General features: G+C 63.6%; 93 protein-coding genes, 1 tRNA gene, 3 pseudogenes and 2 riboswitches (1 of these 99 cut by a window edge). Of the genes and pseudogenes, 56 read left to right on the top strand and 41 right to left on the bottom strand.

The window, feature by feature from the left end; translation table 11 throughout:
• Nucleotides 1-136: 136 nt before the first annotated feature.
• The gene (locus I4X03_RS19580) at nucleotides 137-2,221 is read left to right on the top strand and encodes an ATP-dependent helicase (protein WP_223469922.1); all 2,085 of its coding nucleotides are present in this window, start codon (nucleotides 137-139) and stop codon (nucleotides 2,219-2,221) included.
• Between the two features lie 48 nt (nucleotides 2,222-2,269).
• Here I4X03_RS19580 and I4X03_RS19575 read toward each other — a convergent pair whose 3' ends face one another.
• The 3 genes from I4X03_RS19575 to I4X03_RS19565 are packed head-to-tail and all read right to left on the bottom strand — an operon-like array spanning nucleotide 2,270 to nucleotide 3,999.
• Nucleotides 2,270-3,145 carry a PAS domain-containing protein gene (locus I4X03_RS19575; RefSeq protein ID WP_223469921.1) on the bottom strand — a complete coding sequence of 292 codons (876 nt, stop codon included), beginning with the start codon at nucleotides 3,143-3,145 and terminating at the stop codon, nucleotides 2,270-2,272.
• Nucleotides 3,146-3,176: 31 nt separating this feature from the next.
• Entirely contained in the window at nucleotides 3,177-3,380 is a 204-nt protein-coding gene (locus tag I4X03_RS19570; protein WP_223469920.1) for a hypothetical protein, read from the bottom strand.
• Nucleotides 3,381-3,384: 4 nt separating this feature from the next.
• On the bottom strand, nucleotides 3,385-3,999 hold the full coding sequence (locus tag I4X03_RS19565; RefSeq protein WP_223469919.1) for a phosphohydrolase: 615 nt from the start codon (nucleotides 3,997-3,999) through the stop codon (nucleotides 3,385-3,387).
• 133 nt (nucleotides 4,000-4,132) lie between these two features.
• Between I4X03_RS19565 and I4X03_RS19560 the strand changes: the two genes are divergently transcribed.
• Both I4X03_RS19560 and glpD read left to right on the top strand, forming a co-directional pair.
• Entirely contained in the window at nucleotides 4,133-6,226 is a 2,094-nt protein-coding gene (locus I4X03_RS19560) for an NAD(P)-binding protein (RefSeq protein WP_223469918.1), read from the top strand.
• Nucleotides 6,227-6,321: 95 nt separating this feature from the next.
• The gene (gene glpD, locus I4X03_RS19555) at nucleotides 6,322-7,854 is read left to right on the top strand and encodes a glycerol-3-phosphate dehydrogenase (RefSeq protein ID WP_223469917.1); all 1,533 of its coding nucleotides are present in this window, start codon (nucleotides 6,322-6,324) and stop codon (nucleotides 7,852-7,854) included.
• A 98-nt stretch (nucleotides 7,855-7,952) separates the two neighbouring features.
• Here the strand turns inward: glpD and I4X03_RS19550 are convergent, their stop codons facing one another.
• The 5 genes from I4X03_RS19550 to I4X03_RS19530 are packed head-to-tail and all read right to left on the bottom strand — an operon-like array spanning nucleotide 7,953 to nucleotide 16,690.
• Nucleotides 7,953-8,624, bottom strand: coding sequence for an MOSC domain-containing protein (locus I4X03_RS19550; RefSeq protein ID WP_223469916.1), 672 nt, complete (start codon nucleotides 8,622-8,624; stop codon nucleotides 7,953-7,955).
• Between the two features lie 10 nt (nucleotides 8,625-8,634).
• Nucleotides 8,635-9,051, bottom strand: coding sequence for a secondary thiamine-phosphate synthase enzyme YjbQ (locus I4X03_RS19545; protein WP_223469915.1), 417 nt, complete (start codon nucleotides 9,049-9,051; stop codon nucleotides 8,635-8,637).
• Between the two features lie 39 nt (nucleotides 9,052-9,090).
• Entirely contained in the window at nucleotides 9,091-9,942 is an 852-nt protein-coding gene (locus tag I4X03_RS19540; RefSeq protein WP_223469914.1) for a CheR family methyltransferase, read from the bottom strand.
• Nucleotides 9,930-14,813 (bottom strand): response regulator, encoded by a 4,884-nt coding sequence (locus I4X03_RS19535; protein WP_223469913.1) that lies wholly within the window; start codon nucleotides 14,811-14,813, stop codon nucleotides 9,930-9,932. Before I4X03_RS19535 ends, I4X03_RS19540 begins: the two co-directional genes overlap by 13 nt.
• Nucleotides 14,810-16,690 carry a putative bifunctional diguanylate cyclase/phosphodiesterase gene (locus I4X03_RS19530; RefSeq protein ID WP_229428244.1) on the bottom strand — a complete coding sequence of 627 codons (1,881 nt, stop codon included), beginning with the start codon at nucleotides 16,688-16,690 and terminating at the stop codon, nucleotides 14,810-14,812. Before I4X03_RS19530 ends, I4X03_RS19535 begins: the two co-directional genes overlap by 4 nt.
• Before the next feature lie 336 nt (nucleotides 16,691-17,026).
• Here I4X03_RS19530 and I4X03_RS19525 point away from each other — a divergent pair, with 336 nt between their 5' ends.
• Nucleotides 17,027-17,752, top strand: a complete 726-nt coding sequence (locus I4X03_RS19525; RefSeq protein ID WP_223469911.1) for a helix-turn-helix transcriptional regulator — start codon at nucleotides 17,027-17,029, stop codon at nucleotides 17,750-17,752.
• Here the strand turns inward: I4X03_RS19525 and I4X03_RS19520 are convergent.
• Nucleotides 17,727-17,999 (bottom strand): helix-turn-helix domain-containing protein, encoded by a 273-nt coding sequence (locus tag I4X03_RS19520; protein ID WP_370660535.1) that lies wholly within the window; start codon nucleotides 17,997-17,999, stop codon nucleotides 17,727-17,729. The two genes, I4X03_RS19525 and I4X03_RS19520, sit on opposite strands and share 26 nt — an antisense overlap.
• A gap of 137 nt (nucleotides 18,000-18,136) precedes the next feature.
• Between I4X03_RS19520 and I4X03_RS19515 the strand changes: the two genes are divergently transcribed.
• Nucleotides 18,137-18,721, top strand: coding sequence for an acyl-homoserine-lactone synthase (locus tag I4X03_RS19515; protein WP_307735384.1), 585 nt, complete (start codon nucleotides 18,137-18,139; stop codon nucleotides 18,719-18,721).
• Here the strand turns inward: I4X03_RS19515 and I4X03_RS19510 are convergent.
• Together I4X03_RS19510 and I4X03_RS19505 are read right to left on the bottom strand one after the other, a co-directional pair.
• The gene (locus I4X03_RS19510) at nucleotides 18,681-20,360 is read right to left on the bottom strand and encodes a hypothetical protein (protein ID WP_223469910.1); all 1,680 of its coding nucleotides are present in this window, start codon (nucleotides 20,358-20,360) and stop codon (nucleotides 18,681-18,683) included. The genes I4X03_RS19515 and I4X03_RS19510 overlap by 41 nt on opposite strands.
• A gap of 224 nt (nucleotides 20,361-20,584) precedes the next feature.
• Nucleotides 20,585-22,672, bottom strand: coding sequence for a prolyl oligopeptidase family serine peptidase (locus I4X03_RS19505; RefSeq protein WP_223469909.1), 2,088 nt, complete (start codon nucleotides 22,670-22,672; stop codon nucleotides 20,585-20,587).
• A 147-nt stretch (nucleotides 22,673-22,819) separates the two neighbouring features.
• Here I4X03_RS19505 and I4X03_RS19500 point away from each other — a divergent pair, with 147 nt between their 5' ends.
• The 4 genes and pseudogenes from I4X03_RS19500 to I4X03_RS19485 form a co-directional block, all read left to right on the top strand.
• Nucleotides 22,820-25,873: a CHASE domain-containing hybrid sensor histidine kinase/response regulator family protein gene (locus tag I4X03_RS19500; protein ID WP_223469908.1), complete on the top strand. Its 3,054-nt coding sequence runs from the start codon at nucleotides 22,820-22,822 to the stop codon at nucleotides 25,871-25,873.
• Between the two features lie 65 nt (nucleotides 25,874-25,938).
• Entirely contained in the window at nucleotides 25,939-27,660 is a 1,722-nt protein-coding gene (locus tag I4X03_RS19495; protein WP_223469907.1) for a hypothetical protein, read from the top strand.
• Between the two features lie 297 nt (nucleotides 27,661-27,957).
• Nucleotides 27,958-28,353, top strand: coding sequence for a YkvA family protein (locus tag I4X03_RS19490; protein ID WP_223470077.1), 396 nt, complete (start codon nucleotides 27,958-27,960; stop codon nucleotides 28,351-28,353).
• Between the two features lie 176 nt (nucleotides 28,354-28,529).
• Nucleotides 28,530-29,957: pseudogene (locus I4X03_RS19485) on the top strand (IS1182 family transposase); the annotation flags it as partial.
• A 956-nt stretch (nucleotides 29,958-30,913) separates the two neighbouring features.
• Here I4X03_RS19485 and I4X03_RS19480 read toward each other — a convergent pair.
• Nucleotides 30,914-31,732, bottom strand: a pseudogene (locus I4X03_RS19480) (IS30 family transposase); the annotation flags it as partial.
• 126 nt (nucleotides 31,733-31,858) lie between these two features.
• Nucleotides 31,859-32,938, bottom strand: a complete 1,080-nt coding sequence (locus I4X03_RS19475) for a S41 family peptidase (RefSeq protein WP_223469906.1) — start codon at nucleotides 32,936-32,938, stop codon at nucleotides 31,859-31,861.
• Between the two features lie 606 nt (nucleotides 32,939-33,544).
• Here I4X03_RS19475 and recC point away from each other — a divergent pair.
• The 3 genes from recC to recD are packed head-to-tail and all read left to right on the top strand — an operon-like array spanning nucleotide 33,545 to nucleotide 42,467.
• Complete coding sequence (gene recC / locus I4X03_RS19470) at nucleotides 33,545-36,925, top strand: exodeoxyribonuclease V subunit gamma (RefSeq protein WP_223469905.1); 3,381 nt, start codon at nucleotides 33,545-33,547, stop codon at nucleotides 36,923-36,925.
• Nucleotides 36,922-40,551 (top strand): exodeoxyribonuclease V subunit beta, encoded by a 3,630-nt coding sequence (gene recB / locus I4X03_RS19465; protein WP_223469904.1) that lies wholly within the window; start codon nucleotides 36,922-36,924, stop codon nucleotides 40,549-40,551. The genes recC and recB overlap by 4 nt, the downstream gene beginning before the upstream one ends.
• Nucleotides 40,548-42,467 carry an exodeoxyribonuclease V subunit alpha gene (gene recD, locus I4X03_RS19460; protein ID WP_223469903.1) on the top strand — a complete coding sequence of 640 codons (1,920 nt, stop codon included), beginning with the start codon at nucleotides 40,548-40,550 and terminating at the stop codon, nucleotides 42,465-42,467. Before recB ends, recD begins: the two co-directional genes overlap by 4 nt.
• Here the strand turns inward: recD and I4X03_RS19455 are convergent.
• Both I4X03_RS19455 and I4X03_RS19450 read right to left on the bottom strand, forming a co-directional pair.
• Nucleotides 42,464-43,312 carry a serine hydrolase gene (locus tag I4X03_RS19455; protein WP_370660534.1) on the bottom strand — a complete coding sequence of 283 codons (849 nt, stop codon included), beginning with the start codon at nucleotides 43,310-43,312 and terminating at the stop codon, nucleotides 42,464-42,466. The genes recD and I4X03_RS19455 overlap by 4 nt on opposite strands.
• 327 nt (nucleotides 43,313-43,639) lie before the next feature.
• A complete protein-coding gene (locus I4X03_RS19450) occupies nucleotides 43,640-44,656 on the bottom strand; it encodes a sulfate ABC transporter substrate-binding protein (protein WP_223469901.1) in 1,017 nt (338 codons plus the stop codon).
• 231 nt (nucleotides 44,657-44,887) lie between these two features.
• On the opposite strand from I4X03_RS19450, the gene I4X03_RS19445 reads away from it, so the two are divergent.
• The 3 genes from I4X03_RS19445 (at nucleotide 44,888) to I4X03_RS19435 (ending at nucleotide 46,445) form a co-directional block, all read left to right on the top strand.
• Nucleotides 44,888-45,418: a GNAT family N-acetyltransferase gene (locus tag I4X03_RS19445; RefSeq protein ID WP_223469900.1), complete on the top strand. Its 531-nt coding sequence runs from the start codon at nucleotides 44,888-44,890 to the stop codon at nucleotides 45,416-45,418.
• A gap of 18 nt (nucleotides 45,419-45,436) precedes the next feature.
• Complete coding sequence (locus I4X03_RS19440; protein WP_223469899.1) at nucleotides 45,437-46,060, top strand: YcbK family protein; 624 nt, start codon at nucleotides 45,437-45,439, stop codon at nucleotides 46,058-46,060.
• A gap of 85 nt (nucleotides 46,061-46,145) precedes the next feature.
• Nucleotides 46,146-46,445, top strand: coding sequence for a DUF378 domain-containing protein (locus I4X03_RS19435; RefSeq protein WP_223469898.1), 300 nt, complete (start codon nucleotides 46,146-46,148; stop codon nucleotides 46,443-46,445).
• A 4-nt stretch (nucleotides 46,446-46,449) separates the two neighbouring features.
• Here I4X03_RS19435 and I4X03_RS19430 read toward each other — a convergent pair whose 3' ends face one another.
• The gene (locus I4X03_RS19430) at nucleotides 46,450-46,668 is read right to left on the bottom strand and encodes a DUF3460 family protein (protein WP_223469897.1); all 219 of its coding nucleotides are present in this window, start codon (nucleotides 46,666-46,668) and stop codon (nucleotides 46,450-46,452) included.
• Nucleotides 46,669-46,783: 115 nt separating this feature from the next.
• Here I4X03_RS19430 and I4X03_RS19425 point away from each other — a divergent pair, with 115 nt between their 5' ends.
• The 4 genes from I4X03_RS19425 to I4X03_RS19410 all read left to right on the top strand — a co-directional run bounded on the left by I4X03_RS19425 (nucleotide 46,784) and on the right by I4X03_RS19410 (nucleotide 51,058).
• Complete coding sequence (locus tag I4X03_RS19425) at nucleotides 46,784-47,215, top strand: hypothetical protein (protein WP_223469896.1); 432 nt, start codon at nucleotides 46,784-46,786, stop codon at nucleotides 47,213-47,215.
• Nucleotides 47,216-47,288: 73 nt separating this feature from the next.
• A complete protein-coding gene (locus I4X03_RS19420; RefSeq protein WP_370660533.1) occupies nucleotides 47,289-48,086 on the top strand; it encodes a cystine ABC transporter substrate-binding protein in 798 nt (265 codons plus the stop codon).
• Nucleotides 48,087-48,088: 2 nt separating this feature from the next.
• A complete protein-coding gene (locus I4X03_RS19415) occupies nucleotides 48,089-48,745 on the top strand; it encodes an amino acid ABC transporter permease (RefSeq protein WP_223469895.1) in 657 nt (218 codons plus the stop codon).
• A gap of 108 nt (nucleotides 48,746-48,853) precedes the next feature.
• Entirely contained in the window at nucleotides 48,854-51,058 is a 2,205-nt protein-coding gene (locus I4X03_RS19410) for a putative bifunctional diguanylate cyclase/phosphodiesterase (RefSeq protein WP_223469894.1), read from the top strand.
• 111 nt (nucleotides 51,059-51,169) lie between these two features.
• On the opposite strand, the gene I4X03_RS19405 is transcribed toward I4X03_RS19410, so the two are convergent.
• Nucleotides 51,170-52,111: an alpha/beta hydrolase gene (locus I4X03_RS19405; RefSeq protein ID WP_223469893.1), complete on the bottom strand. Its 942-nt coding sequence runs from the start codon at nucleotides 52,109-52,111 to the stop codon at nucleotides 51,170-51,172.
• 11 nt (nucleotides 52,112-52,122) lie between these two features.
• The gene (locus I4X03_RS19400) at nucleotides 52,123-53,799 is read right to left on the bottom strand and encodes an electron transfer flavoprotein-ubiquinone oxidoreductase (RefSeq protein ID WP_223469892.1); all 1,677 of its coding nucleotides are present in this window, start codon (nucleotides 53,797-53,799) and stop codon (nucleotides 52,123-52,125) included.
• Between the two features lie 163 nt (nucleotides 53,800-53,962).
• On the opposite strand from I4X03_RS19400, the gene I4X03_RS19395 reads away from it, so the two are divergent.
• Nucleotides 53,963-54,739 carry an SDR family oxidoreductase gene (locus I4X03_RS19395; RefSeq protein ID WP_223469891.1) on the top strand — a complete coding sequence of 259 codons (777 nt, stop codon included), beginning with the start codon at nucleotides 53,963-53,965 and terminating at the stop codon, nucleotides 54,737-54,739.
• On the top strand, nucleotides 54,736-55,161 hold the full coding sequence (locus I4X03_RS19390; RefSeq protein ID WP_223469890.1) for an acyl-CoA thioesterase: 426 nt from the start codon (nucleotides 54,736-54,738) through the stop codon (nucleotides 55,159-55,161). Before I4X03_RS19395 ends, I4X03_RS19390 begins: the two co-directional genes overlap by 4 nt.
• A 24-nt stretch (nucleotides 55,162-55,185) precedes the next feature.
• On the opposite strand, the gene I4X03_RS19385 is transcribed toward I4X03_RS19390, so the two are convergent.
• Complete coding sequence (locus I4X03_RS19385) at nucleotides 55,186-55,395, bottom strand: DUF7661 family protein (RefSeq protein ID WP_223469889.1); 210 nt, start codon at nucleotides 55,393-55,395, stop codon at nucleotides 55,186-55,188.
• Nucleotides 55,396-55,399: 4 nt separating this feature from the next.
• Complete coding sequence (locus tag I4X03_RS19380; RefSeq protein WP_223469888.1) at nucleotides 55,400-55,960, bottom strand: LuxR C-terminal-related transcriptional regulator; 561 nt, start codon at nucleotides 55,958-55,960, stop codon at nucleotides 55,400-55,402.
• Nucleotides 55,961-56,084: 124 nt separating this feature from the next.
• Between I4X03_RS19380 and I4X03_RS19375 the strand changes: the two genes are divergently transcribed.
• Together I4X03_RS19375 and I4X03_RS19370 are read left to right on the top strand one after the other, a co-directional pair.
• Nucleotides 56,085-56,783 carry a CoA transferase subunit A gene (locus I4X03_RS19375; protein WP_169463681.1) on the top strand — a complete coding sequence of 233 codons (699 nt, stop codon included), beginning with the start codon at nucleotides 56,085-56,087 and terminating at the stop codon, nucleotides 56,781-56,783.
• Nucleotides 56,784-56,803: 20 nt separating this feature from the next.
• A complete protein-coding gene (locus I4X03_RS19370) occupies nucleotides 56,804-57,454 on the top strand; it encodes a 3-oxoacid CoA-transferase subunit B (RefSeq protein WP_223469887.1) in 651 nt (216 codons plus the stop codon).
• Between the two features lie 243 nt (nucleotides 57,455-57,697).
• Here the strand turns inward: I4X03_RS19370 and I4X03_RS23355 are convergent, their stop codons facing one another.
• The 3 genes and pseudogenes from I4X03_RS23355 to I4X03_RS19360 form a co-directional block, all read right to left on the bottom strand.
• Nucleotides 57,698-58,108 (bottom strand): energy transducer TonB, encoded by a 411-nt coding sequence (locus I4X03_RS23355; protein WP_370660538.1) that lies wholly within the window; start codon nucleotides 58,106-58,108, stop codon nucleotides 57,698-57,700.
• A gap of 111 nt (nucleotides 58,109-58,219) precedes the next feature.
• Nucleotides 58,220-58,675: pseudogene (locus I4X03_RS23350) on the bottom strand (M56 family metallopeptidase); the annotation flags it as partial.
• Nucleotides 58,676-58,956: 281 nt separating this feature from the next.
• On the bottom strand, nucleotides 58,957-59,340 hold the full coding sequence (locus tag I4X03_RS19360) for a BlaI/MecI/CopY family transcriptional regulator (RefSeq protein WP_223469885.1): 384 nt from the start codon (nucleotides 59,338-59,340) through the stop codon (nucleotides 58,957-58,959).
• Nucleotides 59,341-59,501: 161 nt separating this feature from the next.
• Between I4X03_RS19360 and I4X03_RS19355 the strand changes: the two genes are divergently transcribed.
• Nucleotides 59,502-60,218, top strand: coding sequence for an SIMPL domain-containing protein (locus tag I4X03_RS19355; protein ID WP_223469884.1), 717 nt, complete (start codon nucleotides 59,502-59,504; stop codon nucleotides 60,216-60,218).
• Nucleotides 60,219-60,297: 79 nt separating this feature from the next.
• Nucleotides 60,298-61,584, top strand: coding sequence for a hypothetical protein (locus I4X03_RS19350; protein WP_223469883.1), 1,287 nt, complete (start codon nucleotides 60,298-60,300; stop codon nucleotides 61,582-61,584).
• 156 nt (nucleotides 61,585-61,740) lie between these two features.
• Here the strand turns inward: I4X03_RS19350 and I4X03_RS19345 are convergent, their stop codons facing one another.
• Nucleotides 61,741-62,523, bottom strand: coding sequence for a 3-hydroxybutyrate dehydrogenase (locus tag I4X03_RS19345; protein ID WP_223469882.1), 783 nt, complete (start codon nucleotides 62,521-62,523; stop codon nucleotides 61,741-61,743).
• Nucleotides 62,524-62,698: 175 nt separating this feature from the next.
• On the opposite strand from I4X03_RS19345, the gene I4X03_RS19340 reads away from it, so the two are divergent.
• From I4X03_RS19340 to I4X03_RS19315, 6 genes are read left to right on the top strand one after another with little or no spacing between them, the layout of a single operon-like run.
• Entirely contained in the window at nucleotides 62,699-63,574 is an 876-nt protein-coding gene (locus tag I4X03_RS19340; protein ID WP_223469881.1) for an alpha/beta fold hydrolase, read from the top strand.
• A 21-nt stretch (nucleotides 63,575-63,595) separates the two neighbouring features.
• Nucleotides 63,596-63,946, top strand: a complete 351-nt coding sequence (locus I4X03_RS19335) for a RidA family protein (protein ID WP_223469880.1) — start codon at nucleotides 63,596-63,598, stop codon at nucleotides 63,944-63,946.
• 6 nt (nucleotides 63,947-63,952) lie between these two features.
• Nucleotides 63,953-66,196, top strand: coding sequence for a RelA/SpoT family protein (locus tag I4X03_RS19330; RefSeq protein WP_223469879.1), 2,244 nt, complete (start codon nucleotides 63,953-63,955; stop codon nucleotides 66,194-66,196).
• A gap of 3 nt (nucleotides 66,197-66,199) precedes the next feature.
• Nucleotides 66,200-67,003: an MlaE family ABC transporter permease gene (locus I4X03_RS19325; protein ID WP_223469878.1), complete on the top strand. Its 804-nt coding sequence runs from the start codon at nucleotides 66,200-66,202 to the stop codon at nucleotides 67,001-67,003.
• 10 nt (nucleotides 67,004-67,013) lie between these two features.
• Complete coding sequence (locus I4X03_RS19320; protein WP_223469877.1) at nucleotides 67,014-67,967, top strand: MlaD family protein; 954 nt, start codon at nucleotides 67,014-67,016, stop codon at nucleotides 67,965-67,967.
• Nucleotides 67,964-68,611, top strand: a complete 648-nt coding sequence (locus I4X03_RS19315; RefSeq protein ID WP_223469876.1) for a hypothetical protein — start codon at nucleotides 67,964-67,966, stop codon at nucleotides 68,609-68,611. The genes I4X03_RS19320 and I4X03_RS19315 overlap by 4 nt, the downstream gene beginning before the upstream one ends.
• A 104-nt stretch (nucleotides 68,612-68,715) precedes the next feature.
• Here I4X03_RS19315 and I4X03_RS19310 read toward each other — a convergent pair whose 3' ends face one another.
• From I4X03_RS19310 to I4X03_RS19295, 4 genes are all read right to left on the bottom strand, one after another.
• Nucleotides 68,716-69,318, bottom strand: a complete 603-nt coding sequence (locus I4X03_RS19310; RefSeq protein WP_223469875.1) for an SRPBCC family protein — start codon at nucleotides 69,316-69,318, stop codon at nucleotides 68,716-68,718.
• Nucleotides 69,319-69,373: 55 nt separating this feature from the next.
• The gene (gene fdx, locus I4X03_RS19305) at nucleotides 69,374-69,712 is read right to left on the bottom strand and encodes an ISC system 2Fe-2S type ferredoxin (RefSeq protein WP_223469874.1); all 339 of its coding nucleotides are present in this window, start codon (nucleotides 69,710-69,712) and stop codon (nucleotides 69,374-69,376) included.
• An 18-nt stretch (nucleotides 69,713-69,730) separates the two neighbouring features.
• Entirely contained in the window at nucleotides 69,731-70,645 is a 915-nt protein-coding gene (locus I4X03_RS19300) for an NAD(P)/FAD-dependent oxidoreductase (RefSeq protein ID WP_223469873.1), read from the bottom strand.
• 78 nt (nucleotides 70,646-70,723) lie between these two features.
• Nucleotides 70,724-71,638, bottom strand: a complete 915-nt coding sequence (locus I4X03_RS19295) for a cation diffusion facilitator family transporter (protein ID WP_223469872.1) — start codon at nucleotides 71,636-71,638, stop codon at nucleotides 70,724-70,726.
• Between the two features lie 129 nt (nucleotides 71,639-71,767).
• Between I4X03_RS19295 and I4X03_RS19290 the strand changes: the two genes are divergently transcribed.
• From I4X03_RS19290 to I4X03_RS19240, 11 genes are all read left to right on the top strand, one after another.
• Nucleotides 71,768-71,844 (top strand) — tRNA-Val (locus I4X03_RS19290).
• Between the two features lie 188 nt (nucleotides 71,845-72,032).
• Nucleotides 72,033-73,940, top strand: a complete 1,908-nt coding sequence (gene thrS / locus I4X03_RS19285) for a threonine--tRNA ligase (RefSeq protein WP_223469871.1) — start codon at nucleotides 72,033-72,035, stop codon at nucleotides 73,938-73,940.
• Nucleotides 73,941-73,969: 29 nt separating this feature from the next.
• Nucleotides 73,970-74,512 carry a translation initiation factor IF-3 gene (gene infC / locus I4X03_RS19280; protein ID WP_370660537.1) on the top strand — a complete coding sequence of 181 codons (543 nt, stop codon included), beginning with the start codon at nucleotides 73,970-73,972 and terminating at the stop codon, nucleotides 74,510-74,512.
• Nucleotides 74,513-74,715: 203 nt separating this feature from the next.
• The gene (gene rpmI / locus I4X03_RS19275) at nucleotides 74,716-74,913 is read left to right on the top strand and encodes a 50S ribosomal protein L35 (protein WP_054262960.1); all 198 of its coding nucleotides are present in this window, start codon (nucleotides 74,716-74,718) and stop codon (nucleotides 74,911-74,913) included.
• A 21-nt stretch (nucleotides 74,914-74,934) separates the two neighbouring features.
• Nucleotides 74,935-75,294 (top strand): 50S ribosomal protein L20, encoded by a 360-nt coding sequence (gene rplT, locus I4X03_RS19270; RefSeq protein WP_106759958.1) that lies wholly within the window; start codon nucleotides 74,935-74,937, stop codon nucleotides 75,292-75,294.
• Between the two features lie 119 nt (nucleotides 75,295-75,413).
• Entirely contained in the window at nucleotides 75,414-76,430 is a 1,017-nt protein-coding gene (gene pheS, locus I4X03_RS19265) for a phenylalanine--tRNA ligase subunit alpha (RefSeq protein WP_223469870.1), read from the top strand.
• Nucleotides 76,431-76,461: 31 nt separating this feature from the next.
• Entirely contained in the window at nucleotides 76,462-78,888 is a 2,427-nt protein-coding gene (gene pheT, locus I4X03_RS19260) for a phenylalanine--tRNA ligase subunit beta (protein ID WP_223469869.1), read from the top strand.
• Between the two features lie 102 nt (nucleotides 78,889-78,990).
• A complete protein-coding gene (locus tag I4X03_RS19255; protein ID WP_223470074.1) occupies nucleotides 78,991-79,350 on the top strand; it encodes an integration host factor subunit alpha in 360 nt (119 codons plus the stop codon).
• Between the two features lie 7 nt (nucleotides 79,351-79,357).
• Entirely contained in the window at nucleotides 79,358-79,780 is a 423-nt protein-coding gene (locus tag I4X03_RS19250) for a MerR family transcriptional regulator (RefSeq protein ID WP_223469868.1), read from the top strand.
• Nucleotides 79,781-79,971: 191 nt separating this feature from the next.
• Nucleotides 79,972-80,604, top strand: coding sequence for a response regulator transcription factor (locus tag I4X03_RS19245; RefSeq protein WP_054262954.1), 633 nt, complete (start codon nucleotides 79,972-79,974; stop codon nucleotides 80,602-80,604).
• A gap of 179 nt (nucleotides 80,605-80,783) precedes the next feature.
• Entirely contained in the window at nucleotides 80,784-82,307 is a 1,524-nt protein-coding gene (locus I4X03_RS19240; protein ID WP_223469867.1) for a sensor histidine kinase, read from the top strand.
• Here the strand turns inward: I4X03_RS19240 and I4X03_RS19235 are convergent.
• Nucleotides 82,204-83,013: a Crp/Fnr family transcriptional regulator gene (locus I4X03_RS19235; protein ID WP_223469866.1), complete on the bottom strand. Its 810-nt coding sequence runs from the start codon at nucleotides 83,011-83,013 to the stop codon at nucleotides 82,204-82,206. The genes I4X03_RS19240 and I4X03_RS19235 overlap by 104 nt on opposite strands.
• A 217-nt stretch (nucleotides 83,014-83,230) precedes the next feature.
• A complete protein-coding gene (locus tag I4X03_RS19230) occupies nucleotides 83,231-85,153 on the bottom strand; it encodes a methyl-accepting chemotaxis protein (protein ID WP_223469865.1) in 1,923 nt (640 codons plus the stop codon).
• 108 nt (nucleotides 85,154-85,261) lie between these two features.
• Between I4X03_RS19230 and I4X03_RS19225 the strand changes: the two genes are divergently transcribed.
• The 8 genes from I4X03_RS19225 (at nucleotide 85,262) to I4X03_RS19190 (ending at nucleotide 93,513) form a co-directional block, all read left to right on the top strand.
• The gene (locus tag I4X03_RS19225) at nucleotides 85,262-85,927 is read left to right on the top strand and encodes a response regulator transcription factor (protein WP_223469864.1); all 666 of its coding nucleotides are present in this window, start codon (nucleotides 85,262-85,264) and stop codon (nucleotides 85,925-85,927) included.
• Nucleotides 85,924-87,267 carry a sensor histidine kinase gene (locus I4X03_RS19220; protein WP_223469863.1) on the top strand — a complete coding sequence of 448 codons (1,344 nt, stop codon included), beginning with the start codon at nucleotides 85,924-85,926 and terminating at the stop codon, nucleotides 87,265-87,267. The genes I4X03_RS19225 and I4X03_RS19220 overlap by 4 nt, the downstream gene beginning before the upstream one ends.
• An 89-nt stretch (nucleotides 87,268-87,356) precedes the next feature.
• Nucleotides 87,357-87,944: a GspH/FimT family pseudopilin gene (locus tag I4X03_RS19215; protein ID WP_223469862.1), complete on the top strand. Its 588-nt coding sequence runs from the start codon at nucleotides 87,357-87,359 to the stop codon at nucleotides 87,942-87,944.
• Between the two features lie 11 nt (nucleotides 87,945-87,955).
• Nucleotides 87,956-88,402 (top strand): type IV pilus modification protein PilV, encoded by a 447-nt coding sequence (pilV, locus tag I4X03_RS19210; RefSeq protein WP_223469861.1) that lies wholly within the window; start codon nucleotides 87,956-87,958, stop codon nucleotides 88,400-88,402.
• Nucleotides 88,402-89,199 (top strand): PilW family protein, encoded by a 798-nt coding sequence (locus I4X03_RS19205; protein ID WP_223470073.1) that lies wholly within the window; start codon nucleotides 88,402-88,404, stop codon nucleotides 89,197-89,199. Before pilV (I4X03_RS19210) ends, I4X03_RS19205 begins: the two co-directional genes overlap by 1 nt.
• Nucleotides 89,193-89,732, top strand: coding sequence for a pilus assembly PilX family protein (locus I4X03_RS19200; protein WP_223469860.1), 540 nt, complete (start codon nucleotides 89,193-89,195; stop codon nucleotides 89,730-89,732). Before I4X03_RS19205 ends, I4X03_RS19200 begins: the two co-directional genes overlap by 7 nt.
• 8 nt (nucleotides 89,733-89,740) lie before the next feature.
• Nucleotides 89,741-93,109 (top strand): pilus assembly protein, encoded by a 3,369-nt coding sequence (locus I4X03_RS19195; RefSeq protein ID WP_223469859.1) that lies wholly within the window; start codon nucleotides 89,741-89,743, stop codon nucleotides 93,107-93,109.
• Nucleotides 93,106-93,513 carry a type IV pilin protein gene (locus I4X03_RS19190; protein WP_223469858.1) on the top strand — a complete coding sequence of 136 codons (408 nt, stop codon included), beginning with the start codon at nucleotides 93,106-93,108 and terminating at the stop codon, nucleotides 93,511-93,513. Before I4X03_RS19195 ends, I4X03_RS19190 begins: the two co-directional genes overlap by 4 nt.
• 191 nt (nucleotides 93,514-93,704) lie before the next feature.
• Here I4X03_RS19190 and I4X03_RS19185 read toward each other — a convergent pair whose 3' ends face one another.
• Genes I4X03_RS19185 through I4X03_RS19160 form a run of 6 tightly spaced genes read right to left on the bottom strand, consistent with a single transcriptional unit; the run spans nucleotide 93,705 to nucleotide 100,153 of the window.
• Nucleotides 93,705-97,049, bottom strand: coding sequence for a pilus assembly protein (locus tag I4X03_RS19185; RefSeq protein ID WP_223469857.1), 3,345 nt, complete (start codon nucleotides 97,047-97,049; stop codon nucleotides 93,705-93,707).
• Nucleotides 97,050-97,060: 11 nt separating this feature from the next.
• Nucleotides 97,061-97,630, bottom strand: a complete 570-nt coding sequence (locus I4X03_RS19180; protein WP_223469856.1) for a PilX N-terminal domain-containing pilus assembly protein — start codon at nucleotides 97,628-97,630, stop codon at nucleotides 97,061-97,063.
• Complete coding sequence (locus I4X03_RS19175) at nucleotides 97,627-98,700, bottom strand: PilW family protein (RefSeq protein ID WP_223469855.1); 1,074 nt, start codon at nucleotides 98,698-98,700, stop codon at nucleotides 97,627-97,629. The genes I4X03_RS19180 and I4X03_RS19175 overlap by 4 nt, the downstream gene beginning before the upstream one ends.
• Before the next feature lie 12 nt (nucleotides 98,701-98,712).
• Nucleotides 98,713-99,300: a type IV pilus modification protein PilV gene (gene pilV / locus I4X03_RS19170; protein ID WP_223469854.1), complete on the bottom strand. Its 588-nt coding sequence runs from the start codon at nucleotides 99,298-99,300 to the stop codon at nucleotides 98,713-98,715.
• Nucleotides 99,297-99,776, bottom strand: a complete 480-nt coding sequence (locus tag I4X03_RS19165; protein WP_223469853.1) for a GspH/FimT family pseudopilin — start codon at nucleotides 99,774-99,776, stop codon at nucleotides 99,297-99,299. Before I4X03_RS19165 ends, pilV (I4X03_RS19170) begins: the two co-directional genes overlap by 4 nt.
• Nucleotides 99,770-100,153 carry a type IV pilin protein gene (locus I4X03_RS19160; protein WP_307735383.1) on the bottom strand — a complete coding sequence of 128 codons (384 nt, stop codon included), beginning with the start codon at nucleotides 100,151-100,153 and terminating at the stop codon, nucleotides 99,770-99,772. The genes I4X03_RS19165 and I4X03_RS19160 overlap by 7 nt, the downstream gene beginning before the upstream one ends.
• A gap of 195 nt (nucleotides 100,154-100,348) precedes the next feature.
• On the opposite strand from I4X03_RS19160, the gene I4X03_RS19150 reads away from it, so the two are divergent.
• The 3 genes from I4X03_RS19150 to I4X03_RS19140 all read left to right on the top strand — a co-directional run bounded on the left by I4X03_RS19150 (nucleotide 100,349) and on the right by I4X03_RS19140 (nucleotide 104,238).
• On the top strand, nucleotides 100,349-102,001 hold the full coding sequence (locus tag I4X03_RS19150; RefSeq protein ID WP_223469852.1) for a peptide chain release factor 3: 1,653 nt from the start codon (nucleotides 100,349-100,351) through the stop codon (nucleotides 101,999-102,001).
• A gap of 145 nt (nucleotides 102,002-102,146) precedes the next feature.
• A complete protein-coding gene (locus I4X03_RS19145) occupies nucleotides 102,147-103,745 on the top strand; it encodes a methyl-accepting chemotaxis protein (RefSeq protein ID WP_223469851.1) in 1,599 nt (532 codons plus the stop codon).
• Between the two features lies 1 nt (nucleotide 103,746).
• Nucleotides 103,747-104,238, top strand: a complete 492-nt coding sequence (locus I4X03_RS19140) for an REP-associated tyrosine transposase (protein ID WP_223469850.1) — start codon at nucleotides 103,747-103,749, stop codon at nucleotides 104,236-104,238.
• Between the two features lie 92 nt (nucleotides 104,239-104,330).
• On the opposite strand, the gene gcvP is transcribed toward I4X03_RS19140, so the two are convergent.
• From gcvP to gcvT, 3 genes are all read right to left on the bottom strand, one after another.
• On the bottom strand, nucleotides 104,331-107,213 hold the full coding sequence (gcvP, locus tag I4X03_RS19135) for an aminomethyl-transferring glycine dehydrogenase (protein WP_223469849.1): 2,883 nt from the start codon (nucleotides 107,211-107,213) through the stop codon (nucleotides 104,331-104,333).
• A 117-nt stretch (nucleotides 107,214-107,330) separates the two neighbouring features.
• On the bottom strand, nucleotides 107,331-107,711 hold the full coding sequence (gene gcvH / locus I4X03_RS19130) for a glycine cleavage system protein GcvH (RefSeq protein ID WP_223469848.1): 381 nt from the start codon (nucleotides 107,709-107,711) through the stop codon (nucleotides 107,331-107,333).
• Between the two features lie 46 nt (nucleotides 107,712-107,757).
• Entirely contained in the window at nucleotides 107,758-108,876 is a 1,119-nt protein-coding gene (gcvT, locus tag I4X03_RS19125) for a glycine cleavage system aminomethyltransferase GcvT (RefSeq protein WP_223469847.1), read from the bottom strand.
• A gap of 71 nt (nucleotides 108,877-108,947) precedes the next feature.
• Nucleotides 108,948-109,050: riboswitch (glycine riboswitch) on the bottom strand.
• Nucleotides 109,051-109,066: 16 nt separating this feature from the next.
• Nucleotides 109,067-109,153: riboswitch (glycine riboswitch) on the bottom strand.
• Between the two features lie 143 nt (nucleotides 109,154-109,296).
• Between gcvT and I4X03_RS19120 the strand changes: the two genes are divergently transcribed.
• Nucleotides 109,297-109,857, top strand: a complete 561-nt coding sequence (locus I4X03_RS19120; RefSeq protein WP_223469846.1) for an ATP-dependent Clp protease proteolytic subunit — start codon at nucleotides 109,297-109,299, stop codon at nucleotides 109,855-109,857.
• A gap of 346 nt (nucleotides 109,858-110,203) precedes the next feature.
• Here the strand turns inward: I4X03_RS19120 and I4X03_RS19115 are convergent, their stop codons facing one another.
• Both I4X03_RS19115 and I4X03_RS19110 read right to left on the bottom strand, forming a co-directional pair.
• Nucleotides 110,204-110,557: a hypothetical protein gene (locus tag I4X03_RS19115; RefSeq protein WP_223469845.1), complete on the bottom strand. Its 354-nt coding sequence runs from the start codon at nucleotides 110,555-110,557 to the stop codon at nucleotides 110,204-110,206.
• Nucleotides 110,558-110,731: 174 nt separating this feature from the next.
• The gene (locus I4X03_RS19110) at nucleotides 110,732-112,102 is read right to left on the bottom strand and encodes a methyl-accepting chemotaxis protein (protein ID WP_307735381.1); all 1,371 of its coding nucleotides are present in this window, start codon (nucleotides 112,100-112,102) and stop codon (nucleotides 110,732-110,734) included.
• A gap of 214 nt (nucleotides 112,103-112,316) precedes the next feature.
• Between I4X03_RS19110 and I4X03_RS19105 the strand changes: the two genes are divergently transcribed.
• Together I4X03_RS19105 and smc are read left to right on the top strand one after the other, a co-directional pair.
• The gene (locus tag I4X03_RS19105) at nucleotides 112,317-114,704 is read left to right on the top strand and encodes a DUF1631 family protein (RefSeq protein WP_223469844.1); all 2,388 of its coding nucleotides are present in this window, start codon (nucleotides 112,317-112,319) and stop codon (nucleotides 114,702-114,704) included.
• A gap of 288 nt (nucleotides 114,705-114,992) precedes the next feature.
• Nucleotides 114,993-115,343, top strand: partial view of a chromosome segregation protein SMC gene (gene smc / locus I4X03_RS19100; RefSeq protein WP_223469843.1) — the 5' end (the start) only. 3,177 nt of this gene lie beyond the right edge of the window; the window shows 351 of its 3,528 coding nt (coding positions 1-351); it begins with the start codon at nucleotides 114,993-114,995; the stop codon falls past the right edge of the window.

Genomic DNA, 115,343 nt, shown 5'->3' with positions numbered 1-115,343 from the left:
GCCGGATAACTGATGAGATAACGCAAATGTTTGTGCGATCCGCCGCAGAATTTTGAAGCTCGCCGCGTGAATTTTTCTTGCGCGGGACTACTGGATAAATGTACAGTTATAGTGTCCCCCTAGTTTGAATGCGCAGATGCAACCCGTTGCCGAGAAAACCGTCCCTGAAGATCCGTATGGCAGCCTGAATCCCGAGCAGCGCGCAGCCGTCGAGCACGACATCGGGCAGGCCGCCCCGCGTCCGCTGCTGGTCGTCGCCGGTGCCGGATCCGGCAAGACCAATACCCTGGCGCATCGGGTGGCGAGGCTGATCCAGGGTGGCGCCGATCCCCAGCGCATTTTGCTGTTGACGTTTTCGCGCCGCGCCGCGGTCGAGATGGGCAACCGCGCCGGCCACGTGCTGCACCGGGTGATGGGGCTGCGCAGCGCCCAGGCGCCCGCGACGCTGCCGTGGGCCGGCACCTTCCACAGCATCGGCGCGCGCCTGCTGCGCCAGTACGCGGGCCGGATCGGGCTCGATGAGTCGTTTACCATCCACGACCGCGGCGACTCGGAAGACTTGATCGGCCTGGTGCGCCACGAGATCGGCCTGACCCGGACCGACAAGCGCTTTCCGCTCAAGGGCACCTGCCTGTCGATCTATTCGCGGGTGGTCAATAGCCGCGAGGCATTGGGCGATGTCTTGCAAAGCACGTTCCCTTGGTGCAGCGAGTGGGAACAGGAGCTCAAGGCGCTGTTCGGCGCCTACGTCGACGCCAAGCAGGAACAGAATGTGCTCGATTACGATGACCTGCTGCTGTTCTGGTCCGAGATGGCCGCCGACCCCGAACTGGGCCCCGAGATCGGCGCGCTGTTCGACTACGTGCTGGTCGACGAATACCAGGACACCAACCGGCTGCAGGCCGCGGTCATCACCGGCATGAAGCCGGACGGCAAGGGGGTGATGGTGGTCGGCGACGACGCCCAGTCGATCTACGCCTTCCGCGGCGCCACCGTGCGCAACATCCTCGACTTTCCGCAGCAGTTCAGCCAGCCGGCCTGCCTGATCACGCTCGAGCGCAACTACCGCTCCACCCAGCCCATCCTGGACGCTGCCAACGCGGTGATCGCGCAGGCGCTGGAACGCCATGCCAAGACGCTGTGGACCGACAAGGTCTCGACCGCGCGACCGCAGCTGGTGCTGATCCCCGATGAAGCCGAGCAGGCGCGCTGGGTGTGCAACCGCATCCTCGAGCACCGCGAAGCCGGCATCGCGCTAACCGCGCAGGCGGTGCTGTTCCGCGCCGCCAGCCATAGCGCGGCGCTGGAGCTCGAGCTGATGCGCCGCAATATCCCCTTCGTCAAGTTTGGCGGCCTGAAGTTTTTGGAAGCGTCGCACATCAAGGACGTGCTGGCAATGCTGCGCTTTGCCCAGAACCCGAGTGGGCGCATGGCCGGCTTCCGCGTGGCGCAGCTGATTCCCGGGGTCGGGCCGGCCACCGCCAGCCGCCTGCTCGACGCGCTCGGCCAGGCCGCCGAACCGGTGCTGGCGCTGGAAGCCTTCGCGCCGCCCGCCAAGGCCGGCGGCGAATGGCAAGCGTTCGTGGCCCTGTACCGGGCCTTGCGCACGCCCGGCCTGCGCTGGCCGGCCGATATCGGCCTGGTGAAGAACTGGTACCTGCCGCAGCTCGAACGCATGCACGATGACGCGCAGGTGCGCGCGGCGGATATCGAACAGCTGGCGCAGCTGGCCGGCGGCTATGGCTCGCGCGAGACCTTCCTGGCCGAGATCACGCTCGATCCGCCCGAGGCCACCAGCGACCGTGCCGGGCCGCCCAACCTGGACGAGGACTATGTCATTTTGTCGACCATTCACTCATCCAAGGGGCAGGAGTGGAAGTCGGTGCATGTGCTCAATGTGGTGGATGGCTGCATCCCGTCGGACATGAGCACCGGCAGCGCGGAAGAGATCGAGGAAGAGCGGCGGCTGCTGTATGTCGCGATGACGCGCGCCAGGGAGCACCTGCACCTGGTAGTGCCGAACCGCTTCTTCATCAAGCAGCAGGCGCAGATGGGCGACCGCCACGTGTACGCCGCCCGCACGCGCTTCATCAGCCCGGCGATGCTGAAGCATTTCGAGGAATGCGTGTGGCTGACAGCCGACCAGGCGCACAGCAGGAAGCCTATGCCCGACAGCGTGCGGATGCTGGTGCGCGAGCGCGCGCGCAACGCGTGGAAGTGAACCGGCGCAGTAGCGCGGGGGGCGGCGGCGCCCGGTATGCCGGCCCGCTCAATCGGCAGCGGTGCGCTCGGTTGCCACCGCCACATATTGATACGGCTCGCCGTCGCTGTCCTTGAACGCCAGCGCGGCGCAGCGCAGCGGCACCGGGGTCCCATAAGCGTCGGTGATCTCGAGGTCGCCTGCCCAGCCGCCGCTCCTGACCAGCGAACTGACGATCTCGTGCGCCCGCTGGTCGGAGATGCCCGGCCGCAGCGCGCCGGGCGTGCGCCCGACCACGCTGGCGCGCGTCACGCCAAACACCGTGCACAGCCGCTCATTGGCATCGACCACCACGCCATCGCGGTCGAGCGTCAGGATCAGCGCCAGCGGATTGAGCGCCGCTTGCACATTGCGCGCGCGTGCCAGTTCCTCGTTCAAGCGGTCGCGCGTTGCCTTGGCCGCAGCCAGTGTCTCGTAGGCGCGCAGCGATGAAATCACCGTGGTGAACAGCTTGCGCGTGGTCAGGTCGGCCTTGCACCAGTAATCGTTGATGTCGTAATCGACAATTACCTCGTGTTCAAACGCCTGGCCTGGCTGGCCGGTGCGCAAGACGATGCGCACCAGCTCATTGTGCAGTTGCTCGCGTATCTGGCGTGCCACGCGCAGTCCGGCGTCGTCGGTTTCCATGATCACGTCGAGCAGCACCATCGCGATATCCGGGGTGTCGCGCAGGATGTTCAGTGCCTCCTTGCCGCTGTAGGCGTGCAGGAAACTGAGGCGGCGGCCCTGGAAATTGGTCGCGCTGAGGGCGAACTTGGTCACCACATGGACATCCACATCGTCGTCGACAATGAGGATGCGCCAGGGCGCGGGTTCCGCTACGGCCGACGAGTTGTCGGGAGGATCATCGTCTTCGAGGATCAAGTCAGGGTCGGTCGTTAACATGAGTCAACATTAAGTCAGCGGTGGGGGATTGTCAAAGCAATTTACCTTGCCCGTTGCTAGTTATCCCCTGTAGTGAAGTTTTGTAGGAATTTGCCGCATCGGGTGTTTGATGCGTCGCAGCACCTAAAGCTAAGTACTTGATTTCATTGGTATAGATTTTTGCCTTCAGAACGGGCAGTTTGTTAAGAACCGCATGGATATTGGGCTTCTGGGTTGTCAAGAGGGCCTTATCCACAACGTTATCCACAGTTCTTGTGGATATCGGGAAAAACACTGTCAAATCCGCTACTTAGCGTTGAGCCCGCTTTTCGTGCGACCGCGTTCGCCGGGTCCAGCAGGCGGGCGAATTCGTCGAGGAATGCCATTTTGGCATCCCTTGGGCTCATCGGCACGATCGGTGCGGGCAGCGCCCGCACCAGGTCGAGGTAAGCCCAGCGTTCGACCGAATGCGGCATCAGGTCGCGCTTTTCGGTGGCCAGGGCGATCAGGTCGGCCTTCTTGATCGGGCCGTAGTCGGAAAAATCGACCCCGAACGCCCGGCCGATGATCAGCGTAACCTTGTCTTCGATGGCGGCAAACTCCGGCAGCAGCACCTTGAGCGGCTTGACCATGTCCCCAAGGTAAGCTTCAGCGGCATCGTGCAGCAGCGCGGCCAGCCGCAGCTCGGGCGGTACCAGCGACGCGACCACCAGGCTGTGCTGGGCCACCGAGTAGAACTCGCAGGTTTGCCCGTTGAAGCGGCACTGATAGGCCAGGCCGTGGGCGATGTCTTCGATCGCCACGCGGTCGATGCGCGGCTCGAGCGGGTAAAAGCGGTTGCCCGAAAAAGTGGAAACGTAAGGTGTCGTGATCATGCCGGCGCGCGGTTCTTCAGTCTGTCCCTCATCTTACACACTGCGGCCCCATCCACCTCGCATGATTGATATTTGCGAACATGAAACCCGGCCGTTGAAAATACACTGGCTGCTGACGTGAGGGGAGAACGCGATGAGCAACCGGCCGGCCGCAAGCACGCAGCGTGAAAAAATCGCCATCCTTGGCGGCGGCATCGGATCGCTGGCCGCGGCCTGGCACCTGTCCTCGGTCCCCGGCTGGCAGGACCGCTACGACATCACCGTCTACCAGCAGGGGTGGCGGCTGGGCGGCAAAGGCGCCAGCGGCCGCAACGCGCTGCATGGCCAGCGCATCGAAGAGCACGGGCTGCACACGCTGTTCGGCTTCTATGGCAATACCTTCGCCCTGATGCGCGCGGCCTACGACAGGCTGGGACGGGCCCCCGGCGCGCCGCTCGCCACCTGGCGCGACGCATTCAAGGCGCACGACTACGTCGCGCTGGCCGACGCCACCGCGGTCGGCCAGCGCCCCTGGCGCATCGTATTCCCCGCGCTGCCCGGAGAACCGGGACTGGGGGCGCCGGTAACGATGTGGCAGATGGCGATGACGCTGCTCGGATGGATCGGCCGCTGGCTCGACGAACTGGCCAGCCTGCAGGACGTCGACGTGCAGGGCAACGGCGCGGCGCGCTCGTACCGGCTGCTGTCGGCGCTTGCGCGCACCATGCCCGACGACTCGCGCAAGCACCAGCTGCACCAGCACGCGCTGCTGGCGCAGGCGCTCGATGGCATGCGCGCGCGCGTGCGCTCCACCTGGCGCGAGCTGTCGCCTGCCGGCGAGGAGCTGCGCCGCCTGCGCGTCTGCCTGGAGACCGGAAGTACCGTGCTCCAGGGGCTGTTCGCCGACGGCGTATTCATCAACGGCTTCGACACGATCAACGGCACCGACCTGCGCGCCTGGCTTGCAAAGCACGGCGGCGACCCCGAACTGTGCATCGACTCGGCACCGGTGCGCGCCGCCTACGACCTGGTGTTCGCCTACCAGGACGGCGACTTCGCCCGGCCGACGGCGGAAGCAGGCACCATGCTGCGCGGGATGCTGCGCCTGATGTTTGGCTACAAGGGCAGCATCATCTTCAAGATGCAGGCAGGGATGGGCGACACCGTTTTCACGCCCTTGTACGAGGTGCTGGCGGGGCGCGGCGTCAAGTTCAGGTTCTTCCACCGCGTCGAGGAGCTGGTGCCCGACGGCGACGACGTCGCCGCCATCCGCATGACGCGCCAGGTCACGCTGCGCCACGGCCGCTACAACCCGCTGGTCAGGGTGCGCGGCCTCGATTGCTGGCCCGCCGCGCCCGACTACGCGCAGATCGATCCGGCCCAGGCGGTGCTGCTGCAGGAGCGCGAAGTCGATCTTGAATCGTACTGGACCAGCTGGCCCGAACTCTATCGCCGCCAGTTCGGCCAGCCCTTGCCTGAAGTACTGCTTGAGCGTGGCCGCGACTTCGACAAGGTGGTGTTCGGGATACCGGTCGGGTCGCTGGCCGCACTGTGCCCGCGCCTGCTGGCCGCCAGCGCGCCGCTCAAGGCGGCCTCCGAGCAGCTGCGGACCGTCGCCACGCAGGCGTGCCAGGTATGGCTCGACCGGTCCCTGGCGCAGGCCGGATGGACGCACCAGCCCGGCGGGCAGCATCCGGTACTGGCCGGCTTCTCGCAGCCCTATGGAATCTGGGCGCCGCTGGACCACCTGCTGGCACGCGAAGACTGGCCGCCGGCCCAGCAACCCGAAAGCGTGTCGTACTTTTGCGGCACGCTGCCGATGCCGTCCTATCCGCCGCAAGCCGATCACGGCTATCCGGCGCGCGCGCGGATGCTGGCCAAGGAAGGCGCGATCGAACTGCTGGCCCAGCGCATCGGCGACCTGTGGCCCTCGGCCATGCAGGCGGGCGGCTTTGCCTGGCACTGGCTGTCGGACCCGATGCAGCGCGAAGGCGTGGCACGTTTCGACGCCCAGTACTGGCGCGCCAATGTCGACCCGTCGGAGCGCTACGTGCTGTGCGCCGCCGGCACGGCGCAATACCGGCTGGCGTCGGACGGCGCCGGCTTCGCCAACCTGTTCCTGGCCGGCGACTGGCTCAAGACAGGGCTCGACGCAGGCTGTATCGAGGCCGCGGTCATGGGCGGCATGCAGGCCTCGCGCGCCATTTGCGGCGTTCCGGAGCGGATCGACGGCGAGGTCGATGCCTGAGGCGCGGTTCGCCCATGGTGCGAAAATTTGTCAAGGCGGCCCATTCGGTACACAATCAGCCATGTGTCCGGTGATGGCGCATATGGGGGCGGAGGATGGACCAACCAGGTGACCTGATTGAAACCGACGTGCTGATCGTCGGCGGCGGCATCAATGGCGCCGGCATCGCGCGCGACGCGGCCGGGCGCGGCCTGCGCGTGCTCCTGTGCGAGAAGGACGACCTGGCCGCGCATACGTCGTCGGCGTCGAGCAAGCTGATCCACGGCGGCCTGCGCTACCTGGAGCATTACGAATTCCGCCTGGTGCGCAAGGCGCTGGCCGAGCGCGAGGTGCTGCTGCGCAGCGCCCCGCACATCATGCGTCCCCTCAGGTTCGTCATGCCGCACGACAGCGGCCAGCGCCCGGTATGGCTGATCCGCGCGGGCCTGTACTTGTACGACACGCTGGCGCGGCGCGAGTTCTTGCCAGGCTCGCAGGCCATCGTGCTGCGTTCGCACGCGGCGGGCGCGCCGCTGAAGGACAGCTTCACGCGCGGCTTTGTCTATTCCGACGGCTGGGTCGACGATGCGCGGCTGGTCGTCCTCAATGCGATCGCCGCGCGCGAACGCGGCGCCAGCATCCTCACGCGCACCGCCTGCAGCGCACTGCGACGCGATGCCGGGCACTGGACCGCGACGCTGACCCATGCGCAGGGCAGCACGCGGGTAAAGGCGCGCTGCCTGGTCAACGCCGCCGGGCCGTGGGCCGCGCAATTTCTGCAAACCGCGACGCTTGCAGGTCCGGGCAAGGCGCTACGCCTGATCAAAGGCAGCCACATCGTCGTGCCGCGCCTGTTCGACCACGACTACGCCTACATCTTCCAGCATCCCGACGGGCGCATCGTCTTCGCCATGCCGTACGAGCAGGAGTTCACGCTGATCGGCACCACCGACCTCGATTACGACGGTGACCTCGACCAGGTGGCGATCAGCGACAGCGAGATCGCCTACCTGTGCACGCTGTCGAACCGCTACTTCAAGCGTGCGATCACACCGGGCGACGTGGTGTGGACCTATTCTGGCGTACGTCCGCTGGTCGAGGACGACGCGGCCAGCGCCGCCGCCGCCACGCGCGACTTCCGCCTCGAGCTGGACGACAGCGCCGCACCGATGCTGACGGTCTTCGGCGGCAAGATCACCACCTTCCGCAAGCTGGCCGAGGAAGCCGTCGACCGCATCGCCCCGGTGCTGGGCAATCGCAGCGGCGCCTGGACAGCTGCCGCATGCCTGCCGGGCGGCGACCTGTTCGGCGGCAAGCCGTCGAACCGCGGCGTGGTCGAATTCGACAGCTGGCTTGACGGGGTAGGGCGCCGCTACCCGTGGCTGCCGCGCGCCCTGGCGCTGCGCTACGGACGGGCGTACGGCAGCCGCATCGACATCCTGCTGGCGCGGCGCCAGGGCATGCACGAGCTTGGGCCGCAAATCGTGCCCGGCCTGTTCGCGGCCGAAGTGGATTACCTGGTCGAACATGAATGGGCCACCTGCGCCGCCGATATCCTGTGGCGCCGCTCGAAGCTCGGACTACACGCCGGCAAGGGCAGCGAACAGGTGCTCGATGAATGGATCGCCCAGCGCACGCGTGTCGCCTGATGGCGCGGCGCCGTCCTGCACGTCCATCAGCGTGATGACGGCCGTCAGCTTGCGCCACCGGGATCCCATGCGGGAGCCGGCGCAGGCAGCGGCGTACCTTAGCGCTCGAACAGGCCTTCGCCATTCCAGCGGTGCCGCATGGATGCCGAGCGTGCCGCGATGGCCTTGGCAGCGTAGCGTTCGCCCAGACTGTCGATCAGGCGCGGGAACGCCCGGCAGTAGCTGGGCTGCACGCCGGCCAGGCGCGCCAGCTGTTTGTATTCGATGACCGCCCCGGGCGGCACCGCGTCGAGAACCTGGGCGATGCGCCTGCGCCAGTCCTCGGGCCAGGGCGCTTCCAGCACTCCCAGGTCCTGCACGCGGTCGCCGCGCTGAACCAGGCCGCCGGCAAGCACCCGCGCCAGCATCCCGCGCCGCGTGCCGAGCTTGCGCGACAGGCCGCTTTGCTGGATATCGAGCTGTCCGCATGCTTCGCACTGGAACATCAGCCGCAGCCGCACCTCGCCGCCGATCCGCAGCACTGCGCCCGACACCAGCGTCGAGGTATCGAAATCGACCAGCAGGTTCTCGCGCAGGGCATGGGGCGGCAGGGAGAATTGGTCATAGGCCTGCGCGCTTGCCAGCAACAGCTGGCGCGGCGAGAGCGGATCGGCATGCACATCGCCGTCGATGCCCGCGCCATCGATCAGGCGGGCGCGGTCGGCATTCAGCGACCCCGCCGCGGTGCGGATCGTCAGCGCCGTGACCTGGCCGATGTCGCGTCCCTGCACGGCGCCAGCCCTATGCGCCGAGAATCGTGATCACCACGCTGCGGCGCTGCGCCATCGCGCGGTGCTCCCACAGGAAGATGCCCTGCCAGGTACCGAGCAGCAGCCGTCCGCCGCCGACCGGCACGGTCAGGCTCGAATCGGTCAGCATGCTGCGCCCGTGCGCCGCCATGTCGTCCGGGCCTTCGGTCTTGTGGCGATAGGCCGGATCGCCGTCCGGCACCAGCCGTGTCATGATGGTTTCGAGATCGCGCCGCACGTCGGCGTCGGCGTTTTCGGTGATCGTCAGCGAGCAGCTGGTGTGCTGGACGAACACGTGGACGATCCCGCACTGGACGCCGGAATCCCTGACCGCCTTCGCCACCGTATCGGTGATGCCGAGGGTGCCGCGGCCGGTGGTCGAAAATTTGTGAGTGAATTGATGAACCATCGAATGCGATCCCCGGTGTCGGCCGGCCCGCTGCCAGCGCTACGCTACCCGTTTATACCACCCCTGGTGCGAGAACACCGCCTGATAGTTTTCGCCGAACGCGTCACCCTCGTCGAATTCGCGGTCGATGCCGAGCACGCCAAAGCGCGCCAGGCTCTCATGGAACAGCCTGAGCACGCGGCGCCGCAGCACCGGACCGAAGTCGGGCAGGGCGCGCCGGCAGACGATCAGCTGGAACTCATTGAACGACGCATCCGTGACCAGGTTGTACTGGGCCCAGTTGATGCGGTTGCGCAGGCTCGACGCCAGCACCGCGTGGCCGTCTTCGATCTCGAAGTAGTCGTCAAGATTGCCGGTGCCGCCGCTGGCGCGGTAGTTTTCCTTGCACTGCTCCATCCGCTCAAGCGAGATACGCGCATTGCGCGCCTCGTCCAGCATCTGCTCGTTGGCGGCGGTGGCGTAGATATCGGTGCGCGTGTGCAGCTGCTCTTCGGCCAGCATGATCGCCAGCGACCACGCTTCCTCGGCGCCGCCGCATTCGGCCAGCCAGATCTTCGGCACCGCCGACGCGCGCAGGCACGACGCCAGCACGATGCGCAGCTGGCGCGCCTGCTCGGGGTCGTCGAACAGGGTCGCCGGCGGCACCGCCAGCGCGCGCAGCAATGCGTCGCTGGCGCCCGGCTCGTGCAGCACCCGGTCCTGCAGGCGCGAGACGGTCGCCAGGCCGCGCGCCCGCATCAGGGCGTACAGGCGGCGCCGGATGGCCTGGCGGTCGTAGTCGCGGTAGTCGAAGCCGTAGCGCTGGAACAAGGCTTCCAGCAGCAGCTCGATCTCCAGTTCTTCCGTCGCCAGCCCGGTCTCGCCCGAAGGGTAGCCGCTCAATGCAGCCACACCCGCATCAGCGACAGCAGCTGGGCCACATCGACAGGCTTGGTGATGTAGTCCGACGCACCGGCGGCGATACACTTGTCGCGGTCGCCCTTCATCGCTTTCGCGGTCAGGGTGATGATCGGCAGCGACTTGAATTTCGGGATGCGGCGGATCGCCCGCATCGTGTCGTAGCCGTCCATCTCCGGCATCATGATGTCCATCAGGACGATCTCGATGGTCGGGTCTTTTTCCAGCACTTCAATGCCGTCGCGGCCGTTCTCGGCGAAGGAGACCTGCATTTGCTGGCGCTCCAGCAGCGAGGACAGCGCGAAGATGTTGCGCAGGTCATCGTCGACGATCAGCACCTTGCGGCCTGCCAGCCCGCCATCGGCGGCGTGGATCTCGTCGAGCATGCGGCGCTGGGTTTCCGGCAGCGATGCGTGCGAACGGTGCAGGAACAGCGCCGTTTCGTCGAGCAGGCGCTCGGGCGAACGCGCATCCTTGATCACGATGGTCTTGGCGTAGCGCTTCAGTTTGGTGACTTCCTTCTTGTTCAGGTCCTTCGCGGTGTAGATCACGATCGGCAGGTCGCGCAAGCTGGCATCCTTGCCGATCAGGTCAAGCAGGTCGAAGCCGCTGATGTCAGGCAGGGTCAGGTCAAGCACCATGCAGTCGAAATGCGAACCGCGCAGGGCTTCCAGCGCCGCCTCGCCGGTGTTGGCGGTGACGATGCGGATGTCGCCGTCGCCGATCAGCGCGACGATCGAATCGCGCTGCGCTTCTTCATCGTCCACCACCAGCAGGCTGCGTTTGCCGCCCAGCAGGAACTTCTGGATGCGGGTGAATTCTTCCTGCAGCGTGTCGCGGCTCACCGGCTTGTTCATGTACGAGATGGCGCCCTGGCGCAGCGCGCGTTCCCGCTCGCGCAGGCTGGACATCACGTGGACCGGAATGTGGCGGGTGCTCGGGTCGCGCTTGAGGCGGTCGAGCACCGTGAAGCCGTCGATATCGGGCAGGTCGATGTCGAGCAGGATTGCCGACGGCAGGTAGTCGCGCGCCAGCGACAGGGCCGAGTCGCCCTGCTGGGTCACGATCACCTTGAAGTTCTTTTCGCGGGCGAACTCGATGACCACGCTGGCGAAGCGCTCGTCGTCCTCGACGATCAGCACCGATGGATCGCCCGGTGCGACCAGCGAACGGTCGTCCGTCGACGAGGTGTATTCCACCTGGTGCGGATGGTCGATCGCGTCGATGATGTCGCTTTCGAAGCGCGGCGCCATCTGGTAGCTGGCCGACGGCGCTGCAAGGCGTGCTGGCTGCGGCTGGCGTGTCTGTTCGTAGTTGATGAAGCCTGCGCGGTTGTACGGCAGGTACAGCGTGAAGGTCGATCCGCCGTTGACGACCGACTCGACGCGGATCTCGCCGCCCAGCAGGCGCGCCAGTTCGCGCGAAATCGACAGGCCAAGGCCGGTACCGCCGTACTTGCGCGCGGTGGAACCATCGGCCTGCTGGAATGCTTCGAAGATCAGCTGCAGCTTGTCGCCGGCAATACCGACGCCGGTATCCTTGACCGAGAACGCCAGTACCGCGTCGGCATGCACCAGGTTCGGGTGGTCGCTGGTCCAGCCGCTGGTGACCAGCGAGATCTCCAGCGCGACCTTGCCGTGGTGGGTGAACTTGAACGCGTTCGACAGCAGGTTCTTGAGAACCTGCTGCAGGCGCGTGGTATCGGTCATCACAGCCGCAGGCAGGGCCTCGGCCAGTTCGACCGTGAAGCCGAGATGCTTGGCTTCGGCCATGTGGCGGAAGGTGCGGTCGACGTAGTTGCGCAGCGTCGAGAAGCGGTATTCCGACACGTCCAGCGTGACCGTGCCCGATTCGATCTTGGACAGGTCAAGAATGTCGTTAATCAGGGTCAGCAAGTCGGAGCCGGAGCCGTGGATGGTCTTGGCGAATTCGACCTGCTTGCCCGACAGGTTGCCTTCCGGGTTATCGGACAGCTGCTGCGCGAGAATCAGCAGCGAGTTAAGCGGGGTACGCAGCTCGTGCGACATATTCGCCAGGAACTCGGACTTGTACTTGGACGACAGGGCCAGCTGGGTGGCTTTTTCTTCCAGCGCCAGTTTCGCCTGTTCCACCTCGCGGTTTTTCCGTTCCACCTCGATATTCTGCTCGGACAGCAGGCGCGCCTTTTCCGCCAGTTCCTGGTTGGTCTGCTGGAGCTCTTGCGCCAGCGACTGCGACTGGGTCAGCAGGGACTCGGTACGGCTGTTCGCCTCGATCGTATTCAGAACAACGCCGATCGATTCCATCAGCTGGTCAAGGAAGGACAGGTGGGTTTCGGTGAAGCGGTCGAGCGAGGCAATCTCGATCACGGCCTTGACCTGCTGCTCGAACAGGATCGGCAGCACCACGATGTTGTTTGGCGGCGCCGCGCCCAGCCCCGACGAGACCACGATGTAATCGCGCGGCACGTCGGTGAGCCAGATGCGGTTCTTCTCCAGCGCGCACTGGCCTACCAGGCCTTCGCCCGGCAGGAAGGAGGTCGGCAGCTTGCGGCTGGAACGGTAGCCGTAGCTGGCGATCATGCGCAGGCGCGCGTCGATCTCCTGCGAGTCCATCATGTAGAACACGCCGTGGTGCGCCGAGACCAGCGGCGCCAGTTCCGACAGAATCAGCTTGGTCACGGCCTGCAAGTCGCGCTGGCCCTGCAGCAGCCGGGTAAATCGCGCAAGGTTGGTCTTGAGCCAATCCTGCTGCGCGTTTTTCTGCGTGGTTTCCTTCAGGTTGCGGATCATCTCGTTGATGTTGTCCTTCAGGTAGGACACCTCGCCGCGCGCCTCCACCTGAATCGACCGCGACAAGTCGCCTCGCGTCACCGCCGTCGCCACCTCCGCAATCGCGCGCACCTGGTTGGTCAGGTTTGCCGCCAGCTGGTTGACGTTCTCGGTCAAGTCTTTCCAGGTACCGGCGACACCGGACACGTTTGCCTGGCCGCCCAGCTTACCTTCTGTACCCACTTCACGCGCCACGCGCGTCACCTCGGATGCGAACGAGGACAACTGGTCCACCATGACGTTGATGGTGTCCTTCAGCTCGAGAATCTCGCCTTTCACGTCCACCGTAATCTTCTTAGACAAGTCGCCTCGCGCCACCGCCGTCGTCACCGCCGCGATGTTACGCACCTGGCCGGTCAGGTTGGACGCCATGAAGTTCACGTTGTCGGTCAAGTCTTTCCAGGTACCGCCGACGCCCGGCACGTATGCCTGGCCGCCCAGCTTACCTTCGGTACCCACCTCACGCGCCACGCGCGTCACCTCGGAAGCGAACGAGGACAACTGGTCCACCATGACGTTAATGGTGTTTTTCAGTTCGAGAATCTCGCCCTTCACGTCCACCGTGATCTTTTTCGACAGGTCGCCGTTCGCCACCGCGGTCGTCACGTCCGCGATGTTACGCACCTGGCCGGTCAGGTTACCCGCCATCGAGTTCACGCCGTCGGTCAAGTCTTTCCAGGTGCCTGCGACACCCGGCACGTTCGCCTGGCCGCCCAGCTTACCCTCGGTACCCACTTCTCGCGCCACCCGCGTCACCTCCGATGCGAAGGAGTTCAGCTGGTCGACCATGACGTTGATGGTGTTCTTCAGTTCGAGAATCTCGCCCTTTACGTCCACCGTAATCTTTTTCGACAAGTCGCCGTTCGCCACCGCGGTCGTCACGTCCGCGATGTTACGCACCTGGCCCGTCAGGTTACCCGCCATCGAGTTCACCGAGTCGGTCAAGTCCTTCCAGGTGCCCGCCACGCCCTTCACCTGCGCCTGGCCGCCCAGCTTACCTTCGGTACCCACTTCGCGCGCAACCCGCGTTACCTCGGATGCGAACGAGGACAGCTGGTCCACCATGACGTTAATGGTGTTCTTCAGTTCGAGAATCTCGCCCTTCACGTCCACCGTAATTTTCTTCGACAAGTCGCCGTTCGCCACCGCCGTCGTCACCGCCGCGATGTTACGCACCTGGCCCGTCAGGTTAGACGCCATGAAGTTCACGTTATCGGTCAAGTCCTTCCAGGTGCCGCCCACGCCCGGCACATACGCCTGGCCGCCCAGCTTACCTTCGGTACCCACCTCGCGCGCCACCCGGGTTACTTCGGACGCGAACGAGCGCAGCTGGTCCACCATGACGTTAATCGTGTCCTTCAGCTGCAGGATCTCGCCGCGCACGTCGACCGTAATTTTCTTCGACAAGTCGCCGTTCGCCACCGCCGTCGTCACTTCCGCGATGTTACGCACCTGCGAAGTCAGGTTACCCGCCATCGAGTTCACCGAGTCGGTCAAGTCCTTCCAGGTACCTGCCACGCCTTTCACCTGCGCCTGGCCGCCCAGCTTTCCTTCGGTACCCACCTCGCGCGCCACGCGCGTCACTTCGGAAGAGAACGAGGACAGCTGCTCCACCATCGTGTTCGCGGTCATCGCCGCGCGCAGGTACTGGCCCTTGAGCGGATGGCCGTCCACTTCCAGCGCCATGGTCTGCGACAGGTCGCCCTTCGCCACCGCGCCGATGACGCGCGCCATCTCGGTTGTCGGGCGCACCAGGTCGTCGATCAGCGTATTGACCGAACTGATGATCGTGGCCCAGCCGCCGACCATGTTCGGCACCGCGGCGCGCTGCGTCAGGCGGCCTTCGCGGCCCACCACGCGCGACACCTCGGTGACCGTCTTGACCATCTTTTCCTTGGTCTCGATGATCTCGTTGAGGGTATCGGCGATCTTGCCGGACACTCCCGTCCAGTCGGATGGCATGCGCACGGAGAAGTCGCCTTTTTTCAGCGCCATCAGCGTCGCGAGCAATAGCTTGGCGTCTAGCTCTTCGGCCATTTCGGTCATGTTGTTCATCGACTTTGTCCTCGTTTTCTGGGAGTGGATTGGTTGGCCCGGGATGGAGCCGGGTGTAGTTCTATTGGGTTGTTGCGCGCAGCTTGTCCAAGCATCGCCAGCATGGGCGCCGCCGGCAGCACGCGACTGAGAAAATCGCCATGATACTCGTCGCAAGCGAGTGAATGCAAAGCGGCCAGCTGGGCGCTTGTATGTACGCCCTTGGCCAGCACGCGCAGGCCGAGCGCGCGCGCCAGGTGGACCAGCGCCGCCAGCATGTCTTGGCCGCCCTTTTCGTCCAGCGCGTGAACCAGCGAGGCGTCGATGCGCAGCGCCGAAAAGGGCAGGGTGCGCAGCAGGCCAAGGCCAGGACCGGCGCTGCCGAAGTCGTCGACCGCCAGCTGGACGCCGCGCTCGTGCAACCCGTGCAGCACGGCGTCAAGATCGCGCCGGCCGGCCAGCATTTGCTCGGTCAGCTGCAATTCAAGCGCGTCGCCGGGAAGCTTGCAGGCACGGACGTGAGCGAGGATTCTTTCAGCCAGCGGCGCGCCGATCCCGGGCGACACCAGCCGCACCGACACTGGCAGCGCAGGCAGTTCTGCCGCCGACTCGCGCCATTGCGACGCCTGCACGCAGGCTTCGCCGATGGTCCAGTCATCCACCCGTTCGAGCAGGGCGCGGTCGGGAACCTCGGCGACATACTGGCGCGCATCGACCAGGCCGTGGCGCGGATGGCGCCAGGCCAGCTGCGTTTCGATGCCACGCAGTTCGCCCGTGGCGACGCAGGCGCGCGGCAGGAAAGCCAGCGAGAATTCGCCGTTCTCCAGGGCGTCCTTGAGCTCTTTGGTCCACAGTGCGCGTTCGGTCTCGCGGGCGTTGAGCTCCTCGCGGAAAAACTCGATGCCGCCACGCTGGTTCTGCTTGGCGTGATACATGGCGCGGTCGGCGTTGCGGATCAGGGCTGCGGCGTTGTCGGCGTCCTGCGGGTACAGCGCGATGCCGATGCTGGTGCCGGTGTTGATGGCATGGTTGTCGATGTCGAAGCGGCGCGCGTGGGCCTGGCTGATCTTGCGCGCCACGCGCGCCGCGTTGGCGGCCGCGCCTTTCCCTTCGAGCAGGACGACAAACTCATCGCCCCCGAGGCGCGCGACCACGTCCGATACCCGCACCGAGGACAGCAGGCGCGCGGCGACCTGGCGCAGCAGTTCGTCGCCGATATGGTGGCCGAGATTGTCGTTGACCTGCTTGAAGCGGTCGAGGTCGAGGAACAGCAGCGCGCATTCGCCCTGGTGGCGGTCGCAGGTCGCCACCGCGTGTTCGAGCTGCTGGATCAGCGAGCGCCGGTTTACCAGCCCGGTGAGGGCGTCGCGGATCGACAGGTCGTGGGCGCGCTGCTCGGCCAGTTTGCGCTCGGCCACTTCCTGTTCCAGCTCGCCGTTGATGCGTTCGAGGTCCTGGATGCGCTGCACCCGCAGGTCCTGGTAGAGCTTCGACAGCTCGTCGGTCTTGGCGCGCAGTTCGAGGTTCTTGCGGGTCAGGTCGACAAATACGGCGACCTTGGTCTGCAGCACCTGCGGGATTACCGGCGTAAACAAATAGTCCGCCGCGCCAGCCTGGTAGGCTTTCAGGCGGTGCATCTCGTCGGCGAAGTAGGCGGTGATGAAGATGATCGGCACCGAACTGGTGCGCGGATGCGAGTGGATCGCCTCGGCGGTCTCGAAGCCGTCCATGCCGGGCATATTCACGTCCAGCAAGATCACGGCGAACTCGTGGGTCAGGACCTTGCGCAGGGCTTCATGGCCCGAGGTGGCGGTAACCAGTTCGTAGTTGAGCAGGTCGGTTGCGGACGTCAGCAGGCTTTCGAGCGCAAAAAGGCTCGCCGCGTCATCGTTGACCAATAAAACTTTCGGAATCTGCACGCCAGACTGGACCTGTATGGATAAAATTGCGTACTAAGTTTTAATAGCCTACACGAAACAAAATTTCCCTGACGCACGGCTTGAGCGCCGATTTGGCCCGTATGTGGCGCGGAAACCACGTCCCGTCGCAATTTGCATAAGATCGTGAACAAAATCTACGACTTGTACTTTTAAGCATTATGTGCACTGCGGGGCGCGGTGGCGATTTTACCGTGTTCGATGCTTGGCAAGAAGTTATTGACCATTGAGTTTTAGTTATCGATGCACTACGATCATGATTCACGCCGCCTTGTATCCGCGTGACATGGAGATGTAATGGTTGAAATGGGACTTCTGACGCAATTATTGAGCTGCACGGACGAGGCCGCGTGGCGCGATACCCTGTTTACGCTGGCCCGGCGGCAGGGGTTCGACCAGGTCGTGTACGGGGTGGTGGGGTCGCGCCAGGACAAGCTTGAGTCGGCATTCTTGCAAAGCAATTACTCCAGCAGCTGGCGCGACCGCTACGACGCCGACCGCCTGCATTATGTCGATCCTACCGTGTCGCACTGCCTGGCCAGCTCACTGCCGATCGTGTGGGAGCCCGAGACGTTCAATGGTGCGCGCCAGCGCGCGTTTTACGAGGAAGCCTGCGGCCATGGTATCCGCTCCGGCATTACGTTCCCGATCCACGGCCCCAATGGCGAATTCGGGGTGGTCAGTTTCGCGTCCGACGCGCTGCCCGACCCGCGCGAGGCCACGCAAGCGATCGCCAGCCTGGCGCTGATCCGCGATTATGCGTTCGAATCGTCGCTGCGCTTCGTGCGCCCGCAGCAGCAGCAGGACAAGCCGCGCCTGACCAGGCGCGAGCTCGAAGTGCTCAAGTGGGTCATGGTCGGCAAATCATCATGGGAAATCTCGAAAATCACCAACTGCTCGGAAGCGACGGTCAATTTCCACATCGGTAACGTGCGCCAGAAATTTGGCGTCAGCACCCGCCAGCAGGCCCTGGTCAAGGCCATCGGCATGGGAATCCTTATCCCGGAAGATCACCATCGCTGAGTCTTCCGTTGAGGTAGAGCTTGACGAGGATCGCCACCGGCGCCGGGATGCCCAGGCCGGTTTCAAAACGGCTGCCGCTCGACTGGGTCACGCCGAATCGCCCCCAGAACTTCTCCTGGCTCTCGCGCTTGCTGATGCGGAAACGCTTCAGCTCGCTGCAATGCAGGCCGGACGGCTCGGTGCTGCTGTCTTCGGAGGCGGTGCGCTGGTCCATGTCCAGTTCCTGATACGTGAAATCCTGTTCCATTGCATTCCTTTATGTAAAGAGGGCAGTATTTCACCTCCAGGGCCAGTAGCCACCTAGCAACTCTGCTAGTTATCTAATTATCGAATCTGCATGATTCTTTATGCGAGCTGCATAAACTTTCGATAGCGAGGTGACATATGGCACTGCAAATTCGTATAGCTGCACGGCGCGACTTCAAATCCCGGGACTTATGGGAAATGCATACCTTGCGCGCACGGGTCTTCAAGGACCGGCTCGGGTGGGAAGTGCCGGTGTTGAGCGGAATGGAAATCGATGGCTACGACGCCTGCGAGCCGATGTACATGATGATTTGCGAGGCCGGCGGACCGCTGCGCGGGTGCTGGCGCCTGCTGCCCACGGAAGGCCCGTACATGCTCAAGGATTCGTTCTCCCAGCTGCTGCACGGCCAGCCAGCGCCAAGCGATCCGCATATCTGGGAATTGAGCCGCTTTGCGATCCAGACCGACAACAACGGTCCGTTCGGCTTCTCCGAGATCACCATGGAGTCGATCAGCGAGGTGATCGCCTACGGCTACAACGCCGGCATCGAACAGTACGTGACGGTGACGACCACCGCCATCGAACGCATGCTGCGCCGCGCCGGCGTCGTCACGCGGCGCTTCGGCGACCCGTTAAAGATCGGTATCGAAAACGCGGTTGCGCTCTACGTCGACGTCGCCGCTACCCATGCAGCGATGGGCGGACGCCGCCTGGCATCATGACGCTGGCCTGCGGCGGCAGGCGGCCGATCCGGCGCGCGATACTGCGCCAGTCGGCCAGCGCGGCGCGCAGCTGGGCGCTGGCCATGGCGCCGCTGGCCGGATTGGCCAGCAGGGCGCTGTGCAGGTCGGCCAGCTGCGCCTGCAAGGTGGCGCTGCCGCCAAGGACCGCCGACACCCCGGCGCCGAGGCGGTCGATCGCATTCAGGTAGGACGACAGCGCAGGCAGCAGGCTTTGCAGGCTGGCCGCGTCATGCATGGTGCCCGCTTGCGCGCTGCGCACCCGGTCGAGTTCGTGCGCCACGCCCACCAGCCTGGCGGTTGGCGAGCGCCTGGCCTGCGCCAGCAGCGTGGCGAAAACGGCCGGCAGCCAGGGGCGGGCGGCGCCGGCGGACGGCATGCCAAGGCGCAGGCGCAGCCGGCTGGCCAGGCAGGCCAGCGCTTCGGCGCGCGACTGGCCCGACTGCAGCCGCCGCGACACCTCCGCCGTATCGGTCTCCAGATCGAGCGAGGCGCGCGCCATCGTCGACAGGTAGTCGCCAACGCCGAGGGCGACGCTGTCGAATCCTTGGGCAAGCAGCGCAAGACGGGCGCTAACGTCCAGCACCAGTCCGGCCGCCTGCGAGCGCTCGTCCAGGTCCTGGCGGCGCATGCGCCCGAAGGCGGCCTGCAGCCGCGGCGCTTCGCATTCCACAAACTGTTCGCCGAAATGCTTGAGTGCCGCCATCGATGCCAGCACGGCGGGACGCAGGCGCTCGGGCCACGCGCGCGCCAGCTCGCGCACCGCATCAACATGGCGCCCCACCAGCGGGGCGCTGTTCGGACCGGGAGAGCGCTGCTGCGCGATGCCGGCGGCGAGCGAATCGAGCAGCGCAATGACCGCGGCCACTGCGTCCGCGCCTTCGCCAATGCCGCCGTCGCGAAATGCCGATACAGTCTTGAGCAGTGGCGCGCGCTGGTCCTGGCCGCCCTGGCGCGCCGGGTCCGGCGCGCGCGCGATGCGCGGCGCATTCGATGGCGCGCGCAGGTGCGCCGCCAGCTCGTTCCATCCCGCGAAGGCGATTTCCAGCCGCGCCACCATCAGCGCGCTATTGAGAGTGGCCCCGGTGAGCTGCCCGAGCAGCGCGTTGAAGCCGCACACCACGCTGTACCAGGCGCGTTCCATGCCGCGCTGGGCCGACTGCACCGCCTGCAGGGCCTCAAAGCAGGCCGCGGTGGCGCCGGCCTGCTGGTCGGCCGCGCCAAACCGGTTCAGCCTTTCCAGCGCGGCGGTGGTTTCGGCCGCCCCTGCTGCCTGTGCGACCGCGGCCAGCTTGAGTACTTGCAAGCCGTCGGCGACGCTGCTGCAGGCCTGGGCATCGGTGGCGGCGTACGGACCGGCGGCGCACAATGGCGGCAGTGCCATGCGCAGGCGCTCGGCGAACGCGGCGACGTCGTCGATGCCGCCGTAGAGCGCCGGACGCACGGTAGCCTGCCACGCCGCGGCCAGGCTGGCCATGCCGCGTTCGCGTGGCATCAGCGCGCGCAGGCGCGTGTCGAGCTGGGCGCCGGCGGTGGCGACCTGCCGCACCGAGGCGTGCAGGGCATCGGTTGGCAATGGGTTTTTGACAAGCAGCGGATGGATGAATGCGAGGTCGGGCATGGGCAGATTCCAGTAAGGAAAGTCCATTACATCCGCCCCCATTACGGGTGGCTACCTGATAGAAGTACTAGGTTGAAGATGGGGCTGCCGTGGCAGGTCGCCTTCGGCCGCCGCGCGCCAGAGGGGAGGCGCGGCGGCGGCAGGTTTGCCGGGGAGTGTTGCAGCCACAGTCGATGGCTGAACGGAAGGGTAGGCCGCTTCTGATTTGAAGCTGCGGACTATGCCTACTTCAGTTGGTTAAGCAAGAAGGAGTAGGTCAGTGCCCACATTTGCGCCTGCTGATCGTTGTTGGCCGCGCCGGCATGGCCGCCCTCGGTGTTCTCCCAATACAGCACGTCATGGCCTTGTTCCTGCATTTTGGCCACCATCTTGCGCGCGTGGCCGGGATGGACCCGGTCGTCGCGCGTCGAGGTGGTAAACAGCACGCGCGGATAGCGCTTGTCCGAGAACACGTTGTGGTACGGCGAATAGCGCGAGATATAGCCCCATTGCGCCGGATCGTCCGGGTCGCCGTATTCGCCCATCCAGGACGCGCCGGCCAGCAGCTTGTGATAGCGCTGCATGTCCAGCAGCGGCACCTGCGAGACCACCGCGTTGAACAGGTCGGGGCGCTGGGTCATCGCCGCGCCTACCAGCAGGCCGCCGTTACTGCCGCCCATGATGCCGAGATGGCGCGGGCTGGTCACTTTGCGCTTGATCAGGTCCTGCGCCACCGCGATGAAATCGTCGAACGCGCGCTGGCGCTGGTCTTTCAGCGCCGCCTGGTGCCAGCGCGGGCCGAACTCGCCGCCGCCGCGGATGTTCGCCAGTACGTACACGCCGCCCTGGGCCAGCCAGGCGTCGCCGGCCACTGCGCTGTACGACGGCTTGAGCGACACTTCGAAGCCGCCGTAGCCGTACAACACAGTCGGGTTCTTGCCGTTCATTTTTGCGTCTTTGCGCATCACCACGAAATACGGCACCTTGACGCCGTCTTTCGATGTCGCGTCGAACTGGCGCACCGTGTACGGCTTGGCGTCGAAGAACGACGGCATCGATTTGAGCAGCGCGCGGCGGTCGTCGCCGACCTGTCCGAGGTACAGCGTGGTCGGGGTCAGGAAGTCGGTCACGGTCAGGAAGTACTGGTCCGAGCTGACCGCGTCGACCGCCGACACGCCCAGCGCGCCCATGGCGGGCGCGTCGACCGCGCGGCGCTGCCATTTGCCGTCGACGTGGCGCAGTTCGACCAGCCGGTTGCGCACCTTGTCGAGCTCATTGACCAGCAGCGCGCTGCGGGTGACGGCCACGCCGTCGAGCGAGCGGGTAGGCGAGGGCGCAAACAGCACCTCGAACGCGCGGCCGCCTTTCATGAAGTCCTTGAAGCCGGTCGCCAGCAGCGCGCCCTGGGGGTAGGTGACGGCGCCGACCTGCCAGTCCGAGCGCAGTTCCAGCACCAGCTGGTCGCGCACGGTGTAGGCGTTGGCGTCGTCCGGTTTCGGCACGCGCACCAGCTGGCCCGCTTCGCGCACGAACATCTCGCTGGTATAAAAGGTGATCTGGCGTTCGATGAACTCGTTCTCGTGGCCTGGCGTGAAATCCTTCCAGGCGCTGGCGGCGAGGTCGCCGGCCCTGGCTTCGTACACCAGGCGGGCGTCGGCCAGCGGCGCGCCGCGCTTCCATTCCTTGACGATGCGCGGGTAGCCCGAGCTGGTCATCGAGCCGGCACCGAAGTCGGTATTGACAAACACGGTGTCGCGGTCGATCCAGCTGGCGCCGCCTTTCGCCTCCGGCAGCATGAAGCCATCCTTGACGAAGGCGCGCGCGGCCAGGTCATACTCGCGCACCACATGGGCGTCGCCGCCGCCGCGCGACAGCGAGACCAGGCAGCGCTCGCCGTTCGGCTTGAGGCAGGATGCACCGGCCCAGACCCAGTTTTCGCCGTCGTCTTTTGCCAGCTGGTCAACGTCGATCACCGTTTCCCACGCCGGATCGGGCTTCTGGAACGACGCCAGCGTGGTGCGGCGCCAGATGCCGCGCACATGGGTGGCGTCGCGCCAGAAGTTGTAGACATAGTCGCCATGCATGGTGACGAACGGGATGCGTTCCTTGGAATTGAGGATCGTCTTCAGGCGCGCGTGGATCGCCGGGAAGCGCGCGCCGGCTTCGAGCTCCTTGCGCGCGGCGGCATTGCGCTCGGCGACCCAGGCCAGGGCCTCGGCGCCGTCGACGTCTTCCAGCCACAGGTATTTGTCCACCGGCGCGGACGGCGCCTGGGCGCGTGCCCCGGCCAATGCGGCCAGTCCGAGCAGGACACCGGTTACCACTTTCTTCATGTTGTTCTTTCAACTGTGTGATTTTTTAGTTCTGGCAATATGCACCCGGCCGACAACGGCGTCAATTGTTTCAGTACGACATTAATAGTATGCTGGGGGCGAGACGATGACATTGGCGCCGTGCGCGCCCGCCTGCGAGGCAACCTGATGAACGATGCGATTCCGCGTAGCTTGCTCAATCCCGTGACCGGGGCGGCGGCGTCTCGCGTGCTGCTGCTTGGTGCCGGCCTGGCGCTGTCGATGATCGTCGCCGCGCTGGTATATATGGGTGCGCTGCGCACGGCCGAAGCCGACGCGCGCATGCGTTTCGAAGGCGTGGCGCGCAGCGCCCAGTACAGCCTGGCGGCACGCGTCAACACGTATGCCGGGGTCCTGCGCGGCATGGTAGCGGCGTTCCGCAGCCATGACGCGCCCTTGAGCCGGCGCCAGTTCCACGACTACGTCGCCACGCTCGACCTTGCCGCCAACTATCCCGCCATCGAAAACGCCAATTTCGCGGTGCACCTGCAGGACCAGGCGCGCGACGACTTCATCGCCTCGGTGCGCTCCGACAGCAGCTTGGCGGCGGGTGGCTACCCCGGGTTCGATATCAAGCCTGGGGGCCGGCGCGCGCATTACACGGTGCTGACCTTCCTCGAGCCGATGTCCGCAACGGACGAGAAGTTCGGCATGGACATCTCGGCCAAGCCGCCTGTCGACCGAGCGCTCGGACTGTCGCGCGACACCGGCCTGCTGGGCGCGTCGGGGCACGCCATCCTGGTTAACCATCCCGCGCCGCACCTCAGCCTGGGCATGCGCATGCCGGTCTACCGCAGCGGCGCCCCGCTGACCAGCGTCGACGAGCGGCGCCGCGCCTACCTTGGCTCGGTCGGCATCAGTTTCGCCGTTCCCGCGCTGGTGCACGGCACCCTGAACGAGCTGCCGGTCGCCGGGGTGAGACTGTCGCTGTACACCGATACCACGCCTGGCGCTGGCACGACGGCGGTCGAGCCGGCGGACATCCTGCTGGTCAGCGAGGACGGTTCGCTGGAACGGCCTGCCGCCGGCCCCGACGAGCGCGCGCAGTACATTGAAACGGTGCTGCCGGTCGAATCCAACGGCCTTCGATGGAAGGCGCAGCTGAGCATCAAGAAGAGCGACCTGTATACAACCTTCGACCGCTACTTCCCACCGGTGGCGCTGGTGACCGGTTTCGCCGGCACCATGCTGATTTACGCCTTCTTCTTCACGCTGTACTGGTCGCGCCGCAGCGCGGTCGAACATCGCGCGCTGCTTGACTCCGTGCTCAATAGCGTCGATGCCCACGTCTACATGAAAGACCGCGAGCGGCGCTATATTTACGTCAATTCGCGTACTGCCGAAGTGATGGGGCGCCCGGCCGGGGAGATCATCGGCCAGCTCGATTCCGACCTGATGGGCCAGGCCGAGGCCGACCGGTTCTGGGAGCAGGACCGGCCGATCTTCGAGCATGGCATCCGCCAGGCCGGCCAGGGCGAATATACGCTGCCAGACGGCGAAGTGCGCCACCTGTGGACGGTCAAGGTGCCGGTGCGGGTGGACGGCCATGTCGCCGCGGTGATCGGCCTGTCGACCGAAGTGACAGAGCTGCACCAGCTCAAGGCGCAGGCCGACGCCGCCAATCGCGCCAAGAGTAACTTCCTGTCGAATATGAGCCATGAGATCCGCACGCCGATGAACAGCATCATCGGCATGTCGCACCTGGCCCTGAAGACTGTGACCCATCCGAAGCAGCGCGACTACCTCGAAAAGATTTTCCATTCGAGCCAGCACCTGCTCGGCATCATCAACGACATCCTCGACTTCTCCAAGATCGAAGCCGGCAAGCTCGACCTGGAAGTGCTCGATTTCGACATCGATACGCTGATGCAGAACATCGCGGCGCAACTGGGCGAGGCGGCCGCCGACAAGGGGCTGACGCTGGCGTTCGACATCGCGCCGGGCCTGTCGCACCAGCTGCGCGGCGATCCGCTGCGGCTTGAACAAGTGCTGCTGAACTTCACCAGCAACGCCATTAAATTCTCCGAAAACGGCTCCGTGCATATCGGCGCGCACTGCATCGAAGAGAACGAGAACGAGAACGAGGTACTGGTGCGGTTTGAAGTGCGCGACAAGGGGATCGGCATGACGGCCGCCGAACTGGCCGACCTGTTCCAGTCCTTCCACCAGGCCGACCCGTCGACGACGCGCAAATATGGCGGCACCGGCCTTGGCCTGGTGATCAGCAAGCAGCTGGCGGAGCTGATGCAAGGCGACGTTGGCGCCGACAGCGTGCCTGGCGAGGGCAGCACATTCTGGTTCACCGCGCGCCTCGGCAAATGCGCCACCTTCATGCCGGCCGGGCCGCAGCAGGTGTCGCAGGAAGTACTCGACGAGATCCGCGGCACCTACATTTTGCTGGTCGAGGACAACCCGTTCAGCCAGCAGGTCGGGCAGGAGCTGCTGGAGGATATTGGCGCCACGGTCGTCATCGCCAATAATGGCAGCGAGGCGATCGACATGCTTCTCAAGGAGCAGTTCGACTGCGTGCTGATGGATGTGCAGATGCCGGTGATGGACGGCTTCGAGGCAACCCGGCTGCTGCGCTCCGATCCGCGCATGGCCGGCAACCTGGTGATTGCCATGACGGCCAACGCCGGCAAGGAAGACCGCGAGCGCTGCATGGCCGCTGGGATGGACGAATTCGTGACCAAGCCGATTGCGCCGCACGTGCTGTTTGCCACCATCGCGCGCTGCCTGTCGTCGCGCCCGCGCCGGCTAGGACGCAGGCGCACCCCGCAGCCGGCCGCGCACGCCCAGACCCGCACGACCGCGTCAAGCCTGGTGTCGGTCGATCCGGCGATGCTCGACATGACGGCGCTGGCGACGACGTTCGGCGGCAATCCGGCCAAGATGCGCAAATACGCTTTCATGTTCCTCGATTCGGCGCGCGATGGCCTCGACGAGCTTGGGCAGGCTCTGGACCGGGTCGACGGCGAGCGCGTGTCGGACCTTGGGCACCGGATCAAGTCGTCGGCGCGCGCGGTGGGCGCCACCAGTTTCGGCCAGTTGTGCGTGGAACTGGAGGAAATGCGCGGAAGCTTCGATGTGGCGCGTGCGCGCGATCTGGTACGCCGCATGTACGCCTTGCTCGAACAGCTTGAACGGCACATCGCGCAGGAACTGACGGCGCCGGAAAAATAATCGCGCTGATGTATGGTGTAGTCAGTTACCGCGTCTTTAACAACTTTTAGCGTTAGGCTTTCCGCGTGGGTCATCTTGCCATCGTCTTGTTCCAGTTCCTTCGCCGTAACCTGCTTTTGTTTATATTCATTGTTCTCTGTCTCGCTTCCGTACCCTGGATTCAACGCGAGTGGGAACACATTCAACGTATCGTGGACGAACTCCCGGCGCTGCAAGGGGCGGAGAAACATGTAAGCGAGCGTCAGGTTGCGCTGGTGGGCGCATTTGGCCAGCACGTCAGGCAATTGTCGGGCGCACCCGTTCGCAAACTCGACGCGGAGATTCATGCCATTGACGAAGATATCAGGCGTCTGGAGCGGGAGAAGGTGTCGATCCTGTTCGCCCCAGTGAAGGGCGCTGATTCGGTGGCTGCACGGTTGCAGAAGGAGGCGATACGCCGGGTTGAAATCGACCTTCGGTACCAGGCAAGAGACTATCTCGTCGCCTTGCGCGCGCGCGCCGTGGTAGCAGGGGACCGTGATGCTGCGGTAAGAAAACGCGAGCAGCTTCGGCATGTACACTTGAAGGCTTATCAGGCGTACCAGCTCTCGCGGGCGCAACTGGCTCAGGTTCGACGAGATGCGGTATGGCTTGGAAGAATTCCCTATACCGCGCAGTACCTGCGGCTGAAGAAACTAGAGAAGGCAGAAGAAGTGCTCCTGGCCGCAAATAATAGGGCATACCGGAATTTCTTAGCTCAAAGCAATTTAATAAAAGGGCTGCCGAACCCCAACGCCCTCTCGGCCTTCCAGGTTGATCAGAAACGCCTCGCCAGCGCCACCGCAGTGCTGCGTGACCGGCTTCAGCAGGCTGAAAACCTCGCGGCACAAAACCATGTTTGGCAGGCGTATTTGGCCGTGCGTCCGGTGTTGCCGGCGGCGCTGGGCGTGCTACTCGGATGGTGGCTTATTCCGGCGGCTATCCGCACAGGTTTTTATTTTGTACTGGCCCCGCTGGCCGCACGCAGGCCACCGATTGTAATTCGCAAGTCAGATGGCAATGTCGTTGCCGCGCCCCTGTTAAATAAGACGTTGGGAGGTGACAGGTCGCGTATCTCCGCAGTATCGCAACTGGTGAGGTTGGCTTCCGAGGATGAGATGCTTATCCGTCCGGACTACTGCCAAAGCCAGCCTGCAGGCATCCTCGTCACGACGAAGTTGCTCTTCAACTGGCACCATTGGCTAACGAGCATTGCCGCGCACCTGTGGATGCTGAAACGCCTGCGCGTTACGCAGGAGGCGGAGATTGTGGTGTCGTCCACTGTCGACGCACTCGATGAAATAGCCCTTGTGGAGATTGCTCCTGGAGAGTCTTTCGTACTTCAACCGCGTGGACTTGTCGGCATGGTCTATAAGGCGGGACAACGACCGACAATCCGCAGTCATTGGCGCATTGGGACGATGCATGCCTGGCTCACGTTTCAGTTGCGTTACTTGGCATTCGAAGGGCCGGCAACACTGATCGTCAAAGGATGTCGTGGCGTTCGACTGGAAAGTGCAGCGGCCAGCCGGGCAATCAGCCAGGAGGCGACCCTGGGTTTCAGCGCCAACGCCCATTACGCCATCGTTCGCGCGGAACCATTTCTCCCTTACTTGAGAGGCACCCAGCCGCTTTTTTACGACAAATTCGACGGACATAATGCCTGCTACCTGTATGAGGAAGTGCCGCGGAACGCCCGCGAAGACCGGCAACAGCATAATCCGCTGCAAATGCTGGCTGACGCCACCATGAAGGCGTTTGGAATCTAGCGAATCGCATCCGCCCCTCCGTGACAAATGGCGGATCTTTCGGTTTTCCAAGCCGGTATCCTCGTACGAAGATACGCTGCGCGTAGGCGCTCTAGTCGCCAACACGATTATCGATTTCGGCCAGCCGTGAAAATCGGAGACGTTTAGTCGTAGCCCTCTGCTATGCTTAACTATCGGCTCGGTTAGGCCAAAATCGGACCCACGTTTCAACCTCTCCTCCTACCTTGAATCCAATCGTGAAACAGATCCTTCCATATATCGGCGTCGGGCTTGATGGCAAAAATCGTTGGATGGCAAATGGGATTGTTTGAAAAAATGCGTGGATGGGCGCGCACGATCAAACGCGACGGCGTTACGCTTTGGTTTGCTTGTAGACACCCGGCTACGCCGATGGCAGCGAAGCTACTCGGCTTCGTTGTCGTCGCTTATGCACTTAGTCCGATTGACTTGATACCGGATTTCATTCCGGTGCTGGGGTATCTCGATGATGTAATCTTGCTGCCGGTATTGATCTGGCTGGCCGTCAGGCTTATACCTGCGGACATCCTCGCTACCTGCAAGCTGCAGGCCAACGAATGGATGGCAAAGGAAGGTCTCAAGCCAAGTAGCAATTGGGGCATCATTTTTGTTTTGTTGGTATGGGCACTCGCTTCTTGGGCAATTTGGAGATACCTCATATCGCCTTACTTTTGAAAGTGGCGTTCGTGCAGCCGTTACCCGCGCGCAGCAACTTCGATGTCCGCTATAGCTCGTTATCGGACGCTACAATAGGTTTGCAACCGGCCCAGGCTGTGTAGAAACCCCACCATCGTGTAAACGGAACCAGTTGGGTAAACGTTAAGCCAGTATCTCATCAATACGGGTGCTAAATGAAGCGCTTTATCGAGGGCGAAGACCGCGGACAGCGAACGCTGCTGCCCGAGCTACTGGATGATTACGTGGCCGAAACCAACCCGGTTCGCGTTGTCGACGCGTTTGTCGAAGAACTCGACCTGGGCAGACTAGGGTTCGAACGGGTGCAACCGGCAAAGACGGGTTGACCGGCCTACCATCCGGCAGTGCTGCTCAAGCTCTACATTTACGGCTACCTCAACCGCATCCAGTCGAGCCGTCGGCTCGAGCGCGAAGCGCATCGAAATGTCGAATTGATGTGGTTGACGGGGCGCCTGACGCCGGACTTCAAGACGATCGCGAACTTCCGCGCGGACAACGGCAAGGCAATACGCAATGTGTGCCGGCAGTTCGTCGTGCTGTGCCAGCAACTGGACCTGTTCTCGGACGCAGTGGTAGCGATTGACGGCAGCAAGTTCAAGGCAGTCAACAGCAGCGATCGTAACTTCACGCAGGCCAAGCTCAAGCGCCGGATGGAAGAGATTGAGGCTAATATCAATCGCTATCTGGCGGAACTCGACACCGCTGACAGGCAGGAACCGTCGATAAAGCAAGGACGCACCGCCCGGTTGAACGACAAGATTGCGGCAATGAAGTCGCAGATGGCGGCGCTCAAGGAAATTAAAGCGAAGCTGGAGGCGACTGGCGAAACGCAGATCTCGCTGACCGACCCGGATGCCCGTTCCATGATGACGCGGGGCTCAGGCATCGTCGGCTACAACGTGCAAACCGCGGTCGACGCCAAGCATCATCTGATCATTGCACACGAGGTAACCAATATCGGCAGCGACCGCGATCAACTGTCGGGAATGGCCAAGAAGGCTCGCACCGCAATCGGGGCAACCTCGCTGACTGCGATCGCTGATCGCGGCTACTTCAAGGGCGAAGAAATCCTGGCGTGCAAGCAGGCCGGCATTGCTGTTTTGGTGCCGGCGACTAAAACCTCAAACGCCAAGGCCGACGGGAGATTTGACAAGGCCGACTTCGTCTACGATCGGGAGAAGAACGAGTTCCGCTGCCCGGCTGGTCAAGCACTGATCTGGCGTTTCGCCGCAGTCGAAAAAGGCATGACGCTCAACCGTTACTGGAGCTCGAACTGCAAGTCCTGCCCGCTCAAGGACAAGTGCACGCCAAGCCAGCAGCGCCGCGTGACGCGTTGGGAGCACCAGGACCTGCTCGACGACATGCAGGTGCAGCTCGAACAGAGTCCCGACGCCATGCGAATCCGACGTTGCTCAGTCGAGCATCCGTTCGGGACCATCAAGTCGTGGATGGGAGCGACGCACTTCTTGACGAAAGGCCTGGAGCGCTTGAAGACCGAAATGGGGCTGCACGTGCTCGCCTATAACCTTAAGCGTTTGATGACCTTGCTTGGTGTAGCCGGCATGATCGAAGCGGTCAGGGCGTATGCGCTTTTACTGGCCCTACAGCGCGTGTTTGGCGCGATTGCCGTGCTGCCTCTATCGAAAATCCCGGAAACTCGGCATGGCTCTCTGAGCGGCCTAAAGAGACGCACACCACGCATCGGCATGTATAGTTCTGCTGCCAAGGCCTGATTCTGCGTTTTTACACGGCCTGGGCCAGGAGCGGACGATAAATATCTGGGACGACAGCATGAGCATGCAGTTGCTTTAGCGAAGTTCCACATCCTTGTGCGGACTGAACTTGTCCAATTTATCGTCGAGTATGATTTCGGCAGCTTACATCCATCGAACACTAACGGGAAAGATTAAATTGGACTGGACCGGAGCGCAGTTGCATGCCGCACGTGATGAACTTCGAATTCGCACTGAATTATTCTTGGGTCGGATGCTGTTCGAATATTCGCGGTTAGAGTCCACACTAGATCTTTGTCTTGCTTGGGTAGATGCGGGCGAAACTTACGACGAACGAGCTAGAAAAATCCAACGTTGCAGTTTCTTTGACAAGCTAGAGCTCCTTGAAACCGACGTCCGTTCTCGACCCGTGGAAGAGCAAGTTACTGTTTATATGCACTGGCTAGCGCGAACCCATGCCGTGCGCGAGCAACGAAACATCCTAGTGCATGGTCGGCTTGGATTTGATGTACAAAAAGGCGTCGTACTAGTTGTCTCTAGTCGAGCTACAGACACATTTCAGGTATCAGCTGAGTACAGCTTGGCCGACATAGAGACTGTGGTTAACGAAATTGGAAGTTTGAGCAACGAATTGACCCGCCTCAGATCTAGCCACCCACTGTAAAACACGGAGACTGGCTAAGTTGCAACTTCCCCGATCGGCCGGCAGCAAGCACGTCACGCGAGCGGCGTCTGGAGCAGCATGGTCGATGCGCCGGAAGGTCTGCAATGGGTTGCGGATTCAATCGGTGCACGCAACATTCTTCAAATCGTTGAGCCGGTGTTTGATAGTTTAGCGTCTTCCTAGGTCGCTCGTTCAATTTCCTGGCAACCTCATCAAGTCCTTCCTGAGAGTAACTGGAGAGGTCCAGTCCTTTCGGGAAATACTGTCGCAGCAGGCCATTCGTGTTTTCATTTAACCCTCGTTGCCACGGGCTTTTGGGAGCACAGAAGTAGACCTGAATGTCGGTCGCCAAGGTAAAACGTTTATGGCCAGCCAGCTCTTTTCCGCGATCCCAAGTGAGCGATTTGTAGAGTTCGCGAGATACACTGCCAGCATCGTCGATCAATGCATTGACGACCGTTTCGGTATCCTTGCCTGCGACTTTGCCCAGCATGACATAGCGTGTCTGGCGCTCGACCAAGGTCGCGATTTGGCTGTTGTGACTGCCAAACAGTAAGTCGCCTTCCCAATGACCAGGCATGGCTCTGTCAGCTGCCGTTGCGGGACCCTCGCTGATCGACACCGCGTCGGTAATTCTGCCGTGATTGTCAGTCTTTTGAGTGTGATGGCGCGAACGGCGCATTGCGCGTGAACGGCGCAAGTGCTCCAGCAGCTCCTTCTTCAAGGCGCCGCGGGCCTGGATGTACAGACTGAGGTAGATTGTCTCGTGCGACACGCGGTACTCCTGGTGCCCGCTGAACAGCCGCTTGAGTCATCCTGCAATTTGCTCTGGCGACCATTGTCGTTGGAGCTTTTGGGCCACCATGATGGCCACTATGCGATTCTCTGTAAGCTTACAAGGTTTGGGACGGCGCGCTCGATGCCAAGCATGCTGATCCGCTAGATTTGCACGATACTTTTCTTGTTTGCTCCCAGAATCGCCGCTCGATTTCACGGAGAAGCCAGGATAGATAACACGCCGTGCGTCGGAAAAGTCGCGATGTCCCCGGCATTCCTCGTCGCGCGGCGCCAAGAAAGTGCGGCGGTGTTAACGTCCCGCGGCGACAAGCGGGGCGGTTCCTCGACGTCCACGCTGCAGCAGGTCCCTGGCCGCCGCAAGCGCGTTGTCCGGCGTCGCTGCGACATCCGGGATGACGCCCACTCCCTCCCAGTTGGTAAGGGTAATTGGATTGATGATGCGCCGGCCAGGTATCACGGCAAAGAAATGGTCACCCAGGCGATAAGGACGCGCGGGGTTGGCTCCGCCCCAGGTCCGCTCGCCGATCACCGTGCCGCGTTTCAGTGCCTGCATTGTGTAGGCGAAGTCTTCGCCGGCGGACATCGTGCCAGGGCCGGTCAGGATAACCACCGGCTTCTTGTTACCATAGCGTTTGCCGTCAAGCTTATCTTCCGTCCATTGCTGTGTGGTGATGCCGGTATTGCGATCCCAGAGGTCGTTGAGGCGTGTACGCTGGTCGACGAAATAGCTGATCAGTAACGCTACCGTTTGCGGCCCGCCGCCGCGGTTTTCGCGCAAGTCCACAATGAGGCCGTCGGTATCAGCGAGTTTATCCATCGCTGCGGCGTATTTTTCGGCCACGAGGAAAGCAGGAGGGAAACTGGAGAGCTTCAGGTAGCCGATGTTGGGGCTCAGGTGATCGACCTCTTCCACGTCAAGGTCTGAAAAGCGCGCCATCATGCGCATGAAGAAGCTGCTGCGCTGGTCCCACTCCGCTTTCGACGCCGGTGGAGACCCGACTGCATCGTCGGGCGGTACCAGTCCGGGGCTGAAATAAACCTTCATATGCAGGTCTTGGGCTACGCCGTTAAGGTCGTCTGTAAGCTGTTTTGCCAGCTGTTCGCCGTCCGTCATCCCATCGTACTTGCCCTCGTTCTGGCGCTGACGCAGGACCGTTTCAATCTGCTTGGCCTTGTCGGGAAAAATATAGTGATCGTTCAGCTTGGCCACCAGCGTATCGACCGCCTCTATCCGCATCGCGCTGTCGACGACAACCTTTGGTCGCAGCCTCAATTCTCCCCAAAAAGACCGAAACACGGGCATGGTGGCATAGGCGCCAATCACGGTCAGCACCAACAACGACGGTATGACGATCCATTTCTTTTTCATTTTTTCCTTCGAGTGTGGCACCGGGTGTTTCATGTTTGATGGCGTACCAGCACGATTACGTAATCAATGAGGTAACGAAATAGATTAACAATAGCACAACATTTCCCAGTGATAGCTTTATTTAGTTTTGATTGGTCACGCGTGCCTGATACGCCTGTTTTACGAATTCGTTTTCACGTCGAACTTCCCTGAAGAGATCGACATACTGCTCTTTACTGACGAGCGTGGCTCGCTGAGTTGGGTAGACGTAACTTACGGTTTGGCGAACATCGGGCCTATGCCTGAATGACTGGTTCCAGGTGCGCAAATCGGTGCTTCGCCAGTCGTGCGCGACAGGCCGCTGGCGAATATGCCGAAGGTCCGATTCGGGTCGATACCGGACTTGCTCAAGCACAGTGCTGGAACGAATGCAGCGGCCCACTTTGCCGCCGGCGTGACGCGATGATCCAAGCAATTTCTTCCGCGGCCCTTGGCTGATGGATCAATGTACGCTGCCTTTGGTCGACGGCATTTCGTGCGCGTAGATGCCTGCCGGACGACCTACCGCCGGGTCAGTAAAAAGAGTATCCTGTGCCGTCCCGTCCGTACGGTATCATTCCACCCAACATGCCTTCACCCGTCACGCCCGGCCTGCTCATTTTGCACGGCAATCAGATGGAACAATTGCGCGCCGCCGTGTTTGGCTGGCTGCGTAACAATCCGCTCGCCCCGCTGGAGCAAGAAACCATCCTGGTGCAATCGAACGGCGTCGCCGAGTGGCTGAAGATCGCGCTGGCTGAGGAGCTCGGCGTGTGCGCCGCCACCCGGGTGGCGTTGCCCGCGCGGTTCTTGTGGGAAGCCTACCGTGGCATGCTCGGACGCGAGCGCGTGCCAAGCCAGTCTCCGTTCGACAAAGGGCCGCTAACCTGGCGCCTGATGCGGCTGTTGCCATTGCTGCTGGCCGATCCCGTATTCCAGCCGCTGCGCCACTTCCTCGGCGACGGCGACCCGGAGCGCCGCCTGCAGCTGGCCGAGCGCCTGTCCGACCTGTTCGACCAATACCAGGTGTACCGCGCCGACTGGCTGGCCGATTGGGCCGCCGGGCGCGATCAGCTCCGCAACGCGCGCGGCGAGGCGGTTCCGTTGGCGCCCGACCAGCGCTGGCAGGGGCAGCTCTGGCGCGCGGTGATCGACAGCGTTCCGGAGAATGCACGCGCCACTGGCCGCGCGACCGTCCACGACCAGTTCGTGCAGGCCAGCGACCAGGGCCAGGACCCCGCAGGCCGGCTGCCGCGCCGCGTGGTGTTGTTTGGCATATCCGCGTTGCCCTACCAGACCTTGCAGGCCGTCGCCGCGTTGTCGCGCTACACCCAGGTGCTTCTGGCGGTGCCGAATCCGTGCCAGTTCTACTGGGGCGACATCATCGAAGGGCGCGACCTGCTGACCGCGGCGCGCAAGCGCCAGGGGGCGCGCGGCGGCGTCGACCTGTCGGCGATTCCGCTCGAAGAAATGCACGCGCATAGCCATCCGCTGCTGGCAAGCTGGGGAAGGCAGGGGCGCGACTTCGTGCGCATGCTCGACGAGTTCGACAGCGGCGAACAGGCGCGCTTCGAGAACGTGCGCATCGACTTGTTCAGCGAAGGCGAGGGCGCCAGCCTGCTGGAGCAGGTCCAGGCGGCCGTACGCGACATGGTTCCGGTGAAGGATCACGCGCGCGCGCAGACCGCGCATGACGACCGTTCGATCGCCTTTTCGATCGCCCACAGCGTGCAGCGCGAAGTGGAGGTACTGCACGACCAGCTGCTGTCGTGGTTTGAAACCGACGCCACGCTGCGCCCGCGCGACGTGGTGGTGATGGTGCCCGACATCGACACCTTCTCGGCGGCCATCCACGCGGTATTCGACCAGCACAAGCGCAGCGACCCGCGCTACATCCCGTTTGAAATCGGCGACGTCAAGGACCGCAGCGTCAATCCGCTGCTGGTAGCCGTGGAATGGTTGCTGCGCCTGCCGCAGCAGCGCTGCCGCCAGAGCGAAGTGCGCGACCTGCTGGATGTGCCTGCGGTGGCGGCTCGCTTTGGCCTCGACGCCGAAGACCTGCCGCTGCTCGGCCAGTGGATCGAAGGGGCGAGCGTGCGCTGGGGGCTGGACCAGCAGCACCGCGACGGCCTCGGGCTCGGATCGGCCGGTGAGCAGAACGCCTGGATCTTCGGCGTGCGCCGCATGCTGCTCGGTTACGCAAGCGGCGATGGCGCAAACTTCCGCGAGATCGAGCCATACAAGGAAGTCGGCGGACTCGATGCGGCGCTGGCCGGGTCGCTGGCGCAGCTGATCGAAACGCTGCTGGAATGGCGCGCCAGGCTGGCGGCCTCGCACACCCCGCAGGAATGGGGCGTCCATGCACGCGCGCTGCTCGCCGCCTTCTTCAAGCCCGACGATGAAGGCGACAAGCTGACCGTCGCGCAGTTGAACGACGCCTTGCAAGGCTGGCTCGAAACCACCGAGAACGCAGGTTATAACGAGGAGGTGCCGCTGTCGGTGCTGCGCGAAGCCTGGCTTGGCGCGCTCGACGAGCCAACCCTGAACCACCAGTTCGTCTCCGGCGGGGTAACCTTCTGCACCCTGATGCCGATGCGCGCGGTGCCGTTCCGCGTGGTCTGCCTGCTTGGCATGAACGACGGCGACTTTCCGCGCCGCGCGCGCCAGGCTGATTTCGACCTGTTGGCGCTGCCCGGCATGGCGCGTCCGGGCGACCGGTCGCGCCGCGACGATGACCGCTACCTGATGCTCGAAGCCGTGCTGGCCGCGCGCGACAAGCTCTATATCAGCTGGGTCGGGCGCAATGTGCGCGACAACAGCGAGCAGCCGGCATCGGTGCTGGTGTCGCAGCTGCGCGATTACCTCGCCGCTGGCTGGGATGTCGACCTCGACGCGCTGACCACCGTGCACGCGCTGCAGCCGTTCAGTCGCCGCTATTTTGAAGAAGGCGGCTTGCTTACCTACGCGGGTGAGTGGCGCGCCGCGCACGGCCTCGATGCCAGCGCCGGTTCGCAAGACCTGCCGCCGTACGAGCTGGAGCCCGAATACCGCCTGAAGCTGCGCGAGCTGGCTGACTTCCTGCGCCAGCCGGCACGCCACTTCTTCCGGCGCCGCCTTGGCGTCTCGTTTGCCGAGCCTGACCTGCTGGGCGAAGACGAAGAGCCGTTTTCGCTCGACGCTCTCGAACGCTACTTCCTCGAGGACAGCCTGCTGGACGATGGCAGCGAGCAGGAGGCGCGCGACGAAGTCCAGGCCGTGCTGGAGGCCCGGGCCGAACGTCTGGAGCGAGAAGGCGTGCTGCCGATCGGGCTGGTCGGCAAGCGCTGGCAAGAGCAGCTGGTAAGGGAACTGGTGCCGGTGCGAAGCGCCTGGCTCGGTCTGTGCGCGCGCTTCCGGGACGACGCGCCCAAGCTGGCGCTAAGCCTCGACTTTGGCGGCATCCACCTCGATGACTGGATCGACAAACTGCGCGCGGGCGAGGGCGGTACCGTGTGGCTGCTGCAGATGTCCTCGCGGGTGTTGAATAAAAAGGGCGGTCTGCGCGGCGATAAACTGATCGGCGCCTGGCTGCGCCAGCTCGCGGCGGCGGCATCCGGCGTCAACGTCACCGGCTACCTTGTGGCGCGCGACGCCATCGTGACCATGGCGCCGCTGGACCAGTCGCTGGCGCGCGAACAGCTTGGCGTGCTGGTATCGCAATGGCGTCGCAACCTCGATAAGCCGGTGCCGGTAGCCTGCAAGACGGCGCTCGCGCTGGTGCAGGGCGGCGACCCGCGCGCGACGTACAACGGCGGCTTTGAACTGACGGGCGAGGTCGCGGACGAATGCCTGGCGCGCCTGTGGCCCGATTTCTCGGCCCTTGCCGCCGATCCTGAATGGTTCGATTGCGCCAAGGCGCTGTACGGGCCGCTGGCCGAATGGATCGAACAGCACGTCGAAGTGCGGTCGCTTGAGGTGGATGAAACATGAAGCTGGACGCACTGACTTTCCCCCTGCATGGCTCGCGCCTGATCGAGGCCAGCGCCGGCACCGGCAAGACCTGGACCATCGCCGCGCTGTACCTGCGGCTGGTGCTGGGACACGGCGGCGACGATGGATTCGCCCGGCCGCTGCTGCCATCCGAAATCCTTGTGATGACGTTTACGCGCGCGGCAACGCGCGAGCTGTCGAACCGGGTGCGCGAGCGCCTGGTCGAAGCGGCGGCGTATTTCCGCGGCGAGCGTGATGTCAAGGACGGCTACCTGGCCGACCTGGCCGAGGCGAGCGACGCCAACGGCGGCCGCCAGCTGGCAGCGCACCGGCTGGTGCTGGCCGCCGAGACGATGGATGAAGCGGCGATTTTCACGATCGACGCATGGTGCCAGCGTATGCTGCGCGAACACGCCTTCGACAGCGGCAGCCTGTTTGACGAAGAGCTCGTCAGCGACGAGCAAGCGCTGTTTGAAGACGCCGCCCATGACTACTGGCGCCAGAATGTCTACCCGCTCAAGCGCGAGGCGCTTGCCAGCCTGCTGGAATGCTGGTCCGATGTGGGAGCGCTGAAGCAGTCGGTACGCGACCTGGTGCGCCGCGTCGAGGTGCTCGGGCCCGCGCCGGACGAGCTGCTGGAAGAACTGATCGCGCGCGTGCAGCGCGAACAACATGCGCAGCTTGGCCAGCTCAAGCAAGGCTGGGTCGAGCGAGCCAATGACATGGAACGCTGGATCGCCGGACAGCGCGAGGCCGCGCCCAAGTGCTTCAATGGGACCAAGCTGCGCGCCGACTCGCTGGTAAAGTGGTTCGATGCGCTGCGCGCCTGGGCGCTCGACCCGGCCATGCTGATGCCGGACCTGAACGCCACGGCATGGCACCGCCTGACGCCCGATGGCATCACCGACGCCTGCAGCAAGGGATTCATGGCCGACGTCCCCGCCTGTTTTGAATTCACCACCGACCTGTGGGATGCGCTCAAGGCGATCGATCCGCTGTCGCACGGCTTGTACCGTCATGCCGCCGCCAGTATCGCGCGGCGGATGGCGGAACTGAAGCGGCGCGGCCGCCAGTTCGGCTTTGCCGACATGCTCGACCGCCTCAAGGCCGCGCTCGAAGGCCCGAATGGCGAAGCACTGCGCAAGCGCATCACCGACCAGTTTCCGGTCGCGATGGTGGACGAATTCCAGGATACCTCGCCTGACCAGTACCGCATTTTCAACCTGCTGTACCGCGTGGCCGACAATGACAGCAGCCACGGGCTGTTCCTGATCGGCGACCCGAAGCAGTCGATCTACGGCTTCCGCGGCGCCGACATTCACAGCTACCTGTCGGCACGCCAGGCTACCGAGGGCCGCCATTACCAGCTGGGCACCAACTACCGCTCGACCGCGGCGCTGGTCGAAGCGGTCAACCGCCTGTTCCTGCACGCCGAGGGCCACGGCGACCACTGCGGCTATGCCGCCGGTGCTTTCCGCTTCCGCAAGGGCGCGGTCAACCCGCTGCCCTTCGAGGCGGTTGGCGCGACCGATAAAACAGAGCGGCTGGTTGGGGTCGACGGACCTTACCAGGCGCTGGCCGTGTCCTGCAGCGACCGCGACGACTTGCGTGCCGATGACTATCGCGCGTTTTTCGCGCATCACTGCGCCGAGCATATCGTCGGCGTGCTGAACGACCCGCATGCCGGGTTCGACGACGACGGCAAGTTCACCCGCCTGGTTCCGGCAAATATCGCCATCCTGGTGCGCGACCGGCGCGAGGCGGCGGCGATCCGCAATGCGCTGGCCCAGCGCAAGGTGGCCAGCGTGTATTTGTCCGACAAGGACTCGGTGCTTGACAGCGACGAGGCGGCCGACGTGCTGCGATGGCTGCATGCGGTTGCCAATCCCCTCGACGGTTCGCTGGCGCGCGCCGCTTTTGCGACCCGCACCGCCGGCCTGGCGTTGGCGGAACTGGCACGGCTCTCGGCCGATGAACTGGAATGGGAAGTTCGTGTCGAACAGTTGAAGGCGCTGCACACCGTGTGGCAACGCCAGGGCGTGCTGGCCATGCTGCGCCGCTTCATCCACGAACTGGGGCTGCCATCGGCGCTGCTGCGCGAGGCGGGCGGCGAGCGCAGGCTGACCAACCTGCTGCACCTGGCCGAGCTGCTGCAGTCGGCCAGCAGCCAGCTCGATGGCGAGCAGGCGCTGATTCGCTGGTTCGCCGAGCAGGTGGCAGGGCAGGGCGAGAGCAGCGACGAGCGCGTGCTGCGGCTGGAAAGTGATGCCGACCTGGTCAAGGTCGTCACCGTGCATAAATCCAAGGGCCTTGAGTATCCGCTGGTGTACCTGCCGTTCGCGGTCACCGCGCGCAAGACCGATCGACGCAACCGCAGCTTCTTCGAGTTCGTGACCGCCGACGGCGTGCGCCGCATCGACCTCGCACTGTCGGACGAATCATTGACCGCGGTGGACCGCGCCCGCATCGAGGAAGACCTGCGCCTGCTGTATGTGGCGCTGACCCGGGCGCGCCACTTCCTGTGGCTGGGTGTCGCCGCGGTGGCGGCGCCCAAGGGCGGAACCAATCGCCTGCATGATTCGGCGCTGGGCTACTTGCTAGGCGGCGGCAATCCGATTGCGGCGGCCGACCTGCAGGCACACTGGGAGCGCCTGCGCGGCGACCTCGCAGCGATTGATCTGCGCACACTGGCGGCGCCGGAAGGCATGACGATGCTGGAGCGCGCCGACGTGCGCCCGGAATTGATCGACGCCGCGCCGTTCGACGCCGAGTTCGAGCGCGACTGGTCGGTCGGTTCGTTCACGTCACTGACGCGGCAGACCAGCGCCGCGCCGATGCGCGCGCAGGAAGAGACACTGCTGGAAGAGACCGACGCAGTCGCGCTGGTGCGTACCGAAGAAGCGCCATGGCATCGCTTCCCGCGCGGCTCGGTGCCGGGCAATTTCCTGCACGAGCAGCTGGAGTGGATGGGGCAGGAGGGATTTGCCATCGTTGACGACGCCAGTTTCGACACCCGGCTTGCCCAGCGCTGCGAGCGCGCGGGCTGGGCCAACCGGCAGGATGACGCCATCGCGTGGCTGAAGGTGGTGGCGAGCACGCCGCTGCCGCAGCTTGGCGTGCCGCTGGCGGAGCTGGAGAACGTGCTGCCGGAGATGGAGTTCTGGTTCCCGAGCGAACACCTGCGCTCAGGCGAACTTGACCGCCTGTGCCGCGCGCACCTGCTGGGCGATACCGTGCGCCCGGCGCTGCCGGAACGCCAGCTGCACGGCATGCTGAAAGGCTTCGCCGACCTGGTGTTCGAACACGATGGCCGCTATTGGGTACTCGATTACAAATCGAATGCGCTGGGACCTGGCGACGCCGCCTACACCCGCGCTGCGATGGCGGCAGGAATGGCGGCGCACCGCTACGACATCCAGGGAGCGATCTACATGCTCGCGCTGCACCGGCTGTTAAAGAGCCGCCTTGGCGGCGAATACGATCCGGCCCGGCAGCTTGGCGGCGCGGTGTTCCTGTTCCTGCGCGGTATCGCCAACGAAAAAACACGCGGCTGCTACCTGATCGAGCCGGACATCGCGCTGCTCGACGGACTTGACGCCCTTCTTGGCGCAATGGAGACCGCATGAAGAACGAGTTGCCGCAATCCGATCTGTGGAGCCAGGTCGCGCTGTTGACCGAGGCCGGCGAGATGCGGCGCCTGTCCGGCGCCTTTGCACGCTTCGTGGCGTCGCTTGGCAGCGATTCGCCCGCGCTGATGGTGGCCTGCCTGGTGCTGTCGGAACTGGAAGGGCGCGGCCACAGCTGCCTGGTGCTGGACGACCTGGCGGCGGGTCCGCACGCGCTGCTCGGGTGGACCGCGGATCAGTGGAATGAACTGGCAGCGGCCGCCGGCACGCTGCCGCGCAATGCCAAGGGGTGGAGCGAGCAGCTCACCGCGGCCGAACAGGTCTGGCACGCGGGTGACCTCGACTTCGACCAGCCGCTCGTTCTCGATGGCGGCCGCCTGTATTTGCGCCGCTACTGGCGCGACGAAGCGCTGGTCGCCGACACCATCCGGACCCGCGCCGCCAATGTGCGCCAGGTCGATGCGGCAGACGTCAAGCTGAAGGTGGACCGGCTGTTTGCATCCGCACGCAGCGGAGAATCGCCGGACTGGCAGAAGCTGGCAAGTACGATCGCGTTGCGCGGGTCCGTATCCATCATCACGGGCGGGCCAGGTACCGGCAAGACCTACACCGTGGCGCGCCTGATCGCGCTGCTGTTTGCCACCTCCGCCGATCCCGGCCACCTTCGCATCGCGCTTGCCGCGCCGACCGGAAAAGCAGCCGCGCGCCTCAAGCAGTCGATTGACAAGGCACTGGACGAACTGGTCGACAAGGTCGGCGACCTGAACCTCAAGGAGCTGGCGGCGCGCATGGGCTCCGCGCGGACGCTCCACAGCCTGCTGGGCGCGCGCCCCGATACGCGCTCGTTCGCGCACAACAAGGGCAATCCGCTCGATGTCGACGTCCTGATCGTCGACGAAGCATCGATGGTGCACCTTGAGATGATGGCCAGCCTGCTCGACGCCTTGCCGCCGCATGCGATGCTGGTTCTCCTCGGCGACAAGGACCAGCTGGCGTCGGTCGAGGCGGGCGCGGTGCTGGGGGACTTGTGCCACGACGCGCAGGCCGGCGGCTACACGCAGGCGACCCTGGACTACGCGTTGGCCACCAGCGGCGAGGAGATCCCGGCGTCGTACACCGGAAACGCCGGAGCGCTGGCCCAGCAGACCGTGATGCTGCGCCACAGCCGCCGCTTCGGCGGGCCGATTGGCCAGCTTGCGCTGGCGGTCAACGGCGGCGACGTCGAGCGCGCCCACCAGGTGCTGCGCGCGGGTGGCCCGGTCGAATGGATCGAGCACGCGCACCAGCAGCACGTGGTGCAGCTGGGATTGGATGGCTACACGCCCTACCTGGACGCGATCCGCGCAGGCGGCGGCTCGGGCGATTCGGCATGGGTGAGCGGCGTGCTGCATCGCTTCGAAGCGTTTCGCATCCTGTGCGCGGTGCGCGACGGCGAGTGGGGTGTGGATGGGCTCAATGGCGCGATCGAACACAAGCTCCAGGGCGCAGGGCTGATCCGGCGCCATGGCGAATGGTATGTGGGCCGTCCGGTGATGGTGACGCGGAACGACTACGGCACCGGCGTCTTCAACGGCGATATCGGCCTGACACTGAACGACCCGGCACGGCCGGGCTCATTGCGGGTGTACTTCCTGGAAGGGGACAAGGTGCGCAGCGTGCTGGCCACCCGCCTGCGCAACGTCGAAACCGCGTATGCGATGACGGTGCATAAATCGCAGGGGTCTGAGTTCAGCCACACGGTGATGGCGCTGCCGCGCGACGGCAAGATGATCGCGCGCGAGCTTGTCTACACCGGCATTACGCGGGCCAGCGAGCGCTTCACGCTGGTGTCGCCGGCCAGCGCGGTGCTGGGCGAGGCGATCTCGCGCAAGACGCAGCGGGCTAGCGGACTGCGCGAGCTGATAGCGCGGGCTTAACGGCGGCGGCGCTTCTGTTTCGAGGCCACCTTGGCGCGTTTGCGCAGGGTCGGCTTGCGCGTGCTGGCCTTGGCCATCACCGGCGACTCGCCGTTGTTGATGAAGCGGCGGATGTTCAGCGCGTCGAGAACGCGCGATGAACTTGACTTAGCATTAAGCATCACCAGCGTCGCGTTCTTGCCCGCGGTGGTGATGCGCATGATCAGGCAGCGTCCCGCTTCTTCGGTATAGCCGGTCTTCGACAGGCCGATGTCCCAGCCTTTGGCGCCGACCAGGCGGTTGGTGTTGCGGTACTCGACACGGCGGCCGTTAATACGGATCATGTCCTTGGCATCGGTGGTCATCTCGACGATGGTCGGGTAGGTGGCCGCTGCGGCAGCCATCTTGACCAGGTCGCCCGCTGTGGATTTGTTCGCCGGGGACAGGCCGGTCGGTTCTTCAATCACGGTATGGGTCATGCCCAGCGCACGGATCTTGGCGCGTACCGCCGCCTTGAAACCGACAGTGCCGCCTTCAAACGTGCGCGCAAGGGATGCGGCGGCACGGTTATCCGACGACATCAGGGCCAGGTGCAGCACGTCGCGGCGGCTGATCTTGGCGCCCACCGGCACGCGCGAAGTGCTGTGCTTGAGGGTGTCGACGTCGCGTTGATGGATCGCGATCATTTCATCCATGTTCTGGTTGGCGTCGAGCACCACCATGGCGGTCATCAGCTTGGTCAGCGACGCGATCGACACGACGCGGTCGGCGTTTTTTTCCAGCAGTACTTTGCCGGTGCCGTCTTCAATGACGAGCACCGACTGCGATCCGAACGGCACCGCGAATGCGGCTGCAGAGACGGACATCAGTACGCTGGCGAGAATTTTTTTGATCATCGGTTGTGACTGTTTTTCGTGAAAAGTAGTGAGTGAGCGTCGGAGCGCGGGGGATGCGCACGGAATAGAACGCGTATAGCTGTAAAGCAACTACTCTAGGGCGAAGATATCACCATGGATGAGTGGTGTCTATGGCGCACAAACCAAAAACGGCCTGAACAGTAAATTAGATGTGGTTAATTTCTCTTAGGCAAACGCTAAGCTGGTGCAGCGTCCACACGCCGGCCAAAAAAATTCCCGCTAGAGCGGGAATCTGTACTGGGCAATGCCCAGGCCGACAAGGGCAGGTGCGGAAACTTACTTGGTCTGGTAAATCTTGTCGAACTCGCCACCGTCGTCGAAGTGCTTCTTCTGCGCCGCTTTCCAGCCGCCAAATACTTCATCGACCGAGAACAGCGCGATCGGCTTGTAGTTCGCTTCGAACTTCTTGTACACCGCTTGCGAACGCGGACGCAGGAAGTGCTTGGCGCCGATGGTCTGGCCTTGTTCCGAGTACAGGAAGTTAAGGTAGGCAGTGGCCTGCTTGCGTACGCCGCGGCGATCGACGACCTTGTCGACTACGGCCACCGGCGATTCGGCCAGAATCGACATGCTTGGATAAACGACCTCAAAGTTGTCGCCGAACTCGCTGCGCACCATCTGCACTTCATTCTCGAACGTCACCAGGGCATCGCCGATTTCGCGCTGGGTGAAGGTGGTGGTCGCAGCACGGCCGCCGGCGTCCAGGATCGGCACGTTCTTGAAGATCCGGGTGACCAGGTCGCGCGCCTGCGCTTCGGTGCCGCCTTTTTTAAGCACCGAACCCCATGCCGCCAGGTAGGTGTAGCGGCCGTTGCCGGCGGTTTTAGGATTCGGGATCACCACCTTGACGCCAGGCTTGGCCAGGTCGTCCCAGTTCTTGATGGCTTTCGGATTGCCTTTACGGACCAGGATCACCATGGTCGAGTAGTAGGGGGCCGCATTGTTCGGAAACTTCTTGGCCCAGTCCTTCGCCACCAGGCCCCGATCGGCCAGCATGTCGATGTCGTTGGCCTGGTTCATCGTCACGACCGAGGCTTCGAGCCCGTCCGCCACCGAACGCGCCTGCTTGCTCGAGCCGCCGTGCGATTGCTTGATGTTGAGGGTTTGGCCGGTGGTCTTCTTGTACTCGGCGATGAAGGCCGGGTTGATTTCCTTATATAGCTCGCGGGCCACATCGTAAGAAACATTGAGCAGTTCGGCGTCAGCGGCACTGGCGCTGAACGGCAGGGCGAAAGCGCCGAAGGCGAGGGCGATGATGCCGCGGCGGACGTGTGCGATGTTTTTGGTATGCATGGTTACAATGTGCCTCTATTGTGGAAACAGAACTGCATAGTCTAAAATTCGCGGCGAAAACGGAAGTATTCTTTCGTCATATGCTTAGATGGCAACCTGGGGATCGGCGATTTGCCGACCGACTCGTCGTGACAGCGCAACGCTTCACCCCAGGTTTCAATGTATAGTCGCGCCTATGTGGTTTGAATGACGGCAATGTGTTTTGCCCGGGATTATTATTTTTGAATGCATATGGGTATTGAGATTCGCACTGCTGTACCGGAGGACGCCACTGCCGTGTGTGCTGTCCTGCGCCGTTCGATCACCGAATGCTGCGCGGACGACCACCAGAACTGTCCTGCCATCCTGGCTTCCTGGCTTGGCAACAAGACGCCCGAAACCGTGGCGACCTGGTTCGCCACCCCCACCAACCATACGCTGGTCGCCGTCATCGACGGCGACGTCGTTGGCGTTGCCTTGCTGACCCAGGCTGGCAAAGTCTCCCTGTGCTACGTCCTGCCCGAGGTGATGCACCGCGGCGCCGGCAAGCTGCTGCTGGCGGGACTGGAGCAGCAGGCGCGGGCCTGGGGAATCTCTGTCATCAAACTCAAGAGCACGGTCAGCGCCCACGACTTTTTCGCCCGCAACGGTTACATCAACGGCGGCAAGGAAATGTCCTGTTTTGGAATCGAAAGCGATTTCTTTTGGAAAAACCTGAACGAGCCGGTCACTGACGCATCGCTGGACGCCCGCAAACGCTTTTGCGGTTGCACCGGTCAATAATATTTTTAAGAAAACCAGATGCTCACACGCAGAAACTTCCTTCACCGCAGCCTTGCGGCCGCCGGCGCGCTGTCGGTGCCGCTGATTGGCGCATCGACCGCGATGGCCACCGACATCGCACCGCCGCCCGACCTGTTCGACGCGCAGGCGCTCGATATCGATTTCTGGCTGCGCCCGCGGGTGCTGAACGTGACCCGTCCGGCCAGCGGCGAAAAGGCCAGGCTGCTGTACTGGAAAGACGGCGACATCATCGATTCGGCCTACCAGGAGCTATGTCACCTGCTACGCGACGTCAATGGCAAGGAAACCGCGCCGATCGACCCGAAACTGTTCGAAACGCTGTGGGGCGCCCAGGCGTTCATCGAACGCTACGGCATGACGCAGCCGCTCGAGATCCTTTCCGGCTACCGCACGGTCAAGTCGAACGCGCGCCTGATCGAGCAGGGTATTCCCGCAGCGCGCCAGTCGCTGCACACGCAAGGCAAGGCGGCCGACATCCGCATCGCCAGCCTGAACCCGGAAGTATTGGGCGAGCTGGTACGCAGCTTCCGCCAGGGCGGGGTCGGCTTCTACTACCGCGCCAGCGCGAGCGGCGGCTGGATCCACGCCGATACCGGCGTCAAGCGCAGCTGGAAGGGCTGATCCGCCATCTGGTCGAACCTTGTGCCTCCTTTTGCGGTCGTAGCAATAGGCCACCGCCCCGGGTGGCTTCCAACAGGAGGCAACAATGGCAACGATGAACGCACCTACGATGGAACGGCGCCATATCCCTGAGCGGCGCAGTACCGGCACCGCGGCGCGCGGATCCAAAATGAACGCCCTCGACTGGGCCGCGACCATCCTGATGATTGTCGGCGGTCTCAACTGGGGGCTGGTCGGCATTTTCAACTTCAACCTGGTGGCGGCGCTGTTTGGCGACCTGACACCGCTGTCGCGGCTGGTCTATGCGCTGGTTGGCGTGGCGGCGCTGTACGGCATTTATATGGCAGCCAAGCTCGCCTCCAGCAAGCCCCCCAGCACCGCCTGACAGTTCACTCATACGAGTAGGGCTTGACGGCGACGCTGTCGCGCTGCTCCCTGGCGCGCTCGGCGATATCTTGCTTGTGGTCCCACCAGATGTACCAGCCGCGCATCTGGTCTTCCGCCACCTCGGGGTGCTGGGCGATATAGTGGTCGAGGAACTGCTCGAACTCCGAGACATATTCGCCAGGCCCGCTGAGGTGGCGCCGCTTGTTCTCGTTTTCACGCATGGCATCCTCCTTGCCGAAAATGGTTTCGACTGCCTGAATGGCAGCAAGTTCGGCATATACGACGGCACGGAAATACCGTAGCATACGGGCCGTTGTTGTTAATTTTCAGGATGCAATGAAGCCAGATCCCCAGACTGCCGCGCCCGAGGGCGAGGCCAAGCCGCGTTTCCGTCCGCGCCCGTGGATTCACCTGGAAACGCCGCAGGATGTCGAGCTGTGGATCGAGGAACACAACCAGAGCCTGATCGAGCATATCCGCCCGCAGGAGACCGGCTATGGCGTGTGCTTCACCCTCGCCGAAGGCGGCAACATCTACATGAACACCGGCGCCGACGCGATCCTGCTCGATGTCGACCAGGATGCCCGCTGGGTCGCCCCGCTGATCGTGGCCGCGACCGGCGCCGAAGAACCGCGCTCCCAGCTGTGGGTACTGCCGGACGACAGGCTGGTCCAGCTGATCATCGGCTTGTCCTCCCTTGTTGCCAGCACAACCCTCGTGGTCGGTCACCGCTTTGGGTCGCGCAACCCGAAAATGGGATACGCGTGACACTTGCTCTAGTGCACATCCGCGGTTTTTCGGTTATAAAAGCAAGCTTAAATCGTTTAGAAATGGCCAATCCATGATCCTGACACGCCGCCGCGCACTGATTCTTCCCGCCGTCTTGATGGCCGCCACGCTGGCGCTGCCGGCCCAGGCCGCGGACCTGCTCGATACTGCCAAGGCGCGCGGCACCTTGCGCATCGCGATGGAGGGAACCTACCCGCCGTTCAATTTCAAGGACCCGAAGACCGGCCAGCTTTCCGGATACGACGTCGACGTGGCCAAGCTGGTTGCCGCCAAGATGGGCTTGAAGCCGGAATTCGTCACGACCGAGTGGAGCGCGATTCTCGCCGGGCTGGGCGCAGGGAAATACGACGCCATCGTCAGCCAGGTCGGCATCAATCCGAAACGCCAGCAAGTCTTCGATTTTTCCGAGCCGTACACCTACTCGAATCCGCAGCTGATCGTGCGCAAGAACGAGCAGGCCAGTTACGCCAGCCTGAATGACTTGAAAGGCAAGAAGCTCGGCGTGGGGCAGGGCAGCGTGTATGAGCAACAGGCCAAGGCCGTCGCTGGCATCGAGGTCAAAAGCTATCCGGCCGCGCCTGAAAACCTGCAAGACCTGGCCGTCGGCCGTATCGACGCGGCGCTCAACGACAGCCTGATGGTCGCCTACCTGCTGAGCAATTCGAAGCTGCCGATCAAGGCCGGCGCGCGCGTCGGCCAGGCCGAGCGCATGGGCATCCCGTTCAAGAAGGGCAATCCAAAGTTCAAGGCGGCGGTCAACAAGGCGCTGCTGGACGCATCGGCCGACGGCAGCCTGCGGCAGGTGTCGATGAAGTGGTTCGGCAGCGACGTGTCGCGCCCGGCGAAGTAAGCATGGCGGAATTGTTCGAGATGCTGCGCGATGCCGCGCCCGTGATGCTCACGGGCGCCGGCTACACCGTCATCTTCGCCATGGCCGCGATGGTCGGCGGCCTGGCGATCGGTTTCCCGGTTGCCGTGATGCGCATGTCGACGTTGGCCATCGTACGCTGGCCGGCCTCGCTGTACGTCAGCATGATGCGCGGCACGCCGCTGCTGGTGCAGATCTTCGTCATCTACTATGGCTTGCCGAGCATCGGCATCGAGTTCGATCCGGTCACCGCCGGCGTGCTGGCGCTGTCGCTCAATTCCGGCGCCTACCTGTCGGAAAGCCTGCGCGGCGCGATCCAGAGCATCAGCCAGGGCCAGTGGCGCGCCAGCTTCAGCCTGGGGCTGGGCTACTGGCAGACCCTGCACCACATCGTCATGCCGCAGGCCCTCCGGGTCGCGGTGCCATCGATGAGCAACACCTTGATCAGCCTGATCAAGGATACCTCGCTGGTATCGGTCATCACCGTCACCGAATTGATGCTTGCCACCAAGGAAGTGATCGCCACGACGTTCCAGCCGCTGCCGCTGTACATCGCTGCGGCCGTCATTTACTGGTGCCTGAGCCTGGCGTTCGAGGCACTGCAGCGCAAGGCGGAAAGGCGCCTCAACCGCGCGCACTGATTCCCGTTGTATATCGGCCTGTCGATCAGCGCTGCTCGACAGCGCCCGTACGCGCATGCTAGTCTAGCCTTTAAGGCAACATGGCCGGATGCGCCAGGGCGAGGTGAAATGGATAACGACAACGATCCAGTGACCAATACAAGCGAGCGGGCGCACAGCGCCGGTATGCGGGTGCAGCCCAACGGCGCCGGTCCCGGCCTGATGATGGTCGATAGCGATCCCCAGTTCCTGGCTGGCGCGGTCGTCGATGTGTGCGGCGTGACCCTTGACCGGCTGCGCTACGAAGAAGAGCAGGCTTATTACAACGACCTGTATTTACTCTCGCCGGTCGGCTACCTCGTCGTCGCTTTCGACCAGACCATCTTACAAGCCAACCTGGTCGGCGCCGAGATGCTCGGCATCGCGCGCAACGCGACCCAGGCGCACCGCCTGCGCGACTTCGTCGGCCGTACCTACCTGCCGGACTTCGACCATTTCTTCGGCAAGGCGATCAACTCCGCCGCGCCGGTCCAGTGCCGCCTCCAACTGCGCCACAGCGCCGGCGAGCGGCTGCAAGTGACGCTGCTGGCCAGCGCCGACGGCAGCGGCCAGGCCTGCCGCGTGATGATCGAACGGGCCGAAGGAAGGCAGGCCGCGGTCGAACGCAACGAAGAACGCTTCCGCCGCATCGTTCACAGCGCCGAAGAGGGAATCTGGGAAATCAACGCGCAATCGATTACCACCTTCGTCAATCCGAAAATGGCGTCGATGCTCGGCTACATGATCGAGGACATGCTGGACCGCCCGCTGACCGATTTCATGGACGAAGAAGGGCGCATCATCTTGCAGCGGAACATCGCGCGCCGGCAGCAGGGCATCGCCGAACGCCACGAGTTCAAGTTTTTGCGCAAGGACGGCCGCGACGTCTGGACCACGATGGCCACCAACCCGATCCTCAACGCCAGCGGGGCTTATCTTGGGGCGCTCGCGCTGGTCACCGACATCACCGACCGCAAGGTCTCCACCGAATTGATCTGGCAGCAGGCCAACTTCGACCATCTCACCGGCCTGCCGAACCGCCACATGTTCATGGACCGGCTAAGCCAGGAAACCCGCAAGGCCGACCGCACAGCCGCCTTCCTGGCGCTGATGTTCATCGACCTCGATCACTTCAAGGAAGTCAACGACCAGCACGGGCATGCGGCCGGCGACGCGGTGCTGGTGGAAGCCACGCGCCGGATCGCCTCGTGCGTGCGCTCGACCGACACGTTGGCGCGGCTGGGCGGCGACGAGTTCACGGTGATCCTCGCGGGGCTTGACCATGTCGGCAGCGTGGAGCGGATCGCCCAGGCGATGATTGCAGCGCTGTCGCAGGCGTTCGAGATCGGCGGGCAGCGCATCTTCATTTCGGCCAGCATCGGCATCGCCCTGTACCCGCCGGACGCGCGCGACCTCGACGCGCTGCTGTCGAACGCCGACCAGGCGATGTACGCTTCCAAGAACGGCGGGCGCAACCGCTTCAGCTACTTCACTCCCGACCTGCAGGCCGCGGCCAGCGCCCGTCAGAACATGGGCGCCGACCTGCGCGCCGCGATCGCCGCCCAGCAGTTCGAGATCCTGTACCAGCCGATCGTCTCGCTGCATTCGGGCGCCGTGTACAAGGCCGAAGCGCTGCTGCGCTGGCGCCACCCCACGCGCGGGCTGCTCGGGCCGGCGGAGTTTATTCCGTTCGCCGAGTCGAACGGCCTGATCGGCCAGATCGGCGACTGGGTGTTCCGCGAAGCCGCGCGCCAGGCGCATGCCTGGCAGGCGGCGATTGATCCTTCGTTCCAGGTCAGCGTCAACAAGTCACCGGTGCAGTTCCGCCGCGACGCCGACATGTACGAGGGCTGGTTCGGATATATCGAAGAACTGGGACTGCCGCGCCAGAGCATCATCATCGAGATCACCGAGAGCATTCTGATGCAGGGCGCCGACCAGGTGCTCGAACGGCTGCGGCACTTCCGCGCGATGGGGCTGCAGGTGGCGCTGGATGATTTCGGTACCGGGTATTCGTCGTTGTCGCACCTGAAGCGGTTCGATATCGACTACGTCAAGATCGACCAGTCTTTTGTGTCGCAACTGGAGGTTGACCTGGGCGACCTGGCGCTGTGCGAGGCGATCATCGTGATGGCGCACAAGCTGGGCCTGAAAGTGGTGGCGGAAGGAGTGGAGACCGAGGGGCAGCGGCAGTTGCTGCTGGCTGCAGGATGCGACTATGCGCAGGGGTATGTGTTCGCGCATCCGATGCCGGCGGCGCAGTTTGAAAAAATGGCGCGGGAGTCGCTGCGATAAATCGGCGGATGCGCGCGTCGCGCTTATCCGCCCTACGAATGGCCATCAGCCGTAGGGCGGATAAGGTCGGAGACCGCATCCGCGTGCATGCACGACGCGCGCGCGTCCTGCTTAAGGCGCCGCCACAATCCCCAGGCCGCGCAGGAAACTGCGAATCTTCTCGTACGCGTCGACCTGCTGCTCCGCGCTGAAGCCGCCATGCCCGCCGCCCTTGATGGTCATCAGCTCATTCTTCACGCCGGCCTTGTCCAGCGCCTCGTGCAGGCGCGTCGCATGCGCATACGGTACCAGTGGATCGGCGTCGCCATGAATGGTCAGCACCGCCGGCCCGCCCGCGCGCACGTGGCTTAGCGGCGAAACCTGCGCCGCCAGCGCCATCCGTCCCGGCAAGCTGCCAAACCACGCCACCGCGTACGAACGGATATTCGGGCCTTGCAGCATGTCCGCCACATCGGTGATTCCGTACCAGTTCACCACCGCCGCCACCTTCGGCGCGGCATTCGCATACGGTCCGCTCCACGCCGGTTCGTTGGCGGCGCACTGATTGGTCAGTTCCGAATCGGGCTTGATCATCGCCGTGGTCAACGCGAGGTGGCCGCCCGCCGAATCGCCCGACACAACCACCCTGGCCGTATCGAGGTGATACTTCTTGGCGTTACGCCCAACCCACTGCAGCGCGCACAGCGCGTCTTCCACCGCCGCCGGCGCCAGCGCGGTCTTGGCCAGCCGGTATTCGATGTTCACCACCGCAAAGCCCATTTGCATGTAAGGCAGTGCGGTCAGCGCCTTGCTTTCGCGCGAGCCGAACACCCAGCCGCCGCCGTGGATATTGATCAGTACCGGCACTGGCACGGCCGGCTTCGACGAGGGCAGGTAGAGGTCTAGCTTGAGGTCGCGTCCGCTCATCGTGGCATAGGTCTGCCCCGCGTGAACGTTGTACGCGTAGTCGAGCATGACGACCGTGCGCAGGCCATCGTCGGCAGCCTGCGCGGTGATCGCGCAGGCGCTTGAAAACAGCACCGGCACGATCCGGCGCGCGAATAATGCCGTCATGGGCGGCCCGCTTACATGTTCGGGTAGTTGGGCCCGCCGCCGCCTTCCGGCGTGACCCACACGATGTTCTGGGTTGGGTCCTTGATGTCGCAGGTCTTGCAGTGCACGCAGTTCTGCGCGTTGATCTGCAGGCGGTCCTGGCCTTCGTCGGTCTTGACGAATTCGTAGACGCCGGCAGGGCAGTAGCGCGCTTCCGGTCCGGCATACTTGGCCAGGTTGACGCTAACCGGAATGCTGGCGTTCTTCAAGGTCAGGTGTACCGGCTGGTCTTCAGCGTGGTTGGTGTTGGAGATGAATACCGATGACAGGCGGTCGAAGGTCAGCTTGTTGTCCGGCTTCGGGTAGACGATCGGCGCGTAGTTGGCGGCAGGCTTCAGGCACTCGTGGTCGGCGTAATCGCGGTGCAAGGTCCACGGCGCTTTGCCGCGGAACAGGATCTGGTCGATGCCGGTCATGATGGACCCGAGGTACAGGCCCTTCGACAACCATGGCTTGACGTTGCGCGCCACGTGCAGCTCGTCGTGCAGCCACGATTTCTCGAATGCGGCCGGATAGCTGGCCAGTTCGTCGAACTGGCGTCCTTCGCCCAGCGCGGCAAATGCCGATTCCGCGGCCAGCATGCCGGTCTTGATCGCGGCGTGGCTGCCCTTGATGCGGCTCATGTTGAGGAAGCCGGCGTCGCAGCCAATCAGCGCGCCGCCCGGGAATACCAGCTTAGGCAGGGCTTGCAGGCCGCCGGCGGTGATCGCGCGCGCGCCATACGAGATGCGCTTGGCGCCCTCGAAGAAGGTGCTGATTTCAGGATGCGTCTTGTAGCGCTGGAATTCTTCGTACGGCGACAGGTACGGGTTTTCGTACGACAGGCCGATGACGTAGCCGACCACCACCTGGTTGTTTTCCATGTGGTACAGGAACGAACCGCCGTAGGTGTCCGACTTGAGCGGCCAGCCGGTGGTATGGATGACCAGGCCCGGCTTATGCTTGGCTGGGTCGATCTCCCACAGTTCCTTGATGCCGATGCTGTAGGACTGGGGGTCCTTGCCTTCGTCGAGCTTGTATTTGGCGATCAGCTGCTTGCCCAGGTGGCCGCGCGAACCTTCCGCGAACAGCGTGTACTTGGCGTGCAGCTCCATGCCGAGCTGGAAGTCGCCCTTCGGATTGCCGTGATGGTCGACGCCCATGTTGCCGGTAGCGACACCCTTGACCGAGCCATCGTCGTTGTACAGGATTTCGGCGGCAGGGAAGCCGGGGAAAATTTCAACGCCCAGCGCCTCGGCCTGCTGGCCCAGCCAGCGCACGACGTTGCCGAGCGAGATGACGTAGTTGCCGTGGTTTTCGAAGCACGCCGGGACCATGAAGCCAGGGGTCTGGTAGGCCTTTTTCTCGGTCAGGAACAGCACGCGGTCTTCGGACACTTCGGTGTTCAATGGCGCGCCCAGCTCTTTCCAGTTCGGGATAAGCTCGGTCAGCGCGCGCGGGTCCATCACGGCGCCGGACAAAATGTGGGCGCCAAGTTCGCCGCCTTTTTCAAGCAGGCAGACGCCGACTTCCTTGCCTTGTTCGGCAGCGAGCTGCTTGATTTTGATTGCCGCAGACAAGCCTGCAGGGCCGCCGCCGACGATCACGACGTCGTACTCCATCGCTTCGCGTGGGCCGTATTGTTCGAGTAGGTTGGTGGGCTCTGTCATGGTGTGATCAAGGATAGGAAAAATTTAAGCACGAGTGTGCGGCTTTTTGAATGAGATTGCAACTTTGGCCGCATTTTACGGGGTTTATTAGACGCAGTAATCTAATACTGATAATTTGTGTAATGATTATGCTTTCAAAAGAACATCCGACAGGGAGCGAGTCGTGGGCATTGAAGTAAATTTTGAAGGAAAAATTGCACTTGTCACCGGCGCCTCGAGCGGGCTGGGAGCGCGCTTCGCCAAGGCGCTGGCCGGCGCCGGGGCCCAGGTGGTGCTGGCCTCGCGCCGGGTCGACCGCCTCAAGGAATTGCGTGCCGAGATCGAAGCCGACGGCGGCGCCGCCCACGTGGTGACGCTCGATGTGACCGACCTTGCCAGCATTAAGTCAGCGCTGGCGCACGCCGAGACGGAAGCCGGCCCGATCGACATCCTGGTCAACAACTCCGGTGTCTCGACCACCCAGCGCTTGCTGGACGTCAGCCCCGAAGACTACGCGTATGTGATGGACACCAATCTACGCGGATCGTTCTTTGTCGCGCAGCAGGCGGCCAAACGCATGATCCAGCGCGCCAAGGGCGACCCGAAAAAACAGCACCGCATCATCAACATCGCCTCCGTAGCGGGCCTGCGCGTGCTGCCGCAAATTGGCGTCTACTGCATGAGCAAGGCTGGCGTGGTGCAGATGACCAAGGCGATGGCGGTCGAGTGGGGCAAGTACAACATCAATGTCAACGCGATTTGCCCGGGCTATATCTCGACCGAGATCAACGAGGAATATTTCGCGACCGAGCAAGGCAAGAAGCTGATCGACATGTTGCCGCGCAAGCGTCCGGGCAAGCCGGAAGACCTCGACGGTTTGCTGCTGTTGCTGGCGGCCGAAGAGTCGCACTTCATCAACGGCGCGATCATTACCGCCGACGACGGCATGATGGCGCAATGACGAAGAAGCTCGTCCACACGATGCGGATGCCGATCCGCTGGGGCGACATGGACGCCATGGGCCATGTCAACAACACCGTCTACTTCCGCTATACGGAGCAGGCACGCATCGCGTGGCTTGAATCGATCGAATGCCTGCCGAACCCGGAAGGCGAGGGGCCGGTCATTGTCAACGCGCACTGTACCTTCATCAAACAGCTGAAGTATCCCGGCGAAATCGAGGTCACCACGCTGGTGGGGCCGGCCGGCCGGTCGAGCTTCGAGACGTATTACGAGATCAGGCTGGTCGGCGATGATGGCCAGGCCGGCGTGCTGCATTCGGAGGGCGGGGCTAAAGTCGTCTGGGTTAATTTCCCCGCGGAGAAGTCGGCGCCGTTGCCCGATGGCCTGCGACAGCTGCTGCCTGCCGCGAGGACAAACTAGGGTCCTGTTGTCGGCGGAGATTGCTCAGGCGATCAGCGTCACGTTCTGGCCGACGCCTGCCATTTCATGGTAAATGTCATCCAGGTAGGTGGCGATCTCGTCGGCGTCGAGCGCAGCGGGAATGATCAGTTCATCGACTTTGGCCCGCTTGCCCGGCTCAAGGCGGTACGCCTCCCAGGCGTCATTCTCGCGCCTGACCTCAATCTGAAACCGCCCGTAGATATCGAATTTCATCGGCTCAGCGCGAAACGCCAACCAGCTTGTGGACCAGTTCCGACGAGGTCGCGGCGCTGAATTTGCGCATCAGCTTGGCGCGGTGCATTTCCACCGTGCGGGGGCTCAGGCCGGTATCGCGGGCGATGATCTTGCTGGTCTTGCCTTCCACCAGCAGGGCGGCGATTTCGCGCTCGCGCGGGGTCAGTTCGGCAGTGACAGGGCGCTTCTCGCTGACATCCTCGAACGTCCACACGCCCGCGCCCAGCGGGTCTTTCGGATCAAGCGCGCGGCCGCTGACGTGGCACCAGAACAATTCACCATTGTTCCTGCGCATGATGCGTTCATCCGAATAGCGGCCTTTGGCATTCATGATCGGAATGATCCGGTCGCCGGTGCGCAGGAACTCATCCATCGTCGGATACAGGACCTGGAAAGACTCGCCGTCGAGCTCCGCATGGCCGTAGCCAAACATCGAGGTCAGCGCGTCATTGCACGATTGAATCACGCGATTGACCGAGATGCACATGCCAACGGGCGCGTGCTTGAAAATGGTTTCGTAATCAATAGCGTAGGATACGGTCATCTGATAAGCATTAAGGCACGGCGGGGTTGAGGGCGTTCGAGTATTTCTACGGTATTGTGCTTTTAGCTGACGTATTTTATGCTGAGAATCTACTCAGCAGTTAACCATAATAAGGGACACAGGAATGAATAAAGTTTATCCTGATGCGGCTTCCGCGCTGGCGGGCATCGTCAAAGACGGCCAGACCATCGCGGTCGGCGGCTTCGGTTTGTGCGGGATTCCGGAAGCGCTGATCCTCGCGCTGCGCGATTCCGGCGTCACCGGCCTGACCGCCATCTCGAACAACGCCGGCGTCGACGACTTCGGCCTCGGCCAACTGCTGACCACGCGCCAGATCAAAAAAATGATTTCGTCCTACGTGGGCGAAAACAAGGAGTTCGCGCGCCAGTACCTGGCCGGCGAACTGGAGCTGGAATTCACCCCGCAAGGCACGCTGGCTGAAAAGCTGCGCGCAGGCGGCGCTGGCATCCCGGCGTTCTTTACCAAGACCGGTGTCGGCACCATTGTCGCCGACGGCAAGGAAGTGCGCGAATTCGACGGCGAACAGTATGTGATGGAGCGCAGCCTGGTGGCCGATGTCTCGCTGGTCAAGGCCTATATGGCAGACCGCGCCGGCAACCTGGTGTTCCGCAAAACCGCGCGCAACTTCAATCCGAACGTCGCGCAGGCGGGCAAGATTACCGTTGTCGAAGTCGAGAAGCTGGTTGAAGTCGGCGAGATCGATCCGGACCAGGTGCATCTGCCGAGCATCTTCGTGCACCGCATCGTCGTCAACCCAACGCCGGAAAAGCGCATCGAACAGCGCACCGTGCGTGCCAACTAAAACAGAATCCGGAGACGAACATGGCATGGACTCGTGATCAAATGGCCGCACGCGCGGCGAAAGAACTGCAAGACGGTTACTACGTGAACCTGGGCATCGGCCTGCCGACCCTGGTGGCAAACTATGTGCCGCAAGACATTGAAGTGTTCCTGCAATCGGAAAACGGCCTGCTCGGCATCGGCCCGTTCCCGACCGAAGCGGAAGTGGACGCCGACCTGATCAACGCAGGCAAGCAGACCGTGACGGCGCTTCCTGGCTCGGCCTACTTCAGCTCGGCCGATTCCTTCGGCATGATCCGCGGCGGCAAGATCAACCTGGCGATCCTCGGCGCGATGCAAGTGTCGGAAAAGGGTGACCTGGCCAACTGGATGATTCCAGGCAAGATGGTCAAGGGCATGGGCGGCGCGATGGACCTGGTCGCCGGCGTCAAGCGCGTGGTCGTGGTGATGGAGCATGTGGCCACCGCCAAGGATGGCAGCACGTCGCCGAAAATCCTGCACAACTGCGACCTGCCGCTGACCGGCGTGGCCGTGGTGGACCTGATCATCACCGACCTGGGTGTCATCGAAGTGACTGAAGGCGGCCTGAAACTGGTGGAATTGGCGCCTGGCGTGACGAAGGAAGAGGTGGTCGAGGCAACGCAGGCGAAGCTGGATATCAGCGCGGTGTAATGACTGGGCAGTAAGGAGAAACGGGGTGCAACAATGCACCCCGTTTTTTTTGATGTCACCGTTGAGTGTGGAAGGCGCAGTTGCCACTACGACGTCGTTCCCGCACATGCGGGAACCCATACTGAGGAGGCTGTGAGCGCGAAAATGACCTCACCGCGCGGCTGCAGTATGGATTCCCGCCTGCGCGGGAACGACGTATTAAATTCCACGCTTAACGGTGACATCGCATTTTTTTCTCGACGTCTACTTCAGCGTCCAGACGTATTTCATCATTGCCCAATCTTCGACCGGCTGGCCGGCGACGCTTGCGGGCTTGAAGCTGCACTTCGCGATCGCGGTGCGGGCGGCCTCGTCCATTGGCGCAAAGCCACTACTGGTGACAATTGCCGAATCCTTCGCTTTGCCGTCCACGCCGACCAGGAACTTCAGCGTTACGGTCCCCTGGTTCCCAGCTTTCAATGACTCAGCCGGGTATTGCGGCTTGACGCAGGACTTGAAATCAACAACGGCATGCGTTTTCGCGGCTTTATTGGCGTCCGGCGCCGCATTGGCGTACACACTCAGGCATGCGGCAGCCAGGCCGAGCACAGGAATCGCAGCCTTCCAGTTCAGCGCTTGGGTGTCAGGGCGGATCAGGCGTTTGATACGGGTCATAAGGTCTCCTCCATTGGCTGCTTGGGCCAGGTGATGTGATGAGAACTGGAAACGCTCCAGCTCCGACAGGGCAAGCGCCAGCCTGCGCGGCTCGCCCAGTTGTGTTGCAGCGATATCGTCTGCAATTTGTTCGCGTTCATCACGGATGCGGCCGGAAATCCACCACACGGCAGGGTGATAGAACAGCAGTGTCTCGACCACGTTCTGGCCGAGATTGACGAGATAGTCGAGGCGGCGCACGTGCGCCAGCTCATGCGCCAGCAGCGCCTCGAGCAGATGCGCCGGCATGCCCGTGATCAGCGAAGCGGGAATCAGCACGACCGGGCGCAACCATCCTGCGGTAATCGGGCTGGCAAGGTGCTCAACCACGCGCAAGCGGACCTTGCGGGTGAGACCAAACTGCGCCGACATCCTGTCGAGTTTTGCCTGCCATTCGACGTTGCCGGCGTAACGCTGCTCGGCACGCTTTACCCACAGTAGACCGAGAGCAATCCGTGCCGCAAGCACGCTGGAGCACACCGCCCACAGCGCGACCACCCAGCTCAGGTTGCTTTGCAAATAAGCCATGATGCTTTCAGGGCGATTGCCCGGCGCATTAGCCCATCCTCCGGCAGGCGTCGCGATTGTCATCAGTGCGGCAGCGTCCTGCATGCGAACGGCAAATTCGGCCGCGGGCCAGGCCAGGCACATGAACAAGGCGGTGCAGGCGACCGTATAGCGATGTTCCGGCCGCGCATTGCGCATCAGGGTCAGCAGTACTGCAGTGGCGCAGCCGAGCAGCAGGCCTTGCCAGAGAAAATGGACCAGCGTCCAGCCAAGGTTGCTAATCGCTAACGATGCGTACGAGCTCATTTGTCGTCCTCCTTCAACAGCTTTTCGATCTCTTCACGCTCTTTTTTGGAAATGCCGCTGCGTAGCGCCGCCAGGACGAGCGCTTTGGCAGAGCCGGCGAATGCTTTCTGGATCAAGTCCTTCAGCAAATTGGTTTGTAGTGAATCCTGCGCCTGGGCCGGTGCGTACACGTGCGAACGTTCGCTCTCGTCCCGGATCAGGATGCCTTTGGTATGCATGATCTGCATCAGGCGCAGCACCGTGGCGTAGGTCACATCGGGGCGCTGCTTCTGGATTTCCTGGTGCACCTGCTTGGCGGTCGCCGCACCGAGCGGCCACAGGACCTGGAGCAGATCCAGTTCGGCGGCGGTCGGCTTGGGGGTGGCGGGGGTCTTGGGCATGGCAGTCTCTCAAATCGCGATATGTCGTAGATTAGTCTGTCTAGACATGGTTGTCTACATAATTTTCATGCAATACTTTGCCGCACTCAAATCAATAGACAATGTTGTCTACATAAACTATCCTGCGGCTTTTCGACAACCCTAAATTGCCTGGAGATTCCATGTTCAAGATCGTCGCTTTCCTCGTTGCGCTGAGCGCTGTCCCGGTCTCAGCCATTGCCTCGGACCTGCCGGCTTACCCGTTCGTGCACGCCAGCGGCACCGGCGCAACCAGTGTGATGCCGGACGTCGGCGAAATCGATTTTGAAATCATTGCCAGCGATACCGACCCGGCCGCAGCGCGGGCGGTTGTTGAAACCCGTATCGCGCAGATCCGCGCGCTGGCCGAGGGGCTCGGCGTGCCAGGCGACGATGTCGAGATCAGGGACATCCGCAAGGATCTGAAGAAGGGCGCCGACGCCACTGCTGGCGTGCCCGTCTACGACCTGCGTTCGGGCGTGCATATCAAGATTGCGAACCTGTACAAATGGGCCGAACTGCTTGGCCCACTGGTCGACATGCCGAACCTCGACGGTTTCGCGACGTCGTTCGACACCACCGAGCGCGAGAAGGTGGAGTCGGAGCTGGTCGCGCAGGCGATGGCCACGGCGCGCCGCAAGGCGACCGCGATGGCGAAGGGAGCCGGGATGAAGCTGGGCGCCGTCACCGCAGTGACCCTTGGCGACCTGAAGAACCTGAGCCGGGCCATGGGCCTGGCGCCAAGCGATACGCGCTACTCCGGCGCGGGAACCCGAAGCGCGTACAACCGGAAGGACTTGCTGGCGATCGATATCGTCAAGCTCGCCCAGCCGGTTGATATGATTTTCCGATTGAAATAGGTCTGGCGTTCGAGGAAATGGAGGACGGCGCGGCATCCCGGCTATAATTTTTCAGAGACAACCATTTTATGGGTAGACAATGAAAAAGAAAATCGTTGCTGGTGCAGTCGCGATGCTGTTCGCAGGCTCCGCATTTGCCGCTTCCGTGCAGGACGTGGCAAACCGCTACATGAAGCTGGTACTGGCCGTCGGCGTGCACGACTCGTCGTATGTCGATGCATATTACGGGCCGCCCGAATTGCAGAAGCAGGCTGCCGACGACAAGAAGAGCCTGGCGGCGATTCGCGATGAGGTCGGCGCAGCGCTGAACGACCTTTCCACGCAGAAGGCGGCCAACCCCGACGAAGCCCTGCGCATCGAGTTCCTCGACAAGCAGCTCAGCTCAATGCTCACTCGTATCGATATGCTGAATGGGAAGAAGTTCAGTTTCGACGACGAGACCGCACGCCTGTACGACGCCGTATCGCCGCATCATGATCGCGCTCACTACATGAAGCTGGTCGCGGAGATCGACAAGCTGTTGCCGGGAAAGGGCACGGTGCCGGAGCGCCTGGCCGCATTCCGGTCGAAGATGGTAATTCCGAAGGACAAGCTGAAGCCGGTGTTCGACGCCTCCATCAAGGAGTGCCGCGCGCGCAGTGAAAAGCATATCGACCTGCCTGCCAACGAAAACTTCGTGCTTGAGTTTGTGACGAACAAGCCGTGGAGCGGGTACAACTGGTACAAGGGCAACGCGCAGAGTCTTATCCAGATCAACACCGAGTTCCCGATTTATATCGACCGCGCGGTGGACCTGGGCTGCCACGAGGGCTATCCAGGGCACCACGCGTATAACGCGCTGCTGGAGAAGTCGCTGGTCAAGGACAAGGGCTGGAACGAGTTCAGCGTGTATCCGCTGTATTCGCCGATGTCGCTGATCGCCGAGGGCTCGGCCAACTATGGCATCGAGATGGCCTTCAGTGACGCCGAGCGCCTGGCATTCGAGCGCGATGTGTTGTTCCCGATGGCGGGACTGGATCCGAAGCTGGCCAAGAAGTACGCTGAGCTGCGCAAGCTGTTGGGCAAACTGAGTTACGCGGACAACGATGCGGCCAAGCATTACCTGGAAGGAAAGTGGACTAAGAAGCAGACCATCGACTGGCTGGTCAATGTGCAGCTGTATCCGGCCGAGAAAGCGCCGCAGCGGATCAGCTTCTATGATGGTTTGCGCGGGTATGTGATCAATTACAACCTGGGCAAGGATCTGGTGGCCAAGTACGTCGAACGCCACGCGACGTCGAAGGATCCGGCCAAAGCGCACGCGCAGAAGTGGGCGGCGTTCAAGCAGTTGTTGTCGTCGCCGAGATTGGCGAGCGGTATCAGGTAGCTGCGTTAAAGGCGATATGCAACGGTGCGTGGCGACTCAGCGCGGAGGCGCTTCGCTTGTCCGCCCTACGGACCGTTGCATATTGAATGTTCGAACACGGCGCTCGGTAGTGCGGGTAAGGGCTTAGCCCGCGCCCGCGTGCGTCGCCGCGGACGCTTATTGCGCGGCCCAGCCGCCATCCATATTCCACGCCACGCCGCGCACTTGGTCACCAGCCGGGCTGCAGAAGAATACGGCCAGCGCGCCCAGCTCTTCCGGCGTCACAAATTCACCCGACGGCTGCTTCTCAGCCAGCAGCGCCTTCTTGGCCGCGTCATTGCTCAGGCCATCGCGCGCGGCGCGGTCGTCCACCTGCTTTTGCACCAGCGGGGTCAGCACCCAGCCCGGGCAGATCGCGTTGCAGGTCACGCCGGTCTGCGCCGTTTCCAGCGCCGTCACCTTGGTAAAGCCAACCAGGCCATGCTTGGCGGCGACATAGGCGGATTTCTGCGCCGAGCCAACCAGTCCATGCACCGACGCCAGGTTGATGACCCGGCCCCAGTTCTTTTTCTTCATGCCCGGCAGCGCCAGGCGCGTCGTGTGAAAAGCCGAGGTCAGGTTGATCGCGATAATCGCGTCCCATTTCTCGGTCGGGAAATCTTCGATGTTTGCCACATGCTGGATGCCCGCATTGTTGACGAGGATGTCGACGCCGCCGAACTTGTCGTCGGCGAACTTCATCATCGCTTCGATCTCGGCCGGCTTGGACATGTCGGCATTGTGATAGGCGGTCTGCACGCCAAACTCTTGCCCGACCTCGACATACAGCTTTTCGATCTGCTGGGCGTCGCCGAAGCCATTGAATACGATGTTAGCGCCTTGCTGGGCGAGGGTGCGCGCAATGCCGAGACCGATACCGGAGGTGGAACCCGTGACAAGTGCAGTTTTGCCGCTTAACATGCTTGTATTCATTGTGTCCTCTGAAAGAATGGATGGCTGGAGACCGATAGGCAGCGCACAGCGCCACACCTTGGTAGAATTCTAATCGCAACGCCGGGTAAAATGTCGGTTTTGCCAGAACTCAGGCCATTAGACTGGTTTACGGCGACGGATATCCGCCCAGATAGGAATCGGCATGATCGAAGCAAGAATAAAATCCGTCCAGTGCATCTCTCCCGCCGGCTTGCACACCATGTCGTACAAGGAGTGGGGCGACGAAAACAATGCGAAGGTGCTGATCTGCGTGCATGGCGTGACGCGGGTCGGCGACGACTTCGACAACCTGGCGCGCGCGCTGTGCGGCCACTACCGCGTGGTGTGCCCCGACGTGGTCGGCCGCGGCCGCTCAGGCAAGCTGGCCAATCCCGAGCTGTACCGCGTGCCGCAATACGTCAGCGACATGGTCACCCTGGTGGCGCGCGTGAGCGCGGTGCCAGCTACCACCATCGACTGGTTCGGCACTTCGATGGGCGGGCTGATCGGCATGGCGCTGGCGTCGCTGCCAGACAATCCGATCCGCAAGCTGGTGCTCAACGATATCGGCCCGAGCCTCGATGCGCCAGCGCTGCAGCGTATCGGCGACTATATCGGCCAGGAACTGACGTTCCCGGACTTCGACAAGGCGGCCACGTTTGTACGCGAAGTGTCGCTGTCGTTCGGCGAGCACAGCGACGACGAGTGGCACAAGCTGGCCAGCGATGTGCTGCGCGAGCAGCAGGGCGGCCAGTGGGTGCGCCATTACGACATGGGCCTGGCGCAGCCGTTCAAGTCGAGCACGCCCGATACCGTGAAATCCGATGAACGCATGCTGTGGGCGGCGTATGATGCGATCCGCTGCCCGACCCTGCTGGTGCGCGGCGAGCATTCCGACCTGCTGTCGCACGCGACCGCTGAAGAGATGACGCGGCGCGGCCCCAGGGCCACGCTGGTCGAAATTCCCAACGTCGGCCATGCGCCGACCTTTCTGCACGACGACCAGATCGCCATCGCAAAACAATTTTTAATCGGCTAAGCCGACAATCCGAAAGAGACTATGGAAATCACACGACTGCACGTAGGCAAACGCCTCTCCGAAGTGGCTGTATACAACGACACCGTCTACCTCGCCGGCCAGATCGCCGACGACACCAGCGCCGACATCGTCGGCCAGACCCGTGAAGTGCTGGGCCACGTCGACCGCCTGCTGACGGAAGCGGGCAGCGACAAGACCTGCATCCTGATGTGCCAGATCTACATCTCCGACATGGCCAACTTCGCCGGCATGAACGACGTGTGGGACGAGTGGGTCGCGCAAGGGCACACGCCGCCGCGCGCCACCGTGGAAGCCAAACTCGCCAACCCTGCCTGCCTGGTAGAAATCGTTGTCACCGCTGGCACGCGCTAAGCTGTCATGGTAGCGATTGCGGCGCTCGGCAGCGCGACGTCACAGCTTGTCCAGGGCCTCGGTCCCGACGACTGCGCGCGTGTGGAGGCGGCGCTGGCATATGCGAGCGACGCTTACCAGGACAAGGTCTGCACGTCCGGCCAGAACGCGCTCGAGTTTTCGTTCGGCGTGGCCGGTACGCTCGCCTACCTGAACAGCGATGCCGAAACCCGCATCGCCGGGCTGCTGTTCGAGCTGTCGATCCTCGATCCGGATGCCGCCGCCGGGCTTGAGGCGCGCGTCGGCAAGGACGCGACCGACCTGGTATCCGGCGTACGCCAGCTGATCCGCTTGCGCGACATGACGCTCGGGCAGAAGGAAACCGGGCGCGGCAAGGGCGCTTCGCAGCGCGCTGTCGCCCAGGTCGAAACCTTGCGCAAGATGCTGCTGGCGATGGCCAGCGACATGCGCGTGGTGCTGGTGCGCCTGGCGTCGTGCGTGACGACCTTGCGCTACTTCGCCGAGATCAAGCTGTTCAACGACATGACCCACGCGTACGGGCGCGAGACGATGGACCTGTATGCGCCCTTGGCCAACCGCCTCGGCATCTGGCAGCTGAAATGGGAGCTGGAAGACCTGTCATTCCGCTTCCTCGAGCCGGATACGTACAAGCGCATCGCCAAGATGCTCGAAGAAAAACGCATGATGCGCGAGGGTTTCGTGCAATCTGCCATCGTGCGGCTGCAGGACGAGCTGGCGGCGGCCGGCATCAAGGCCGAGGTGTTCGGCCGGCCAAAACACATCTACAGCATCTATAACAAGATGCGCGGCAAGGACCTCGATTTCAGCGAGCTGTATGACGTGCGCGCCTTCCGCGTGATCGTCCCCGACATCAAGACCTGCTACACGGTGCTTGGCGTGGTCCACAACATCTGGACGCCGATCCCGAAAGAGTTCGACGACTACATCTCGCGCCCCAAGCCGAACGGCTACCAGTCGCTGCACACGGTCGTCACGGCCGAAGACGGGCGTCCGCTGGAAGTGCAGATCCGCACCCAGGAAATGCACAACTTCGCCGAATACGGTATCGCCGCGCACTGGCGCTACAAGGAGGAGGGCGGCTCCAACTTCAAGGGCCAGAAGTACGACGAGAAGATCGCCTGGCTGCGCCAGCTGCTGGCGTGGAAGACCGACGTGGCCGACGCCGTTGCGGAAGAAGAGGAAGTGCAGCGCGAATGGGTCGAGAAGCTCAAGTCGACCACGCTGGACGACCGCATCTTCGTACTGACGCCGCAGGCGCGCGTGCTTGAGCTGCCGGTCGGCGCGACGCCGATCGACTTTGCCTACCACCTGCACAGCGAGGTCGGGCACCGCTGCCGCGGCGCGCGCGTCGATGGCATCATGGTGCCGCTAAATACTCCGCTGAAGAATGGCCAGACCTGCGAGATCATCACCGCCAAGGGCGCGCCCGGCAGCGCCGGCCCGTCGCGCGACTGGCTCAGCCCCGGCTACACGGTCAGCACCCGCACCCGCGCCAAGGTGCGCGCCTGGTTCCATGCGATCGATCAGCAGGAAACGCTGGCGAACGGCCGTGCGCAGATCGAAAAGACCCTGCAGCGCGAGGGCAAGACTGCCGTCAACCTGGAAGCACTGGCGCACAAGCTGGGCTTCAACAAGGTCGACGAAATGTTCGTCGCGGTCGGCAAGGACGAATTCAGCCTGCGCCACGTCGAGCATGCGCTGCACGACACCGGGGAGGCCGCGCCCGTGCCGGAAGACGCGGTGGTGCTCAACAAGAGCCGGGCGTCGAGCGTCGAGCAGGGCGCCAAGTCGGGGGTGCTGGTGGTTGGCACCGAAGGCCTGATGACGGCGCTGGCCAAGTGCTGCAAGCCGGCGCCGCCGGACGGCATCGTCGGCTTTGTCACGCGCGGCAAAGGCGTGTCGATTCATCGCGCCACCTGCAAGAACTTCGCCGAGATGCGCTCCAAGGCGCCCGAGCGCGTGATTCATACCGAGTGGGGGCGTGCCGGCCAGGATACCGTCTACCCGGTCGACCTGTTCATCCTGGCGGGCGACAGGCAGGGACTGCTGCGCGACATTTCGGAGGTGTTCTCGCGCGAGAAGATCAACGTGATCGGCGTGAACACGCAGAGCGCCAAGGGCCAGGCACGGATGACGTTTACCGCGGAAATCGGTTCGACGGCGCAGCTGCAGAAGGCGATTACCGCCATCTGCGAAGTGAACGGCGTGCAGGAAGCAAGGCGCCAGTAGACGATGCGCCCCAACTCCTTCCTGTATTCCCAACCGCGCGACTGGGGCATGCTCGCGCTGCGCATCGCGCGCAGCTGGTGGTACATGATTTACCTGGGCGCTATCGCGATCGTGATGGCGCTGTCGGTCAAGACCTATAGCCGCACCAACCGCATCGTCGCGTCGCGCTTTATTTACGCCAGTACGTGGGAGGTGCTGCCCTGGTTCACCGTGCTCGCCGCGCTGGTCAGCCTGGTCATCATCCGCATCGTGGTGGTGACGGCGCTCAGTTACGGCTTGTCCGCCTACGCGCTCGAAATGGTGGTGCGGGTGCTGGTGCTGGAACTGATCCCGCTGACTGCCGCGATGTTTGTTGCGCTCAGGGCGAGCATGGCCTTCAACGCCGGTGATGCGCTGGCCGTTGCCGCCGCCGCATCGCCCGATACCTCGCAGCGCGCCCAGGCGCGGCTGCGCCAGGAACTGGTGCCGCAGGTGATTGCGAATGCCTTCGCGGTATTGAGCCTGGCGTTGGTAAGCAGCGTGATCGTGCTGGTGCTGGCCTACGCCAACGTCTACGGCCTGTCGCCATGGGGCGTGCAGGACTACACCCGCACCGTCGGGCGCATCTTCGACCCGGCCGTGACCATCGGCTTCATGGCCAAGACCGTCGCGTTCGGCCTGGCCGTGGCGGTGATCCCGACCGCGGCAATCCTGGAAATGCACCGCTACGGACTGCGCTCCTCGTCCACCGTGCAACCTGGGGCGGTGCGCTTGCTGTTCGTGCTGCTGTTGATCGAGGCGGCGTCGCTGGCCATGAAATACATCTAAAAGGACTGACATGACCGAACCTGTAGCACCTGCGGCAGCTGAAGTACCGGCGGACACGGTCGCGCACGTCGAGGCGAAGGCGGTGGCGCTGCTCGTGCTGATGGCGGCGCTGGCCATATCCTTCGTGCTGTACGTGATGTACGCGCGCGGCGTGTTCGAAGTCACCCAGCGGCTGGTGCTGATTTCGGAAGACTCCGAGGGCGTCATTCCCGGCATGGACATGACGTTCGCAGGTTTTCCGATCGGCCGCGTGCAGCGCGTCGAACTGGCGCCGGACGGCAAGGTGCGCATCCTGGTGGATGTGCCGCGCAAGGACAGCAAATGGCTCAGGGCCAGTAGCGTGTTTACGCTGGAACGCAGCCTGGTGGGCGAAACCCGGCTCAAGGCATTTACCGGCATGCTCGACGATGCGCCGCTGCCAGAGGATGCGGTCCGCACCGTACTGCGGGGCGACACCAGCGCGGAGATCCCGCGCGTGGTGGCGAGCGCACGGGCGCTGCTCGAGAACCTCGACACGATGACGCGCGACGATTCGGCGATCAATAAAAGCCTGGCCAATCTTGAATCGGCAACCGGCCGCTTTGCCGGCAAATACGGACTGCTGGGCGGCGCCCTGGGCAGCGACGCCGAGGCGCAGAAGCTGATCGTCACCTTGGACCGCGTGAATGGCTTGCTGGCCAAGACCGACCAGCGCGTGTTCGGCAAGAAGGGCTTGATGGACGATACGCAGGCCGCGGCCATCCAGATGAACGTCGTGCTGAAAGACGCCAGCAATACGCTCAAGAAGCTCGATGCGGTACTGGCCGAGGCGCAGCAGGTCGGCGCCAACGCCAAGGTGGCGACCAAGGACCTGGGTGCGTTGCGCGCCGAGGTCGACGCCAGCCTGCGCAAGGTGACGCGCATGATCGATGAAATCAACCGCAAGTGGCCGTTTGCACGCACGCCGGAGATTAAGCTGCCATGACCAAGACCACCCTGATCGCCGCACTCGCGCTGGCACTTGCCGGTTGCGCCAGCAAACCGGCGCCGCCGGCATGGAAGTCGAATGCCGCCGACGCCCTGGCCGGCTACAGCGACGCCTATTTGAAGGGGAATACCGCGATCGCGGAATCGGAATTTGTGCGCGCCCGCAGCGAGCTTGCCAGTACCGGCCGCCCCGACGTGGTCGCGCTTGCCGAACTCGTGCGCTGCGCTACGCGCGTGGCAAGCCTGGAATACGATGACTGCCCGGGCTTTGCCGCGCTGGCGCAAGATGCCGGAGCCGGCGAGCGTGCCTATGCCGCCTACCTCGGCGGCCGCTGGCAGGGATTGGATGCGACCTTGTTGCCCGAACAGCATCAGGGGGTGGTGCGCGCGGGGCCATCGGCAAGCAGTGCGCTGGCGGCCATTCAGGATCCGCTGTCGCGCATGGTTGCCGCAGGCGCGCTGATGCAGGTTGGGCGTATTGCCCCGCAAGACATCACGCTGGCGGCCGAAACGGCGTCAGGGCAGGGCTGGCGCAGGCCGTTGCTGATGTGGTTGGGTGTGGCGCTTGAGCGCGCGAAGGCCGCAGGCGATAACGCCGAGGCGGCGCGCTTGCAACGCCGTATCGACGTCGCGCTTCCTTAGGCGCAGGTCAGACGCACGCGGGGTCGACGCGTTCAGCCTGCGACGGCGCGCGGGCGCAATCGTGGACCCCTTCGCGCCCACGGCAGCCTGCCTGGTGCTGGCAATTAATGCTGTGTTACTTCGCCGTGCCAGGCCCCGGTTTCCTTGCCCCGTGCTTCGATCATTTCCTTGAACCGCTCCAGGTTGCGTCGCGCATTCATGCGCACGGCGCCCAATGCGTCGCCAATCCTTTCCACCGCGCCTTCTGGCGTGTACTGCATCTGCAGCATGATCTTGGTCGTTGTGTCACCCAGCCGGTGGAAGGTGACCACGCCACTGTTGCGCACGCCGCTGGTGCTGCGCCATGCAATGCGCTTGTCGGGCACCTGCTCGGTGATCTCGGCATCCCACTCCTTTTCATTGCCGGCCACGTCGGCGCGCCAGTGGAGGTGGGTGGCATCGACCTGGCGGACCTCATGGACGTCGTCCATAAAGCGAGGGAATTCCTCGAACTGGGTCCACTGGTTGTACGCGGTGCTGAGCGGAACGTTCACCTCGATCGATTCCTGGACCGTTGAGCCAGCCTTGCCGCCGGCGCCTTTTTTCATCTGTTTATTCAACAGGTATCCGCCAACAGCAAGTGCGGCGACTGTGACAACACGGTTTAGCATATTGTTTTTCTCCTGTAAAAGTCGGCGCCGGTTCAGCGTGCGCCATGTCGCGTCCATCAATAAATCAGACTGAATCGGCAGGCGATGGTTCGGACTATTTAACAGGCCAGGATCAACCGTTCTCTTTCACCAGGTTCAGCGAGTAGCGGGGAATCTCCACCACCAGCTTGTCGTCGGCGACGATGGCCTGGCAGGACAGGCGCGAACCTGGTTCGAGGCCCCACGCCCGGTCGAGCATGTCTTCCTCGTTGTCGTCGACCTCGTTAAGCGAAGCGAAGCCCGAGCGCACGATCACGTGGCAGGTCGTGCAGGCGCCGACCTTGCCGCAGGCGTGTTCGATCTCGACACCGTGGTCGAGCAGCGCGTCGCAGATTGTCGTGCCAGGGGGCACGTCGATTTCCGCGCCAGCGGGAGCGTACTCGGGATGCGGCAAGACGGTAATCGTGGTCATCGCGCGCGCCGACGATATTTACTCGCGGAAACGACGCGGCAGCCGGCTATGGATGCGGGTTGCCGCCACGGCCGCGTGCCCGGCCGCCACGCTGATCTGGTTCAAGCCGCGCACCACGTCGCCGACCGCGTATAGCCCGGGCACCGAGGTCGCCTGGTAGTCGTCGACCACCAGCTTGTCGCAGTCGGTGGTTTGCGCCCCCAGCGCCACGGCCAGGTCGGAACGCGCGGTTTCTCCCAGCATCGGGTAGACGACGTCGAAGTGATGCTCGGCGCCATCTTCAGTGTGCAGCACGGGTTTCATGTCGTCGCTCATCGTCACTCCGCGCAGGGGCGAGGTGACGCGCTTGATGTTGGCCTCTTGCAGCCGGCGCTGGTCCTTGCTTGCAAGGCAGCTGGTATTGTCGCGCTCAAACAGGGTGATGTCGTTCGAGAAGCTACGCAGGAACAGCGAATGGCCCACGCAGTTGTCCGGCGCGCCGATCACCGCGATGCGCTTGTCGAGCACGTCGAACCCGTCACATACCGGGCACAGCCTGACAGCGCCGCTGGTCACCGCCTCGTGCCAGTTTTCAATGGGCATGCCGGCATCGGCGATGCCGGTCGAGAGCAACACGGTACGCGCGTGAAACTGGCCACCGGCGAACTCGGCGGTGAAATAGTCGCCGTTGTGGGCCAGGCTGGTGATTTCGCCTTCGGTGACGTGGCCGCCGTAGCGGCCCAGCTGGCTGCGCAGGTTGTCCAGCAGCTGGGTGCCCTGGATGCCGTCGGGGAAGCCGGGGAAATTGTGCGTGACCGGAATCAGTTGCAGGCGGCTGTTGCCTTTGTCGACGACGATAATCTCGCGTCGGAAGCGGCGCAGGTAAATGGCCGCGGTCAGCCCGCCAGGGCCGCCGCCGACAATCAGCGTGTCATATATTTTCGATGGGATCATGCTGCATTATCAGCAGCGCACGATTGCACGGCAATCGGTGGCTTGGCCGCAGTCCGGTAAGACGGCGCTTACAACGGCTCAGTGGGTTTCTGGCTGCAAGGTAATGTGGTCGATGCCGTGGCGTTCCAGCAGCATCGCCTTGACCGCCTCCAGCACCACGGGCCATTCGCTGAGGTCATTGATTTGCAGGTGGCCGATCAGCGCCGGTTCGCCCGGCGACATGTCCCACACGTGCAGGTCATGCACTGACAGCACGCCGGGAATCGTCGCCAGGTCGGCGCCGACTTTCAGGTAATCGATATGGTGGGGCACGGCTTCCATCAAGAAATGGTAGGAGTCGCGCAGCACGCCGAAGGTCGATTTCAGGATCAGGACCGCCACCAGCATCGATAGCAGCGGATCGATCTGCATCCAGCCGGTCAGGGCGATGACGATGCCGGCGACGATCGCGGCGACCGAGCCGAGCAGGTCGCCCATCACGTGCACCAGCGCGGCGCGGGTGTTCAGGCTGTTCTTGTCGCGCGACAGGATCCACGCCACCACCAGGTTGATCGCCAGTCCAATCGCCGCCACCACGATGACGGTGTTGCCCGCAACGGGTTCCGGCGCGGTAAACCGGCCGATGGCCTCGTACACGATCCAGCCGACCACCGCCAGCATGGCGAGCGCGTTGACGAAGGCGGCCAGGGCTTCGGCGCGCACGAAGCCGAACGAGTGGCGCGCCGATGGCGGGCGGCGCGAGATCAGCTGGGCCAGCAGGGCCAGTCCGAGGGCGGCGGCGTCGGTGACCATGTGCCCGGCGTCCGAAATCAGGGCCAGCGAATTGGCGATAAAGCCGAAGGTGACCTCGACGACGGCGAAGAACAGGGTCAGCGCGACCGACCATCCCAGGATGGCGACGCTGCGCCCGGCAATCGCGTGTACGTGCTTGGCATCGCCTTCGCCGTGCGCATGGAGATGGGCGGAGGACTGGTCTGGCTGGTTCGAATGCATGGCGTGATGGATTGAGGCGGCGGCAGGCGATAGTGTAGCGTGTCTGAAAACGAAATTTTGAAAGAAAGTTAATTAGCTGGAAAATAGCCCTTGTTTTTCGCCGGACGGCTCTCTATAATGCTGGGCATCGGGCGGTTAGTTCAGCTGGTTAGAATACTTGGTCGACATCCAAGGGGTCGGGGATTCGAATTCCTCACCGCCCACCAGAATACATAGAGTAAGAGCGAGAAAGGCACCACGGTTATGACACCGCGAACTACAACCAAGTTGTGGGAGCGACGCTAGTCAGCGTGGGGATTTCTTTGGCTTGAAAAAAGAAAAACGCGGCTAGTCCGCGTTTTTTTTCGTCCGCATTTTTGTTATACATTATCAGTTCAACGTTCAGGAGAGCAGCATGGTCGCAGTCCGACTCCCAGATGGTTCCCAGCGCCAGTTTGACGGCCCCGTCACCGTAGCAGAGGTAGCGGCCAGCATCGGCACTGGCCTCGCCAAAGCCGCGCTCGCCGGTAAGGTCGACGGCAAGGTGGTCGATACCTCTTTCCTGATCGACCAGGACAGCGATCTGGCGATCATCACCGACAAGGACCCGGAAGGCCTCGATGTGATCCGCCACTCGACCGCCCACTTGCTGGCCTATGCGGTCAAGGAATTGTTCCCGGATGCGCAGGTGACGATCGGCCCGGTCATCGACAACGGCTTCTATTACGACTTCTCGTACAAGCGCCCGTTCACGCCGGACGACCTGGCGGCGATCGAAAAGAAAATGACCGAGATCGCCAAGCGCGACGAGAAGGTGACGCGCTCGGTGATGCCGCGCGACGAGGCGGTGGCCTATTTCAAGTCGCTGGGCGAGCACTACAAGGCGGAAATCATCGCGTCGATCCCGGCCGGTGAAGATGTGTCGCTGTACGCGAAGGGCGGTTTCACCGACCTGTGCCGCGGACCGCACGTCCCGTCGATGGGCAAGCTGAAGGTCTTCAAGCTGATGAAGCTGGCCGGCGCCTACTGGCGCGGCGACTCCAAGAATGAAATGCTGCAGCGTGTCTACGGCACCGCCTGGACCAAAAAGGAAGACCAGGAACTGTACCTGCATAACCTGGAAGAAGCGGAAAAGCGCGACCACCGCAAGCTCGGCAAGCAGCTCGACTTCTTCCACTTCCAGGACGAGGCGCCGGGCCTGGTGTTCTGGCATCCGAAGGGTTGGACCATCTGGCAGCAGGTTGAGCAATACATGCGCAACAAGTACCAGGTCAATGGCTACAACGAAGTCAAGGCGCCGCAGATCCTCGACGTGACCTTGTGGCAGAAGACCGGCCACTGGGATAACTACCGCGAAAACATGTTCACGACCGAGTCGGAGAACCGTTCGTACGCGCTCAAGCCAATGAATTGCCCAGGCCACGTGCAGATCTACAACGCCGGCATGAAGAGCTACCGCGACCTGCCGCTGCGCTACGGCGAGTTCGGCCAGTGCCACCGCAATGAATCGTCGGGCGCGCTGCACGGCATCATGCGGGTGCGCGGCTTTACCCAGGATGACGGCCACATCTTCTGCACCGAAGAGCAGATCGAAGCCGAAGTGACGGCCTTCCACGCCCAGGCGATGGAAGTGTATGGCGATTTCGGCTTTGCCAATATCGACGTCAAGCTGGCGCTGCGCCCGGAAAACCGCATTGGTTCCGACGAGGTGTGGGATGCGTCCGAAGAAGCGCTGCGTTCGGCGCTGCGCGCCTGCGGCGTCGAATGGACCGAGCTGCCGGGCGAGGGCGCTTTCTACGGCCCGAAGATCGAATATCACCTCAAAGACAGCCTGAGCCGTCCATGGCAGGTCGGTACCATGCAGGTCGACTTCTCGATGCCGGGCCGCCTCGGCGCCGAGTATGTCGCCGAAGACAACAGCCGCAAGGTCCCGGTCATGCTGCACCGCGCGATCGTCGGCTCGATGGAGCGTTTCATCGGTATCCTGATCGAAAACTACGCCGGTGCCTTGCCGATGTGGCTGGCGCCGGTGCAAGTGGCGGTGCTGAACATTTCTGACGGGCAAGCAGAGTATGCGACCGAGCTGGCAGCGCGTTTGCGCAAATCGGGATTCCGCGTTCACGCTGATTTGCGCAACGAGAAAATTACCTATAAAATACGCGAGCATTCCGTCCAAAAACTGCCGTATATCCTTGTGATCGGCGATAAAGAGCGGGATGCCAACACTGTAGCTGTGCGAGCACGCGGCAATGTCGATTTGGGCGTCATGTCCATCGACGCGCTAGTCGAGCGCCTCAAGCAGGATATTGCATCCAAAGCTTGAAGTGATTTTCCGCACGGCACTCCCATTCGATATTAAAAGGAAACAACATAGCTACTGACAAGTCGCATCGCATCAATGGCGAAATCACAGCCCCCGAAATGCGTCTCTCCGGGGTTGACAACGAGCCGCTCGGCATTGTGAGCCTGGCTGAGGCGTTTCGCCTGGCCGAAGAAGCGAACGTAGACCTGGTGGAAATCGCGCCAACGGCGCAGCCACCGGTTTGCCGTCTGATGGACTACGGCAAGTTCAAGTATTCGGAGCAGAAGAAGGCCCACGAAGCTAAATTGAAGCAGAAGATCATTGTCCTGAAGGAAGTCAAATTCCGTCCGGGTACCGATGACGGTGACTACAATATCAAGCTGCGTAACCTGATCAAGTTCCTCGACGAAGGTGACAAAACCAAGATCACGCTGCGTTTCCGCGGCCGTGAAATGGCGCACCAGGATATCGGCTTCCGCATGCTGGAACGCCTGAAGGCCGACCTCGAGCCGTACGGCCAGGTCGAGCAGTTCCCGAAGATGGAAGGCCGCCAGATGATCATGATCTTGTCGCCGAAAAAGAAAAAAGTGTAAAACTGCAAACCGTTTTGCGCTGCCTACAAGGGGCGGATGGGAATTTCCCATCCGCCCCTTGTTATTTCTCGATGGATTCGTGTTAAAATCTGCGGTTCCGCACTTTCGGGTGTGGAAACTACTGTGAAAGCAGGCATCTAAGAGCAGCGTAGGGCTGCCACCTGCAATCCTGACAATGGAGCTGTCCTTAGGACAGAACTACAATGCCAAAAATGAAGACCAAAAGCTCCGCGAAGAAGCGTTTTCGCGTGCGTCCAGGTGGTACCGTTAAATCGGGTCACGCTTTCAAGCGTCACATCCTGACCAAGAAAACCACCAAGAGCAAGCGCCAGTTGCGCGGAATCACGAACGTCGACGCAGCGGATGTCAAGTCCGTGATGCGTATGATGCCGTCGGCTTAATCTCACAACTAAGGAGTTACTATGCCTAGAGTAAAACGTGGGGTTACAGCTCGTGCCCGTCATAAGAAAATTCTTGTACAAGCTAAAGGCTACCGTGGTCGCCGCAGCAAGGTATACCGTGTTGCCAAGCAAGCAGTCATGCGCGCTGGCCAGTACGCGTACCGTGACCGCCGTAACAAGAAGCGCGTCTTCCGCCGCCTGTGGATCGCCCGTATCAACGCCGCTTCCCGTGAGCATGGCGTAACGTACAGCGTATTCATGAACGGCCTGAAGAAGGCAGCTATCGAACTGGACCGTAAAGTCCTGGCCGATATGGCAGTGATGGACAAGCCAGCGTTCGCTGCGATTGTCGCCGCTGTAAAAGCAAAGATCGCTGCGTAAGCAACGCTTGATGCATGCAAGTTAGCGCCGCCGTCAAACGCGGCGCGAAAAGAGCGGGGCAGAGGTGCAAACCTGTGCCCCGTTTTTGATTGTGGAACGACTCAGGAAAACAAAAACGCATGAACTCCCTGGAAGAACTCGTTGTCACGGCGCAGGCTGACTTTATCGCCGCCCAAGACGCTGCCGCGCTGGAAAACGCGAAAGCCAAATACCTGGGCAAGACCGGCCAGGTTACCGAACTGATGAAGGGTCTGGGCAAGCTCGATCCGGAACAGAAAAAAGCCCAGGGTGCGTTGATCAACGCCACCAAGGTGCAGATCGAGACCGCGTTGACCGCGCGCCGCGACGCCCTCGCCAACGCCCAGCTCGAACAGCGCCTGAACGCCGAGGCGATCGACATCACCTTGCCCGGCCGCGGCCGCGCGATGGGTGGCATCCACCCGGTGATGCGCAGCTGGGAGCGGATCGAAGAGATCTTTCGTTCGATCGGTTTCGATGTGGCCGACGGCCCCGAAATCGAAAACGACTGGACCAATTTCACCGCCTTGAACAGCCCGGAGAACCACCCGGCCCGTTCGATGCAGGACACGTTTTATGTGGAAGGCAATGACAGCACCGGCAAGCCGCTGCTGCTGCGCACCCACACCAGTCCGATGCAGGTGCGCTACGCGCGTTCGCACACGCCGCCGATCAAGGTGATCGCGCCGGGCCGCACCTACCGCGTCGACAGCGACGCCACCCACTCGCCGATGTTTCACCAGGTCGAAGGCCTGTGGATCGCCGAGGACATCAGCTTCGCCGACCTCAAGGGCGTGTATCTGAACTTCGTCAAGGCCTTCTTCGAGACCGACGACCTGCAGGTGCGTTTCCGTCCGTCGTACTTCCCGTTTACCGAACCGTCGGCCGAGATCGACATCGCCTTCGGTTCCGGCCCGCTGAAAGGCCGCTGGCTCGAAGTGTCGGGCGCCGGCCAGGTGCACCCGACCGTGGTGCGCAACTTCGGCCTCGATCCGGAAAAGTTCATCGGCTTCGCGTTCGGCTCGGGCATCGAGCGACTGACGATGCTGCGCTACGGGATCAACGACCTGCGCCTGTTCTATGAAGGCGACCTGCGTTTCCTGAAACAGTTCAACTAATAATAATTTTTCGCGGCTGAAGGCTTAGATTATGCAATTTTCCGAAAACTGGCTCCGTACCATGGTCGATCCGAAGATGACGTCGGATGAGCTGTCCCATTTGCTGACGATGTCCGGTCTCGAAGTCGAGGAAGTGGAGGCCGTCGCGCCGCCATTTTCCAACGTGGTCGTGGCGGAAGTGCTGGACGTGTCGAAGCACCCGAACGCCGACCGCCTCAACGTGTGCACCGTCGATGTCGGCACCGGCACCATGCTCAACATCGTGTGCGGCGCGCCCAACGTGCGCGCCGGCATGAAGGCGATCTGCGCGATGGCCGGCGCGGTGCTGCCGCCGGGCGCGGACGGCAAGCCGTTCGAGATCAAGGTGGGGCAGCTGCGCGGCGTCGAGTCGCAGGGCATGATGTGCTCGGCCAAGGAACTGAAGCTGTCGGAAGAGAGCAGCGGCCTGATGGAACTGCCGGCCGATGCGCCGGTCGGACAGAATATCCGCGATTACCTGGCGCTGAACGACCTCAAGTTCACCATCAAGCTGACCCCGAACAAGGCGGATTGCCTGTCGGTGCTGGGCGTGGCGCGCGAGGTATCGGCGCTGACCGGCACCGCGCTGCACGTGCCGACCGCGCGTGCGGTTGCCGTCACCAGCGACGAAGTGCTGCCGGTAACCATCAGCGCGCCGGACCTGTGCGGCCGCTTTACCGGCCGCGTGATCCGCGGCCTGAATGCGCGCGCGGCAACGCCTGAATGGCTCAAGCGCCGCATCGAGCGCAGCGGCCAGCGTTCGGTCTCGGCGCTGGTGGATATCTCGAACTATGTGATGCTGGAGCTGGGCCGTCCATCGCACGTGTTCGACCTCGACAAAATCCACGGCAAGATCGATGTGCGCTGGGGCCGCAAGGGCGAGTCGCTCAAGCTCCTCAATGGCAACACCGTTGACGTGGACGACTGGGTTGGCGTGATCGCCGACGGGCAGCAGATCGAATCGCTGGCCGGCATCATGGGCGGCGACTCCACCGCGGTCAGCCTCGACACCACCAATATCTACCTGGAAGCGGCATTCTGGTGGCCTCACGCCATCCAGGGCCGCGCCCGCCGCTTCAACTTCTCGACCGACGCGGCGCACCGCTTCGAGCGCGGCGTCGATTACGCCACCACGGTCCAGCACATCGAGCGCATCACCGCGCTGATCGTCGAAATCTGCGGCACCGCCGGCACCAGCGTCGGCCCGGTCGATGACCAGGTCGTCAATGTGCCGCAGCGCAAGCCGGTGACGATGCGCACCGCGCGCGCCCAGAAGGTCATCGGCGTGCCGATCACCGACGTGGTGGTGGCCGACATCTTCACCCGCCTCGGCCTGCCGTTTACCCAGCAGCCGGGCGAGTTCGCCGTCACCGCGCCATCGTACCGCTTCGACATCGAGATCGAGGAAGACCTGATCGAGGAAGTCGCACGCGTCTACGGTTTCGAGAACATCCCGGCTAATCCGCCGGTGGCCGCCAGCGCCATGCTGGCGTTGCCGGAAGATACGCGTTCGCTGTTCGCGCTGCGTCACCAGATGGCCCACCTCGGCTACCAGGAAGTGGTCAACATGAGCTTCGTGGAAACCGCGTGGGAAGCCGATTTTTCCGGCAACCTTGAACCGATCAAGCTGCAGAACCCGATCGCCAGCCAGATGAGCGTGATGCGCTCGTCGCTGATCGGCAGCCTGGTCGCCAACGTCCGCTACAACCTGAACCGCAAGGCGGGCAGGGTGCGGGTGTTCGAGATTGGCGCCATCTTCAAGCGCAATCCGGGCGCCGTGGACGGCCCGCTGTCGGTGGCCGGCTTCGAGCAGCCAAAGCGCCTGGCCGCGATCGCCTACGGCCCGGCCGTGGACGAGCAGTGGGGCGCGCCGAGCCGCGCGGTCGATTACTTCGACGTCAAGGCCGACGTCGAGGCAATGTTTGCGCCGTACACCTTGCGTTTCGTGAAGGCTGACCACCCGGCGCTGCATCCCGGGCGCTCGGCCACGATCCTGCTGGACGGCCGTGGAGTCGGCTTCATTGGCGAGCTGCACCCGCGCTGGCTGCAGAAATACGAGCTGCCGCAGGCCCCGGTGCTGTTCGAGGTCGACGCAGTTGCGCTGCAACAACGCCCATTGCCAAAGTACGAAGAGATTTCCAAGTTCCCGGGCGCCACGCGCGACCTGGCGCTGGTGGTCAAGCAAACGGTCGCGGCACAGGATCTGTTGGATGCATTTAGTGCCGAGATCGCAGCAAATCCTGCAGGACGTATCGTGCAAGCCATTGTTTTGTTTGATGAATATCGCGGGGCCGGACTCGAACCGGATGAAAAAAGCCTTGCTTTCCGCTTTAGCTTGCAAGATACTCAAACCACCTTGCAGGACGACCAGGTCGAGTCCTTGATGACCGCTTTGGCGAACGCTGCAAGAGAAAAACATCACGCCAAATCGCGTGGGTAACCCATCCAAGACGTAGCTTATAGGCAGGGCTGGAAAATTAATAACAATGACGTAGATTCGGCCGTCCTCCAATCGGCACTGGCGGCTGACTTGCATCGTGCGATGCAGGTTGCCAAGGTCCGCCAGGAAGCCGAGAAGGACATGCCGACCTTGACCAAGGCCGAGCTGGCGGAGTTGCTGTTCGAGCAAGTTGGCTTGAACAAGCGCGAAGCCAAGGACATGGTCGAGACATTTTTCGACGAGATCCGCAATGCGCTCGAGCGCGGCGAAGCGGTCAAGCTTTCGGGCTTTGGCAACTTCCAGCTGCGCGACAAGCCGCAGCGTCCGGGCCGCAATCCAAAGACCGGCGAAGAGATCCCGATCACGGCGCGCCGCGTCGTGACCTTCCACGCCAGTCAGAAGCTCAAGGCCATGGTTGAAGAAACCAGCCCGGTCGCGTCCAGCATGGCGCGCGCTGCCTGAGTAGCCGATGAACGACCGTCTCGCCAAGACCGACCTGGCGGCGCTGCCGCCTATCCCGGCCAAGCGCTACTTCACGATCGGGGAAGTCAGTGAATTGTGCGGCGTCAAACCGCACGTGCTTCGTTACTGGGAGCAGGAATTCACGCAGCTCAAGCCGGTCAAACGTCGTGGTAACCGGCGCTATTACCAGCACCACGAGGTTTTGCTGATCCGCCGCATTCGCGAACTGCTATACGAGCAGGGGTTCACGATCAGCGGCGCACGCAACAAACTCGACAGCCGCGCCAGCGAAGCCGCCGCTTCCCAGGAAGACTGGGGCGCACTGGAAGCTGGTCGCGAGACGACCAACAGCTTGCAGCCCGCGCTTGACGGGGCAATGATCCGCAAGGAACTCCTCGCCATCCTGGCCTTGCTGAAGCAAGACACCTGAGATTGCTGACGGAAGGAGTGCCCTGGTACTCTTTTTTCACGAATTCCACATCGCGCTGTGCACCGGCCGGCGCACTCATGCGTTCTCGCTGTGCCGTACGCAGCGCACGAGTGCTAGAATGCTAATATTGTGTTTGCCGACGGAACACATGCGCAGCACTTTCCTGTGCCAGGAAAATTTAAGGGAAGACAATGATACGCGTTGCCATTTGTGACGATCACCAAATTGTAAGAGCAGGCTTTAAACAGATTTTTTCCTCGTCGCCCGACTTTGATGTCGTCGCCGAAGGTGCTACCGGGCGCGAAGCCCTTGATATCGCACGCCGCGAGATTTGCGACGTGCTGTTGCTGGACATCGCCATGCCCGACCAGAGCGGCATCGACATCCTGCGCACGATCCGCCAGGGGCAACCGAACCTGCCCGTGCTGATTTTGTCGGGCTATCCTGCCCAGCAGTACGCGCTGAACCTGTTCAAGATGGGTGCCAATGGCTACCTGAACAAGGAATGCGAAGCGGACGAGCTCAAGACCGCGGTGCGAACCGTGTTCCAGGGCCGCCGCTACGTGTCCTCGACCGTTGGCGAACTGCTGGCGCAAAGCTTCGACCGCGACCCGAACACGGCGCTGCACACCGAATTGTCCGACCGCGAGTTCCAGGTTTTCCTGCGCCTGGCGAAGGGCGCGACGGTATCCGACATCGGTGTCGCGCTGTCGCTCAGCATCAAGACCGTGTCGACCTACCGTACCCGCATCATGGAAAAGATGGGCCTGCAGTCGAACAGCGACCTGACTTACTATGCGATGAAAAACAACCTGCTGGATTAACAGCGGACGGCGGGCTTCCCCGGCCCGTCCGTGCAAGTATGTGATTAATTCCGCACTGCAACACCCTTTGCCCTCCTGTTAAGTAGTGCACAAAACGGTCTGGCTAAGCTGCAACGCAATATGTTCCCGGTCTATAATGACCCTCAAATTGCTCTGCGGCATGCATAAGGAATCCGACCATGTACTTCACCACAGAACCCGAGGGCGCGCCGGCGTTGCCGTTCTATGCGACCGTGCTTGGCCTGCTGTGCGTGCTGATCCTCGTGGTCAACGGCGCCAGCCTTTTCCATAACCTGTCGGCGCTCAACGGCGCCAATGCCGTGCAGGGCCAGACCGCCAAGGTCGGCGACAAGCTGCAAAACCTGAACGTGCTGGTCATGGATGCCGAGAGCAGCATGCGCGGCTATTTCCTGTCCGGCGCCGACCTCTGGCTCGGCCCGATGCGCACCGCCTCCGCCGATATCGAACCCCAGTTCCGCGAACTTGAACAGCTGCTGGCGGACAGCCCGTCGCAGCTGAAGAACCTGGCGCAGCTGCGCACCCTGGTGTTTCGCAAGCTCGACATGCTCGACCAGGCAGTGGCGGTATATCGCCAGGGCGGCCTGGAAGACATCGCCAAGATCGCCGCCACCACCGACACCAAAGCCGACATGGACGAGATTCGCCTGCTGCTGGTGATCATGCAGCAAGAGCAGACTGAATTGCTGGCCTCGCGCCGCGCCGAGTTCAATGCCGACTACCAGGAAGCGGTGATGATCGGCATCGGGATCAATGTCGTTGCGATCCTGGTCATCGTGCTGTTCTACAGCCTGATCCGGCGTAGCTATTTCATCCGCCTGGCCGCCCAGCGCGCCTTGCAGCACGCAAACGACAACCTGGAGTCGATGGTCAATGTGCGTACCGAGCAGTTGTCGGTGCTGTCGCGCCACCTGATCCGTTTGTCGGAAGAAGAGAAATCGCGCCTGGCGCGCGAGCTGCATGACGAGCTGGGCGCCAAGCTGACCGCCATCGGCATCGATATCAATTGCGCCGCCAACGAACTGCGCGTCGAACACGCGCACATCGCGCAGCGGCTCGACCGCGCCCGCATGACCCTGGTGACGACCGTCGAACTGAAGCGCCGCATTGTCGAAGACCTGCGGCCCAGCTTGCTCGATAACCTCGGATTGGCTGCAGCCTTGCAAAGCTACTGCGAAGAATTTGCCACCGTCACCGGCGTCGAGTGCGAGGCGCTGATCGACGGCGATGTCAACGTGGCCGGGCCAATGCATGCGATCGCAGTGTTCCGTATCGTGCAGGAATCGCTGAACAATATCGCCAAGTATGCGGGGGCGCGCACGGTGATCGTGCACCTCGCGCGCGAGGCCGAGGGCCTGGCGCTGGAGGTGTCCGATGATGGCGTGGGTATCGATGTGGACGCCGTCAGCAAGCCGAAATCGCATGGCTTGCTGGGCATGCGCGAACGCGCTTTGCTACTGGGGGGAACCTTGCAGGTGCGCCGCGGCGTGAACAACTGCGGCACCTGTGTTGAAGCATTTATACCGCTTGCCGGGCAAGGGCAGGGCGCCGAAGCGCCGCAACCCGTGCCGGAGGTGGAGTTCAGCGTGCAGCAACATCCATCAGCAAGCGATCATATTCAGTCTTCGCAACCTTGTAGCACTCGCCTGCATACTCCTCAAGGCCTTGACGGTCAATTACGGTGATGTTGCCGCGACGGTACTGAATCAGTCCATCGTCCTGCAATTTGCCAGCCGCGGCGGTGATGCTTTCGCGGCGCACGCCCAGCATGATCGAAATCAGTTCCTGGGTCACTTTCAGTTCGTTCGATGGGGAACGGTCGAGGCGGTCGAGCAGCCAGCGGCACAGTTTCTGTTCGATCGAGCTGTGGCGGCCGCCGACAGCGTTCTGGGCCATCTGGGCGAACAGCGCGTTGGTGTAGCGCATCAGCAGCTGCGGCAGCGCGCCGCCCTGGTTGAATGCATCGCGCAGGAACTGGGTCTTGAGGCGGTAGCCGTAGCCCGCGCTCTGGACCACGGCGCTGCACATGGCGCGCTCGCCCATGAACAGCGAGACGCCGACGACACCTTCATGTCCTACAACCGCGATTTCGGTCGTTGCGCCGTCTTCCATGACGTACAGCAGGGAAACGATCGCGGTGGTTGGGAAGTACACGTATTCCAGTTTGCTTCCGAATTCGAACAGCTCCTTGCCGAAAGGCATAGGAACCAGTTCCAGATGCTCGAACAGCGTTTCCAGGTCGTTGCGTGGAAGGGCGCCGAGCAATTCGTTTTGCTGAGTACCGCTGAGGCTGACAACTGGCCGGGACGCAACTTTCAATTCCTTGGTGCTGACAGGAATCTGGTTTACCGATGCTTTTTGTGCGGCGTTACCAAGTTGGACGTTGTTCATTTTTTTCCTCACTAATCTCTAATAACCTCAGGACGATCCCGCCATCACTGCCCGGCGAATCGCGATGTGTGAACATTAAGGCTTCCGTCTGTTGGCGAACATAAGATTAGCAGTCGCCCCCATGTAGGCTGTATGCATAATGTTTTGTCGTCTTAGTCCTACTGGGAGAGATTGAGAAAAATGCCACTTTTATGAGCAGTTTGGCAGCAAATTTGTTTCAATGCAGCAACGAAACGCTTTGCTGAGTGCGCTCTAATGTGAAAACCCGTACCGACAGCGTCAGTTGATCGGTCTCCGCATGGAGCAATTCCGAGCCGTTTCGCGCCTGCTCGACCAGTTCCCCGTTGCGCCGAGTCATCACATCGATGCGCGCGATCGCCCCTTCCAGCTGGACCAGTTCGGACGCCTGCACCTGGCCCGCCTGGTCCATTTGCCCGATCAGCCGCTCGACCTGGCCGACGGCGCCTGCCAGTTCGCCAATGGTCGAGCCGGCCGCGGCCACCAGCGCGTTGCCGCTGTCGACTGTCGCCACCGAGGTGCCGATCAGTTGCTTGATCTCGCGCGCCGCGGCGGCCGAGCGCTGCGCCAGGTTGCGTACTTCGGTTGCCACCACCGCGAAGCCGCGCCCCTGGTCGCCCGCGCGCGCCGCTTCCACAGCCGCATTGAGGGCCAGGATGTTGGTCTGGAAAGCAATGCTGTCGATCACGCCGATGATGTCGGCGATCTTGTGCGAACTGGCGCGGATCGACGCCATCGTGTCGACCACGTCACCGACCGCGCGCACGCCGCGCGCCGCCACGCCGGCGGCGGCGCCGACCAGGTCGCGCCCTGCGGCGGCATGCGCCGCGCTGCGTTTGACGCTGGCGGCCAGCGCGCCCATCGAACCGACCGTCTCCGACAAGGCCCCGGCTTGCGCCTGGGTATGGCCGGACAGCTCGGCATTGCCATGCGCCAGCGCATGGGTTGCTTCGCCGATCGTCGCGGCGCCGGAGCGGATCTCGGTCACCAGCGCCGCCAGCGCCGCGGCCATGCGCGCGAAGGCATTCACCAGTTCGCCGATCTCATCGCGCGCGTGCGAGCCCATGCGCACGGTAAGGTCGCCTTCGGCGGCGCGCTGCACGGCGTCGTTCAGGTTGGCGATATCGCGCGAAAACGACATGTAGAAGCCCGCCAGCAGCCAGCCGGCCAGCAGCAGCGCCGCGCCGATCGCCGCCAGCACCAGGTTGCGGTGCAGCGCCTCGCGCGCGGCGCGCGCCGCCAGAAGCTGGTCCAGTTCAGCCATCGCGCTTGCCCCCAGCGCGTGCAGGCCTTGCGCCGCTGCGTTGCCTGCCGCCAGGTACGCGCTGCCGCTGGTCTGGTTATGCGAATTGCTGACTTCGTCGCGGGTGCGGTCGAGGAAGGCCAGGCCAGCGCGGATCGACTGGTCTTCCGCCAGCTTGCCAAGGTTGCCGGCGGCGCGTTCGAGCTCGTGGCGCGCGACCATGGCGGTGGCGTTGATCAGCTGGTCCTCGTTAGCTTCAAGCAAGCCGGTGTCGATATACGCCGAGCCGCGCGCCGCGATCAGCGACAGCCCTTCGGCCAACTCGGGCAAGCGGCGTACCGCCGCGGCAATCAACAGGTCGCTCTCGGCGACCGGATCAAGGCTCAGGCCCGAGCGGTCGGCCACGGCAAGCGCCAGCTTGTCGAGGGCGTCGAGCACGGCGGTGTGGCGCGCCATGCTGTCTTTCGCGCTCGCGCCGGGCTGGGCGCTGGCCAGCGCGCTCCAGCGCCCGCGCACCGTGGTCCAGCCGGGCAATCCGGACAACTGGCCGGCGTCGCGCTGGTACAGGTCGAGGGCGGCAAGCCGCTCGCTGATGTCCTTGCCGAGCGCGCCATTGGCGGCGGGGCCGCGCGTGGACAGGCGCAGGTGCTCGGCGCCGCGCTGCTGCTGGACCAGCCGAATCAGCTGGTGCACCTGGGCGATATAGGCGCCGCCGGCGCGCTCGCTTTCGCTGGCGGCGATCGATTCCTGCAATTCAGCCAGCAGCAGGGCGCTGACCACCACCAGCGGCACCAGCACCACATGGCAGACCAGCACGAATTTGGGTAACAGGCGCAGGCGCTGCATCAGCGCGACGGCCGGGCGGAACAAGAGGGTCATAATATTTCCGAGTTGCATTAGTTGTTATTGCGCAATAATGCAGATCGATTGTGACCGCGGCATGAATTGCCGCATAATGTCCACACTCCAACATACCGATGTCCGCGCATGCATGTTCTCCTGGTTGAAGACGATTCCGTACTGGCCGATGGCCTGTCGCGCATCCTGCAAGGCCATGGCATGCTGGTGGAGGTGGTGGGTGACGGCTTGCAGGCCGACCAGGCCTTGCAGCATGGCGAGTTCGCGGTGGCCGTGCTCGACATCGGCCTGCCCGGCATCGACGGCTTCGAAGTGGTGCGCCGCCTGCGCGCGCGCGCCAGCGCCACCCCGGTACTGCTGCTGACGGCGCGCGACGCCGTCGAAGACCGCGTGCGCGGCCTGGAAACCGGCGCCGACGACTACCTGGTCAAGCCGTTTGCCACCGCCGAACTGGTGGCGCGCATCCGCGCGCTGGCGCGCCGCAATACCCCCAAGCCGACCGTGCTCGCAATCGGCCAGCTGACCCTCGATACCTCGGCGCGCCGCGCGCGCATTGGCGAGCGCGCGCTCGACCTGTCGGTGCGCGAGTGGGCGGTGCTGGAATACCTGCTGCAGCACACCTCGCGGGTGGTCTCCAAGCAGCAGATCATCGACGCCATCCTGCCGTGGGGCGACGACCTGACCCTGAACGCGGTCGAGGTGTACATCTCGCGCTTGCGCCTGAAGCTGCTCGATGCCGGCATCGCCATCCGCACCATCCGCGGCTTCGGCTACATGCTCGAACCGGAAACATGAACAGCATCCGCCTGCGGCTGCTGAAGTGGCTGATCGGCCCGATCCTGGTCGTCAACCTGGCCGGCGCGGCGCTGACCTACCTGCTGGCCTGGACCCCGGCCCAGCTGGCGCTCGACCAGGGCTTGCTCGACGCCGCCGTCGCGCTGGCCGCGCGCGTGCGCCAGGGGCCGCAAGGCGCGCTGCTGGACCTGCCCGCGCAGGCCGAGCAGATCTTGCGCGCCGACCGCCTCGACGCCACCTATTTCGCGGTGCGCCGCGCCGACGGCGCGCTGATCGCCGGCGACGCCGACTTCCCGGATCTCAAGCCGGCAGGGGTGCAGGATGCGGTCGCCCGCGGCGAACCGGTCAGGGTCGCGACGGTCGCCGTGCAGGCGGGCGCCGGCACCATCCACGTCGCCGTCGCCAAGACGCTGCGCAAGCGCGGCCAGATCCGCGCGGCGACCATCCGCGCGCTGGTGCTGGTCGAAGGCTTGTTTACGCTTGCGCTGGTTGGCCTGATCTGGTTCTCGGTGACCAGCGGGCTGCTGCCGCTGTCGCGCATGCGCGCCAACCTGAACGCGCGCGACGGCGCCGACCTCGAACCGATCGCCGACGAGGGCGTGCCGTACGAGTTGACGCCGGTGGTATCGGCGTTCAATGATCTGCTCGGCAAAGTGCAGACTGGCGCGCGCGCCCAGCACGATTTCCTGGCCAACGTCGCCCACCAGCTGCGCACGCCGCTGGCGGGCATGAAGCTGCAGCTCGAATGGCTAGGCCAGCGCCATGCCGGCGATGCCGACAGCGGCCGCTCGGTCGGCCTGATGCTGCAGTCGAACGAGCGCATGATCCGCCAGACCAACCAGCTCCTGGCGCTGGCGCGCGCCGAGCCGAGCCGCTTCGAAAAAGCGCGCCTCGAATCGGTCGACCTGGCGCAGCTGGTCGCCGAAGCGGTCCAGCATTTCGTCGAGCAGGCGGGCAAGAAGGATATCGACATCGGCTTCGACCTGCAGCCGGCCGAGGTGGCGGGCGACAGCTTTTTGCTGCGCGACCTGGTCGACAACCTGGTCGACAACGCGGTGCGCTACACGCCCGCTGGCGGCACCGTCACCGTGCGCTGCCTGCGCGCGCCTGACGGCGCCGGGGTGCTGGAAGTGGAGGATTCGGGGCCCGGCATTCCAGTGCATCAGCGCGGCCAGGTGTTCCAGCGCTTCATGCGCCTGAATGACGCAATCCCGGGCAGCGGCCTGGGACTGGCGATCGTGCGCGACATCGCCCTGGCCCATGGTGCACCGGTCGAGCTGGCCGATGGTGCCGGCGGGGCAGGTCTGGTCGTGACGGTGCGCTTCCCGACTGTTTCGTGAAAGTTTCCATAAAAAAATTGTTTTGACACTTGTCCGACCGTGTTCCTATAATGAAACTTCGCGCCTCCTGACGAGGCGATGGGAAGACGATGGACAAATTTGCCAAGCGCAAAACTCTGCCTGGCAGCAGCGACGGCTTTAGCCTGTCGGAGATGCTTGTGACGATCGCCATCGTTGCGATCGCGACGTCCATCGGTGTGCCGATGCTGCGTGGCTTCATCCATGACGCGGCCGTTTCGACCGCCGCCGACCAGATTCTCGCCTCCCTTAATTACACGCGTTCCGAAGCGGTCAAGCGCAGCACCCGCGTCACGATGTGCCGCAGCGTGGACGGCGCCAGCTGCGCCGCCAGCGCCGTCGTCGGCGACTGGCGCGGCGGCTGGATCGTGTTTGTCGACGGCGCCGATGCCGGCGCCAGGGACGAAGACGACGAGATCCTGCGCGTGCAGGCTGCCTTGTCGGGCGCCGGCACGGTGCTCGGGGCCGGCGCGGTGGCCGACTACGTCTCGTACGCCAGCACTGGCCAGGCCAGGCTGGCCGACGGCAGCGCCCAGGCGGGCGTGTTCACCGCCTGTGCCGACTCCGACAGCGCCAAGCGGCGCAGAATCGCCCTGACATCCGGCACCGGCTGGGTGGGTGTCGAGATCGTGGCCGGCTCCGCCGACTGCGCCAGCTGAGCGGATCGCAGATGAGAACCCAACGCGGATTTTCCCTGGTCGAAGTACTGGTCACGATGCTGGTCGTGAGCATCGGGCTGCTCGGTATCGCCGGCCTGATCGTCACCAGCATGAAGAACAACCAGAGCGCGCAATCGCGCAGCCAGGCCAGCGTGCTGGCCAACGACATCATCGACCGGATGCGCGCCAATCGCAGCGTGGCCGAGCTGTCGCCATCCCCTTACCAGATCGACCTCGGCGACGCCGCCGATGCCACGCTGGGGGTGCCGGGCGCCGACCTGGCCGAATGGCTGGCCGCAGTCGAGGCCGGTGTGCCGTCGGGGCAGGGCGCGGTGTCGTTCGACGCCGCCACCGGCAACGTGACGGTCACGGTGCAGTGGAACGACACGCGCGCCAGCGGCGATGGTGCCAGCGTCGGACTGCCGGCCCAGCAGCTGGTGGTGGAGACCCGGCTGTGATGGCGCCCACGCGGCGCCAGCGCGGGCTTGGCCTGGTCGAAGTGCTGGTGGCGATGGCGCTCGGCCTGGTGATGCTCGGCGCGGTCGGCTACCTGTTCGTCGGCAGCAAGCAGATGAACCGCACCCAGGCCGACCAGGCGCGCATGCAGGAGAGCGCACGCAACGCCATGGACGTGCTGGGCAAGGCGCTGCGCCAGGCCGGCTACAAGCTCAATGTCGACCAGCCGCTGGCAGCCGACGCGCTCGAAGGCGTCGACGGCGGCGGCAGCGGCGCGGCCGCGCCATCGGACACGCTGGTGGTGCGCCACGACCCGGCCTGGGTGCGCGATACCGCGGTGCCGCCGAATCCCTTGCTGGGACGCGAAAGCAACTGCGAAGGCGTGACCGTGGCCTCGACCAACCTGCCCGACGCCATCACCGGCGCGCCGCCGGTCAACACCACCATGATCGAATACGGTTTCGTGGTCGAAGGCGGCAAGCTGCTGTGCCGCGCCGATCCGACGGCGCTGACCGGCGGGGTCGCGGTGGCCGACAATATCGAGCGCATGCAGGTCAGTTACGGCATCGGCAATGGCGCCGAAGCGATCCTGAACTACACCGATGCGCCCGAGCCGCATGAATTCGCGCGCGTGGCGGCGGTGCGCGTCAGCCTGCTGATTCGCGGCCCCAGCCCCAACATCGTCGCCGGGGATGGCCAGGCATATACCTTCAACGGCGAAGTCGTCACCAGCAGCGATGGCCACCTGCGGCGCGTCGTCACGTCCACCTTCACCGTGCGGAACCAGACCCGATGGTAATTACCCGCGCGCGCCAGCAAGGCGCCATCCTGATCACCGCGCTGATTTTCCTGGTTGTGCTCACCATGTTCGTGCTGGCGATGGTGCGCAGCGGGACGCTGGAAGAACGCATGGCACGCAACGCGCGCGACCAGCAGGTGGCGCTGCAGGCGGCCGAAGCGGTGCTGCGCGACGCCGAAAGCAGCTTGTTTGCCGGCGCCCCGTTCGACCCCTACGATTCCAGCCGCTTCACCGTGACCTGCGACGCGGGCCTGTGCCGCCAGCCCGACGCGGCCAGCAGCTGGCGCGACATCGACTGGAGTTCCGACACGCTCACGCGCACCTTCGCCAGCGCCGCCAGCCAGATCGCCGCGCTCGATGCGCAGCCGCGCTACATCGTCGAAATCGTCAGCGCGCCGTTCCGCACCTCGAGCGCTGGCCAGTGCGAGCACGGCCTGGCGCGGATTACCGCGCGCGGGCAGGGCAATGGCGGCGCGGCCGCCTTCGTGCAGTCGACCGTGCGCTTCCGCGTCTTCACCAACATTTGCGACTGAGACCAGCCATGAACATCAAGATCGTTGCTGGAACCGGCCTGGCCTTGCTGGCCGCCGCGGCGGCCTGGTTCGCCGGCGCCGCGGCCGTCTTCAACCCCGATGCGCAGCCGGTCGGCTATGTCGGCCAGCCGGCCGTGTCGAGCGCCAATGTCGCCACCGGCGATGCGCGCATGTACTCGATCGACTACAGCGCCCGCAACTGGACCGGCAATGTCCATGCCTACCCGGTCAGCAAGGCCGGCGCGATTGGCAGCGTCGACGAATGGGGGCCCGGCGGCGCGGCCGCCAAAATCAAGGCGCAGGCGGTGGCGGACACCCGCTTCATCGTCACCATCGCCAACGGCGCCGGTATTCCGTTCCGCTGGGCCGACCTGACGCAAGGCGCCGGTGGCCAGCGCGAGGCGCTCGATCCGGCCTCGATCAGCGCGTCCAGCTCTCCGCTGCTCGATTACCTGCGCGGCAGCGCCGCTAACGAAGGCGACGGCGCGGGCCAGTTCCGCCCGCGCGCGACGGTCCTGGGCGACATGATCCATTCGACCCCGGTGTACTGGAACGATGGCGTCAACCAGACTGTGTTCATCGGCGCCAACGACGGCATGCTCCATGCGATCAACGCACAGGACGGCACCGAGCGCTTCGCCTACGTGCCGCAGGTGCTGCTGCCGAAACTGGCGGTGCTGGCCAACCAGGCATACAACCACCGGTATTTCGTCGACGGGCGCATGGACGTCAAGAAGATGGGCGCCCGGACCATCCTGGCAGGGACGCTGGGCGGCGGCGGCAAGGCGCTGTTCGCGCTCGACGTCACCAACGCCAATGCCACCTCCGAGGCCAATGCCGCCGCCAAGGTGCTATGGGAAGTGAGCAACGCCAGCGCCGGCTTCGGCAACCTTGGCGACACCTACGGCGCGCCCACGCTGGCCACGCTGCCCGACGGCACCCATGCGCTGGTGGTCGGCAACGGCTACAACAACACTGGCAACGGGCACGCGGTGCTCTACCTGGTCAACGCGCGCACCGGGGCCCTGATCAAGGAGATCGACACGGGCAAGGGCAGCAGCGCTGCCCCGAACGGCTTGTCGTCGCCATCGCTGTGGGACGCGGACGGCGACGGCCGCAAGGACACCGCCTACGCCGGCGACATCGACGGCAACCTGTGGAAATTCAGCCTGGCCGCGCCGTACAGCGCCCCGGCGCGGGTCTTGCATACCAATGCGCTCGGCGCCAGCCAGGCGATCACGATGGCGCCCGGCCTGATGCGCCACCCGCTCGGCGGCGTGATGGTCACCTTCGTCACCGGCCGCATGCTCGACCAGGACGACGCCGACAACACCGCCAGCCACTATGCCTACGGAATCTGGGACGGCAAGCCGTCGTCCAACAGCAGCCTGCTTGAACAGACCCTGACCGAAGCGACCTACTCGGGCGCCAGCAGCGCCACGCGGGTGCGCATCGCTACCCGCAACCTGCCCAACTGGCGCGCCGGCGGCCATGCCGGCTGGCGCACCCGATTGCCGATCGGCGGCGAACGCGTGGTCGGCGACGGCGCCTTCGTCACCGGCGACATCTTCCAGTTCTTCAGCACCAACCCGGCCATCAACACGGCCAGCGTGCCGCCCGGAGAAAACTGGTGGATGCAGCTGCACGCGCTGACCGGCGGCGATGCCGGCGCCACCCTGTTCGACCTCAATGGCGACAACCAGTTTACCTCCGACGACAAGGTCAACGACGACGATCCGGTAGGCCGCCACATGGGCGGCGGCGTGCGCTCGCAGCTGATCGCGCTGTCGGCCGACGGCATCGATGTATTCCAGTCGAACTACGACCGCAACACCGCGCCGCCGGCCGCGACCACCAACACCACCATCACCACGGTCGACGGCCAGCGCGGGGTATCGGGCGGCCACTTCGACACCGACTTCATCTGCTACCAGAACTGCGGCGCCGCCACCTCGACCTACCGCACGGTCTATGCGCCGACCGGCGTCTACTCGGTCGGCCGCGAGACCGGCGGCGACACCGATGACCTGAACTACGTCCACGTGCACGAATACGACGACATCTACGACCGCATCGGTATCGACACGCTGCGCCCCAGCCAGGATTTCCAGCGGGTGCACCGCTCGAAGGCCAAGTCGGTGATCACGCACGCGCCGAACACGCCCAATTTCGAGGACCGCGAGGCTTATCCTGCCGCCGGCACCACCCTGGTATCGACGGTGACGGAGACCGGCAAGTCGGCGCGCGACGTGCCGCGCTCCAGCTACAACTACCAGCACACCACGCCGGTGCCGCTGGAAGGCTTCCCGGCATCGAGCGCCGACGACAACGCGGCCCGGAAGATCACCAAGACCCGCTACACCACTACGCTCACCATCGGCGAGGCGGTCGATGTCGGATCGCGTCGCAACAACCGTTATCCGTATTCGTGGCGCACCACGGTGCGCAGCTGGGAGACGGTCATCACGACAGTCGAGACGGTGACCAATTTCAGGTTCAAGGTGCTGGTGTCGAACCAGGCGTATTCGCCCGCTGTCACGCTGCGCATCAACGGCTCGGAGAATCCAGCCCTGGCCAACGCGACCTACGACGGGCCGGTATTCAACTTCCAGACCGCCGCCGGCCTCAAATCCGCCGCGCTGCCGACCTACAAGATTGGTTCGATCAGCGACCTCGAACTGGCGATGCCGCTGGACGCCTTCAACGTCAAGAACTGGGGCACGGGGACTACCCGCACCGGCCTGCACCCGATCCGTCCGCAATGCGCGGGCATCGCCGTGGAACGGCCGACGCCCGGCCCGCTGGGCGAGTGGCGCAATGGCGCGCTGACCGTGCAGGTGGTTGACGCCGCCGTCACCGACGCCGACATCCAGCTCAACGTCGCCGGCAAGCCGGAGCTGGGCTACCGGCTGAAGGCAGGCTCGATGAAGAGCAAGCTGGTGGCCGAGTACCTGATCTACTGGCACCACCCGAACAACAAGTGCATGGCCGATACCGGCTGGACCAGGTCGCCGCCGCAGGACGATGGCGAATCCGACGCAATGCCTGGCGTGTGGGCGCCCGGGGAGGACGACCCGAAAGGCGTGTTCCGCGCCGGCGCCGGCGAGCAGGCCAGCGTGGTGCCGGCGCCACCGCCGGCCACCAGCGTCACCAATGCGGACGGCAGCACCACCATCACGACCGTCGTGCATACCGCGCTGGCCGGCGGCGGCTACACGGTCACCACGACGGTGCGCACGATACCGCCGCAGCTGACCGGCAGCACCGGCATCGTCACGGGCGGCGCGGTCGGCAGCGGCGGCGAGATCGATACCGGCGGCATCAACAAGAGCGCGGCCAACCTGGGTCGCATCAACTGGCGGGAACTGCAGAAATGAACAACTACAAGCGAAGCCGCGGCTTCAGCCTGGTCGAATCGATGGTGGTACTGGTCGTGATCGGCATCCTGTCGGCGATCGCGATCCCGTCGTACACGCAGTACATCCTGCGCTCGCACCGCACCACCGCGCAGGCGGTGCTGGCGGAGTCGGCGCAGTTCATGGAGCGCTACTACACGACGAATAATACGTATGAGGGAGCGGCACTGCTGACGGCGGTGGTGCCGCGCGATGCCGGCGGGACCGCGGTGCGCTACAACGTCAGCTTCGTCGACGACGCAGCCGGCGCCGAAGCCTATGTGCTGCAGGCTGTGCCAGCCAATGCACAGCTAGATGACGATTGCGGCACCTTGACCTTGTCGAACACCGGCGCGCAAGGCGCGGGCGCCGACGGCTGCTGGTAAGGCAGCCCGCATTGATCGCGGCGAGCCAGCAGGCCGCAGGCCACTCGCGCGGAGGCGGCCTGCGGCCTTGTCCGCCCTACGATCATCCTTGTTCACCGATACACCGTTAAGCGTAGGGCGGAAGAGGGCGACGCCCGTCATCCGCCGATTCCGCAAAACACCACCGGCGCGCAAGGCGCCGGTGTTCAGTCTTACTGACCCTTGGTGGATGTGTAAGCGCGCTTGCGCTTGAGCGAGACGCCCTGGGTAACCGGGTCGGCATCGATCGACGAGCTGAAGCCGCCGGTGTCTTCGCTGTCCTTCTTCACCGCACCCAGCACGACCGACTGCAGGTCCTTCACGCTGCCGTTACCAAGCGCCACCGAGCCGGCGAACACTGGCGAGGCCGGCATGCCGCCGCCGACGAATACCGATGAGCGGCGCCCGCCGCAGGCGCCCTTGACGCCGATCGCACCCGACGCGTTGAGCAGGTTGACCCAGTAGCCGCGCGCTTCGCCGAGGATCGTGGAACAGCTGCCTTCGAGCTTCGGTATCGGGCGGTTGGTGCTGAATGTGACCATGCCAGCCGCGATCAGCGCCGACGTCACCACCTGTTCGCCCTTGCCGTTGGCGTTGAGCTTCATGAACCAGCCAGCCAGCCCGGAGTCGGGCAGGATCGGAGCGATGTCGCAGCTGTCGGTGTTGGTGTAGTCGGCCATGGCATCGAGGTTCTGGGCTTCGGTGCCAACGCCGGCAGCCAGGCTGTCGCGGTAGACGTAGAAGTGGTTGACCACGTTTTCATACGGGTAGTCGCCGCGCAGCGGGTGCTCGCGGTCGCCGCTGCCCAGTGCAAGGTAGACGTGGTTCTGCGAGTAGACCAGCGCTGGCGCGCTCAGGAACTTGCGCCCGCCGCCGCTGGTGTAGGCCACCTTGCGCATGGCCCAGTCGGCCGAGGTGCGGGCGATCTTCGACGAGAAGTTGATGAAGTCGATGCGGTACATGTTGCCGCCGGTGTCGGCCGCATACGCGTAGTCGGGCGAGCCGTCGTTGGTGATGTCGACCAGTGCGATATCGGAGGCGACGGCGCGGTCAGTGGCGAACGTCTTGATCACGGCGCCGGTATCGGCATTGAGAACGTACACGAAGCCGCCTTTGCTACTGGTGCAAGTCGGGCTCGCGGTGTCGGCATCTTCGCACTTGTCGTAGCCACCGCCCACCACCAGCACCGGCGTCGTGGTCGAGTAGCCTTTGATGAAGGCGGCGTTCGGGGTTGACCAGGTCTGGCCGATGCCGCTCATGCCTTCGGTGCAGCCGGTGTCGTTGGTCAGGTTCGGGCAGCCGGCACGCCATTTGAAGACCGGTGTGTCTTTGTTGGTGACGTCGATACCGTACAACATGCGGCCGCCTCGGCGCATGCTCGGGAAGATCCAGACCTTGGAATTGTCGGCGTTCTGGTAGACGCCGATCGAACCATCGAAGAAATAGTCCTTGCGGGTCGGCGTCGGCGTGAATCCGGAGGCGATGCCCGGGAAGTGCACCCGGGTGGTGTTGTCGCGGATGCGGGTCAGGCGCGAGAAGAACTCCGGCGGCACGAACGACCAGCGCTCGATACCGGTATCGGCGTCGATCGAGCGCAGCGCGCCGTCGTTGGCGCCGTAGTACACGGAGATCACCGGGGTCGTGCCGCCATAGTTGATCGGCTGCGGACGCGAATGGATCACGTCGCCATGGATGGTGGGACGGGTCAGTGTCTTCTCGCCGGTGCCTTTCTCATCGTAGACATCTTCGCCGCGGATCCATTTGACCAGGTCGGCGTCCAGACCGGTGTTGGCCGGCGTGATCGCTGCAAAACCGGTAGGCGTGAGGGTCAGCATCTTGCGGTTGACCGCCTGCGTTACTGCGTTAGGGGCGCCCACGTTGCCTTCGCGCACAGCCTGTGCGGCGCCGCCTTTTTCGACAAACGGACCGTCCGCCACATCGGAATAGGGACTGATCCCGGCCAGGTCGCACGCGCCTTCCGGGTCGGGCGTGACGCCCTTGTTCTGCCAGTAGGGACCGCTGTCGCGCGTCCAGTAGCTTTTCGCGCACGGGGTCACGAAGCCGGTCAGCGGGTTGACCGCCTCGCCGCCGTTGGCGTCGGCCAGCTTGATGTCGGTGCCGCTGCGCACCAGCTGGTAACGTTTGAGGTTACCCCACCAGCGCGGGCGCGAAGCCGGGTCCGGACGGAACATGCCGATGAATACCTGGTTCAGGTTCTGCGAACGGTTGGTGGCGTTGACCGGCAGGCTGGTCGAGGCGAAGCTGGAGTTGACGGCCTGGATCTCGATCATGATCTCGCGCAGCGCATCGACGATCGCCTTTTCGCTGCTGGCCTTGAAGTAGCGACCGCCGCCGGCCTTGGCCATGCTCAGCATCAGCGAAGTATGCTCGGCGCTGGGCTGCTTGTTATGTACGTCGATCGTGTACGTGGTGACCTTGGACCGCGTGGAGGTGGTGCCGGGGACCGGCACGCCTTTGTCGTGCATCACGCGCACCCACTCGTCAGCGTTGTACGGCTTGCTGTCGGTGGTGGTGGTATTGGTCGGCACGTTGGTGATGACGGTATCGGTGCCCAGCACCGAGTATTTGCTGGTGTTGGCCGCGCAGGCGACGGCGCCGTCGTTGGCGGTAACCGGACCGATCTTGCAGCCATCGGTAAAGCTGGCGCAGGCGGTGGCAAAGGATGGCAGCTCGGTGGCCGCCGCGGTTGCCGAGGCGTGGCAGGCTGCGGTGGTGCCCACGTTGCCGCTGGTGCTGACGCTGGTGCTGGTAAAGTTCGGCAGCTTGATCTGCGGCGGCATCACGCCGCCGTTGGCGGCCTTCAAGCGCAGGCTGTTGTCGGCGTCATCGGCGGCAGGGCCGCTGGAGTTCGGATTGGAGATGAACACCACGAAGCTGCGCCCACAGGTGTTATCGGCCGTCAGCGGCGACTTGAAGCGCGAGAACGGTGTCGTATAGCCGCCGAGATCGGCCCTGGCGGCGCTGGTGGCCCCGCCTGAATAGGTATTGGCGCCGGAAAAATAGTTGAAGATGTCGAACATCAGGTTGCCGTAGGGCGTATTCGAATTACGCTTCTCCGTCGGGCTGTTGATGTTGTTGCCGATGGTTTTCAGGTGTGCGTCGAAGGACGCCACGTTGGACGGGGTCAGGTCGCGGATCGCCGAGCGGATAAAGCCGCCATTGTCATTGGCATTGCCGTCGGTGACGAACTCCATCAGGCCGGCGCTGACCTTCTTGACGTCCGGATCGGTCGTGTTGAATTTGAACTGGTTGATGACGGTGCTGATCGCCGCGACCTCGGATTCACCCTGGGTCTTTCCGCCCGGCCACTGCTGGCTTTGGCGCGACCAGTTCGAGGTGTTGTCGAGCACGATCAGGATGCGCGGATTGATGGTATCGCCGCCCGAGGTGCCGAGGAAGATATCGATGTCCTCGGCCAGCGCGACTTGCGGCGCAACCAGGCCCAGGTTGGCGCACAGCGTGAGTGCCAAGAGTTTCTTTCCAGTGCTGCGTTTCATGGCGACCTCGCTTAAATTGGGCATTTGTTGGCAACTGTGTTTTGTGGCAGGCGCACCGCGATGCCCTGGGTGACTTCGACCTGGGCTTCGGTGACGACATCGGTGGCCACGACATGCACATCCCAGATGCTGTTGGTGCAGGTGGAATTGCCGGTATTGGCGCCTTCGATCGCGTGCAGTCCCTGGTCGACGCTGACGGTGCATTCACGGTCGTCGGCCACGGCGACGTCCAGCTCCGTCACCTTGACCGGCTGCGCCTTGACGCAGGTTGGCGTTGGCGTGATCGCGACCGTCACATCGGTTTCGCCGTCGCCGTTGGTGTCGATGCAGCGGCGGTTGTTGCCGCCGCACGGATCGGTCAGGACATTGGCAGGCGAGTTGAACAGCGCGGTGCTGCTGATGGTCTCTTCGATGACTTCGCGCGCGGCGGCCACTGCCTCGTCGCGCTGCTGCATATTGCTGACCACCTGCAGGTTCGACTGGTTCAGGTTGAAGCTGGTCAGCGCGAGCAGGGTCAGTACGACCAGCATGATCAGCGCCATGATCAGGGTCATGCCCTGTTGGTTGCGAGGCGAATTCAAGGCATATTCCTTCCGGCTGGGTTGGGCATCGCGACCAGCGACTGGAACACGTGGCGCTTATAAGCGTCCGAGCTGGCAGCGATCTCGATCGGTTCGCCGGCGGCGTCAAGTCCGAGGACGTAGCTGGTGGCATCGACGTAGCCGGTGGTCGGTTCCAGATTTACCGCGAGCAGGTTCAGCTTGACCGACACCGCCTGGCGCCAGTTGGCGATCGCACAGTCGGCGGCCGCGCAGCCACCCACCGTTTCCGGATTGGCGTTGAACACGTCGGCGACGCCATCCCCGTTGGTGTCGAGGCCATATTCCAGCTGCAGGTTTTCAATGCCGTTCACGAGCGGCACGACGGTCATGGCCAGCGTGGTGCCGCTGAGGCCCAGCTCGGCGCGCTTGAGGGTCGGCACGCCGTCGCCTTCGCGGTCGTCGCTGGCAACGTAGTAGACATGGGTCAGGTAGCGCCGGACCACGGCGAGGGTGCCGGTATTGGCGCTGGCGTTGCAGTTGCGCTGGCGCCGGTTGAGTGTCGAGGTGGTGACATCGAGGCGGTAGTAGTTGGCACTGTCGCCCGAGCCGAGCTCGAAGTTGTTGTCGCACAGCGAAGCCTGGAAGTACGGGCCGCCATCGGCAAGGGCCGCGCAGCCGGGTGTGCCGACCACGCAGGTGTCGGTGCGGCGCACTACCAGGATGTCGGTGCCCGATACCAGGCCAGGCAGGCAGCTGGGAGCGGTGGTGGCGTTATCGATGCCCTGGACCGGCAGCGGCAGCGCCTCCTTGAGCGCGGCGACCGTCGCCGCGCAGGGATCGGGTACGGCCGCTGGCGAGGTCAGGATGGTCGGATCGAACTCGCCGTAAAAACCGGCGTTGCGCAAATCGGAGCTCAGCGTCTGCATGGCGAAGCGGCCGTTCTCGACCTGGCGGTTGGCCTTTTCGATTTCGGCCTGGGTGCGGCTGTTATTGACGAACAGGGTCGACATGCCGGCCAGGATCACCAGGCCGATGGTGGCGGCGATCAGCAGTTCGGTCAGCGAAAAGCCACGCTGGGCACGCAGCAGGGCGGGGCGGTGGGAAGTCATGAACGGCTCCGGTTATTGGCAGGTCGGCACGCCGACAGCGACGCGCATGCCGATCGCGCGGCGCAAGGTTTCGTCGTCGCCGTACGCGCCCTCGCCGCAGGTGTGGTTGGGCGCGCGCGTGGCGTGCAGTCCCTGCCACGCCACCGTCACCTGGTAAATGCCGGAGCGGCATGCACCTGCGGTATTGCTCAGGGCCTGGATCTCAGTGATGCAGCCGCGCGCGCCGAGCATCGCGCCAGCGCGGGCGCCGTCAGCGCCTTTCAGTTCGGCCGCGCCTAGCAAGGCGGTGCTCCATTCGCACTTGTCGCGCGCGCTGCCGGCCTCCGCTTCACTGCAGTCGCCCGGCGTGTCTTCGGTGCCGAGGGGCGATTCGGTGACATACGCGGCAATCTGTTCCGGGTTGCCGGACATGCGCGCCTGCATGTCTTCCAGCAGAACCACGGCCTGGGCACGCTGGTAGGCTTCCAGGGAGCCTGCCTGCGCCTTGGCCTGGAAGGCGGCAATGCCGAGCAGGCCGAAGGCCAGCACGACAACGGTGACGAGCACTTCGACCAGGGTGGTGCCGCGCTGGCGCAGCAGGTGCGGGGAGCTGGGCATCATTCTGGGCAGGCCTCGGGTGTTTGGTAGGGACGGCCGGACAGGTCGACCTCGATGCAGCGGTGCTTGTCGGCGCCGGCTGCGGCGACGTCGAAGGCGGGCGCGTCGGAGCCGCTGAGGCGGCCATTCGGCAGGAAGGTGACGCTGTCCGGGCCGCTGACGGTAACGCCGTTGACGGCGCCGCGGTCTTCCAGCAGCACGTCGTCGTTGGTGGGGTGGGCCACCGACCAGCCAGCCGCCCAGCCGCCTTCGGCAGGCGTCATGGTGACCGGCGCGTTACGCTTGATGGCCTCGCTGCGGGTGCGCAGCAGCGAGGTGAAGATGTCGGAGGCGGCGCCCTTGGCGCGCTGGGCGTCGATCAGGTCGGAGAACGATGGCGCGGCGACCGCCCCCATGATGCCCATGATGGCGATGCCCGTCATTAGCTCGGGAATGGTGAAGCCGCGCGCCCGGCGGCGCGCTACCGGCGGCGTTACCACTTGTCGCCCGGCGTCTTGGTGCCGGCCTGGTTGATGGTCAGCTCAGGATCGCCCGCCTGCGGGCCTGTCGTGATCGGGGTAGCGGTGATCGTGTAGGTCGGCGGGGTGGCGCCGGTTTCAATGGCAATTTCATAGCGCTCCGCGACCGACGCCGGCGTAGCCACTCCCAGGTCCTCGGCTGAGTCCGCATAGGCGCGGTTGTCGGCCAGGTACTGCGATTGCGCATGCGCCAGGTCCAGCAGGTAGGCTTGCGCCGAGCTGCGGTGCCCGCGCAGCACGTACTGGCCGTAGGCCGGATAAGCGATCGCCGACAGCAGGCCGATGATTGCCACGGTAACCATCAGTTCGATCAGGGTAACGCCGCGTTGTCGTTTCATTATGTGCTCGGAAGGTGCATTGAGGGAATATGTTGCCCAGTATAAACACTCAAGCTTGCATTTCCCTGAAGTAATCCTGACAAAATGCTGACAATGCCACAGCGGGACTGGTCCCGGTGCGCCATTCTGTTCACACACAGGGGGCAAGAGACGGTAAAATCGAAGGTTTTTCGCAGAAGCCAACTGGCTCAGACCATGTCCGACGATATCGCAGCAGCACTACCAGAATCCGGCGCCAGCGCCGCCAAGGCGCCGGCCGTCATTGCGCGCGAAGTGCAGCGCCGCCGCACGTTCGGCATCATCTCCCACCCGGATGCTGGTAAAACCACGCTGACCGAAAAACTGCTGCTGTTTTCGGGCGCGATCCAGATGGCCGGCACGGTCAAGGCGCGCAAGAGCGGTCGCCACGCCACCTCCGACTGGATGGAAATCGAAAAGCAGCGCGGCATCTCGGTGGCCTCGTCGGTGATGCAGTTCGAATTCCGCGACCACGTGATCAACCTGCTCGACACCCCGGGCCACCAGGACTTCTCGGAAGACACCTACCGCGTATTGACGGCGGTCGACTCGGCGCTGATGGTGATCGACGCGGCCAAGGGCGTGGAAGCGCAGACCATCAAGCTGCTCGACGTCTGCCGCATGCGCAATACGCCGATCGTCACCTTCATGAACAAGCTTGACCGCGAAACGCGCGACCCGCTTGAACTGCTCGACGAACTCGAATCGGTGCTGAAGATCCAGTGCGCGCCGGTCACCTGGCCGATCGGCATGGGCAAGAATTTCCGCGGCGTGTACCACCTGCTGCGCGACGAGATCATGCTGTTCCGCGCCGGCGAAGAAAAGGCCGATGGCGCCTTCGAGATCGTCAAGGGTATCGACAATCCGCGCCTGGCCGAGATGTTCCCGCTCGAGATCGAACAGCTGAAAACCGAAGTGGAGCTGGTGCACGGCGCCTCGCACCCGTTCGACCTGGAGCAGTTCCTCGCTGGCGTGCAGACGCCGGTGTTCTTCGGCTCGGCAATCAACAACTTCGGCGTACGCGAAATTTTGTCGGCGCTGGTCGACTGGGCGCCTGCGCCGCGACCGCGCAATGCGACGGTGCGCGACGTCGCGCCGGACGAGCAGCCATTCACCGGCTTCGTCTTCAAGATCCAGGCCAACATGGACCCGGCCCACCGCGACCGCATTGCCTTCCTGCGCGTGTGCTCCGGACGTTTCGAGCGCGGCATGAAGGTCAAGCACCTGCGCCTGGGCCGCGAGATCAAGGTGTCGTCGGTGGTGACCTTCATGGCATCGTCGCGCGAACAGGTCGAGGAAGCCTACGCAGGCGACATCATCGGCTTGCCGAACCACGGCAACATGCAGATCGGCGACAGCTTCTCCGAAGGCGAGCAGCTCGTCTTCACCGGCATTCCGTACTTCGCGCCGGACTTCTTCCGCTCGGTACGCATCCGTAACCCGCTCAAGATCAAGCAGCTGCACAAGGGCTTGCAGCAGCTGGGCGAAGAAGGCGCGGTGCAGGTGTTCAAGCCGGTGCAGGGCAGCGACATCATCCTGGGCGCGGTCGGCGTGCTGCAGTTTGAAGTCGTCGCCAGCCGCCTGCTCAACGAATACGGCGTCGATGCCGTCTTCGAAGGCACCAGCATCAGCAGCGCACGCTGGGTGTCGGGCGACGACAAGCGGGTACTGGCCGACTTCGAAGCGGCGCTCGGCCACAACGTCGCCTATGACGCGGCCGGCAACCTGGCCTACCTGGCGACGTCCAACGTCAACCTGCGCCTGACGCAGGAGCGCTGGCCGAAGCTGACCTTCCACGCGACCCGCGAGCACGCCGCCAAGCTGGCGTAACGCGCACCCCGGCTGACACTCGCCGGCCGGCTCCCCCAGCCTCACGCTGTTGATCTAGCGCAAGCTTCCGGCTTTCCGCCGGGAGTACAGTGCAAGATGCGCATGGGAAATTATATGAGTCGCCCTGCGTTCCGGGGAGACACCCATGCTCAGCAGATTACGAATCGGCCCAAAGCTTTTGCTGGCACCTGGCGTGGTGCTGGTGCTGCTGATCGTGCTCTCGTGCGGCGCCTACTACGCGATGGTGCGTCAAAACCAGTCGCTCGAGATCATCGTCGAGCAGCGTGCGGCCAGCATACGCGCGGCTTCCGACCTGGTCTCGTCGGCGCACCAGGCCCACACCGACATCTACCAGCTTCTCACCTGGCAGTACGCCAGCTTTACCGCGCAGCGAACCGGCGCCCTGGCGCGCGACCTGCACGCGCGCCATCGTTCCATCGACATCAAGTTCAGGCGCCTTGCGGCCAGCACGCCGGCCGGCAGCAGCGAGCGGCGTTCCATCAGCGAGGCGGCCGCGGCGTACCGGGTGTATGTCAGCGCGGTGCTCGACGTGATCGAGCTCTCGCGCGACGACGGCTCGATCAGCGCCAATGCGATGTCCAAGGCGCAGAAGGCATTCGACGTGGTGTCGCTGCGGCTGGGCGAGATGCTGCGCAAGGAGCAGCAGCTCAGCGAAGCGGCGTCGCAAAGCGCGGCCAGCGATTTTCGCCGGATCGCGACCCTGATGCCGGTGGTGATCCTGCTGTCGGTCGTGCTGTCGCTGGCGATTACGGTGGCGGTGCGGCGCGCGCTGCTGCGGGAAGTGCGCGACATCGGCCAGGCTGCGCGCGACCTGGCGCGCGGCGACCTGACCGTGCGCGAGCGCGTCTACGGGCGCGACGAGATCGCCGAGACCTCGCGCGTGCTCGACACCAGCATCCGCAACCTCAACGCCACGCTCAAAACCATTCTCGATTCCGCCCGCTCGATTGACACGGCTTCCCGCGAAATCGCGCTGGGCAATGCCGACCTGTCGACGCGCACCGAGGTGCAGGCCAGTTCGCTGAACCACACGGCGTCGTCGGTCGAGCAGCTCACTGCGACGGCCAGCCGCACCGCCAGCAGCGTCGAGCTGGCCAACAAGCTGGCCGAGAACGCGTCCTCGGTCGCGCTCAAGGGCGGCAACGTGGTCGAGCGGCTGGTGTTGACGATGGCGAGCATCAAGGACAGCTCGTGCCGCGTAGCGGAGATCGTCGAGGTGATCGACGCGATTTCGGCGCAGACCAATATCCTGGCGCTGAACGCCGCGGTCGAGGCGGCGAGGGCGGGCGAGCATGGGCAGGGCTTCGCGGTGGTGGCCAGCGAGGTGCGCACGCTGGCGCAACGCTGCGCGATAGCCGCGCATGAGATCCGCGAGCTGATCGCGCTGACGGTGGCGGAGATCGACGGCGGCAGTGCGTCGGCGGCGGAGGCGGGATACAGCATGGCCGACATCGTCAGCTCGGTGCAGCAGGTGGGCGACATCATCAGCCAGATCAGCCATGCCAGTGCCCAGCAGGCCGATGGCATCGTCGGCGTGAACCAGGCGATCGTGCAGATGGACGAGATGACGCAGCAGAATTCGGCGCTGGTGGAGCAAGCCGCCGCCGCCGCGGAGAGTTTGCAGGATCAGGCGCATAGCTTGTCGCGGGCGGTGGCGGCGTTCAAGCTCGATGAGGTGGAGCCGAAGCGCGGGCACTTGCGGCTGGCGTCGAAGCGGGTTTAATGTGCCGCATTATCGGAGGAGCCTTGAGGCGGGGGCGACTTATTTTTTTACGGTCAACCTGGCGGACCGGGGCAGCGGGGTGCTGGTGGAGCGGGTGGACGAGCTAAGGGCGGCCGTGCGCAAGGTGAGGGACGCGCGGCCGTTTCGGATTGAGGCTTGGGTGGTGCTGCCGGAGCATATGCATGCGATGTGGACGCTGCCGGAGGGGGATTGGGATTATGCGGGACGGTGGCGGGCGATCAAGACCGAGTTCTCGAAGTCAATCGGGCGCAGCGTGTGGCAGAAGCGGTACTGGGAACACACGATCAGGGATGATCGGGATTATGCGGCGCATTTCGATTACATCCATCTGAACCCGTACAAGCACGGGTTAGTGCGAAATGTGCGCGATTGGCCGTATTCGTCGTTTCATCGTTACGTCGATGCGGGCGTTTATCCGGCGGATTGGTTGGGTGACGATGTTGATATCAGTGCTGGAGAAGCGAAGGGTTAACGAAAAACGGCGGATGACGCTGCGCTTTTCCGCCCTACGTCATCGCTGACCGTAGGGCGGAAGAGCGCAGCGTCATCCGCCGAACTGCCCCTTTATTCGTAATCGCTGATCGGTGCGCAGCCGCAGAACAGGTTGCGGTCGCCGTACACGTTGTCGGCGCGGCCTACCGGCGGCCAGTACTTCTGCTTGCGCAGCGACGCTACCGGGAATGCCGCCGCTTCACGCGTGTACTGGTGCTGCCAGTCGTCCGCCATCACCACTTCCGCTGTGTGCGGCGCGCCTTTGAGCGGGTTGTCCATGCGGTCGTACTCGCCACGCTCGACCTTGACGATCTCGGCGTGGATCGCAATCATCGCGTCGATGAAACGGTCGATCTCGGCCTTCGATTCGCTTTCGGTCGGCTCGATCATCAACGTGCCCGGTACCGGGAAGCTCATGGTCGGTGCGTGGAAGCCGAAGTCCATCAGGCGCTTGGCAACGTCTTCATTGCTGATGCCGGTCGCATCCTGCAGCGGACGCAGGTCCAGGATGCATTCGTGCGCGACCAGGCCGTCGTGGCCGGTGTACAGCACCGGATAGTGCGGCGCCAGGCGGCGGGCGATGTAGTTGGCCGACAGGATCGCGACTTCGGTCGCTTCGGTCAGGCCTTCGCCGCCCATCATCGCAATGTACATCCACGAGATCGGCAAAATGCTGGCCGAGCCGTACGGCGCTGCGCTGACCGCGCCAATGCCTGCCTCGTCGCGGGTGTAGCCGGTCGAACGCTGGTTCGGCAGGAACTTGGCAAGGTGCGCGCCAACGCCGATCGGGCCAACGCCAGGTCCGCCGCCGCCGTGCGGGATGCAGAAGGTCTTGTGCAGGTTCAGGTGGCTGACGTCGCCGCCGAAGCTGCCCGGCGCCGCGACGCCGACCAGCGCGTTCATGTTGGCGCCGTCGATGTAGACCTGGCCGCCGTGCGCGTGGATCACTTCGCACAGTTCCTGGATGCCTTCTTCGAACACGCCGTGGGTCGATGGGTAGGTGACCATCACGCAGGCCAGGTTCTTGCTGTGCAGCTCGGCCTTGGCTTTCAGGTCGTCGAGGTCGACGTTGCCGTTGTCGTCGCAGGCGGTGACTACAACCTTCATGCCGACCATGTTGGCCGATGCCGGGTTGGTGCCGTGCGCCGACGATGGGATCAGGCAGATGTTGCGGTGGCCTTCGCCGCGCGACTGGTGGTAGGCCTGGATAACCAGCAGGCCTGCGTATTCGCCTTGCGAGCCGGCGTTCGGCTGCAGCGAGATCGCGGCGTAGCCGGTGACGGCGCACAGCATGGCTTCGAGCTGGCCGATCATTTCGCGGTAGCCGACCGTCTGCGAGTCGGGCGCGAACGGGTGGATCGACGAGAACTCTGGCCAGGTGACCGGGATCATTTCGCTGGTGGCGTTGAGCTTCATCGTGCACGAACCAAGCGGGATCATGGTGCGGTCGAGCGCCAGGTCCTTGTCGGCCAGGCTGCGCAGGTAGCGCAGCATTTCATGTTCGGCGTGGTAGCGGCTGAACGTCGGGTGCGTCATGTAGGCGCTGGTGCGGGCCAGGTCCGACGGGAAGGCGTCATCCACATCGGCGTCCAGCGCATCCATGTCGGGCGTAGCCGCGCCATCGAAGATCGACAGCAGCAGCGCGAGGTCTTCGCGGGTGGTGGTCTCGTCGAGCGATACGCCAACGTGCGAGGCGTCGATGCGGCGCAGGTTGACGCCTTTGCCTTCAGCTGTGGCGTGCAGCTGGTCGGCGCTGTCGGTCTTGATGGTCAGCGTGTCGAACCAGGTGCTGTTGGCGAGCGTGTAGCCGCTCTTGACCAGCTGCGACGCCAGGATGCTGGTGAGGCGGTGCACGCGGGTGGCGATGCGCTCGAGGCCTTTCGGGCCGTGGTAGACGGCGTACATCGATGCCATCACGGCCAGCAGGACCTGCGCGGTGCAGATGTTGGAGGTGGCTTTTTCGCGGCGGATATGCTGCTCGCGGGTTTGCAGCGCCAGGCGGTAGGCCTTGTTGCCCTGGGCGTCGATGGTGACGCCGACCAGGCGGCCTGGCATGCTGCGCTTGAATTCGTCGCGGGTGGCCAGGTAGCCGGCGTGCGGGCCGCCGAAACCGAGCGGTACGCCGAAGCGCTGGCTGTTGCCGACGACGACGTCGGCGCCCCATTCGCCCGGAGGCGTGAGCAGGGTCAGCGCCAGCAGGTCGGCGGCGACGATCACCATCGCGCCGGCGGCGTGCAGCTTCTCGACTGCGGCGCGGTAGTCGCGCACTTCGCCGTTGACGCCCGGGTATTGCAGCAGCACGCCAAAGCATGCTTCGTTGAGGTTCTCGACTTCGCTGGCAGCCACGGTGCGCACTTCGACGCCGAGCGGTTTGGCGCGGGTTTCGACGATCTCGCGGGTTTGCGGCAGCACGTCGTCAGCAACATAAAATACGTTCGATGCCGATTTGCCGACGCGCTGGATCAGGGTCATGCCTTCCGCGGCGGCGGTGCCTTCGTCGAGCATCGACGAGTTGGCGATGCCCATGCCGGTCAGGTCGGTAACAACCTGCTGGAAGTTCAGGATCGCTTCAAGGCGGCCCTGCGAAATCTCTGGCTGGTAAGGCGTGTACGCGGTGTACCAGGCCGGGTTTTCGAAGATGTTACGCAGCACGACCGTCGGCGTGAAGGTGTTGTAGTAGCCCTGGCCGATGACCGACTTCATGACCTTGTTCTTCGAGGCGATCGCCTTCAGCTTTGCCAGCGCTTCCTGCTCCGGCATCGGGTTGAAGAACTCGCCCAGCGCGAGCTTGCTCTTGTTGCGGATGTTGGCCGGGACGACAGCGTCGATCAGCGCGGCGCGCGATGCGTAGCCGAGCTTCGACAGCATGGCTTGCTGTTCGGTGTCCGATGGGCCGATATGGCGCGAGATGAAATCGTCGCGGGCTTCAAGTTGGGTCAGGCTGGTGCGGGTCATGGTAGGGGCCAAATAAGATGCTGGCGGCCGTGGGGGCGGCAGCCGATGGGTATGTGGGAACTGGTGACAGGCATGCCGCGCGCACGGATTGCCCGGCGCGCGGCAGCGGGGCCGCGATTATTCCGCGGTCGCCTTGCCGTAGCCGGCTGCGTCGAGCAGGCCGCCGATCTGGCTTGCGTCGCTCGGCTTCATCTTGAACAGCCAGGCCGAGTAGGCGTCCTGGTTGATCGAGTCCGGCGCGTCGGTGACGGCGTCGTTGACGGCGACGATTTCGCCCGATACTGGTGCGTAGATGTCGCTTGCTGCCTTGACCGATTCGACCACCGCTGCGTCTTCGCCCGCGTTCAGCGATTTGCCGACTTTTGGCAGTTCGACGAAGACGATGTCGCCCAGCGCGTCCTGCGCGAATTCGGTGATGCCGACAGTGACAGTGCCGTCGGCTTCAGCGCGGACCCATTCGTGGGACTCGGTGTATTTCAGGTCGGCAGGGATATTCATGGGTAGCTCCAGTGTTTAAATAGGGTGTTGGTCGGGGCGCAAATAGTCAGGCAACCAGGATTTTACCGTTTCGCACGAACGGCAGCTTGATTACCGTGGCGGCCAGCTTCTTGTCGCGGATCTCGACGTGCACGGTGTCGCCGACAGCGACGTCCATTGGCAGGCGGCCCAGCGCGATGGCTTGCTGCATGGTCGGGCTGAAGGTGCCGCTGGTGATCTCGCCGACGCTGCCCGACGCGCTGATGACTTTCTGGTGCGCGCGCAGCACGCCGCCTTTTTCGCGCAGGATCAGGCCCATGTACTGCTGATGCTGGCCATCCTTTTGCAGCGCTGCCTTGCCGATGAAGTCGCGCTCGGCGACCAGGTCGACGGTCCAGGCCAGGCCGGCGTCGAGCGGGTTGACGGTTTCGTCCATGTCCTGGCCGTACAGGTTCATGCCGGCTTCCAGGCGCAGCGTGTCGCGCGCGCCCAGGCCCGCAGGCTTGACGCCGGCGGCGACGAGCGCGTTCCACAGCGCGTCGGCTTGCGATGCAGGGAAGGCCAGTTCGAAGCCGTCTTCGCCGGTGTAGCCGGTGCGCGCGACCATCACTTCGCCGAACGCGGTGTCTTTGACGATGACGGCGTTGAATGGCTTGAGCGGCTCGGATGCCTGCTTCGCGGTCGGCAGCACTTCCCACACCTTGGCGCGCGCGTTCGGGCCCTGCACGGCGATCAGCGCCATTGCGTTGTCGCCATCGCGGCGCTGGGTCACGGTGACGCCGCTGTTGGTGGCTTCGTTCTGCGCATTGATCCAGGCGAGGTCTTTTTCGGCGGTGCCGGCGTTGACCACCAGGCGGAACCAGTCTTCGGCGAAGAAGTAGACGATCAGGTCGTCGATGACGGTGCCTTCAGGCTTGAGCATGCACGAGTAAAGCGCCTTGCCCGGCACCTGCAGCTTGTCGACGTTATTGGCCAGCAGGCCGCGCAGGAAGGTGCGCGCGTTGGCGCCTTCGATGTCGACGACGCACATGTGCGAAACGTCGAACATGCCGACGTCGGTGCGCACCGCATGGTGTTCTCCGATCTGGGAGCCGTAATTGACGGGCATGTCCCAGCCGCCGAAATCGACCATCTTGGCGCCGGCGGCGCGGTGTGCGGAATTGAGCGGGGTCGTTTTGAGCGTCATGGAATCCTCGGGACAAGTGAATAGGGGACTGCCGAGCAGACGCGGGAAGCCTCGCAGCCGTCCGTGTTTGTTCGCGCCCCTCTGTCCTCGATACCTGAGAGATAGCGGAATGATCCGCCTGCCCCTTCGGTGGGCCGCTTGCATGTGCCGCGGCCGCTCTCCAGAGTTGAGCCGATGCGCCATGCGCGTCGACCCTTGACCGGTCCTTTTGCCTGAGAGTTTTTGGGTGATGCCCCTTCGGCGGCAGCTGTGCGCTGCCCTCTCCCGATCAAGACTGTGGAGGATATGCCACCAGGGCAGTTGTGTCAACTCGGCGCCGTGCTCTTCAGTAGGGTGGGGCGCGCACGAATGGTGCGCGGGGAAAGGCTTGCTCTCATCTAATTTGTTAGAATCGGCTATCAATAACGTGAGCTAATAACCATGAGCCAAGAACCCGTAACGAAAGAAACGGACGCCTATTACACCTTGTCGGGTGATGTTAACAGCGATATGGTGCATCGCGTGTTCGAGGCAGTCGCCGAAATGACCGAGCGCGGCATCGACACCGCGCATGTCTTGATCCAGTCGAACGGCGGCTACGTCAGCGATGGACTGTGCCTGTATAACTTCCTGTCGAATTCGCCGATCAAGTTTGTGATGTACAACGGCGGCGCGGTAGCGTCGATCGCGGTGATACTTTATTTGTCGGGCACCGAGCGATACGCCAGCGAGACGGCGCGGTTCATGGTGCACAAGTCGCACGCGACCGCATCGCCGGGCGCGCGTCCCGACGCGCTGAACATCATCGTCGAAGGCTTGCGCGCCGATGATGCGCGTACCGAGTCGATCCTGCGCAAGCATGTCACCCTGTCGCCGGAGCAGTGGGCCATCCACCAGTATTCCGACCTCCACCTGACCGCGCGCGACGCCGAGGTCGCCGGCGTGGTGAATGCCATCCGCGACTTCGCCCCGCCCAAGGGCTTCCACCTGCACAATATTTAAACGAAACCGGCCTGGCGCCGGTTTTTTTATGTAATTTTGCGGCATTGTCGCCGTTAAGCGTTGACTCAACTCGTCCTTCCTGCGCAGGCGCGAATCCATGCCGTAGCTGGGTGGTGAATCTGATTGTCGCCATCGCATCATCCTCAGGATGGGTGCCCGCTTTCGCGGGCACGACGGGGTTGGCAGCTTTTCGCTCTTAGTGATGGCACCGCCCGTTCGTCGCACCCAAAAGGAAAAGAGCCTGCCGACCGGAATGTCCGGCGCAGACTCTTTCTTTTGCTTCCTGTTTGGCTACTGTGATGACGGGGCCCGGAAACACGGCGCCGTCCAGCAGGCGACTACGTTATCAGCGCTTGTCGTTTTTGTGGCTTTGACGGCCAGCTTCAGCGTGTTGCTCAGGCGTGCCGCCGCGGGTTCCGCCGCCGCTCGACTGGTTGTTGCCCGGTTGCGCCTTGGAGCCCGAACCGCTAGCGTCCGACTGGCGCGAGGCGTCGTTCTTGTGGCTTTGACGGCCGGATTCGACGTGCTGCTCATGGGTGCCGCCCTGGTTGCCGGCACGCGAACCGGAATTAATGTCCGATTGCTGGTTGTCCTGCATGCTGCCCGAACGCGAGCCCGATTGGTTGCCCGCTTGCTGGTTGCCCGGCTGCTGGTTTGGCGCTTGTTTGTTGTTGCTCTGGTTTTTTTGATTCGAGTTCATGTTCATTCCTTTTTAGAGTTGGGATGCTGTGCTCGCCGGTTTTGCATCTGAGAAAACGTTCCCGTCTGCGTTTCCGGTGAAGCAATCATGCGATCCGCACTGTTGAATCGGTATCGGAACATTCCTCGTACCCCTGTAGGATTGACTCCTACAGGATTGCAACAAACTGATGGGTTAGAACTCTTCCCAATCGGATTCGGGTTTGCTTGCGGCGCGCCGTGCCGCCACTGGCTTGCGTGCGATTGGCGCTGCGGGAACCGGCGCCGGGCGAGGGCGCTTGACCATGGTCGCCTTGGCGGGCGCTGTCATGCCGGGATTGCTGGCGACGAGGTGAATCTGCGCCGCCGCGCGCATGGGTTCGGCTTCCACCCCGAACGATGTGATGGCGTGCTTCAGCGTGCCAGCCTGCTCGCGCATCGAGGCCGCGGCCGCTGCCGACTCTTCCACCAGCGCCGCGTTTTGCTGGGTTACCTGGTCCATTGCCGCGATCGCCTGGTTGACCTGCTCGATGCCGGTCGTCTGTTCGGCGCTGGCCGCCGCGATCTCGCCTATGATCTCGGTGACGCGCTTGACGCTGGCCACCACCTCATTCATGGTGCTGCCGGCCTTGTCAGCCAGGTGGGTGCCGGCGGACACCTTGTTGACCGAGTCGTCGATCAACTCCTTGATTTCGCGCGCGGCCGACGCCGAGCGCTGCGCCAGGTTGCGCACCTCGGAGGCGACGACGGCGAAGCCGCGACCCTGTTCGCCGGCACGCGCCGCCTCGACCGCCGCGTTCAACGCCAAAATATTGGTCTGGAAGGCGATGCCGTCGATGACACCGATAATCTCGGCAATCCGGCGCGATGACTCGTTGATCGAGGCCATCGTCCCGACCACCTCGGAGACCACTTCGCCGCCCTTGACTGCCACTTCCGACGCTGACACCGCCAGCTTGCTGGCCTGGTGCGCGTGATCGGCATTCTGCTTGACGGTCGCCGTCAGTTCTTCCATCGACGTCGCGGTCTCTTCCAGCGCCGCCGCCTGCTGTTCGGTGCGCGCCGACAGGTTCATGCTGCTGCTGGCGATCTCGCCGGCGCCGCTGGACAGGGTATCGGCGCCGGCACGGACACCGTCGATCATCGTCACCAGCTTGTCGTTCATCTCTTGCATGGCGATCATTAGCAAGCCGGCTTCGCCGCGGTCTTGCTGCGCGATCCGGACGCCCAGGTCGCCGCTGGCGATGCGCCGGGCCACCAGCATGGCGCTGTGGATTGGCCGCGAAACTTCGCCCGCAAGCCACGCTGCCAGGGTGCCGGCCAGCGTCAGGCCGGCGATGATCAGGACGATGCTCCAGTTGCGCGTCTGTTCGTAGCCGGAGCGCAGCAGTTCGGCGGCCTGGGCGCCGCCAGCCGCGCCGCTGGTCTCCAGCACCCGCGCGGCCAGCTCGCTCAGTTGTCCCAGCCGGGACAGCAGCACGGCCGCCAGTGCAACCCCAAGGACCAGCACAATGGCGAGGCAGGCGTGGATTTTGAGGGTGGTGTCGAGGTTACGGATGCGCTTCATGGTGACTTCCTTCTCGGTGGCAATTCCAGACGGGACATCTCTGCCATCGTAGGGAAGTCCATGTTGAAACTTTTGCGCGACATCAAGCTATGGCGGTCAGCGCGGCCCTTCCAGGTGATGCAAAATCGACAAGTTCCGACAATTTGCGTGCAAAAGCGTGGCGAATATGCAGATTGGCTATTGCCAAGCGGCAATATCGTGTCAGAATGGAGTCATGATGGCGAGTCGACAATCGGAAGCAGCTCTACCGCAGGCATCTGGCGCCAAGATCCGCCAGGACCTGTTGGAAAAGCTCGCCGGTATCGTTTCTAGCCACGTTAACGACAACCTGATGGCGGTGATCAACCGCATGATTGCCGAATTGCTCGATGCCACCGCCGCATCGGCGGACGGCAGCACCATGTTCCAGCGCGTTAAATCCGGCAATCTCCTCAAAGAAAACAGTTACGCCTTCTTCCACCTTGCCTGCCAGGCACTCGCCGACGCCGCGCGCACGGAACTGGTGGCGCTTGCGCCGGTCCCGGTCAAATCCGCAGCATCGCCTATCCCGCTCAGTTTGGTTTCGCTGGAGGAGATGGACAACCAGGTGACCTTTGAGGGCGTCAGCCGGCCATTCGATGTCGCCAACTCCGACGCCCTTGCGATGCTGAACGTGCGCCTCGGCCACATGCTCGAACGCGATGTATTGCGCATGAATCAGAATCCGTTCCGTCCGCAGGTGTTCCTGATGGCGCTGCAGCAGGCATGGATAGACTTCGAGCCGGAGCGCGCCGGGCATGCATTGATCGTGCCGATGCTCCGGCCGGGCATGCTGTTTGAATTCGCGCCAATGTATGAAGCGCTGAACCTGGCAATGCTGCGCAAAGGCGTGTTGCCGGGGTCCGTGGATTCTTACCGCATTCAGAAAACCGACAACGCTGCGGCGGCCAAGGCGGCGCGGGCAGCGGAAAAGGCGGCATTGTCGCGCCGGCTGCAGGATTTCTTCAAGTCCGGCCCTGAAGCCGATGACGGCATTCCGCTCATTCCTGACTTGCCGTCGATGCCGAAAGGCAGCGGCGGCTGGCGGCCAAGCACTGCCGCGGGCTTCGATACGCCGTTCGTGCCGCCTGTCGAACAGACGCGCGGCGGCTTCCTTGAGCGTGGCGCCGTGCTGCAGCCTGCGACCAGTGCCGGTGGGTTCGCGCCGGCCTCCGGCGATGGCGCTGGCGCGCAGGCTGTCGGCGCCGGTGGGTTTGCTCCTGCAGGCCTTGCGTCCGGCGCCGGGCACGCTGCCGGTGTCGGCGGCGGATTGCTGGGCATACTCGGGGAAATGCAGAAGCGCATGCCGCCGATGCCGGCATCAGGCATGGCCAGCGCTTCGGACAAGGCAGGTGCGCCCGCGCACAATGTGTTTTACCTGCCGCGCCTGAAAGAAAGCCTGCCCCAGGGCAGCCTGTCGCGCGGCGACGAGGGCACCATCGACCTGCTGTCGCGCATCTTCGAAACCGTTTTCCTCGACGACAGTATCCCCGCCGAAATCCGCGACCTGATCCAGTTCCTGCAAATCCCGGTGCTGAAAGCGGCGTTGTCGGACAAGAATTTCTTCTTCGAGGAAGCGCACCCGGCGCGGCGCATGATCGACTTGCTCTCGCGTATGGGCTGGGAGCAACGCAAGCACGCCGACGACCCGCTGTTCCAGGCGATGCGCCGCAACGTCGACCTGGTCGGCCGCGACGCCGACCGCGAGCAGGAAGCCTTCGCCGAAGCGGTCGCCGACCTGGAAGCATCGATTGCGGCGGACGAGTCCATCACCGACAGCGACATCGCCGGCCCGATCGCCAAGGCGCTCAAGCAGGAAAAGTCTGCCGAAGCGAACCGCAGCGCCCGGGTGGCGGTGGCCATGCGTATTGGCGGCAATGGCGCGGTCGACATCGTCGACAATTTCCTCGAAAAGAAATGGACGACGGTGCTGACCGTTGCCTACACGGTGGAAGACGATAAGCCCGGTGCGGTCGCCAACGCCACGCGCACCATGGACGATTTGCTGTGGAGTGTGAAGCCGAAGGTCACCACCGAGCAGCGCAAGGAGCTCATTGGCAAGTTGCCGGGGCTGCTGACGACATTGAACCAATGGCTCGACGTCATCAAGTGGAAGGACGCGGACCGCCTGCAGTTCTTCGCCGGACTGGCCGAATGCCATGCCTCGATCGTGCGTGCGCCGCTGGACCTGTCGCCGGAGCGCCAGCTGGAAATCGCCGTGGAGGTGGCGCAGCAGGATGCGATTCGCCGCATGGAAAAGGAGCAGGCAGCCGCCGCGCTCGAGCAGGAAGCGAGCGCGGACGAGGCGGTGATCACCGTCGACGGGCTGGAACGCGGCATGTGGCTCGAGTTCGTGCAGCCCGACGAGAGCGTTCGCAAGGTCAAGCTGGCGTGGGTCAGCCCGCTGCGCAGCCTGTACATTTTCTCGACCGGCGCGCGGCAAGAAGCGTTCTCGCTGCAAAGCGAAGCGCTCGCGCAGGCCTGCCGCGAAGGCAAGGCGAGGGTGATCCAGGACAGTGGCGTCGTCGCGCGCGTGTTGTCCGAAGCCATGAATGATTCGGCCGGCGCCGTCTTGAGCGCATAATTCCGCAATGATGCCGGGTGGGCGACGTTTTGCTCGTTCTCGCTGTCCATCGCCGCCTCGCTGGGCGTCTTCCAGCCGCCGGCAAACTCGCCTTTCTTCCCACCGTGGCTACCGACATGCTTCTTGGCAACCAGCGCCGCCTGCTTGCATCGTCCCGTGTTTCCCTGAGAAAGTCCGCTTGTCCTGGCTCCGTACTTGGCCATATTGCAAGCAACAGATGGTATGATGGTGGCCTTTCCGATCTCCGGGTAACCAAGAGCCGAGCAAGGCGAAGAACAGTTCAACAACGTGCGTCTATCTTCCATAAAATTGTCGGGATTTAAGTCTTTCGTAGATCCCACCAATTTCCAGGTCCCGGGTCAGTTGGTGGGCGTGGTCGGCCCTAACGGCTGCGGCAAGTCGAATATCATCGACGCCGTGCGATGGGTGCTGGGCGAATCGAAGGCATCCGAACTGCGCGGCGAGTCGATGCAGGACGTGATTTTCAACGGCTCCACGCACCGCAAACCGGCCGGCCGCGCCTCGGTGGAACTGGTGTTCGACAATAACGACGGCAAGGCCGCGGGCCAGTGGGGCCAGTACGCCGAGATCGCGGTCAAGCGCACGCTCACGCGCGACGGCACCTCCACCTACTACATC

The organism is Massilia soli (genome assembly GCF_016809835.1).
Classification (GTDB): Bacteria; Pseudomonadota; Gammaproteobacteria; order Burkholderiales; family Burkholderiaceae_D; genus Telluria_A; species Telluria_A soli.
This window is presented reverse-complemented; position numbering and strand designations above follow the sequence as displayed.

Excerpts from the sequence above, each read along its gene's own strand:
- I4X03_RS19580 (WP_223469922.1), top strand. The coding sequence starts at position 137 with ATGCAACCCGTTGCCGAGAAAACCGTCCCTGAAGATCCGTATGGCAGC.
- I4X03_RS19575 (WP_223469921.1), bottom strand. The coding sequence starts at position 3,145 with ATGTTAACGACCGACCCTGACTTGATCCTCGAAGACGATGATCCTCCC.
- I4X03_RS19565 (WP_223469919.1), bottom strand. The coding sequence starts at position 3,999 with ATGATCACGACACCTTACGTTTCCACTTTTTCGGGCAACCGCTTTTAC.
- I4X03_RS19560 (WP_223469918.1), top strand. The coding sequence starts at position 4,133 with ATGAGCAACCGGCCGGCCGCAAGCACGCAGCGTGAAAAAATCGCCATC.
- glpD (WP_223469917.1), top strand. The coding sequence starts at position 6,322 with ATGGACCAACCAGGTGACCTGATTGAAACCGACGTGCTGATCGTCGGC.
- I4X03_RS19545 (WP_223469915.1), bottom strand. The coding sequence starts at position 9,051 with ATGGTTCATCAATTCACTCACAAATTTTCGACCACCGGCCGCGGCACC.
- I4X03_RS19535 (WP_223469913.1), bottom strand. The coding sequence starts at position 14,813 with ATGAACAACATGACCGAAATGGCCGAAGAGCTAGACGCCAAGCTATTG.
- I4X03_RS19525 (WP_223469911.1), top strand. The coding sequence starts at position 17,027 with ATGGTTGAAATGGGACTTCTGACGCAATTATTGAGCTGCACGGACGAG.
- I4X03_RS19520 (WP_370660535.1), bottom strand. The coding sequence starts at position 17,999 with ATGGAACAGGATTTCACGTATCAGGAACTGGACATGGACCAGCGCACC.
- I4X03_RS19515 (WP_307735384.1), top strand. The coding sequence starts at position 18,137 with ATGGCACTGCAAATTCGTATAGCTGCACGGCGCGACTTCAAATCCCGG.
- I4X03_RS19510 (WP_223469910.1), bottom strand. The coding sequence starts at position 20,360 with ATGCCCGACCTCGCATTCATCCATCCGCTGCTTGTCAAAAACCCATTG.
- I4X03_RS19505 (WP_223469909.1), bottom strand. The coding sequence starts at position 22,672 with ATGAAGAAAGTGGTAACCGGTGTCCTGCTCGGACTGGCCGCATTGGCC.
- I4X03_RS19500 (WP_223469908.1), top strand. The coding sequence starts at position 22,820 with ATGAACGATGCGATTCCGCGTAGCTTGCTCAATCCCGTGACCGGGGCG.
- I4X03_RS19490 (WP_223470077.1), top strand. The coding sequence starts at position 27,958 with ATGGGATTGTTTGAAAAAATGCGTGGATGGGCGCGCACGATCAAACGC.
- I4X03_RS19475 (WP_223469906.1), bottom strand. The coding sequence starts at position 32,938 with ATGAAAAAGAAATGGATCGTCATACCGTCGTTGTTGGTGCTGACCGTG.
- recC (WP_223469905.1), top strand. The coding sequence starts at position 33,545 with ATGCCTTCACCCGTCACGCCCGGCCTGCTCATTTTGCACGGCAATCAG.
- recB (WP_223469904.1), top strand. The coding sequence starts at position 36,922 with ATGAAGCTGGACGCACTGACTTTCCCCCTGCATGGCTCGCGCCTGATC.
- recD (WP_223469903.1), top strand. The coding sequence starts at position 40,548 with ATGAAGAACGAGTTGCCGCAATCCGATCTGTGGAGCCAGGTCGCGCTG.
- I4X03_RS19455 (WP_370660534.1), bottom strand. The coding sequence starts at position 43,312 with ATGTCCGTCTCTGCAGCCGCATTCGCGGTGCCGTTCGGATCGCAGTCG.
- I4X03_RS19450 (WP_223469901.1), bottom strand. The coding sequence starts at position 44,656 with ATGCATACCAAAAACATCGCACACGTCCGCCGCGGCATCATCGCCCTC.
- I4X03_RS19445 (WP_223469900.1), top strand. The coding sequence starts at position 44,888 with ATGGGTATTGAGATTCGCACTGCTGTACCGGAGGACGCCACTGCCGTG.
- I4X03_RS19440 (WP_223469899.1), top strand. The coding sequence starts at position 45,437 with ATGCTCACACGCAGAAACTTCCTTCACCGCAGCCTTGCGGCCGCCGGC.
- I4X03_RS19435 (WP_223469898.1), top strand. The coding sequence starts at position 46,146 with ATGGCAACGATGAACGCACCTACGATGGAACGGCGCCATATCCCTGAG.
- I4X03_RS19430 (WP_223469897.1), bottom strand. The coding sequence starts at position 46,668 with ATGCGTGAAAACGAGAACAAGCGGCGCCACCTCAGCGGGCCTGGCGAA.
- I4X03_RS19425 (WP_223469896.1), top strand. The coding sequence starts at position 46,784 with ATGAAGCCAGATCCCCAGACTGCCGCGCCCGAGGGCGAGGCCAAGCCG.
- I4X03_RS19420 (WP_370660533.1), top strand. The coding sequence starts at position 47,289 with ATGATCCTGACACGCCGCCGCGCACTGATTCTTCCCGCCGTCTTGATG.
- I4X03_RS19415 (WP_223469895.1), top strand. The coding sequence starts at position 48,089 with ATGGCGGAATTGTTCGAGATGCTGCGCGATGCCGCGCCCGTGATGCTC.
- I4X03_RS19410 (WP_223469894.1), top strand. The coding sequence starts at position 48,854 with ATGGATAACGACAACGATCCAGTGACCAATACAAGCGAGCGGGCGCAC.
- I4X03_RS19405 (WP_223469893.1), bottom strand. The coding sequence starts at position 52,111 with ATGACGGCATTATTCGCGCGCCGGATCGTGCCGGTGCTGTTTTCAAGC.
- I4X03_RS19400 (WP_223469892.1), bottom strand. The coding sequence starts at position 53,799 with ATGACAGAGCCCACCAACCTACTCGAACAATACGGCCCACGCGAAGCG.
- I4X03_RS19390 (WP_223469890.1), top strand. The coding sequence starts at position 54,736 with ATGACGAAGAAGCTCGTCCACACGATGCGGATGCCGATCCGCTGGGGC.
- I4X03_RS19385 (WP_223469889.1), bottom strand. The coding sequence starts at position 55,395 with ATGAAATTCGATATCTACGGGCGGTTTCAGATTGAGGTCAGGCGCGAG.
- I4X03_RS19380 (WP_223469888.1), bottom strand. The coding sequence starts at position 55,960 with ATGACCGTATCCTACGCTATTGATTACGAAACCATTTTCAAGCACGCG.
- I4X03_RS19375 (WP_169463681.1), top strand. The coding sequence starts at position 56,085 with ATGAATAAAGTTTATCCTGATGCGGCTTCCGCGCTGGCGGGCATCGTC.
- I4X03_RS19370 (WP_223469887.1), top strand. The coding sequence starts at position 56,804 with ATGGCATGGACTCGTGATCAAATGGCCGCACGCGCGGCGAAAGAACTG.
- I4X03_RS23355 (WP_370660538.1), bottom strand. The coding sequence starts at position 58,108 with ATGACCCGTATCAAACGCCTGATCCGCCCTGACACCCAAGCGCTGAAC.
- I4X03_RS19360 (WP_223469885.1), bottom strand. The coding sequence starts at position 59,340 with ATGCCCAAGACCCCCGCCACCCCCAAGCCGACCGCCGCCGAACTGGAT.
- I4X03_RS19355 (WP_223469884.1), top strand. The coding sequence starts at position 59,502 with ATGTTCAAGATCGTCGCTTTCCTCGTTGCGCTGAGCGCTGTCCCGGTC.
- I4X03_RS19350 (WP_223469883.1), top strand. The coding sequence starts at position 60,298 with ATGAAAAAGAAAATCGTTGCTGGTGCAGTCGCGATGCTGTTCGCAGGC.
- I4X03_RS19345 (WP_223469882.1), bottom strand. The coding sequence starts at position 62,523 with ATGTTAAGCGGCAAAACTGCACTTGTCACGGGTTCCACCTCCGGTATC.
- I4X03_RS19340 (WP_223469881.1), top strand. The coding sequence starts at position 62,699 with ATGATCGAAGCAAGAATAAAATCCGTCCAGTGCATCTCTCCCGCCGGC.
- I4X03_RS19335 (WP_223469880.1), top strand. The coding sequence starts at position 63,596 with ATGGAAATCACACGACTGCACGTAGGCAAACGCCTCTCCGAAGTGGCT.
- I4X03_RS19330 (WP_223469879.1), top strand. The coding sequence starts at position 63,953 with ATGGTAGCGATTGCGGCGCTCGGCAGCGCGACGTCACAGCTTGTCCAG.
- I4X03_RS19325 (WP_223469878.1), top strand. The coding sequence starts at position 66,200 with ATGCGCCCCAACTCCTTCCTGTATTCCCAACCGCGCGACTGGGGCATG.
- I4X03_RS19320 (WP_223469877.1), top strand. The coding sequence starts at position 67,014 with ATGACCGAACCTGTAGCACCTGCGGCAGCTGAAGTACCGGCGGACACG.
- I4X03_RS19315 (WP_223469876.1), top strand. The coding sequence starts at position 67,964 with ATGACCAAGACCACCCTGATCGCCGCACTCGCGCTGGCACTTGCCGGT.
- I4X03_RS19310 (WP_223469875.1), bottom strand. The coding sequence starts at position 69,318 with ATGGACGCGACATGGCGCACGCTGAACCGGCGCCGACTTTTACAGGAG.
- fdx (WP_223469874.1), bottom strand. The coding sequence starts at position 69,712 with ATGACCACGATTACCGTCTTGCCGCATCCCGAGTACGCTCCCGCTGGC.
- I4X03_RS19300 (WP_223469873.1), bottom strand. The coding sequence starts at position 70,645 with ATGATCCCATCGAAAATATATGACACGCTGATTGTCGGCGGCGGCCCT.
- I4X03_RS19295 (WP_223469872.1), bottom strand. The coding sequence starts at position 71,638 with ATGCATTCGAACCAGCCAGACCAGTCCTCCGCCCATCTCCATGCGCAC.
- thrS (WP_223469871.1), top strand. The coding sequence starts at position 72,033 with ATGGTCGCAGTCCGACTCCCAGATGGTTCCCAGCGCCAGTTTGACGGC.
- rpmI (WP_054262960.1), top strand. The coding sequence starts at position 74,716 with ATGCCAAAAATGAAGACCAAAAGCTCCGCGAAGAAGCGTTTTCGCGTG.
- rplT (WP_106759958.1), top strand. The coding sequence starts at position 74,935 with ATGCCTAGAGTAAAACGTGGGGTTACAGCTCGTGCCCGTCATAAGAAA.
- pheS (WP_223469870.1), top strand. The coding sequence starts at position 75,414 with ATGAACTCCCTGGAAGAACTCGTTGTCACGGCGCAGGCTGACTTTATC.
- pheT (WP_223469869.1), top strand. The coding sequence starts at position 76,462 with ATGCAATTTTCCGAAAACTGGCTCCGTACCATGGTCGATCCGAAGATG.
- I4X03_RS19255 (WP_223470074.1), top strand. The coding sequence starts at position 78,991 with ATGCAGGTTGCCAAGGTCCGCCAGGAAGCCGAGAAGGACATGCCGACC.
- I4X03_RS19250 (WP_223469868.1), top strand. The coding sequence starts at position 79,358 with ATGAACGACCGTCTCGCCAAGACCGACCTGGCGGCGCTGCCGCCTATC.
- I4X03_RS19245 (WP_054262954.1), top strand. The coding sequence starts at position 79,972 with ATGATACGCGTTGCCATTTGTGACGATCACCAAATTGTAAGAGCAGGC.
- I4X03_RS19240 (WP_223469867.1), top strand. The coding sequence starts at position 80,784 with ATGTACTTCACCACAGAACCCGAGGGCGCGCCGGCGTTGCCGTTCTAT.
- I4X03_RS19235 (WP_223469866.1), bottom strand. The coding sequence starts at position 83,013 with ATGAACAACGTCCAACTTGGTAACGCCGCACAAAAAGCATCGGTAAAC.
- I4X03_RS19230 (WP_223469865.1), bottom strand. The coding sequence starts at position 85,153 with ATGACCCTCTTGTTCCGCCCGGCCGTCGCGCTGATGCAGCGCCTGCGC.
- I4X03_RS19225 (WP_223469864.1), top strand. The coding sequence starts at position 85,262 with ATGCATGTTCTCCTGGTTGAAGACGATTCCGTACTGGCCGATGGCCTG.
- I4X03_RS19220 (WP_223469863.1), top strand. The coding sequence starts at position 85,924 with ATGAACAGCATCCGCCTGCGGCTGCTGAAGTGGCTGATCGGCCCGATC.
- I4X03_RS19215 (WP_223469862.1), top strand. The coding sequence starts at position 87,357 with ATGGACAAATTTGCCAAGCGCAAAACTCTGCCTGGCAGCAGCGACGGC.
- pilV (WP_223469861.1), top strand. The coding sequence starts at position 87,956 with ATGAGAACCCAACGCGGATTTTCCCTGGTCGAAGTACTGGTCACGATG.
- I4X03_RS19205 (WP_223470073.1), top strand. The coding sequence starts at position 88,402 with ATGGCGCCCACGCGGCGCCAGCGCGGGCTTGGCCTGGTCGAAGTGCTG.
- I4X03_RS19200 (WP_223469860.1), top strand. The coding sequence starts at position 89,193 with ATGGTAATTACCCGCGCGCGCCAGCAAGGCGCCATCCTGATCACCGCG.
- I4X03_RS19195 (WP_223469859.1), top strand. The coding sequence starts at position 89,741 with ATGAACATCAAGATCGTTGCTGGAACCGGCCTGGCCTTGCTGGCCGCC.
- I4X03_RS19190 (WP_223469858.1), top strand. The coding sequence starts at position 93,106 with ATGAACAACTACAAGCGAAGCCGCGGCTTCAGCCTGGTCGAATCGATG.
- I4X03_RS19185 (WP_223469857.1), bottom strand. The coding sequence starts at position 97,049 with ATGAAACGCAGCACTGGAAAGAAACTCTTGGCACTCACGCTGTGCGCC.
- I4X03_RS19175 (WP_223469855.1), bottom strand. The coding sequence starts at position 98,700 with ATGACTTCCCACCGCCCCGCCCTGCTGCGTGCCCAGCGTGGCTTTTCG.
- pilV (WP_223469854.1), bottom strand. The coding sequence starts at position 99,300 with ATGATGCCCAGCTCCCCGCACCTGCTGCGCCAGCGCGGCACCACCCTG.
- I4X03_RS19160 (WP_307735383.1), bottom strand. The coding sequence starts at position 100,153 with ATGAAACGACAACGCGGCGTTACCCTGATCGAACTGATGGTTACCGTG.
- I4X03_RS19150 (WP_223469852.1), top strand. The coding sequence starts at position 100,349 with ATGTCCGACGATATCGCAGCAGCACTACCAGAATCCGGCGCCAGCGCC.
- I4X03_RS19145 (WP_223469851.1), top strand. The coding sequence starts at position 102,147 with ATGCTCAGCAGATTACGAATCGGCCCAAAGCTTTTGCTGGCACCTGGC.
- gcvP (WP_223469849.1), bottom strand. The coding sequence starts at position 107,213 with ATGACCCGCACCAGCCTGACCCAACTTGAAGCCCGCGACGATTTCATC.
- gcvH (WP_223469848.1), bottom strand. The coding sequence starts at position 107,711 with ATGAATATCCCTGCCGACCTGAAATACACCGAGTCCCACGAATGGGTC.
- gcvT (WP_223469847.1), bottom strand. The coding sequence starts at position 108,876 with ATGACGCTCAAAACGACCCCGCTCAATTCCGCACACCGCGCCGCCGGC.
- I4X03_RS19120 (WP_223469846.1), top strand. The coding sequence starts at position 109,297 with ATGAGCCAAGAACCCGTAACGAAAGAAACGGACGCCTATTACACCTTG.
- I4X03_RS19115 (WP_223469845.1), bottom strand. The coding sequence starts at position 110,557 with ATGAACTCGAATCAAAAAAACCAGAGCAACAACAAACAAGCGCCAAAC.
- I4X03_RS19110 (WP_307735381.1), bottom strand. The coding sequence starts at position 112,102 with ATGAAGCGCATCCGTAACCTCGACACCACCCTCAAAATCCACGCCTGC.
- I4X03_RS19105 (WP_223469844.1), top strand. The coding sequence starts at position 112,317 with ATGATGGCGAGTCGACAATCGGAAGCAGCTCTACCGCAGGCATCTGGC.